This window comes from Arthrobacter gyeryongensis, assembly GCF_039543785.1.
In the GTDB taxonomy this organism is placed as follows: Bacteria; Actinomycetota; Actinomycetes; order Actinomycetales; family Micrococcaceae; genus Arthrobacter; species Arthrobacter gyeryongensis.
The window spans coordinates 1-115,343 of record NZ_BAABKK010000030.1 but is presented as its reverse complement, the minus strand read 5'-3'; the positions used below and the strand labels follow the sequence as shown (position 1 = coordinate 115,343).

Annotated in this window: 103 protein-coding genes, 1 tRNA gene and 2 pseudogenes (1 of these 106 running past the window's edge); 61 read left to right on the top strand and 45 right to left on the bottom strand. The window is 63.0% G+C overall.

From position 1 onward, the window contains the following. The 3 genes in view from ABEA18_RS19555 to tkt are tightly spaced (at most 57 nt apart) and all read right to left on the bottom strand, a layout consistent with a single transcriptional unit that may run on beyond the window. On the bottom strand, window positions 1–300 hold the start of the coding sequence (locus ABEA18_RS19555) for a glucose-6-phosphate isomerase (RefSeq protein WP_345451928.1). Its footprint begins 1,332 nt before the window's first position; 300 of the gene's 1,632 nt are visible here — the first part of the coding sequence; its start codon is at window positions 298–300; the stop codon falls past the left edge of the window. Window positions 301–305: 5 nt separating this feature from the next. Beyond that, window positions 306–1,424: a transaldolase gene (tal, locus tag ABEA18_RS19550; protein WP_345451926.1), complete on the bottom strand. Its 1,119-nt coding sequence runs from the start codon at window positions 1,422–1,424 to the stop codon at window positions 306–308. 57 nt (window positions 1,425–1,481) lie between these two features. Then, entirely contained in the window at window positions 1,482–3,599 is a 2,118-nt protein-coding gene (gene tkt, locus ABEA18_RS19545) for a transketolase (RefSeq protein WP_345452212.1), read from the bottom strand. Window positions 3,600–4,012: 413 nt separating this feature from the next. Between tkt and ABEA18_RS19540 the strand changes: the two genes are divergently transcribed. Then, on the top strand, window positions 4,013–4,975 hold the full coding sequence (locus ABEA18_RS19540) for a heme o synthase (RefSeq protein WP_345451924.1): 963 nt from the start codon (window positions 4,013–4,015) through the stop codon (window positions 4,973–4,975). A gap of 156 nt (window positions 4,976–5,131) precedes the next feature. Here the strand turns inward: ABEA18_RS19540 and ABEA18_RS19535 are convergent, their stop codons facing one another. Genes ABEA18_RS19535 through ABEA18_RS19525 form a run of 3 tightly spaced genes read right to left on the bottom strand, consistent with a single transcriptional unit; the run spans window position 5,132 to window position 7,874 of the window. Next, window positions 5,132–6,076 (bottom strand): COX15/CtaA family protein, encoded by a 945-nt coding sequence (locus ABEA18_RS19535; RefSeq protein WP_345451923.1) that lies wholly within the window; start codon window positions 6,074–6,076, stop codon window positions 5,132–5,134. A gap of 59 nt (window positions 6,077–6,135) precedes the next feature. After that, window positions 6,136–6,912, bottom strand: coding sequence for an ABC transporter permease (locus ABEA18_RS19530; protein ID WP_345451922.1), 777 nt, complete (start codon window positions 6,910–6,912; stop codon window positions 6,136–6,138). Next, a complete protein-coding gene (locus tag ABEA18_RS19525; protein ID WP_345451920.1) occupies window positions 6,909–7,874 on the bottom strand; it encodes an ABC transporter ATP-binding protein in 966 nt (321 codons plus the stop codon). The genes ABEA18_RS19530 and ABEA18_RS19525 overlap by 4 nt, the downstream gene beginning before the upstream one ends. A gap of 152 nt (window positions 7,875–8,026) precedes the next feature. Here ABEA18_RS19525 and ABEA18_RS19520 point away from each other — a divergent pair, with 152 nt between their 5' ends. The 8 genes from ABEA18_RS19520 (at window position 8,027) to ABEA18_RS19485 (ending at window position 16,016) form a co-directional block, all read left to right on the top strand. After that, a complete protein-coding gene (locus tag ABEA18_RS19520; protein ID WP_345452210.1) occupies window positions 8,027–8,794 on the top strand; it encodes a helix-turn-helix transcriptional regulator in 768 nt (255 codons plus the stop codon). Between the two features lie 11 nt (window positions 8,795–8,805). Further along, the gene (sufB, locus tag ABEA18_RS19515) at window positions 8,806–10,281 is read left to right on the top strand and encodes a Fe-S cluster assembly protein SufB (protein WP_234749436.1); all 1,476 of its coding nucleotides are present in this window, start codon (window positions 8,806–8,808) and stop codon (window positions 10,279–10,281) included. 2 nt (window positions 10,282–10,283) lie between these two features. After that, a complete protein-coding gene (gene sufD, locus ABEA18_RS19510) occupies window positions 10,284–11,612 on the top strand; it encodes a Fe-S cluster assembly protein SufD (RefSeq protein WP_345451917.1) in 1,329 nt (442 codons plus the stop codon). Between the two features lie 26 nt (window positions 11,613–11,638). Beyond that, window positions 11,639–11,995 (top strand): non-heme iron oxygenase ferredoxin subunit, encoded by a 357-nt coding sequence (locus ABEA18_RS19505; RefSeq protein ID WP_184735328.1) that lies wholly within the window; start codon window positions 11,639–11,641, stop codon window positions 11,993–11,995. Between the two features lie 38 nt (window positions 11,996–12,033). Beyond that, entirely contained in the window at window positions 12,034–12,828 is a 795-nt protein-coding gene (sufC, locus tag ABEA18_RS19500) for a Fe-S cluster assembly ATPase SufC (RefSeq protein ID WP_345451912.1), read from the top strand. 14 nt (window positions 12,829–12,842) lie between these two features. Then, complete coding sequence (locus ABEA18_RS19495; RefSeq protein WP_234749426.1) at window positions 12,843–13,175, top strand: metal-sulfur cluster assembly factor; 333 nt, start codon at window positions 12,843–12,845, stop codon at window positions 13,173–13,175. Window positions 13,176–13,396: 221 nt separating this feature from the next. Continuing rightward, a complete protein-coding gene (locus ABEA18_RS19490; protein WP_345451910.1) occupies window positions 13,397–14,806 on the top strand; it encodes a class I adenylate-forming enzyme family protein in 1,410 nt (469 codons plus the stop codon). After that, on the top strand, window positions 14,799–16,016 hold the full coding sequence (locus ABEA18_RS19485; protein ID WP_345451908.1) for a thiolase family protein: 1,218 nt from the start codon (window positions 14,799–14,801) through the stop codon (window positions 16,014–16,016). Before ABEA18_RS19490 ends, ABEA18_RS19485 begins: the two co-directional genes overlap by 8 nt. Window positions 16,017–16,022: 6 nt before the next feature. Here the strand turns inward: ABEA18_RS19485 and ABEA18_RS19480 are convergent, their stop codons facing one another. The 4 genes from ABEA18_RS19480 to ABEA18_RS19465 form a co-directional block, all read right to left on the bottom strand. Beyond that, on the bottom strand, window positions 16,023–16,646 hold the full coding sequence (locus ABEA18_RS19480; protein ID WP_345451906.1) for an energy-coupling factor transporter transmembrane component T family protein: 624 nt from the start codon (window positions 16,644–16,646) through the stop codon (window positions 16,023–16,025). Continuing rightward, complete coding sequence (locus tag ABEA18_RS19475; RefSeq protein ID WP_345451905.1) at window positions 16,643–17,374, bottom strand: energy-coupling factor ABC transporter ATP-binding protein; 732 nt, start codon at window positions 17,372–17,374, stop codon at window positions 16,643–16,645. The genes ABEA18_RS19480 and ABEA18_RS19475 overlap by 4 nt, the downstream gene beginning before the upstream one ends. Before the next feature lie 18 nt (window positions 17,375–17,392). Next, window positions 17,393–18,007 carry a biotin transporter BioY gene (locus ABEA18_RS19470; RefSeq protein WP_345451903.1) on the bottom strand — a complete coding sequence of 205 codons (615 nt, stop codon included), beginning with the start codon at window positions 18,005–18,007 and terminating at the stop codon, window positions 17,393–17,395. A 158-nt stretch (window positions 18,008–18,165) separates the two neighbouring features. Then, window positions 18,166–18,942, bottom strand: coding sequence for a YrzE family protein (locus ABEA18_RS19465; protein WP_345451901.1), 777 nt, complete (start codon window positions 18,940–18,942; stop codon window positions 18,166–18,168). A 222-nt stretch (window positions 18,943–19,164) separates the two neighbouring features. Between ABEA18_RS19465 and ABEA18_RS19460 the strand changes: the two genes are divergently transcribed. Continuing rightward, complete coding sequence (locus ABEA18_RS19460; RefSeq protein WP_236811100.1) at window positions 19,165–20,763, top strand: ABC-F family ATP-binding cassette domain-containing protein; 1,599 nt, start codon at window positions 19,165–19,167, stop codon at window positions 20,761–20,763. A 48-nt stretch (window positions 20,764–20,811) separates the two neighbouring features. On the opposite strand, the gene ABEA18_RS19455 is transcribed toward ABEA18_RS19460, so the two are convergent. The 5 genes and pseudogenes from ABEA18_RS19455 to ABEA18_RS19435 all read right to left on the bottom strand — a co-directional run bounded on the left by ABEA18_RS19455 (window position 20,812) and on the right by ABEA18_RS19435 (window position 23,439). Further along, window positions 20,812–21,255 carry an SRPBCC domain-containing protein gene (locus ABEA18_RS19455; RefSeq protein ID WP_345451898.1) on the bottom strand — a complete coding sequence of 148 codons (444 nt, stop codon included), beginning with the start codon at window positions 21,253–21,255 and terminating at the stop codon, window positions 20,812–20,814. Between the two features lie 71 nt (window positions 21,256–21,326). Next, window positions 21,327–21,810, bottom strand: a pseudogene (locus ABEA18_RS19450) (YbaK/EbsC family protein). Then, window positions 21,794–22,648, bottom strand: coding sequence for an SURF1 family cytochrome oxidase biogenesis protein (locus ABEA18_RS19445; protein WP_345451896.1), 855 nt, complete (start codon window positions 22,646–22,648; stop codon window positions 21,794–21,796). Before ABEA18_RS19445 ends, ABEA18_RS19450 begins: the two are co-directional and overlap by 17 nt. After that, window positions 22,649–22,927, bottom strand: coding sequence for a hypothetical protein (locus tag ABEA18_RS19440; protein ID WP_345451894.1), 279 nt, complete (start codon window positions 22,925–22,927; stop codon window positions 22,649–22,651). Continuing rightward, the gene (locus ABEA18_RS19435) at window positions 22,924–23,439 is read right to left on the bottom strand and encodes a DUF3099 domain-containing protein (RefSeq protein ID WP_345451892.1); all 516 of its coding nucleotides are present in this window, start codon (window positions 23,437–23,439) and stop codon (window positions 22,924–22,926) included. Before ABEA18_RS19435 ends, ABEA18_RS19440 begins: the two co-directional genes overlap by 4 nt. 153 nt (window positions 23,440–23,592) lie before the next feature. On the opposite strand from ABEA18_RS19435, the gene ABEA18_RS19430 reads away from it, so the two are divergent. Next, window positions 23,593–24,318 (top strand): beta-ketoacyl-ACP reductase, encoded by a 726-nt coding sequence (locus tag ABEA18_RS19430; protein WP_234749389.1) that lies wholly within the window; start codon window positions 23,593–23,595, stop codon window positions 24,316–24,318. Window positions 24,319–24,406: 88 nt separating this feature from the next. Further along, window positions 24,407–25,159, top strand: coding sequence for an SDR family oxidoreductase (locus ABEA18_RS19425; protein ID WP_345451890.1), 753 nt, complete (start codon window positions 24,407–24,409; stop codon window positions 25,157–25,159). A gap of 67 nt (window positions 25,160–25,226) precedes the next feature. On the opposite strand, the gene serB is transcribed toward ABEA18_RS19425, so the two are convergent. Beyond that, window positions 25,227–26,120: a phosphoserine phosphatase SerB gene (gene serB, locus ABEA18_RS19420; RefSeq protein WP_345451888.1), complete on the bottom strand. Its 894-nt coding sequence runs from the start codon at window positions 26,118–26,120 to the stop codon at window positions 25,227–25,229. Between the two features lie 125 nt (window positions 26,121–26,245). Between serB and ABEA18_RS19415 the strand changes: the two genes are divergently transcribed. From ABEA18_RS19415 to ABEA18_RS24720, 6 genes are all read left to right on the top strand, one after another. Further along, the gene (locus ABEA18_RS19415) at window positions 26,246–27,031 is read left to right on the top strand and encodes an ABC transporter ATP-binding protein (RefSeq protein ID WP_059389255.1); all 786 of its coding nucleotides are present in this window, start codon (window positions 26,246–26,248) and stop codon (window positions 27,029–27,031) included. A 19-nt stretch (window positions 27,032–27,050) separates the two neighbouring features. Then, a complete protein-coding gene (locus ABEA18_RS19410) occupies window positions 27,051–27,836 on the top strand; it encodes a sulfite exporter TauE/SafE family protein (RefSeq protein ID WP_345451884.1) in 786 nt (261 codons plus the stop codon). A gap of 6 nt (window positions 27,837–27,842) precedes the next feature. Beyond that, window positions 27,843–28,712 (top strand): TrmH family RNA methyltransferase, encoded by an 870-nt coding sequence (locus ABEA18_RS19405; protein ID WP_345451882.1) that lies wholly within the window; start codon window positions 27,843–27,845, stop codon window positions 28,710–28,712. 242 nt (window positions 28,713–28,954) lie between these two features. Continuing rightward, window positions 28,955–29,830 carry a hypothetical protein gene (locus tag ABEA18_RS19400; protein WP_345451880.1) on the top strand — a complete coding sequence of 292 codons (876 nt, stop codon included), beginning with the start codon at window positions 28,955–28,957 and terminating at the stop codon, window positions 29,828–29,830. Window positions 29,831–29,845: 15 nt separating this feature from the next. After that, window positions 29,846–30,082 (top strand): hypothetical protein, encoded by a 237-nt coding sequence (locus tag ABEA18_RS19395; RefSeq protein WP_345451878.1) that lies wholly within the window; start codon window positions 29,846–29,848, stop codon window positions 30,080–30,082. 151 nt (window positions 30,083–30,233) lie between these two features. Then, a complete protein-coding gene (locus tag ABEA18_RS24720; protein WP_425550555.1) occupies window positions 30,234–30,446 on the top strand; it encodes a hypothetical protein in 213 nt (70 codons plus the stop codon). 213 nt (window positions 30,447–30,659) lie between these two features. Here ABEA18_RS24720 and ABEA18_RS19385 read toward each other — a convergent pair whose 3' ends face one another. Next, entirely contained in the window at window positions 30,660–30,992 is a 333-nt protein-coding gene (locus ABEA18_RS19385) for a hypothetical protein (RefSeq protein WP_345451876.1), read from the bottom strand. Window positions 30,993–31,567: 575 nt separating this feature from the next. Between ABEA18_RS19385 and ABEA18_RS19380 the strand changes: the two genes are divergently transcribed. Continuing rightward, window positions 31,568–32,458: a hypothetical protein gene (locus ABEA18_RS19380; protein WP_345451874.1), complete on the top strand. Its 891-nt coding sequence runs from the start codon at window positions 31,568–31,570 to the stop codon at window positions 32,456–32,458. Between the two features lie 344 nt (window positions 32,459–32,802). Here the strand turns inward: ABEA18_RS19380 and ABEA18_RS19375 are convergent, their stop codons facing one another. The 16 genes from ABEA18_RS19375 to ABEA18_RS19300 form a co-directional block, all read right to left on the bottom strand. After that, window positions 32,803–34,563 (bottom strand): hydantoinase B/oxoprolinase family protein, encoded by a 1,761-nt coding sequence (locus tag ABEA18_RS19375; protein WP_345451872.1) that lies wholly within the window; start codon window positions 34,561–34,563, stop codon window positions 32,803–32,805. A 2-nt stretch (window positions 34,564–34,565) separates the two neighbouring features. Continuing rightward, a complete protein-coding gene (locus ABEA18_RS19370) occupies window positions 34,566–36,683 on the bottom strand; it encodes a hydantoinase/oxoprolinase family protein (protein ID WP_345451870.1) in 2,118 nt (705 codons plus the stop codon). Beyond that, window positions 36,683–37,864, bottom strand: a complete 1,182-nt coding sequence (locus ABEA18_RS19365) for a M24 family metallopeptidase (RefSeq protein ID WP_345451868.1) — start codon at window positions 37,862–37,864, stop codon at window positions 36,683–36,685. The genes ABEA18_RS19370 and ABEA18_RS19365 overlap by 1 nt, the downstream gene beginning before the upstream one ends. Window positions 37,865–37,942: 78 nt before the next feature. After that, window positions 37,943–38,959, bottom strand: coding sequence for an ABC transporter permease (locus ABEA18_RS19360; protein ID WP_345451866.1), 1,017 nt, complete (start codon window positions 38,957–38,959; stop codon window positions 37,943–37,945). 2 nt (window positions 38,960–38,961) lie between these two features. Further along, window positions 38,962–40,467: a sugar ABC transporter ATP-binding protein gene (locus tag ABEA18_RS19355; protein WP_345451864.1), complete on the bottom strand. Its 1,506-nt coding sequence runs from the start codon at window positions 40,465–40,467 to the stop codon at window positions 38,962–38,964. Window positions 40,468–40,497: 30 nt separating this feature from the next. Beyond that, on the bottom strand, window positions 40,498–41,532 hold the full coding sequence (locus ABEA18_RS19350; RefSeq protein WP_345451862.1) for a sugar ABC transporter substrate-binding protein: 1,035 nt from the start codon (window positions 41,530–41,532) through the stop codon (window positions 40,498–40,500). Between the two features lie 278 nt (window positions 41,533–41,810). After that, a complete protein-coding gene (locus ABEA18_RS19345; RefSeq protein ID WP_345451860.1) occupies window positions 41,811–42,701 on the bottom strand; it encodes a LysR substrate-binding domain-containing protein in 891 nt (296 codons plus the stop codon). A gap of 47 nt (window positions 42,702–42,748) precedes the next feature. Continuing rightward, a complete protein-coding gene (gene catA, locus ABEA18_RS19340; protein WP_345451858.1) occupies window positions 42,749–43,609 on the bottom strand; it encodes a catechol 1,2-dioxygenase in 861 nt (286 codons plus the stop codon). 2 nt (window positions 43,610–43,611) lie between these two features. Next, window positions 43,612–44,898 (bottom strand): NAD(P)/FAD-dependent oxidoreductase, encoded by a 1,287-nt coding sequence (locus ABEA18_RS19335; protein WP_345451857.1) that lies wholly within the window; start codon window positions 44,896–44,898, stop codon window positions 43,612–43,614. A 7-nt stretch (window positions 44,899–44,905) separates the two neighbouring features. Then, window positions 44,906–45,226 (bottom strand): 2Fe-2S iron-sulfur cluster-binding protein, encoded by a 321-nt coding sequence (locus ABEA18_RS19330; RefSeq protein WP_345451855.1) that lies wholly within the window; start codon window positions 45,224–45,226, stop codon window positions 44,906–44,908. Between the two features lie 88 nt (window positions 45,227–45,314). Beyond that, complete coding sequence (locus ABEA18_RS19325) at window positions 45,315–46,808, bottom strand: glutamine synthetase family protein (protein ID WP_345451853.1); 1,494 nt, start codon at window positions 46,806–46,808, stop codon at window positions 45,315–45,317. 62 nt (window positions 46,809–46,870) lie between these two features. Then, complete coding sequence (locus ABEA18_RS19320) at window positions 46,871–47,548, bottom strand: type 1 glutamine amidotransferase (protein ID WP_345451852.1); 678 nt, start codon at window positions 47,546–47,548, stop codon at window positions 46,871–46,873. A gap of 23 nt (window positions 47,549–47,571) precedes the next feature. Then, window positions 47,572–47,859: a hypothetical protein gene (locus ABEA18_RS19315; RefSeq protein ID WP_345451851.1), complete on the bottom strand. Its 288-nt coding sequence runs from the start codon at window positions 47,857–47,859 to the stop codon at window positions 47,572–47,574. Window positions 47,860–47,875: 16 nt separating this feature from the next. Next, window positions 47,876–48,472, bottom strand: coding sequence for an aromatic-ring-hydroxylating dioxygenase subunit beta (locus tag ABEA18_RS19310; protein WP_345451849.1), 597 nt, complete (start codon window positions 48,470–48,472; stop codon window positions 47,876–47,878). Beyond that, a complete protein-coding gene (locus ABEA18_RS19305; protein WP_345451847.1) occupies window positions 48,469–49,794 on the bottom strand; it encodes an aromatic ring-hydroxylating oxygenase subunit alpha in 1,326 nt (441 codons plus the stop codon). The genes ABEA18_RS19310 and ABEA18_RS19305 overlap by 4 nt, the downstream gene beginning before the upstream one ends. A 153-nt stretch (window positions 49,795–49,947) precedes the next feature. After that, window positions 49,948–50,736, bottom strand: coding sequence for an IclR family transcriptional regulator (locus ABEA18_RS19300; protein ID WP_345451845.1), 789 nt, complete (start codon window positions 50,734–50,736; stop codon window positions 49,948–49,950). 236 nt (window positions 50,737–50,972) lie between these two features. On the opposite strand from ABEA18_RS19300, the gene ABEA18_RS19295 reads away from it, so the two are divergent. The 12 genes from ABEA18_RS19295 to lplAB all read left to right on the top strand — a co-directional run bounded on the left by ABEA18_RS19295 (window position 50,973) and on the right by lplAB (window position 67,314). Next, window positions 50,973–52,157 carry a M24 family metallopeptidase gene (locus tag ABEA18_RS19295; RefSeq protein WP_345451843.1) on the top strand — a complete coding sequence of 395 codons (1,185 nt, stop codon included), beginning with the start codon at window positions 50,973–50,975 and terminating at the stop codon, window positions 52,155–52,157. Beyond that, entirely contained in the window at window positions 52,141–53,904 is a 1,764-nt protein-coding gene (locus ABEA18_RS19290) for a hydantoinase B/oxoprolinase family protein (protein WP_345451841.1), read from the top strand. Before ABEA18_RS19295 ends, ABEA18_RS19290 begins: the two co-directional genes overlap by 17 nt. 17 nt (window positions 53,905–53,921) lie before the next feature. Continuing rightward, window positions 53,922–56,021, top strand: coding sequence for a hydantoinase/oxoprolinase family protein (locus ABEA18_RS19285; RefSeq protein ID WP_345451839.1), 2,100 nt, complete (start codon window positions 53,922–53,924; stop codon window positions 56,019–56,021). Between the two features lie 293 nt (window positions 56,022–56,314). Continuing rightward, window positions 56,315–57,823: a purine-cytosine permease family protein gene (locus ABEA18_RS19280; protein WP_345451837.1), complete on the top strand. Its 1,509-nt coding sequence runs from the start codon at window positions 56,315–56,317 to the stop codon at window positions 57,821–57,823. Between the two features lie 412 nt (window positions 57,824–58,235). After that, window positions 58,236–59,342, top strand: coding sequence for a mandelate racemase/muconate lactonizing enzyme family protein (locus ABEA18_RS19275; protein WP_345451835.1), 1,107 nt, complete (start codon window positions 58,236–58,238; stop codon window positions 59,340–59,342). A 49-nt stretch (window positions 59,343–59,391) separates the two neighbouring features. Beyond that, window positions 59,392–59,670: a muconolactone Delta-isomerase gene (catC, locus tag ABEA18_RS19270; RefSeq protein ID WP_345451833.1), complete on the top strand. Its 279-nt coding sequence runs from the start codon at window positions 59,392–59,394 to the stop codon at window positions 59,668–59,670. 827 nt (window positions 59,671–60,497) lie between these two features. Further along, the gene (locus ABEA18_RS19265) at window positions 60,498–60,755 is read left to right on the top strand and encodes a hypothetical protein (RefSeq protein WP_345451831.1); all 258 of its coding nucleotides are present in this window, start codon (window positions 60,498–60,500) and stop codon (window positions 60,753–60,755) included. 197 nt (window positions 60,756–60,952) lie between these two features. Beyond that, the gene (locus ABEA18_RS19260; protein WP_345451829.1) at window positions 60,953–63,109 is read left to right on the top strand and encodes an amylo-alpha-1,6-glucosidase; all 2,157 of its coding nucleotides are present in this window, start codon (window positions 60,953–60,955) and stop codon (window positions 63,107–63,109) included. Between the two features lie 1,123 nt (window positions 63,110–64,232). Then, window positions 64,233–64,808 (top strand): carboxymuconolactone decarboxylase family protein, encoded by a 576-nt coding sequence (locus ABEA18_RS19255; protein ID WP_345451827.1) that lies wholly within the window; start codon window positions 64,233–64,235, stop codon window positions 64,806–64,808. 10 nt (window positions 64,809–64,818) lie between these two features. Continuing rightward, the gene (locus ABEA18_RS19250) at window positions 64,819–65,718 is read left to right on the top strand and encodes an RNA polymerase sigma-70 factor (RefSeq protein ID WP_345451825.1); all 900 of its coding nucleotides are present in this window, start codon (window positions 64,819–64,821) and stop codon (window positions 65,716–65,718) included. 159 nt (window positions 65,719–65,877) lie between these two features. Further along, complete coding sequence (locus ABEA18_RS19245; protein ID WP_009358283.1) at window positions 65,878–66,135, top strand: type B 50S ribosomal protein L31; 258 nt, start codon at window positions 65,878–65,880, stop codon at window positions 66,133–66,135. Between the two features lie 81 nt (window positions 66,136–66,216). Next, entirely contained in the window at window positions 66,217–67,314 is a 1,098-nt protein-coding gene (lplAB, locus tag ABEA18_RS19240) for a lipoate-protein ligase LplAB (RefSeq protein WP_425550554.1), read from the top strand. A gap of 52 nt (window positions 67,315–67,366) precedes the next feature. Here the strand turns inward: lplAB and ABEA18_RS19235 are convergent, their stop codons facing one another. The 4 genes and pseudogenes from ABEA18_RS19235 to ABEA18_RS19220 all read right to left on the bottom strand — a co-directional run bounded on the left by ABEA18_RS19235 (window position 67,367) and on the right by ABEA18_RS19220 (window position 71,819). Then, entirely contained in the window at window positions 67,367–67,804 is a 438-nt protein-coding gene (locus ABEA18_RS19235; protein ID WP_345451821.1) for a hypothetical protein, read from the bottom strand. A 178-nt stretch (window positions 67,805–67,982) separates the two neighbouring features. Continuing rightward, window positions 67,983–68,339, bottom strand: coding sequence for a hypothetical protein (locus ABEA18_RS19230; protein ID WP_345451819.1), 357 nt, complete (start codon window positions 68,337–68,339; stop codon window positions 67,983–67,985). Window positions 68,340–68,454: 115 nt separating this feature from the next. Beyond that, window positions 68,455–71,094, bottom strand: a complete 2,640-nt coding sequence (gene pepN, locus ABEA18_RS19225; protein WP_345451817.1) for an aminopeptidase N — start codon at window positions 71,092–71,094, stop codon at window positions 68,455–68,457. A gap of 4 nt (window positions 71,095–71,098) precedes the next feature. Next, a pseudogene (locus ABEA18_RS19220) lies at window positions 71,099–71,819 on the bottom strand (putative sulfate exporter family transporter). A 113-nt stretch (window positions 71,820–71,932) separates the two neighbouring features. On the opposite strand from ABEA18_RS19220, the gene ABEA18_RS19215 reads away from it, so the two are divergent. The 3 genes from ABEA18_RS19215 to ABEA18_RS19205 all read left to right on the top strand — a co-directional run bounded on the left by ABEA18_RS19215 (window position 71,933) and on the right by ABEA18_RS19205 (window position 75,336). Beyond that, a complete protein-coding gene (locus ABEA18_RS19215) occupies window positions 71,933–73,489 on the top strand; it encodes a circularly permuted type 2 ATP-grasp protein (RefSeq protein WP_345451815.1) in 1,557 nt (518 codons plus the stop codon). Window positions 73,490–73,561: 72 nt separating this feature from the next. Then, window positions 73,562–74,488 (top strand): alpha-E domain-containing protein, encoded by a 927-nt coding sequence (locus ABEA18_RS19210; protein WP_078108851.1) that lies wholly within the window; start codon window positions 73,562–73,564, stop codon window positions 74,486–74,488. After that, window positions 74,485–75,336: a transglutaminase family protein gene (locus ABEA18_RS19205; protein ID WP_345451814.1), complete on the top strand. Its 852-nt coding sequence runs from the start codon at window positions 74,485–74,487 to the stop codon at window positions 75,334–75,336. Before ABEA18_RS19210 ends, ABEA18_RS19205 begins: the two co-directional genes overlap by 4 nt. A gap of 24 nt (window positions 75,337–75,360) precedes the next feature. On the opposite strand, the gene ABEA18_RS19200 is transcribed toward ABEA18_RS19205, so the two are convergent. Together ABEA18_RS19200 and glgC are read right to left on the bottom strand one after the other, a co-directional pair. Next, the gene (locus ABEA18_RS19200; RefSeq protein WP_236811062.1) at window positions 75,361–76,812 is read right to left on the bottom strand and encodes an SDR family oxidoreductase; all 1,452 of its coding nucleotides are present in this window, start codon (window positions 76,810–76,812) and stop codon (window positions 75,361–75,363) included. Between the two features lie 108 nt (window positions 76,813–76,920). Further along, on the bottom strand, window positions 76,921–78,303 hold the full coding sequence (gene glgC / locus ABEA18_RS19195; protein ID WP_345451812.1) for a glucose-1-phosphate adenylyltransferase: 1,383 nt from the start codon (window positions 78,301–78,303) through the stop codon (window positions 76,921–76,923). Window positions 78,304–78,407: 104 nt separating this feature from the next. On the opposite strand from glgC, the gene glgA reads away from it, so the two are divergent. Then, window positions 78,408–79,607, top strand: a complete 1,200-nt coding sequence (gene glgA / locus ABEA18_RS19190) for a glycogen synthase (protein ID WP_345451810.1) — start codon at window positions 78,408–78,410, stop codon at window positions 79,605–79,607. A 236-nt stretch (window positions 79,608–79,843) separates the two neighbouring features. Here glgA and ABEA18_RS19185 read toward each other — a convergent pair whose 3' ends face one another. Both ABEA18_RS19185 and ABEA18_RS19180 read right to left on the bottom strand, forming a co-directional pair. Beyond that, window positions 79,844–81,952, bottom strand: coding sequence for an acyl-CoA dehydrogenase family protein (locus tag ABEA18_RS19185; RefSeq protein ID WP_345451808.1), 2,109 nt, complete (start codon window positions 81,950–81,952; stop codon window positions 79,844–79,846). Window positions 81,953–81,986: 34 nt separating this feature from the next. Then, window positions 81,987–82,709 carry a TetR family transcriptional regulator gene (locus ABEA18_RS19180; RefSeq protein ID WP_345452208.1) on the bottom strand — a complete coding sequence of 241 codons (723 nt, stop codon included), beginning with the start codon at window positions 82,707–82,709 and terminating at the stop codon, window positions 81,987–81,989. 68 nt (window positions 82,710–82,777) lie between these two features. Between ABEA18_RS19180 and ABEA18_RS19175 the strand changes: the two genes are divergently transcribed. From ABEA18_RS19175 to ABEA18_RS19165, 3 genes are read left to right on the top strand one after another with little or no spacing between them, the layout of a single operon-like run. After that, window positions 82,778–84,148, top strand: coding sequence for an acetyl-CoA C-acetyltransferase (locus tag ABEA18_RS19175; RefSeq protein WP_345451806.1), 1,371 nt, complete (start codon window positions 82,778–82,780; stop codon window positions 84,146–84,148). Between the two features lie 5 nt (window positions 84,149–84,153). After that, the gene (locus ABEA18_RS19170; protein ID WP_345451804.1) at window positions 84,154–85,506 is read left to right on the top strand and encodes a 3-oxoacyl-ACP reductase; all 1,353 of its coding nucleotides are present in this window, start codon (window positions 84,154–84,156) and stop codon (window positions 85,504–85,506) included. Then, complete coding sequence (locus tag ABEA18_RS19165; protein WP_345451802.1) at window positions 85,503–86,414, top strand: MaoC family dehydratase; 912 nt, start codon at window positions 85,503–85,505, stop codon at window positions 86,412–86,414. Before ABEA18_RS19170 ends, ABEA18_RS19165 begins: the two co-directional genes overlap by 4 nt. Window positions 86,415–86,662: 248 nt before the next feature. Here ABEA18_RS19165 and ABEA18_RS19160 read toward each other — a convergent pair. Further along, window positions 86,663–86,745: transfer RNA gene (locus ABEA18_RS19160), tRNA-Leu, on the bottom strand. A gap of 277 nt (window positions 86,746–87,022) precedes the next feature. Here ABEA18_RS19160 and ABEA18_RS19155 point away from each other — a divergent pair. Then, a complete protein-coding gene (locus ABEA18_RS19155) occupies window positions 87,023–88,327 on the top strand; it encodes a M20/M25/M40 family metallo-hydrolase (RefSeq protein WP_345451800.1) in 1,305 nt (434 codons plus the stop codon). A 9-nt stretch (window positions 88,328–88,336) separates the two neighbouring features. Further along, complete coding sequence (locus tag ABEA18_RS19150; RefSeq protein WP_345451798.1) at window positions 88,337–89,497, top strand: acyl-CoA dehydrogenase family protein; 1,161 nt, start codon at window positions 88,337–88,339, stop codon at window positions 89,495–89,497. 45 nt (window positions 89,498–89,542) lie between these two features. On the opposite strand, the gene ABEA18_RS19145 is transcribed toward ABEA18_RS19150, so the two are convergent. After that, complete coding sequence (locus tag ABEA18_RS19145) at window positions 89,543–89,776, bottom strand: DUF5703 family protein (protein ID WP_059389241.1); 234 nt, start codon at window positions 89,774–89,776, stop codon at window positions 89,543–89,545. 39 nt (window positions 89,777–89,815) lie between these two features. Here ABEA18_RS19145 and ABEA18_RS19140 point away from each other — a divergent pair, with 39 nt between their 5' ends. Then, complete coding sequence (locus ABEA18_RS19140) at window positions 89,816–90,088, top strand: hypothetical protein (RefSeq protein ID WP_236811050.1); 273 nt, start codon at window positions 89,816–89,818, stop codon at window positions 90,086–90,088. A 44-nt stretch (window positions 90,089–90,132) separates the two neighbouring features. Here ABEA18_RS19140 and ABEA18_RS19135 read toward each other — a convergent pair whose 3' ends face one another. Then, window positions 90,133–91,065 (bottom strand): aldo/keto reductase, encoded by a 933-nt coding sequence (locus ABEA18_RS19135; RefSeq protein ID WP_345451795.1) that lies wholly within the window; start codon window positions 91,063–91,065, stop codon window positions 90,133–90,135. 52 nt (window positions 91,066–91,117) lie between these two features. Here ABEA18_RS19135 and ABEA18_RS19130 point away from each other — a divergent pair, with 52 nt between their 5' ends. Both ABEA18_RS19130 and mshC read left to right on the top strand, forming a co-directional pair. After that, window positions 91,118–91,951, top strand: coding sequence for an undecaprenyl-diphosphate phosphatase (locus ABEA18_RS19130; RefSeq protein ID WP_345451793.1), 834 nt, complete (start codon window positions 91,118–91,120; stop codon window positions 91,949–91,951). 16 nt (window positions 91,952–91,967) lie between these two features. Next, the gene (gene mshC / locus ABEA18_RS19125) at window positions 91,968–93,266 is read left to right on the top strand and encodes a cysteine--1-D-myo-inosityl 2-amino-2-deoxy-alpha-D-glucopyranoside ligase (protein WP_345451791.1); all 1,299 of its coding nucleotides are present in this window, start codon (window positions 91,968–91,970) and stop codon (window positions 93,264–93,266) included. A gap of 73 nt (window positions 93,267–93,339) precedes the next feature. Here mshC and ABEA18_RS19120 read toward each other — a convergent pair whose 3' ends face one another. Continuing rightward, a complete protein-coding gene (locus ABEA18_RS19120; protein ID WP_345451789.1) occupies window positions 93,340–94,245 on the bottom strand; it encodes a PAC2 family protein in 906 nt (301 codons plus the stop codon). Between the two features lie 119 nt (window positions 94,246–94,364). Between ABEA18_RS19120 and ABEA18_RS19115 the strand changes: the two genes are divergently transcribed. From ABEA18_RS19115 to ABEA18_RS19030, 18 genes are all read left to right on the top strand, one after another. Next, window positions 94,365–95,108: an HAD family hydrolase gene (locus ABEA18_RS19115; RefSeq protein ID WP_345451787.1), complete on the top strand. Its 744-nt coding sequence runs from the start codon at window positions 94,365–94,367 to the stop codon at window positions 95,106–95,108. Then, complete coding sequence (locus ABEA18_RS19110; RefSeq protein WP_345451785.1) at window positions 95,109–96,278, top strand: site-2 protease family protein; 1,170 nt, start codon at window positions 95,109–95,111, stop codon at window positions 96,276–96,278. A gap of 118 nt (window positions 96,279–96,396) precedes the next feature. Continuing rightward, complete coding sequence (locus ABEA18_RS19105) at window positions 96,397–97,449, top strand: tRNA (adenine-N1)-methyltransferase (RefSeq protein WP_345451783.1); 1,053 nt, start codon at window positions 96,397–96,399, stop codon at window positions 97,447–97,449. Window positions 97,450–97,550: 101 nt separating this feature from the next. Further along, complete coding sequence (gene arc / locus ABEA18_RS19100) at window positions 97,551–99,365, top strand: proteasome ATPase (RefSeq protein WP_345451780.1); 1,815 nt, start codon at window positions 97,551–97,553, stop codon at window positions 99,363–99,365. A 50-nt stretch (window positions 99,366–99,415) separates the two neighbouring features. After that, window positions 99,416–101,032: a depupylase/deamidase Dop gene (dop, locus tag ABEA18_RS19095; protein WP_345452205.1), complete on the top strand. Its 1,617-nt coding sequence runs from the start codon at window positions 99,416–99,418 to the stop codon at window positions 101,030–101,032. A gap of 121 nt (window positions 101,033–101,153) precedes the next feature. After that, window positions 101,154–101,357, top strand: coding sequence for a ubiquitin-like protein Pup (locus ABEA18_RS19090; RefSeq protein ID WP_345451778.1), 204 nt, complete (start codon window positions 101,154–101,156; stop codon window positions 101,355–101,357). 78 nt (window positions 101,358–101,435) lie between these two features. Then, window positions 101,436–102,245 carry a proteasome subunit beta gene (gene prcB / locus ABEA18_RS19085; RefSeq protein WP_345451776.1) on the top strand — a complete coding sequence of 270 codons (810 nt, stop codon included), beginning with the start codon at window positions 101,436–101,438 and terminating at the stop codon, window positions 102,243–102,245. A gap of 1 nt (window position 102,246) precedes the next feature. Beyond that, window positions 102,247–102,954 (top strand): proteasome subunit alpha, encoded by a 708-nt coding sequence (gene prcA / locus ABEA18_RS19080; RefSeq protein WP_345451774.1) that lies wholly within the window; start codon window positions 102,247–102,249, stop codon window positions 102,952–102,954. Between the two features lies 1 nt (window position 102,955). After that, window positions 102,956–104,320, top strand: coding sequence for a Pup--protein ligase (gene pafA / locus ABEA18_RS19075; RefSeq protein ID WP_078108903.1), 1,365 nt, complete (start codon window positions 102,956–102,958; stop codon window positions 104,318–104,320). Between the two features lie 110 nt (window positions 104,321–104,430). Beyond that, window positions 104,431–105,375 (top strand): FKBP-type peptidyl-prolyl cis-trans isomerase, encoded by a 945-nt coding sequence (locus ABEA18_RS19070; protein WP_345451772.1) that lies wholly within the window; start codon window positions 104,431–104,433, stop codon window positions 105,373–105,375. 49 nt (window positions 105,376–105,424) lie between these two features. Further along, window positions 105,425–105,820 (top strand): FKBP-type peptidyl-prolyl cis-trans isomerase, encoded by a 396-nt coding sequence (locus ABEA18_RS19065; RefSeq protein ID WP_345451770.1) that lies wholly within the window; start codon window positions 105,425–105,427, stop codon window positions 105,818–105,820. Window positions 105,821–105,915: 95 nt separating this feature from the next. Continuing rightward, window positions 105,916–107,922, top strand: coding sequence for a helix-turn-helix transcriptional regulator (locus ABEA18_RS19060; protein WP_345451768.1), 2,007 nt, complete (start codon window positions 105,916–105,918; stop codon window positions 107,920–107,922). Window positions 107,923–107,942: 20 nt separating this feature from the next. Beyond that, on the top strand, window positions 107,943–108,293 hold the full coding sequence (locus tag ABEA18_RS19055; RefSeq protein WP_345451765.1) for a hypothetical protein: 351 nt from the start codon (window positions 107,943–107,945) through the stop codon (window positions 108,291–108,293). Window positions 108,294–108,325: 32 nt separating this feature from the next. Beyond that, complete coding sequence (tatA, locus tag ABEA18_RS19050; RefSeq protein WP_236810992.1) at window positions 108,326–108,592, top strand: Sec-independent protein translocase subunit TatA; 267 nt, start codon at window positions 108,326–108,328, stop codon at window positions 108,590–108,592. Window positions 108,593–108,640: 48 nt separating this feature from the next. Continuing rightward, entirely contained in the window at window positions 108,641–109,435 is a 795-nt protein-coding gene (gene tatC / locus ABEA18_RS19045; RefSeq protein ID WP_345452203.1) for a twin-arginine translocase subunit TatC, read from the top strand. Between the two features lie 24 nt (window positions 109,436–109,459). Continuing rightward, window positions 109,460–112,357: a DEAD/DEAH box helicase gene (locus tag ABEA18_RS19040; RefSeq protein WP_345451763.1), complete on the top strand. Its 2,898-nt coding sequence runs from the start codon at window positions 109,460–109,462 to the stop codon at window positions 112,355–112,357. A gap of 32 nt (window positions 112,358–112,389) precedes the next feature. Beyond that, window positions 112,390–114,066: an amidohydrolase gene (locus tag ABEA18_RS19035; RefSeq protein WP_345451761.1), complete on the top strand. Its 1,677-nt coding sequence runs from the start codon at window positions 112,390–112,392 to the stop codon at window positions 114,064–114,066. 438 nt (window positions 114,067–114,504) lie between these two features. Next, entirely contained in the window at window positions 114,505–115,248 is a 744-nt protein-coding gene (locus ABEA18_RS19030; protein WP_345451759.1) for a polyprenol monophosphomannose synthase, read from the top strand. Window positions 115,249–115,343: the final 95 nt, after the last annotated feature.

The window sequence follows — 115,343 nt, the reverse complement described above, 5'->3', positions numbered from 1 at the left end:
GCCGGCAATGACCTCGGGGGCAAGCGAAGAGCCGCCCATGCCACACAGGACAATGCGGGAGACGCCTTCGGCCCGGAGGGCGTCCCGGAGTTCCAGGATCCCTTCGACCAAGGGCTGGGAAACGGTTGCCGCTTCCACCCATCCGAGACGGATGGCGGATTCGGATTCAGCATCCGGACCCCACAAAGTGTGGTCCTTCGCGAAAATCCTGGTGGCAATCCGGTCTTCGACAAGTGCCGGGATGTGTTGCTCGATGGCCTGCTGTGCAGCGCCGCTGGCGTCGTAGCTGAGAGTGCTCATGTGGGTTAGGAAGCCTTCCGTGCAGAGGCGAGGGCGCCTTCGACGTCGGCCAGAAGTTCCTTCCAGCTGGCCACGAACTTGTCCAGGCCCTCGGATTCGAGGATTGCGACGACGTCGTTGTAGGAGATGCCGAGGCCCTCCAATGCGTTGAGGACGCTGTTTGCTTCCTCGTAGGTGCCGGAGACGGTGTCACCCGTGACGACGCCGTGGTCGAACGTGGCGTCGAGGGTCTTTTCCGGCATGGTGTTGACGACGCCGGCGGCGACCAGTTCGGTCACGTACAGGGTGTCCGGGTAGGCCGGGTCCTTGACGCCGGTGGAAGCCCACAGCGGACGCTGGGGGAGCGCGCCGGCTTCGGCCAGGACGGCCCAGCGCTCGGTGGAGAACAGCTCTTCGTAGACCTGGTACGCGAGGCGGGCGTTGGCAACGCCTGCCTTGCCCTTGAGGGCTTTCGCTTCATCGGTGCCGAGGGCATTGAGTCGCTTGTCGATCTCGGAGTCCACGCGGGACACGAAGAAGGACGCCACCGAGTGGATCTTGGAGAGGTCGTGGCCGTTTTCCTTGGCCAGCTCAAGGCCGGACTGGAAAGCGTTGATGACGGCGCGGTAGCGCTCCAGGGAGAAGATCAGGGTCACGTTGACGCTGATGCCCTCGGCCAGGGTTGCCGTGATGGCGGCTAGGCCTTCAAGGGTTGCCGGGATCTTGATGTGGACGTTGTCCTTGTTGACCTTCTTGTACAGGTGCTTGGCTTCGGCGATGGTGCCTTCGGTGTCCCACGCCAGGCGGGGATCCACCTCGATGGAGACACGGCCGTCCACGCCCTTGCTCGCTGCCGCGACCGGAGCGAAGAGGTCGCAGGCATCGGCGACGTCGGTGGTGGTGATCTCGAAGACCGTCTCTTCGACCGACGAGCCCTTGGCAGCCTCTGCGGCAATCACGGCGTCGTAGTCGCTGCCGGCGGTGATGGCGGCGTGGAAGATCGACGGGTTGGTGGTGACACCAACCACGTTCTTCTCGTCAATGAGCTTCTGCAGGGTGCCGCTGGCGAGGCGTTCCCGGGAGAGATCGTCAAGCCAGATGGACACTCCGGCGTCGGAAAGCTGCTGGGTGGGAGTCGTAGTCATTTCTTTAATCTCCTTGGAAATCTGTTCGTTGCTGTCGGATTCGTCTCGGTCGCGTTTTCAGCTACCGAGACCCGCGAGGGAGTCCTTGGCGGCGGCGGCGACTGCTTCTGCCGTGATGCCGAACTCCTTGAAGAGGCGCTTGTAGTCTGCCGAGGCGCCGAAGTGCTCGAGGCTGATGGAGCGTCCGGCGTCGCCGACGAATTCCTTCCAGCCCAGTGCCAGGCCGGCTTCGACCGAGACGCGGGCCTTGACGGCGGCCGGGAGCACGGACTCGCGGTACGCGGAGTCCTGCTTGTTGAACCACTCGACGCACGGCATGGAGACGACGCGGGCGGCGATGCCTTCGGCCTGGAGCGCTTCGCGGGCGTTCACCGCGAGCTGGACTTCGGAACCGGTGCCGATGAGGATGACGTCGGCCGGGACCGTGACGCCGTCCTTGGATGCCTCTGCCAGGACGTAGCCGCCCTTGGCGACGCCGGCGGTGGAGCCGAAGGTGTCACCCTCGGCAAGGCCTTCGCCGCGTGCGTAGGTCGGGATGTTCTGCCGGGTCAGCACGATGCCTGCCGGGTTTTCGTGGTTCTCCAGCATGGTCTTCCATGCTGCGGCAACCTCGTTGGCGTCGCCGGGGCGGACAACGTCCAGGCCCGGGATGGCGCGGAGGGTCGACAGCTGTTCCACCGGCTGGTGGGTGGGGCCGTCCTCGCCCAGGCCGATCGAGTCGTGGGTCCAGACGTACAGCGACGGGACGCCCATGAGGGCGCCGAGGCGGATCGCGGGACGCTGGTAGTCGCTGAAGATCAGGAAGGTTCCGGAGAACGCCCGGGTCCGGCCGTGCAGCGAGATGCCGTTCACGATCGACGCGGCGGCGTGCTCGCGGATACCGAAGTGCAGCACCCTGCCGTACGGGTTGCCCTTCCAGGCGCCGGTGGAGCGCGAGGCAGGGATGAACGACGGCGAACCCTCGATGGTGGTGTTGTTGGACTCGGCGAGGTCGGCGGAGCCGCCCCACAGTTCCGGAAGGACCGGGCCGATCGCGTTCAGGACCTTGCCGGACGCGGCGCGGGTAGAAACTTCCTTGCCTGCTTCGAAGACCGGCAGCGCGGCGTCGAGCTCGACCGGAAGCTTCTTGGCCTCGATGCGCTCAAGCAGTGCCGCGCCCTCGGGGTTGGCGGTCTGCCACGCCTCGAAGGATGCCTGCCATTCGCTGCGCTCAGCTGCACCGCGTTCGACGACGGCACGGGCATGTGCCAGGACGTCCTCGTCAACCTGGAAGGAACGCTCGGGGTCGAAGCCCAGGACTTCCTTCAGTGCTGCGACTTCTTCGGCACCGAGGGCGGAACCGTGGATCTTGCCGGTGTTCTGCTTCTTGGGTGCCGGGTAGCCGATGATGGTGCGCAGCGAGATGATGGACGGCTTGGACGTCTCGGCCTTCGCGGCGAGCAGGGCGCCGTAGAGCTCCTGGACGTCTTCGACGTATTCGCCGGTCTTGGTCCAGTCCACGCGCTGGGTGTGCCAGCCGTAGGCTTCGTAGCGCTTGAGGACGTCTTCGGTGAAGGCCACGTCGGTGTCGTCTTCGATGGAGATGTGGTTCTCGTCGTAGATCACCACGAGGTTGCCTAGTTCCTGGTGGCCGGCCAGGGAGGAAGCCTCAGAAGTCACGCCTTCCTGGAGGTCGCCGTCGGAGGCAATGACCCAGATGGTGTGGTCGAACGGGCTCTCGCCGGCGGGAGCATCGGCGTCGAACAGGCCGCGCATGCGGCGCTGCGAGTAGGCGAAGCCCACCGAGGAGGCCAGGCCCTGGCCCAGAGGGCCGGTGGTGATCTCGACGCCGGCGGTGTGCTTGTATTCCGGGTGGCCGGGGGTCAGCGATCCCCAAGTGCGCAGGGCCTCGAGGTCCTTCAGCTCCAGGCCGTAGCCGGAAAGGAACAACTGGATGTACAGGGTCAGCGATGTGTGTCCGGGGGACAGGATGAACCGGTCACGGCCGATCCAGTCCGGGTGCTTCGGGTCGTGGCGCATCAGCTTCTGGAACAGCAGGTAGGCGGCCGGTGCAAGGCTCATGGCCGTGCCGGGGTGACCGTTGCCGACCTTCTCGACGGCGTCAGCGGCCAAAACGCGGACGGTGTCCACGGCGCGCTGGTCCAGGCTTGTCCAAGTCAGTTCTTGCTCTTCCAAATGTGGCACGTAAACCGAGCCCCTCTCTGTGCTGACGGCTGGTGACGGCACATGGCAAGCCTCGGGCACAAGATGGCGCCCGCTGCGAAGTTCCTACCAGCCGTTCACCATTGAAACGTTGATCTATCATCCAGACATGCAAGTCTGAGAATACGCTTTCTCAGAAAACTTGCGTGAGCTGATCTGCAGACAGCTTAGCCCGGTTCGCCACCCCGAATGGTGGGAATCTCAAAAAATGGACGCATATTCCGTTTTATGAATCACGGCGGCGGCAAAGTGCCGGTGAACTTTCGGAAACAGAGGAAAGTTCCGGGTGCCGTGGCGTCGGACAGGCCACGGTATGATATCTGGAGGCCGAACCGGGGTGCCGCCACCGCGGGAAACCCGCCTTGACAACACCAGCAAAGAACAGAGTGACTGCCAACGTGAGCACAACAGATACGCCCCTCAATGCTTCCCCGGTTGTGGGGAAGCGCGGAATGTCCCGTAAGTTCAAGGCGTATCTGGCACTGACCAAACCCCGCGTGATCGAATTGCTGCTGGTCAGCACCCTGCCCACCATGATCTTCGCGCAACGGGGCTTCCCCTCCATCGGCTTGATTCTGGCCACGTTGGTGGGCGGCGCCTTCGCCGCCGGCAGCGCAGGGGTCTTCAACTGCTACATCGACCGGGACATCGACAAGTTGATGCACCGCACCGAAAAGCGGCCCCTCGTGACGGGCGAAGTCACCCCCCGCGAAGCACTCGTCTTCGCGTGGATCCTTGGAGCTGGCTCCATCGCTATCCTCTGGTTCGGGGCCAACCCGCTGTCGGCGTGGCTCGGTCTTGGTGCGATTGTTTTCTACGTTGTCATCTACACGATGATCCTCAAGCGCCGCACGGCACAGAACATCGTGTGGGGCGGTGCGGCCGGCTGCTTCCCGGTGCTGATCGCCTGGGCGGCGGTGACGAACACTGTCGAGTGGCCCGCCGTCGTGCTCTTCATGGTGATTTTCCTGTGGACTCCTCCGCACTACTGGCCGTTGTCCATGCGGTACGGCGAGGACTACCGCAACGCGAACGTCCCCATGCTGGGCGCCATCGCCGGTGCCAAGGTGGTTTCCGTCCAGGTGGTTCTGTACGCCTGGGCCATGGTGGTGTGCTCGCTGCTCTTGGTGCCGGTGGGCCGCGCGGGCTGGGTGTACACCGTCGCCGCAGTCATCGCGGGTGCTTGGTTCCTCTATGAATCCCACGCCCTCTACAACCGGGCGCAAGGCGGCGACGTCTCGAACAAGGGAGCCATGAAGGTCTTCCATGGTTCCATCAGCTACCTGACGCTTCTCTTCATTGCCCTCGCGGTGGACCCGTTCATCGGTTCCCCGATCATCGGCGGCTGACGCCCGCGTCACCGCAGGACACCCGCTCACTTATAGGGCCGTTTTCCCAAACGCCCGCTCACTTTCAGGGGTAAAACAGAAGACCCTCCCTTACGTCGCATGACGTGAGGGAGGGTCTTTCCTTTGGCTTGCGCAGCGGCCATCAGCCGCCAGCGGCTAGAGCTTCGGGCTGAACCGTGCCACGTCCGCCGCGTTCGTGGCGGCACTCATGAGCAGGGCGGCACCCAGCATGTGCGCGCCTACAAGGAGGGCGGGGATCCCGTTGTAGTACTGTGCAAAGCCAATGACGGCCTGCAGGACCGTCACGCCGAGCAGCAGCAGCGCCGCGGTGCGGAACGCGCCGCTGATTCCCTTGCGCAGGACGAAGTAGACGGCGAAGACGGCTCCCGCCGTGATGAGGTACGCCGGTACTGCGTGGATGTGCGAGAAGAGATCCCAGTCGAGATCGTTCCGCGGCGCGTTGGCGTCCCCGGCGTGGGGTCCGGCGCCAGTCACCACGACGCCGAGGCACACCGCAACTGCCGAGAAGAACGCGACGGCGGTCATGACAGGGCTCATGGCGCCCGGAATCGCGGCCAACGGCCGTTTCATGAAGCGGCCGGTCCGGCCATAGGCGCGGTTGACCAGGAGCGTGGAGAAGACGACCAGGGCCATGGAAACCAGGAAGTGCAGTCCGACAACCCAGGGGTTCAGATTGGACAGCACGGTGATGCCGCCGATGATGGCTTGTGCCGGAATGCTGGCGAGCAGGCCCACTGCCAGGAGGAAAAGGTCTCGGCGTTCCTTGCGGAGGTTCCACAAATACACCAGCATCAGGACGGCGACGGCCGCCAGGGCGAATGTCAGCATGCGGTTGCCGAATTCGATGAAGCCGTGGATGCCCATCTCCGGCGTGTTCACCAGGGAACCGCTGGTGCAGCGTGGCCATGTCGGGCAGCCGAGCCCCGAGGATGTCAGCCGGACCGCGCCACCGGTGACCACCAGGACCACCTGGCCGATCAGGGACAACATGGCCAGCCTGAGGATGGTGCTATTGACCTCCGTGGGGAGCTTGGCGGTCAACTGCTGGATGGACTTCGGAAGGCGGGAAGCCGTGCTCACAGTTTTCTCAATTCTCGGTACTTAATTCACGCTGACGGTTCAGTTCCACAACGGGACGCTCAGTTCCATTTGAACCAGCGGACGGCGGCCGCGCCAGGGACGATCGTCCACAGGAGCAGCACAAGAACGTAGGGCAGGGACACGCTGCCATGGAGGAAAGCGTCCCTGAGCGACTGCCCCAAGGCCCCCGAGGGCAGGAAGTGCACGATGTTCTGTGCCAGGTCCGGCAATCGCTCGGCAGGAACCACGATTCCGCCGAGGGCGCCCAGCAGGATCCACAGCAGGTTGGTGATGGCGAGGGTTGCCTCCGGCCGGACGGTGCCGGCAACCAGGAGCCCGAGCGCGGTGAAAGCGGCAGCACCGAGAACCAAAAGCCCCAGGCCGGGAAGCCAGCCTTCGGGGCGCGGATGCCAGCCCAGCAACGCGGCTACGGCTCCGATCACCAGGACCTGGAGAACCAGGACGGCCAAGACGGCGAGGATCTTGCCTGCGATGAGGCCGGTCCGGCCCAAGGGAGTGGTCGAGAGGAAGCGGAGCACGCCGTAGCGGCGATCGAAGCCCGTGGCGATACCCTGGCCGGTGAATGCCGTGGACATGGCACACAGGGCGAGAACGCCCGGCGTCGCGATGTCCACGCGACTGGCGCCCAAGCCATCGAGCAGCGGTGTAACGGTGAGTCCCACCAAAGCCAGCAAGGGCATGATCACCGCGAGGATCAGCTGCTCACCGTTCCGGATCATGGTCAAGGTTTCGTAGCGGCCCTGCAGCAGAATCCTGCGCATCAACGGCGCGGGCCCGGCGTGGGGTGTGCTGAGGGCGGGGGTTGCGCTGGTCATCGGATGTCCCTTCCGGAAATGTCCAGGAAAACGTCTTCCAAGCTGCGCGCCTCCAAGCGGAGGGACGCCGGCATGATGCCCTGCTCGGCCCACCAGGCTGTGAGCTTCGCCAGATGCTGCGGCGTCAATGTGCCTGCGATTGCATAGCTGCCTGCCCGGCTTTCGGTGATAGTTAGTTCGTGGCCGATGGCCGCGGCAATGTCGAGGCCGGCCGGGGCATCAAAGAACAGGGTGCGTTCGGTCACCCCGTCCATGGCCTCGTGGCCGTGGCTCAACAAGTCGGCGACGGTGCCCTCTGCGACGTTGTGACCGGCGTCGATGATGTAAACGTAGTCCGCGAGCCTCTGGGCATCATCCATGAGGTGCGTGGTGAGGATGATGCCCATGCCGGCGTCCCGCAGTTCGGCGATGAGCTCGAAGACGATTTGGCGGGACTGTGGATCGAGTCCCGCGCTGGGCTCGTCCAGGAACAGGACTTCGGGGTTGCCGATCAGGGCGGCCGCAAGCGAGAGCCGTTGCTTCTGGCCGCCGGACAAGCGCCGGACGCCGGTGCGGCTGAACGCGTCGATGCCCAGCCGCTCTACGAGTCCGTCCAAGGGAAGCGGGTTTTGGTACATGCCGGCAATGTGCCGAAGCAACGGGATGGGACGGGCCGACGGCGGGAGGCCGCCGTCCTGCAGCATCACGCCGACGCGTGAACGAAGGTTCGCACCTGCTGTGTCAGGGTCTTCGCCGAGGAGTTCGATGCGGCCGCCCGTACGCTTTTGAAGTCCTTGCGCGCACTCTAGGGTTGTTGTCTTACCCGCACCGTTGGCACCGAGCAAGGCGGTGATCTGGCCGCGTTCTGCGAACATTGACAATCCGCTGACTACCCGTAGCATCTTGCCGTCAAGGGAAGCCAGCGGGCCAACGTCCTTGATGAGTCCATCGATGGTGAGGACAGGGGATTCGGGGGATCGCACCAGAGTATTCTACGTGAAGTAGTAGGGGTGCGGCGGGCAAGGTCCCGCAGGCCAGCCTTGCCTTACTGGATGCGCGGACTAAATTACGACATGATTGTGTTGTGTATTCCATGAGGAGTTCTGTTTCCGTGCCCGCAAGGCATAGCGCGGTCATGCCTGTGCCCGGTGGTACAGCCGTTGGCGTGGCTGACGCGGAAGACCGTACCCGGGACCGTGTTCTCAACGCGGTGTTGGAGCACGGCCCAGTCAGTGCGGCTGAACTTGGCGACATGCTCGGCTTCACCCCTGCAGCTGTCCGCCGCCACCTGGATCACCTTCAGCGTGCCGGGGTCATCGAGGTAAAACGCGTCGCCAAGGCGGGTGCCGGTGCGGGCCGGCCGGCCCGTCGCTACGTCCTGAGCTCCCAAGGGCAGTCGAAGCTCGGGGACGACTACCTGAATATTGCCAGTTCCGCGTTGCGGAGGCTCCGGGACCTCGCAGGGGAAGAAGCTGTGAGGGACTATGCGGTGGAGCGCTTTGCGGAGATGGAACAGCGCTACGCACCGGAAGTCGACCTGGCGGGCTCCGACATTGCGGCGCGCGCTGTGGCGCTGTCCAAGGCCCTGAGCAGGGACGGATACGTCGCATCGGCTGCGTCGATTGAGACCAAGGCGCCTTTGCCCGCTTCCCTCTCTAGCGTCCAGCTGTGCCAGGGCCATTGCCCCATCCAACAGCTCGCCGCGGAATTTCCCGTTTTTTGCGACACTGAGACCGAACTTTTTTCCCGTTTGGTCGGCGTCGATGTCCGCAGGCTCTCCACCCTCGCGCAGGGCGGGCATGTCTGCACCACCCACATTCCTACAGGCAGGCCAGCCGCCAAGGAGGCCCTCGGGTTTCCGAAGCTGCAGGCCGCGCCCCATGTCGAATCCAACAATCAGTAAGAAAGGCCGTGATGACGGGTCAATTAGCTGAAGGAACAGCAGAGAAAGCGCTAGCTGACGGTGCTGTGATCTCGGAGATTCTGGAGAAGAATCCCGAGCTGCACGGTATTGGCACCTACGAGTACGGATGGGCTGACAAGAACGACGTCGGCGCGAACGCACGCCGTGGTCTCAACGAAGAGGTAGTCCGCGACATTTCGGCCAAGAAGAGCGAGCCGCAGTGGATGCTGGACCTCCGCCTGAAGGGCTTGAAGTACTTCGACCGCAAGCCCATGCCCACCTGGGGTGCAGACCTCTCAGGCATTGACTTCGACAACATCAAGTACTTCGTGCGCTCCACCGAGAAGCAGGCTGCCACGTGGGAAGACCTCCCCGAGGACATCCGCAACACCTACGAGAAGCTGGGTATCCCGGAAGCCGAGCGCAGCCGCCTCGTGTCCGGCGTGGCCGCGCAGTACGAGTCCGAGGTTGTGTACCACCAGATCCGCGAGGACCTGGAAGCCCAGGGCGTTATCTTCCTGGACACCGACACCGCGCTCCGCGAGCACCCGGAGATCTTCCAGGAGTACTTCGGCACCATCATTCCGGTGGGCGACAACAAGTTCGCGTCGCTGAACACGGCCGTATGGTCCGGCGGTTCCTTCGTATACGTCCCCAAGGGCGTCCACGTTGACATCCCGCTGCAGGCCTACTTCCGCATCAACACCGAGAACATGGGCCAGTTCGAGCGCACCCTGATCATCGCGGACGAGGACTCCTACGTCCACTACATCGAAGGCTGCACCGCTCCGATCTACACTTCGGACTCCCTGCACTCCGCCGTGGTGGAAATAATCGTGAAAAAGGGCGCCCGCGTCCGTTACACGACCATCCAGAACTGGTCCACCAACGTGTACAACCTGGTTACCAAGCGCGCCATCTGCGAAGAAGGCGCCACCATGGAATGGATCGATGGCAACATCGGCTCCAAGGTGACCATGAAGTACCCGGCTGTCTACCTCGTCGGCGAGCACGCCAAGGGTGAGACCCTGTCCATCGCCTTCGCGGGCGAAGGCCAGCACCAGGACACCGGCTCGAAGATGGTCCACATCGCGCCGAACACCAAGAGCTCGATCATTTCCAAGTCCGTGGCCCGCGGTGGCGGTCGTGCAGCCTACCGCGGCCTGGTCCAGGTCCGCGAAGGCGCCAAGCATTCCGCCAACACCGTGCGTTGCGATGCTTTGTTGGTAGACACCATTTCCCGTTCCGACACCTATCCCTACATCGACATCCGCGAGGATGACGTGGTGATGGGTCACGAGGCCACCGTTTCCCGAGTCAGTGAGGAGCAGCTCTTCTATCTGATGTCTCGCGGTATGCCCGAGGACGAGGCCATGGCCATGATCGTGCGCGGCTTCATTGAGCCGATTGCCCGTGAGTTGCCAATGGAATACGCCCTTGAACTCAACCGCCTGATTGAACTGCAGATGGAAGGATCCGTCGGTTAGCAATGACTGAAATCACTACTGAAAAGGCCCGCATCGGCGCGCCATCGGCCAAGCCGTTTATCGACGGATTCACCGAAGAGGGCGAGAACCTCTCACCGGTCAACACCGGCACCAACACGTCTTCCACCTCGGAAAAGACGTCGGAACAGGCACCTTCAGCCGGACCGCTCGCGGGCGCCTCGGCCAAGAGCCACTCCCACGGCGGCGGCGTTGGAATCCCGGACAGTTCGCGCGCAGGTCGGCTGACCTCGTACAAGCTGGCTGACTTCAAGCCCCTCACCGGGTTGGAAGAAGACTGGCGCTTCACCCCGCTCAAGCGGCTTCGCGGCCTTCACAACGAGGTCCTCTCCGGTTCGGCACCGTCCGTCGCCGTTACCGCCCCGGAGGGCGTCGTCGTCGAGACCGTGGGGCGGGACGACGTACGCATCGGCTCCGCGGCCATTCCGGAGGACCGCGTGTCCGCCAATGCCTGGGAGAACTTCACCGAGGCCACCGTCATCACGGTGCCCGCCGAGCTCCAGCTCGACGGCGAAGTGTCCGTCCTGCTGACCGGCACCTCCACTGAAGCTTCCGCCCAGCACATCGTGATCGTCGCTGGCCGCTTCTCGAAGTCCCGGATCGTCCTGGACCACCAGGGCAGTGCGATCGTTTCGGAGAACGTCGAAATCCTTGTCGAAGACGGCGCGGACCTGACGGTCATCTCGCTCCAGGAGTGGAACGACGACGCCGTTCACGCCTCTTCGCAGCAAGCCAAGCTGGGCCGTGACGCCAAGTTCAAGCACATCGTAGTCAGCCTCGGCGGCGACGTCGTGCGCATGACTCCGTCCACGCGCTTCACCGGGCCCGGCGCGGAAGCCGAGATGTTCGGCTTGTACTTCGCCGACGCCGGCCAGCACCTCGAGCAGCGCCTGTTTGTTGACCACGCCGTGGCCAACTGCAAGTCCAACGTCCTGTACAAGGGCGCCCTGCAAGGCCGCAACGCGCACACCGTGTGGGTTGGCGACGTCTTGATCCGCAAGGAAGCCGAAGGCACGGATACCTACGAGGCCAACCGCAACCTGGTCCTGACGGACGGTGCACGTGCCGACTCGGTGCCGAACCTGGAAATCGAAACCGGCCTGATCGAGGGTGCCGGCCACGCCAGCGCCACCGGCCGCTTCGATGACGAGCACTTGTTCTACCTCATGGCACGCGGCATCCCGGAGGACGTCGCCCGCCGTTTGGTGGTCCGTGGCTTCCTCAACGAGATCATCCAGCAGATCAAGGTACCGGCACTCGAAGAGCGCCTCACCGAAGCTGTTGAGCGCGAGCTCGCCGCGAGCGACAACTAATTCAAGCCAAGCAGGGAAAACAGACTATGAGCGAACAGCCACAAGGCGAACTGGTATGCAACGCCAACGAGATCCAGGTCAAGCAGGCGCTGCGCATCCTGATCGATGACTATCCCGTAGCCATCGTCAAGGACTCGATGGGACAGATCCACGCCATCGGCGACACCTGCTCGCATGCGGACATTTCTCTCGCCGAGGGTGAGATCGAAGGCTGCGCGATCGAATGCTGGGGCCACGGCTCCCAGTTCGATCTCCGCACCGGACAGCCCTTGCAGCTCCCTGCCTATGACCCCGTCCCGGTCTTCGCCGTCACCCTCGACGGTGACGACGTCTACGTGGACGTGACCAACGTTGTGAACGGCGCCTCAGTACAGAACTACTGAGCGCCAAGTGCCTAAAGACTTACGAAAGAAAGAAGAGCATGTCTACTCTTGAGATCAAGGACCTGCACGTCAGCATCGAGACGGAGCAGGGCACCAAAGAGATCCTGAAGGGCGTCAGCCTGACCATCAAGACCGGCGAGACCCACGCAATCATGGGCCCCAACGGTTCGGGCAAGTCCACCCTGGCGTCCACCATTGCCGGCCACCCGCGCTACAACGTCACGAGGGGCACCATCACGCTCGACGGCGAAGACGTATTGGCCATGAGCGTTGACCAGCGCGCCCGTGCAGGCGTCTTCCTGGCCATGCAGTACCCCGTAGAGGTTCCGGGTGTCACCATGACCAACTTCCTGCGCACCGCCAAAACGGCAATCGATGGCGAAGCACCTGCCCTCCGCACCTGGACCAAGGACGTCAAGGCGGCCATGCAGCTCCTCCGCATCGACGCCGACTTCGCGCAGCGCAACGTCAACGAGGGGTTCTCCGGCGGCGAGAAGAAGCGCGTGGAGATCCTCCAGCTCGAACTCTTCAAGCCGAAGTTCGCAGTGCTTGACGAGACCGACTCCGGCCTGGACGTCGACGCGCTCAAGGTCGTCTCCGAGGGCGTCAACCGCGCCCACGCCACGGGCAACATGGGTACCTTGCTCATCACCCACTACACCCGCATCCTGCGTTACATCAAGCCGGACTTCGTCCACGTGTTTGTTGATGGCCAGGTAGTCGAAGAGGGCGGCCCTGAATTGGCCGACCGCCTCGAAGAAGAAGGCTACGACCGTTACGCCACGGGCGCCGGCGCAGCCACCATTGCTGCTGCCGCAGCAGCACAGGCCTAGTTAGGACTCCCGCCATGACCGAAATCAACGCGGCTCGCACCAGCCTCGAGGACGTCGAGGAGGCGCTCAAGGATGTCATTGACCCGGAACTCGGTGTCAACGTGGTGGACCTTGGGCTGCTCTACGGTCTGAAGTACTCGGAAGACGACGGGGCTTTGCTCATCGACATGACGTTGACGACCGCGGCCTGTCCGCTGACGGATGTCCTCGAAGAGCAGGTCGGCCAGTCGCTCGACGGCATCGTCGATGACTGGCGCCTCAACTGGGTATGGATGCCGCCATGGGGTCCCGAGCGGATCACAGACGACGGCAAGGACCAGATGCGGGCCCTCGGCTTCAATATCTAGGTCCCCACCGCCTCCCTAGCCTCGCTTCGCTTCGGCCAGGGAACCCTCGGCGGCGGAGGCCCCTGATTACGAGTACGACGACGGCCGGTCACCTTCCAGCGAAGGGGGCCGGCCGTCGTCGTACGCTGAGATATTGCCGATTTGGCGCCCCGAAAGTGCGCTATCGGAGAGATAGGCGTCACAGAAAGCCGCGGACCCGTGGCAGGGGCTAAAATTCGATGATGCCTTTTCTGGAAAAACTTCAGCTCTGGGCCGATGAACGCCCCGACGACACGGCCGTCGTCGTTGGCGGGAAGCGGCTCGACTGGGCTGACCTTCGGGACGCCGCAACCTTGCGCCTCGGGGAGACGGCCGCGACGACGGTACTCGCCGAGCCCAATTCCCTGGACTTCGTGGTGGCGTACACGGCCGCCGTCGCCGGCGAACGGTGCTGCGCCGTGCTCGACCCGCTGTGGCCGAAAGCCATGATCGATGAGGTTACCCAGAGGATCGGAGAAGCAGGGCCCGCCACCGGCCTCCTGCCCGCCTTGGGCGACGAGCTGGCCGACGGCCATGGGGACACCACGTTCCTGATCGGCCTGACGTCCGGAACCACGTCCGTTCCCAAGGCCTTCACCCGTTCACGGCGTTCGTGGCAGGTTTCGTTTGATGCCTCCATCGAATTCTTCGGGCTCACACCGGAGGACAGGACTCTCGCGCCCGGGCCGCTGGCCGCGAGCTTGAACCTGTACGCCCTGTCAGAATGCCTGTACGCCGGGGCGGCCTTCCACACCATGGAGACCTTCGACGTCGGCGATGTCCACGCAGCCATCAGTTACGACGGCGTCACCCGCCTGGTCCTCGTGCCCACCATGCTGCGCCTGTTGAGCGAGCGCGGACTGGCAGGAGGCGTGGATGCATCCGGCGTGCGGAGCATCATCTGCGCTGGCTCGAAGCTGGACGCCCGCACCCTCGAAGCGGCCAGGCGTTGGGCGCCCAATGCTGCAATTTTCGAGTACTACGGCGCGTCCGAGCTCAGCTTCGTTTCCGGAACGCGCCTCGCTGCCGGGGAGCCGCTCGACGCCGGCGGCACCGGAATCGGCCAACCGTTTCCCGGCGTCGAACTCAAGATCATGGACGACGACGGCGCGGAGCGGCCCGAAGGCGCCGACGGGAACATCTGCGTCCGCTCCGGCATGGTCAGCAACGGGTATCTCTGGGGCGACGACGGCCAGGCGCTGCGTTGCTTTGACGGTTGGTACACGGTGGGGGACCAGGGCTATGTGGATTCCGGTGCCCTGCATATCCTCGGCCGTCGGTCCGACATGATCATCACTTCCGGGAGGAACGTCTATCCTCACGAAGTGGAGCTCGCCTTGGCATCGGTTCCCGGGGTTTCGGCGGCCGTCGCGGCCGGGATGCTCGACGAAGTCCGCGGCCAGAAAGTTGTCGCCGGAATCGTTCCCGCCTACGGTTCCGTGACCGCAACCCAAGTGAAGACGGGCCTTGACGGTCTGCTCGCCCGGGACAAGCGGCCCCTGCGGTATTTCACGCTGTCCGAATTGCCCGTGACGGACCGCGGGAAGGTCAGCCGCCAAATGTTGCTCGACTGGATCGAGAACAACGATCCGCGGGCGAAACCCCTTGCCTAGCCGCGAGCCGGGCACAGGGCTGGACCCTTCGCGCCAACCGGTGATCATCGCCGCCCTGCGGACTCCTATTTGCCGCGCCAACGGACGATTGCAGTCGCTTCGCGCCGAAGAACTCCTCTCTCCTGTCCTCCGCTCACTCCTGACAGCCACGGGTGTTGCCGGTTCGGACGTCAGCGACGTCGTGATCGGCAATGCGGTGGGCGGAGGCGGAAACCTGGCCCGGTATGCCGCACTACACGCGGGACTGCCCGTGGGGGTCCCCGGACTGACGGTGGACCGGCAGTGCGGTTCCGGACTCGACGCCATTGCCCTGGCGTCCCGGCTCGTGGCCGCGGGCGGCAATGGCATCTACCTGGCCGGGGGAGTGGAGAGTATCAGCACTGCCCCGCTGCGTGCCAGGCGAAATCCAGACCCCGACGGCGAGCCGGACTTCTACACCCGGGCCGCCTTTGTACCGCCCGAGTTCGGGGACCCGGACATGGGCGTGGCCGCCGAGAACGTGGCACTCGAGTGCGGCATCAGCCGCGAACAGCAGGACGAGTTCGCCCTGCGCAGTCACCAGCGCGCGGTCGCAGCCACTGCCGCGGGCGCGTTCGCCCCGGAAATTGTTCCCCTGGAAGCCGGGGGCGCCGTGCTGCAAGCGGATGACGGACCCCGGGCATCCCTGAAGGCCGGACTCATGGCCCGCTTCCCGCCCGCATTCGTACCGGGCGGAACTGTGACAGCCGGAAACTCATGCTTCGACGCTGACGCGGCCTCCGCCGTCGTGATCACCTCGCTGGAGCGGGCACGGGAACTTGGTGCCGCCGACGGATTGCTCGTCCTGGGCTGCGACACAGCAGGCGTGGACCCGGAACTGCTGGGCATCGGAGCTTCAGTGGCGGCGAAACGGTTGCTGGCCGAGCTTCATCTCAAGCCCGGAGAACTGGACCTCGTGGAATTCAACGAGGCATTCGCTTCGCAGACCCTCGCTTGCCTTGACGCGTTGGGTGTGGAACCGGCACGGGCGAACCTCGACGGCGGAGCGCTGGCCTTGGGACACGCCTACGGTGCGTCGGGGGCTGTCCTGGTGACGCGGCTGCTGGCCCAGGCCCGCAGGATGGCCGAAGAGCAGCCGGGCCGGGAGAGCCTGGCGCTGGCGATGATCAGCATCGCAGGTGGAATGGGCACGGCTGCAATGTTCCGGTACTCGCAGCTGCAGGAGGCTTGACCCGGGCTAGTCGCCGGGCTCGCCAAGGCCGCGCGCGGCCAAGGCGTCGCCGGTCTGCCGCGCATAGGCAACCGTGGTGATGAAAACCGGCAAGACCAGGGCGCGGGGATTGCGTTCAAGGCCACGCGCCCGGGCCGAGTCACGGACATCCGAGAATGCGCCGGCAATGAATGGAAGGCTGCGCAGCATGATGGCGATGGTCAGCGCGAAGCGCTCAGGGTCCGCCCCGAAACGCTGGAACGGCTTGGACAGGGCAACCACCCCGTCCAGCAGTGCCTGCACCGGAGTCGTGACCGTGAGTACCGACGCCGCGACGACGCAGACCAGCACATTGAGCACGATCCGCGCGGCAACGGGGCCGCCCAGCTGCCACCATTGGAAGGCGCCGATCGCAACGAGGATGGGCGTCACGAGCCACACGGAACGCGCGAGGCGTTTGAGTCCCGCGCCGCTCAGCAGGAAAAGTCCGCACATCACGCCAAGCGCTGCGGCCGAGACAAGCCAATCGACAATCAGGAACGATGCCAGGCCGCAGCCGGCAACCAAGAGAAATTTGAGCCACAGGGGCGTGCGGTGCACGATCGAGTCGCCCCGCACATAGTTGGGGATCAGGACCCCGTGGCCCCTCACGTCGCCTGCACCTTGCCTTGTGCGGGCTCAGCGGCGCAAAGCGCGCGGTAGTGTTCGACGGCGTCGGGTGCTCCGCCGTCGAACACTATCCGGCCGCCGTCCACCACCAAGGCGCGGTCCGCTTCGAGGGCGAGGTCGAGATCGTGGGTGGACATGATGATCTGCTGCTCGAGGCCCGCAAGCGTCCGCCTGAGCAGCTCCCGGTTGCGCAGGTCCAGCAACGTTGAAGGCTCGTCGAGGACCAGCACGGCGGGATCCACTGCGAGGACGGCCGCGAGGGCGAGCAACTGGCGTTCGCCGCCCGAAAGCTCGTAAATACTCTGATCCGCGAGCTCCAGGATCCCGAACCGTTGCAGGACAGCTTCTGCCCGGGCGGCACGCTCTTTGGAATTCTTGATGGAGCGGCGCAAGGAGAGTTCAACGTCTTCCCGCCCGGTCGGCATAACCAGTTGCGACAAGGGATCGGTGAAGACGAAGCCCACCTGGCTGCGGACCTGGCGAACGTCCCGCAAGCTGTCGGCGCCGTTGACGCTGACAGTACCTTCGCTGGGAGCCACCAAGCCGTTGAGCAAGCGCAGCAGGGTGGACTTTCCAGAGCCGTTGGCCCCGATGACCGCAATGCGTTGCTCAGTGAGTTCCAACGAGACGTCCCACAGCAAAGTCTTGGGCCCCGCGCTGCCATCGACGGCTACGCGCACTGAGACGTCGCTCAGAATGATGGTGTTCATGAACTGATTGTTCCCGCTCTATTTGACGCGGCGGACCAGGATGTCCGGGAAGGCCTTGTGGAGCGAGACGGCGATGATCGCAGCCAGGACGTTCTTGATAGTGTCCCCGGGGTAGTAGGGAAGGTCGGCCAGGAACGCCTTGGCGAAGTCGAACTTGCCATTGACCATGAAGCCAAGCACTCCGAGGCCGTGGATGAGGACGATGGTGCTGATCATGGCTGCGGCAAAAAGGAGGACGGCGCGGTACTTGACGGTCCTGCGGATCACGATCGCCGCCAACCAGCCGGTGACGGCCGCCGCCAAGGGAAAGGCGATGATGTAGCCGGCCGACGGTGTTGCCAGGATACCGAGCCCGCTCCGGCCCCCGCTGAAGATCGGCAGTCCGGCGAAACCGAGCAGGGTGTAAAGCCCGACGGCGGCAAAGGCCCGCCCGCCGCCTAGCACGAGGCCGGTGAGGACGACGGTGAGGGTCTGCAGGGTGATCGGTACGCCCAAGGCGCCGACCGGAATGCCCGGAATCATCGTTGAGGCGGCCACGAGGGCCGCGAAGACGGCGATGAGGCCGATGTCCGTGGACGTCCATCGGGCGCGGGGAGAGGTTCGTCGCGTGGGTGCGGTTTCGGTGCTGCTCATGGTGGGTCCTGTCTGTGCCTGGGGCGGAATGAATCCCCTGAATCCGACACTACAGAGCAGCCTGACCCGGAATTTTGTAGGGTGTCCACGAGCAGCACAGTAAGGCCTTGGGGCCAAGGTACAAAGAGCGGCGCTGTTGGCTGCCGGAGCCGCCTTGGCTAAGCCTCGACGTCCTCTGCCGTCGGAGTGAAGCCCGCGCGGTCAACTCTGCGGTGGTAGTGCATCCCAGCCAGTCCGCCCAGTGCCGCGGCGATGAGGGTCACTGCTGCCACTACCAGGGCGGCGATGATCCCGATGGTGCTCAGCTGTCCCTCATTCACCGGAATTCTCGGGAAACTGTTCACGGTGGCGAGGATATTGAACCGCGGTCCGGCGAACAAGCCCAGCAACGCGACCAGCACGGCGACGATAATTGCCCAAAACCAGACCATGAGCCCCTGCCTGATGCCGTTGAACCGAGCCATGCGTCCGGCAACGTAGCCGCCGCAATAGTAGGAGAGGAACAGGATCACCAGAAGCGCGATGATCCCGGCAATGCCAACGGGCTGCGATGATGCCAGGTTCGCTGCGTCACTGACGTTAGCGTTGTTCGCGAGTCCAACAGCGATCCCCGCCGCCGCCACGAGGGCGACCAGCAGCACGGCCATCCCCGTGGCGGTCAGCCAACCGAAGAAGGCCGAGCCGATCTTGATTCCGCCGAACTGCTCCTTTTCGCGGGCGATGACTGTCTCGCGGGTGGCGGCGTTTGGGTCTGAAGCGGGGGAAACCACGGGATAGCTGCTCGTGGTTCCGACGTAGCCGTCGTCAGCGTAGCCGGGGCCATTTCCAGGTACATCGTCCACCCGGTCCCGCCGTGGTTCGGCGGCGTACGGGATTTCATCCTGGCCGCCGTCAGCCCGGACGTGTTTACCATCGGATCCTGTTGCACTGCTCATCGAGAGTCTCCCTTGCAATCGTCCTACCTTCACCTAACCACGAGCCGAAAATAGTAGCAAGCGTACTTACTATTCCGGGCTCATTCGCGGGCGCCCCTGGCGCTGGCGAGCGAGCGAGCTGGTGGGCGGTAGAATCGTAAAGGCCGTTTGTTCGGCCCCTCCACTTCAGCCGCGCCGTGACTCGGTGCTGCGGGTGTTCCCCATTGAAAGGCATCCCCCGAATTGATTACCGTCCAGGAACTCGAACTGCGCGCCGGCGCCCGCCTGCTCATGGACCAGGTGAGCTTCCGCGTGGACAAGGGGGACAAAATCGGACTGGTGGGCCGGAACGGTGCAGGCAAGACGACCCTCACACGCGTCCTTGCCGGTGAGGGACTGCCCGCGGCCGGCAAAGTTGCCCGCAGTGGTGAGATTGGCTACCTGCCCCAGGATCCGCGGACCCCGGATATGGAACAGCTGGCACGCGACCGCATCCTTTCCGCCCGCGGTCTGGACGTCGTGGTGGGCAAGTTGAAGCAGGCCCAAACAGACATGTCCAGCGAAGACGCCACTGTCCAGCGCAAAGCGATGAACCGCTACGACCGCCTGGAAGCCGAGTTCCTCGCAGGAGGCGGCTATGCGGCCGAGGCCGAAGCCGCAGCTATTTCCTCCAACCTGGCCCTTCCCGAGCGGCTCCTGAACCAACCGCTCAAGACGCTCTCCGGTGGCCAGCGCCGCCGCGTGGAGCTGGCCCGGATCCTCTACTCGGACGCCGAGACCCTCCTCCTGGACGAACCCACCAACCACCTCGATGCGGACTCCATCACCTGGCTCCGCGACTTCCTGAAGAGCCACCAGGGCGGGCTGATTGTGATCAGCCACGACGTGGAACTCCTCGAAGCCACGGTCAACAAGGTTTACCACCTGGACGCCAACAGGGCGCAGATCGACTTCTACAACATGGGTTGGAAGCGCTATTTGCAACAGCGCGAAACCGACGAGCGCGCCCGCAAGCGCGAACGCGCCAATGCCGAAAAGAAGGCCCAGGTCCTTATGGACCAGGCAAACAAAATGCGTGCCAAGGCCACCAAGGCCGTCGCTGCGCAGAACATGGCGAAGCGCGCCGAACGTCTGCTTGGCGGCCTGGAAGCCGTCCGCGAGAATGACCGCGTGGCAGCCTTGCGTTTCCCGGATCCTGCTCCGTGCGGCAAGACTCCGCTCACGGCAGAGGGTTTGAGCAAGTCCTACGGCTCACTGGAAATCTTCACCGACGTGGACCTGGCAATCGACCGTGGCTCCAAGGTGGTCATCCTGGGCCTCAACGGTGCAGGCAAGACTACCCTCCTGCGGATGCTCGCCGGCGTGGACAAGCCGGACACCGGCGACATCGTCCCTGGCCACGGGCTCAAAGTGGGCTACTACGCGCAGGAACACGAAACCCTGGACCACGACCGCACCGTCCTGGAGAATATGCGTTCATCCGCTCCGGACATGAAAGACGCAGAGGTCCGCGGGATCCTCGGGTCGTTCCTGTTCTCGGGTGACGACGTCGATAAGCCGGCGGGTGTACTTTCCGGTGGTGAGAAGACGCGACTGGCCCTCGCCACGATCGTGGCCTCGAGCGCCAACGTGCTGCTCCTGGACGAACCAACCAACAACCTCGACCCCGCCAGCCGTGCCGAGATCCTTGGCGCACTGCGAAACTATTCCGGCGCCGTCGTGCTCGTCAGCCACGATGAAGGCGCCGTGCAGGCGCTGAACCCGGAACGCGTGGTCCTGCTCCCGGACGGCGTCGAGGACCACTGGAACGAAGACTACCTGGACCTCATCACCCTCGCTTAGGGCAGAGGGTCTGGGCATGTCGACGCCGTCAGGGCAATTCCCACCCCGTCAAGGCATTTCCCACGGCACAGAGGCAAGTGGGCGGCCTAGTTCAATGTAGCTTTTCAAATTGGACAGGACCGCCGACCAGCCGCGGCCGGCAATCGCCAATTGCTCGTCGTCGGCGATGTTCCTGTGATGGACCGTCAGCCTGACGATGCCCTCATGTGACTCGATGGTGAAGGTGACCACGTCGGGCTTCACCACCGCTGGAACCGCGGGATCCTCCCACGTGTTCACGAGGCGCGCCGGCGGCGTTGCTTCCAGGACGGTTCCCACGACGTCGGCGGTTCCGGAGCCGTCCGTGCGCCGGTGTTCCCAGCGCGAACCTACCTTCCAGTCCGAGACATTCGCGTGGCCCCAGTACTCAGCGCTTTGGGCTGCGTCCGTCAGTGCCGTCCAAATCTGGTCCGGGGTGCCTTCGATGTACGTGACGTAGGTGTATTCAGCCATGCTCACCAGCCTAGCCCCAGGCCGGAAGGGATCAATGACCCGCCGGATCAATAGCCCGGCGGACTACCGACTCAGCGGACCTTGAGGGGCTGGGCGGCCGTAATCCGCTGGAGTTCGCTGTAACTGATGGAGAACATCGAGTTATGGTCACCCGCGCCTGCCCAGAGCAATGGATGCTCCTGGAGCGCAATGTCGAGGATGGTTCTTATGGGCTGCGGGTGTCCAACGGGAGCTACGCCGCCTACGGCCTGACCGGTGTTCCAAGACGAAGTCCGGGCTGGCCCTGCGGATCCTGGCTGTCCCCAAGGAGGCCGCTACCAAGGCCGTGTCCACCTTCGCGGCCCCGCTCGCGAGAATCAACAGGGGAGCGCCGTCGAGTTCGAAGACCAGGCTGTTGGCGATGGCCGCGATATCGCAACCCAGCAAGGAAGCTGCCGCAGCGGCGGTGGGGACATCGTCGTCGAAGGTGCGCACGGTGTCTTGCGCACCGGCCGCGGTCAGGGCTGACTTGACATTCAGCACGGGGGCCGGGATCGTTTCAGTAGCCTTGTGCATCCAGGATGGCGTCTTCCTCTTCTTCGGCCGTTGGCCGCTTTGATTTCCGTGGCGCGGGTGCCTTGCGACGAGGCATCGCGCTGATTTCTTCTTCCTCGTCCTCGGCGTCAATCCGGGCATTGCGGGCCTGCTGCCTGGCCGCGTAGCCGAAACCGACGAACATCAGCACGCCGAAGGCGAACCACTGCAAAGAGTAGGAGAGGTGCGTGCCCTCGTCCGTTGCCGGCTTGGCGAATGGCGCGGGCATCGCCTGGACGGCGGGCGACTCAGTGGCGAGCTGCCCGTAGGCGCCGGTCATGATGGGATAACCAAGCTCCGTGGCAAAGGAAGGAAGATCGATGGATGCCAGCTGGCCGTCCACCGCGCCGCGGCCCAGATCCGGTTCAGAGGCCTTCAGGCGGGCGACGACGGTCACCTCGCCGGCCGGCGGGGCCGGAATGCTGTCGGGGTGGCCGGGAGTCTTGTTTCCGATGGGCAACCATCCGCGGTCAATAACTACCGCTTCGCCGCTCGACAATCGGAACGGGACCACTACTTCGTACCCCGGCTGGCCGTTGAGGGGGCGGTTACGGACGACGCGTTGGCCCGAAACGTCATACCTGCCGTGAAGTTCAACTTGTGCCCATTCCCGTTCGGGGTCCAGGGACTGGAACTCCGCCTTGGCGGCGGAGAAGGGAAGGGGAGTGGCCGAGTAGTTGGTGACAACGCGGTTGATCTCGGCCAGCGTTTCGGCCCTGCGGTCCATTTGCCAGCGGCCCAGCAAAACGCAGCCGGTGGCGAAGATCAGGGCCAGGACGAAATAGCCCAGCCACTTGCTGGAAAAAAGAAAGCGGTACATTCAGCGGGCCTCGCCTGGGTCAGTGGTCTTCGCGAACGGTATGGTCTCTTTCCAAAGGTCGCGGGTCTGCAGGTAGTCTTCCAACCACTCCCGGTGCTCCTCGCAGGACAGCCACACCTTGCGGCGCTCGGGAGTGTGGATGCGCGGATTGTTCCACAAGAGCTGCCACGTCGCCTCGGCGCGGCATGCCTTGCGTGAGCAGACAGCCGGAGGCGCCTCGCCCTGGCCGGCATGCTGTTCATTCTCCAGCCCAAGGCCGCCCATAGCGAAGATATTCATGAAGCCGCCTGCTCTTCCCCGTCGAGTGGATATCGGCGCTGGCTGGCGCCGGTGTTGTCATGTGGTTCCGGGCGCGAGGCGTCCTGATGTGTGGAGTCGTCGTCGATGAGTTCGCCCTCCAACACGGTGGCGGGCGCCTCGGCGGGCTCCCCTTCTGCAGGTGGTGACGCTTCCAGCTCGAAGGCCGGGACGTAGTCCAGCAAGGCCTCGCTATGGACTTCGGCCTTGTCGCTGCCATTGGCGATCACTACGGCAATCCAGGGCAGGAACACGGCCCCAGCTACCGCGATGATCTTGAACCAGCCATCCACCACGAAAATGAGTAAGAGGCACACCAAACGGATACCCATCGCCAAGGCGTACTTGATCATTCGTTCGCGCATGTCGTCCGAGTGTGCGGCAGCGGCGTCGGTAATACTGTGCACCACGGGGTCACCTGAAACGGCGTCCGGGTCCCCGGGCGCCTGCAGGGGACTGCTATCTCTTGTCACGGCTGATTCATCACGCTCCAACGGCTTCCTTCAATTCTCTCACCCCGGAACGGGCCTCCCAAACCGCGCCGGGCGCAGCTGCCCGCGGCCAGGGGCACCCGGCGGCTAAGATCGATGCAGGAAATCACCCACTTTCAAGCGGCACAGTCCTGTCGCGGAACTCTGGAGAGCAGCATGTCTGAAGCAGTATCAACCGCCCGCAGTGTCCTCATCACGGGCGGAAACCGGGGCATCGGCCTGGCGATCGCAGAGTCATTCCTCGCCAACGGCGACAAAGTCGCCGTGACGTACCGCAGCGAAACACCCCTCCCTGAGGGCATCCTTGGGGTCAAGGCCGACGTGACGGACGAGGCCTCGCTTGACGCCGCGTTCAAGGAAGTCGAGGCTGCCCACGGGCCGGTGGAGGTTTTGGTGGCCAACGCCGGCATCACCAAAGACACGCTCCTTTTGCGCATGAGCGAGGACGACTTCACTTCCGTCATCGACACCAACCTCACAGGCGCTTTCCGGGTCATCAAGCGGGCCTCGAAAGGCATGATCCGCATGCGCAAGGGCCGGGTTGTGCTGATCTCCTCCGTGTCGGGCCTCTACGGCGCCCCGGGACAAATCAACTACTCAGCCTCGAAGGCGGGCATGGTGGGCATCGCCCGTTCCCTCACACGGGAACTTGGCAGCCGTGGCATCACGGCCAACGTGGTCGCACCGGGCTTCATCAACACGGACATGACCGCCGAGCTTCCCGAAGACACCCAGAAGGCGTATTTGGCGAGCGTTCCGGCGGGCCGCTTTGCCGAGGCTTCCGAGGTCGCCAACGTGGTGCGCTGGATTGCCAGTGACGAAGCCGCATACATTTCCGGTGCTGTCATACCCGTGGACGGCGGCCTGGGCATGGGCCACTAGATCAAGGTTCCCGCTGGCATGATTGACTCGGGACTAATAGAACTTGGATGTTTTGAACAAGTTGGACGCTTTGAATAAAGGAGCACGAATGGGACTGCTGGACAACAAGACGGCAATCGTCACCGGTTCTTCACGCGGCATCGGCGCTGAAGTAGCCAAGATCCTGGCTGGCGAGGGCGCCGCCGTCGTCGTCAACTACCGCCAAAAGGCCCCCCGGGCCAACAAAGTAGTGGGCGAGATCCAGGCAGCCGGCGGCCGTGCAGTGGCCGTCGGCGCTGACCTGACGACGCAAGAAGGCGTCCAGGCGCTGGCCAGTGCGGCCATGGAGGAATTCGGTTCGCTGAACGTCTTGGTGCTCAACGCTTCCGGTGGCATGGAATCCGGCATGGAGGAGGACTACGCCCTCAAGCTGAACCGCGATGCCCAGATCAACATGCTCAACGCCGCTGTTCCGCTGATGCCGCAAGGCTCCCGCGTGGTCTTCGTCACGAGCCACCAGGCGCACTTCGTCGAGACCGTTCCCACGATGCCCGAGTACGAGCCCGTTGCCCGCAGCAAGCGCGCCGGCGAAGTCGCATTGCGCGAACTGCTCCCGAACCTGGCCGAAAAGGGCATCTCGCTCGTGGTGGTTTCCGGCGACATGATTGAGGGCACCGTCACGGCGACCCTGCTGGACCGCTCCAACCCGGGCGCCATTGAAGCCCGCCGGACCGAGGCCGGCAAGCTGTACTCGGTGGAGGAATTCGCCGCCGAAGTGGCAAAGATGGTTACGGCCGACGTCGAGAGCGGCCACACCGAGTACGTCGGCGGCGCCGACTACTTCGGCAAGAGCGCCGTTTAGATTGCAAACACGAAAAAGCGGCCGGCGCAATGTCCCGGCCGCTTTTTCGTTACGCCTGAAATCCCGCCTAAACGCCGGCGATATGCCGGACCGCGTCCAGGTAAGGCATGTTGATGGCGGCATCGGCTACCGCCCGGACGGCAGGCTTGGCGTTGAACGCGACACCAATCCCCGCCGCGCCCAGCATGTCGAGGTCATTCGCGCCGTCGCCCACTGCGATGGTGTGCTCGAGGTCGATTCCCTCGGCGGCTGCCCACTCGCGAAGGTACTTCTCCTTGGCGGCGCGGTCGATCACGTCGCCAAGGACCTTGCCCGTGAGGAAGCCATCAACGATTTCAAGTTCGTTTGCGATCCAGTAGTCGAGCCCGAGTTCCTCCGCGATGGGCCGCAGGATCTGGTTGAAGCCGCCGGACACCACCGCCACCGCATGGCCGGCGGCCTTGAAAGCAGCCACGAGTTCCGCCGCGCCCTCGCTCAAGCGCACCTCGGCACGGACGGCGTCGACGACGGCGGCCGGCAGGCCTGCGAGGACCGCCACCCGGGCGTGGAGACTTTGCGCGAAGTCCAGTTCGCCGCGCATCGCGGCCTCTGTCACGGCCGCGACTTCCTCGCGCTTGCCGGCGTGCGCGGCCAGCAGTTCGATGACTTCCTGCTGGATCAGGGTGGAGTCCACATCCATGATCAGCAGCTTCCGTGAAGCGTCACGCAGCGCGTCGGCGACGATAGCCGTGTCCATGCCCGGCGCTGCGGCGTCGGCGACCTTGCGCCGGAGGCCTGACAAGTCGGCGACGGTAGCCCCGTCAACGGCCAGGCCAATGGTGTAGACCCCGAAGCGATCGTCACCCGAGCGCGACTCCGACGTTAAGGAAGCCCCCGAGCCGGACAGCACCTTTCGCAGGTGTTCAAGCTCCGAAAGGGACAAATTCACGCCATAGCTGACCGCGGTCAAGTTCGAACTCATGGCTGCAATCTTAGCGAGCGCGGAACCGCCCCCCGAACTCGTGTTTCATTCATGGCGGCTCGCAAACAGTGTGACCGAAGTTCCGGTTATCTATCGCCCCCATTTTTGTCCTAGTGTCTACTCCTATGAGTGATGTTCTTGAATTGGCTTCCGTCAGCGTTGTCCGAGGTACCAAGACCCTGCTGGACAAGGTCGACTGGCAGGTCAATGAAGGCGAACGCTGGGTCATCCTCGGTCCCAACGGTGCCGGCAAGACCACTCTGCTCCAGATCGCCGCCGCCCGCATGCATCCCACGAGCGGGAAAGCCGGAATCCTTGACGAGACGCTCGGCCGGGTGGACGTCTTTGAGCTCCGTCCGCGCATCGGCCTTTCCTCCGCGGCCCTGGCCACCCAGATCCCGGAGCAGGAAAACGTGCTGAACGTCGTGGTCACCGCTGCCTACGGCGTGACCGGCCGCTGGCGCGAGGGATACGAGCGCGACGACGAGCGCCGGGCCTTCGGCCTCCTCAACGAGTGGGGCATGGGGCCGCTGCTCAACCGCTCCTTCTCCTCGCTCTCCGAGGGTGAGCGGAAGCGCGTGCAGATCGCCCGGGCCCTCATGACCGATCCTGAGCTGCTCCTGCTCGACGAGCCGGCCGCCGGCCTGGACCTGGGCGGACGGGAGGAGCTCGTCCACAAACTCGGTGAGCTCGCCCGCGACGAGGACGCTCCCGCCATGGTGCTCGTGACGCACCACCTTGAAGAAGTTCCTCCAGGATTCACCCACGCCATGCTGCTTCGCGACGGCGGGGTGGTTGCCGCGGGACCCATCGAAGAAGTCCTGACCGCAGAACACCTCAGCAACACCTTCGGCCTGCCCCTAGACGTGACCGAAAACTCGGGCCGCTACACGGCCACTGCCCGCCGCTAGGCCGGGGCAGCGATAAGCAGTGGAGATCCTTAGCGGCATCCTGATCTTTTTCGCGGGCTTGTGGGCCGGAACCATCAACAGCGTGGTCGGCTCGGGCACGCTGGTGACGTTCCCGGTCCTCATCGCCCTGGGCTACGCGCCTGTCACGGCGACCATCAGCAACGCCATGGGGCTTGTGGCAGGCAACGTAACCGGGGCCTGGGGCTATCGCCACGAACTCCGGGGCAGGGGCCGGCAGTTGCTCAGGCTCTTGCCGGCGTCGCTGCTTGGCGGCATCACCGGCGCCTGGCTGCTGCTGCATCTCCCGGAGAAGGTCTTCTACTACGCCGCTCCCATCCTGATCGTGGTCGCGCTGCTCATGGTGCTCTTCCAGCCCAAACTCCAACGGTGGGTCCAGGACAGGGCCGGCAACCCGGAGCACGCTATCCACGACAAGCGCCACACCGTGATCCTCGTGGTGTTGGTGTACCTCGCCGGGGTCTATGGCGGCTACTTTGTCGCTGCCCAGGGAATCCTGCTCGTCGGCATTCTGGGTGTCTTCATGACGGGCACCATGCAGAACGCCAACGCCATGAAGAACATCCTCGTGCTGGCCGTCAACGTGGTGGCAGCATGCTCCTACCTCCTGTTTGCCTTTGGCCGGATCGAATGGCCGGTGGTGGCAGTCATCGCGGTCAGTTCATTGATCGGCGGACTGGTGGGCTCCAAAGTGGGACGGCGCTTGAAGCCCCTCGCGCTGCGCATCGTGATCTTCGTGCTCGGCATCGTGGCACTCGGCTTCATGATCGCCAACTTGCTGAAATAGGAACCCGTGACTTTCCACTACCTCGAGTCCGCCGACGACCCCCGTGTTGCCGACTACACACAACTGACGGATGTCCACATGCGGAAGCTCCGCGAGCCTGCAGAGGGCATGTACATCGCCGAATCGTCCAGGGTCCTGCGACGCGCCCTCGCGGCCGGCCACCAGCCCCGCTCCTTCTTCCTGGCAGAGAAGTGGCTGAAGGACCTCGACGACGTTTTCCAACAGTTCCCCGAGGTTCCGGTCTACATCGGCAAGGCTTCCTTGCTTGAGGAAATCACCGGATTCCATTTGCACCGCGGTGCCATGGCTGCCATGCATCGCCCGGCACCGGTGCCCCTCGAAGAACTTCTCGCCGGGGCACACCGCGGGGCTGTTTGGGAGAGCATCGTTGACCACACGAAAGTCGGCGCGGCCAAAGCACCGCATCGGTCGAGGATCGCGATCTTGGAGGATTTAACCGACCATACGAACGTTGGTGCGGTTTTTCGCAGTGCCGCAGCGATCGGCGTCGACGCCGTGCTGGTGTCGCCCCAATGCGCCGATCCGTTGTATCGGCGCTCGATCAGGGTCAGTATGGGCACCGTTTTCCAGGTGCCATGGACGAGGATCGATCCGTGGCCGGCTAGCATCGAACAGCTGAAAGAGGCGGGCTACTTCGTGGCAGGCATGTCCCTGGGGGAGGGAGCCATCACTCTGGATGAGCTGGTGGCCCAGGATCATCAAAACCTGGTGCTGGTTTTCGGAACCGAAGGCGACGGGCTGAAGCCCGAGACCGATCGATTGCTTGATGCCCGAGTGACGATTCCGATGATGAACGGCGTCGACTCGCTGAACGTTGCTGCGTCGTCGGCCGTGGCCTTCTACGCGACGAGGTAGCGAATCACAGGAAGTCACCTGATTCGCTTCCAGTCAGAACGTCTCGGCTTGCAACACCCATCCCTAACCTATTGCGTCGTTATCCGGCTCATCCGATAGGTGGACCAGGCAAAACCGAATCGGCGCACAATCTAGTCCCCGAGGATGATGTTTCCGTCGACGCCGCAGAAATAAAGTGAAAGACGACCATCATTTTTGGTCTTGCTTATTACAAGTCAATCAGAGGCTAGGGGGAAGTCTTGATGAATGCATTGAAGAAGTTAGTGACGGGAGCCGCGGCAGCGGCAGTTCTTGTCGCGTCCGTTGGCCTCGCCGCACCTGCCAATGCCGCCGAACCGCAGTCTGTCAAGGACGCGGTCCAGACGGTCAAGAGGATCACCGCCAAGGCTTCCGGCCTTCTCAACGGCGACGCCGTCGTCAAGAAGCAGGGCACCATGGTGGGGACTGCGAAAGTCCACGGCGAAGCCGAACCACTCGTCGCCGCCATCGCCGCCGACGACTTGCAAAACTCCGTGGTCGCCAGCACAAAAGATACCCAGAGCATGATCATGGTCCTCGACCAGGGCAAGTCTTCCGCGGACTTCTCCATGTCGATCCCGGACGGGTACGTCGCAGAACTCACCAACGACGGCGGCGTGCAGCTCCGCAACCAGTCCGCCCGAATTGTGATCCCGTTCATCAGTGCCCCATGGGCACTCGACGCCAACGGCAAGGAGCTCCCGACGTCGTACACCGTCAACGGGTCCAAAATCACCCAGCACGTCAACACCAACGGTGCTGCCTATCCGATCGTCGCGGACCCCTCCATCCAGTGGATTCCATACCCGGTCGTCGCCATGTACGGCTGGGAGGCCGAGACCATCGGCAAGATGACGGCTTCGATTCTCGTGGCCGGCCCGGGCGCGTCCTGCACACTAATCGGCATCACCGGCTGGGTCGGGAAAGCCTTCACCGCCATCTGCTCCCTCGTCGGCCTCGGCTCAGCCAAGGACATCGTCCGTAACATCGGAAACGTCTGGCAGTCCAGCTCAGGGCTTCTCTTGTGGGGTTGCTACGGCTTCCGGATTTGGAATCCTGGAGCCGGGGCCATACCCATGCCAGCCCGCGACTGCGCATAACGCACAAGGAGAAACATGCTTGTCTTCCGGTACGTCTATAGTGCTGTATTCGTCTTCGCAGTGTTCTGGGCGATTTTCCTCGAAGACCTCCCTGTCTTCGGGCGGCTCGTCTTCCCGCTCTTTGTGCTCATTCCTCTGATGCTCAACGAAATACAGATCCAGAAGACGAGGAAGCTGAAAGCAGAACTCCGCTCACACGGGGCAGAGTCCCTGCCGAACGACGTCCACCACGACTACAGGGAAACAAGCTAGCCAGAACGCTTGCTGCCCCTTTTGACACGCCCGGCCAATGAGGAGCCCGGCCCCGGCACAATGCCCGGGCCGGGCTCATCCGCATACAGAAGCCTTCGGCAAGCCATTTCGCTGAGATTCCGCATGAGCGGCCGTGGTCATGCCCTTGGGCGTGCTCTTAACGGATTGCAACACCTGCGAACGTGAATGGTCGCAGATTGCAGGAATCTTCGCTGATGAAGGGCTTGACATCCTGGCCGGGCGCAAACCCAGGGAGCTCGCCGCCGTCGACCTCGCGATAAAGATTCCCATGTGCGCCGGCGTGGACCCGCTCAACCTCGCGGCGGCGTCTGCCTTGGCGTTTTGGGGACTGCGCCCCCGGTAGTTGCTTGGGCGTCATGGTGGGAAGCTTTTCACGAAGCGGGTCCCATTGCCCCAGGCCGGCAAGCCCGGCCACCTCCTGTAATCTGGCCCTTCGATCGATCTTCGTCGACCGCTCGCCCAATGCCTGCCGCATGGCATCGCCCTTGTTCAGTTCATCGACACCGAGAAGGAGCCTTCGCTTGATCCGCAAGGTTCCGCTGCCCGGTTCCAGCAGTCAAAGTGCGGTGGCCGCAGCATCCAGCGCGTTGCGGACCACGGCGTAGGCTCCAAACGGGCTGACGATCATGTTTACGGTGTCCTCTGTCTCGCGGACCGTCATTTGCTTCAGAGAAGCAATGCAACCTGTCGCTACCGTCAACTGACCGATGGCATAGCCGGAAACGGTGTAGTGCGGCGATCTGGCGTCATCGAGAAAAAGGCGCGCACCCTCCGCGGGGTCGATCCAGGTTTCCAGAGAGGCGCCGATCTGTGCCGTCTTTTCAAAAAGCCCCATGATCAGACGGCTGTATTGGATTTCATCTTCATCATCTACCTGGAGCTCAATCACAGCCTGAATTCTAGGCACTCTGAAGGGATCTGGCCCTGATTTTGGGCAGACTTCCCCCTACCCTCGGCTACGGCGCGTTTTTTCGCCTACTTGCCCTGCTTGTTCTTCGCCTTGGCCAGCCGAACTGCGCATGAATTGACGCGGTCCGAGACCAGGGGAAGAAGCCTCAGCACAAAGTGTCCGGCTGAGACGAACAGAGCAGGTGCGAAAAGGTGTCCTGCAATGTTTGCAAGAATTTCCAAAACGCGACCTCCCCTCGGGGTTGTGTCCAAATTGTCAGTTGGACAGTCAACCGCAACGGTTCCTGTTGCGGAGTCATGAAGTTTCTGCGTGAAGGCATGAAAAAAGCCGGTCGTGTTGACCGGCTGGGAATTGGCGCAGCTGCGCCGCGCAATTTGAGGGTACATCAGTGTTGGCATCACCGTGTTTGGGCGCGCCGTGGCTGAGATGCTGTTGGTGTGAGTTCCTCCTTCAATCCGTCCGGTCCGTATCCTTTTGATGACCTTGTCTCGTCTATCTTTCAGCACACTGCACCGCCGACACTGCCGGCCCAGGCGAACCTAAAGACGACGAGAATGGCTATCGCCAGGGCACTTTACGAGGTCAGGGCATACGACCTCGCGGATGAGTGCGTCCGGTTCGGACTCGAGCCACAGCAGGACGGCGAGGATCCTGGTGAGAGCAAAATCCGCTACGCCGAGAGCAAGCTCAAGAACCGGACATTGCATGAGCTCATTGTTCTTGGCCACCGCGTCCAAGCGGAGTACCCGACGGCCGAGCTTGAGCACGTCCTGAAGCTGGCAGGTGCCGGGGGAGTATCGGGAGAGTTGAAGAACCTGATCTTCGCCGAGAACGGACCCAAGCCCAAGATTGTCCTGCGAGATGCCGTGAACAACGACGTCGAAATCATCGAGAACGCGCAGTATTGCCTTGTGTACGAGAGGGCTCTGCCTCCCGAGGGACCGACTTGGCGCGCATCGGTCGCCTGGTGGGCAAAAACTGACACTGTGCCGCCTCATTCCGAGCGCGCAATAGCAGCAGTGCTCTACAACCGGCTGTTCGCATCGTTGGCAGGGAACGGGGCAGAGGAGTTCCTGTTCAAGCATTACTGCGCCCTCTACGGAACCCACGGCTACGAGCTACCCGCGCTGATTCCACAGGTGTATTTGCACTACGATCCCTATACGACGCGAACCGGGGCAACCCTGCCGCGACAACGGATGGACTTCCTGCTGTTGTTACCGAACAGGCGCCGCATCGTACTCGAATTAGACGGCGTGACGCACTACGCGGCGAACGGGAAACCCCGGCCGGACCTGTACGCCGCGATGGTGTCCGAAGACCGCAAGCTCAGACTTGCCGGCTATGAGGTGTACCGCTTCGGCGGCCACGAATTCGTCGATCGGCCCGCGGCAGCAAAAATGCTGTCCGACTTCTTTCGCGAGCTGTTACAGCGTCAGTCCTGACAGTCGACTCCTTGGAGCCGGCTGACGAGCCGGGACCATCACCCCACTGCTTGTAGCTGGCTTCCGTCTACTCCTTCCTGGTCACTGACTTCGATCCCCAGGTTGCGCGCTCCAAACAGGGTGGCGGGTTTTGGGTCAGGATGAACGCAGCAACGTTCACAGGTGGGTACCATTCGAGCCGCCTCGAGGGCTCCAATCAAGCTGACACAATCAATCAGGGGCCGGTGCCGGCTCGGTACATCTCTTTGGCCATTTCCATTTATCAACCGAACGAATTTGATACTTCAACGTGCTGGCCCGGACCGTGGGGCCCGGGCCAGCGGCTGGTGTCCCGGAACTCTCTGCTATGCGACGCCGCGAAGCGCGTCAGTGGATTCCTGGTCGATTATCCCGGCTTCATCGACAACAACACCGTAGTGTTCACGGGCTGAGGCAACGGACACATATCCGAAACGGACTTCTTCCGCTACCCGTTCGGCTGGGCGCACTCGGGGATTGCCGAATCCGCCACCACCGCCGGCGAGCTGACGATACAGCGTCCCGGCCGGCAGCCCTGTGATCAGGTCCTTGGACTTCGGGACGACCACGTCACCGTCCGGATAGGTGAATTCGATCAGATTAACCGACCCGGGCATCCCCTCGTTGAGCCCCGGCGCGGCCGATTCGTCTGTATCGCCGTCCCCGAAGATGCTGGCCTGGATACTGGGGGCTTTGAACTCGAAGATCGACTCAACACCCAGTCCTCCGCGCCACTCTCCTGCGCCCGCGGAGTCCTGCAGGTATTCAAACTTACGAATGAAGATGGGCATCATCAGTTCGAACATCTCGGGGTCCTGCGCACCCAGGGCACCACCGGAAGCGATGAGCCCCACATGGTCATAACCGTCGGCACCCTGGGTCCCGCCTCCGCCACCCTTACAGGCGTTGATGAGAATGTCCACGAACGGTGAATCGTTCCGATCTTCCTGCCCGTTCAGAATGGAACACAGCAGTGGGTTCCAGCCCGCGGTTACCCGGTCCGGAAGGGCCTCGGAGAAGGCCAGCATGATGGCTGAACAGATCTGGTCTGAAAGGTGGTTACCGAATCCTGACGCCGCCGGATATTGGCAGTTCAGGATGCTGCCCTCGGGTACCTTGACCTCGATGCAACGCATGATGCCGTCGTTGTGCGGAATTTCCGTATCCGCCAACATGAAGAAGGAAATCATGACAGAGGAGAGGGTCACAGCCAAAGGTGCGTTGACGTACCCGGGTGTCTGAGGATCCGTTCCGGCAAAATCGAAGACGAGCTGGTCGCCCTTGACAGTAATCTCAACCCTGATCTGCATGGTGCTGTCAGGATTGATGCCGTCGTAATTAACCTGCCACTGGGACTTGTAGACACCATCCGGCATCCTGGTGATGATCTGACGGGCCATGGCCTCGGCAGAGTCAAGCATGCTCTCGACCACGGCTTTGAAAGTCTCAACAGAGTAGCGGTCCACCAGCACCTGCAGCTCGCGTTCGCCCACCGTGCAAGCGCCGATCATTGCGCGAATGTCCTCTTCAACGACGCCAAGACGGACATTACCGAAGATCAGGTCCCACACGTCATCACGCAGCACGCCGCCGTCGTAGACCTTAACTGCAGTCAGCCGCAGCGCTTCCTGCCAGAGATCCGTGGCATTGGGGTTGTATGACCCAGGAACCGCGCCGCCGACGTCGGCCTGATGGGCTGTAATGACAACCCAGGCAATGTGCTCCCCCTCATGGAAGACCGGCTTGGTGACCTTCCAGTCGGAGGCCTGGTTGCCGCCGGTATACGGATCATTGTGCAGAATCACGTCTCCCTGCTTGACTCTGCCTTTGAATTTTTCGGCGATATGCCGCATTGCCGGCGCAGCGGCATAGCCGAGGATGGGAATGTATTCCGTCTGCTCGATAAGCCGCCCGTCCTGGTCATAAATGCCCAACGAGAAGTCGCGGCCTTCCACCAGCAGAGGGGATCTCGTGCTGCGTTCAACCACTACGCCCATACGCTCGCCAATAGCCTTGATCCGGCTGGCAATGACTGAGGTAAGAATCGGGCTGAGGGCTTTCCTCGTCTGTGCTTGTACCTGTGACATGTCTACTTTTGTCCTTCCGTGAGCAGAGACGAGGCGTCAAAGTTTTTTCGCGTCATGACGTAGCTACCCGAGCCATCGAGCTCAAGGTCAAAGAATTCCGGAACAAACACCGTCGTCGTTGGTTCCTCAACAATGGCCGGGCCTACAATCTGCTGTCCCACAGGGAGGGATTGCCCGTCATAAACCGGCACCGATTCCTTCCGGCCCAGCGACTTGAGGTAGACGTCGCGGCGCCCCTTGGGAGGAGCTTCAGACCCGGACCCGGTAGCCGTCTCAGTGAGGTCGAGCGCCGGCCTGCGGCCGACCACTGCCACCCGGAGGCTGAGCATCTCCAGATCGGCACCGGCGGCTGAAAAACCGTACAGCTGTTCATGCCGGGAGTGGAAAAGCTCCACAACCCTGCCCGGCCCCGCCGGATCCGCCGGATCCAGATCTCCGGCGTTGAAGCTGACAATCACCTCGTGGTGCTGTCCGATGTAGCGCATGTCGGCAGAAACGATGACGGCGCGATCCTCAGCGGCAACCCCTTCGAGGTCCAGAAGTGCGTCGCCCTCATGGGACATTTCCGTGATCAGCGCGTGGGCCCGGTTCAGGTCGATCTGCGAGAACCTGGTACTGAAAGCACGGACAAAATCGTGTCGTAGGTCGGCCATTAACATACCCGCTGCACACAGTACGGAGGACAGTCGCGGGATGACCACTACAGGTATCTCGAGCTCATGGGCAATCATGCCCGCGTGGACGGGTCCGGCGCCGCCGGCCACAACCATCGGGAATTCCCGGGGGTCGTAGCCCCGTTCGACGGAAATGTTTTTGGTTCCCGCCGCCATTTCCAGGTTGACCATCTCGTAGATACCGGCAGCGGCCTCTTCGACAGTGAGGCCCAGTGGACCGGCGACCTTGTTCGCAATGGCTGCTGCTGCAAGATCACTCCGAAGCTTTACCCGGCCGCCCAGGAAATAGTCGGGGTCTATATACCCGAGGACGACGCCGGCGTCCGTAACTGTTGGTTCCTCACCGCCCTTGCCATAAGCAACGGGCCCCGGATCGGCGCCGGCGCTCTGCGGACCCACGCGCAACATGCCGCCGTCGTCGATCCAGGCGATGGATCCGCCGCCCGCGCCGATCGTATTTACGTGCGTTGTCGGCAGGGAGATCACATGGCGGTTGATCTCGCCTTCACGGGTGATCTGGACTTCACCGTCCTTGACCAGCGAGGCGTCAAAGCTTGTTCCTCCCATATCAACCACTGTGCAGTCTGCCCAGCCGCGCTGTGCCACGTAGGCCAATGCGGCCACCGGACCTGCCGCAGGCCCGGACATCGTTATTGATGCTGGCAGATGGGCCACGGTCGCGGGCAAGGTGATTCCGCCGTTGGACTGCATCACCATCAGCGTCCCGTGGGCGCCACGTTCGGCCAACCGTCCAACAATTTTCTTCATGTACCGCTGAACCACAGGGCCAAGGTAGGCATTCATTGCCGTGGTGCTGATCCGTGGGTAGAGACGGATCTGCGGCAGCACCTCGGCGGAGATGGACAGGAAGACACCCGGCGCGCATTCTTCGATGATCTTCCGGGCTTCCTGCTCATGTCCTGCGTTCTGATAGGAGTGGACGAAACAGACGGCGATGGCCTCAACGCCCTCGGCGACCAGTTCCCCGACTGCTTGACGAAGTGATTCCACCTCCAGGGGTGTCACGACGTTGCCGTCCACATCTACGCGCTCGGAAACAGTCTTACGCAGATCCCGGGGCACAAGCGGTGCTGGCGCTACATACTTGTTGTCGTAAAGGTGCTTACGGCTGCGGATGCCGCGGCGCATCTCCAGGATGTCGCGGAACCCTTCTGTCGTGATGAGCCCCGTCTTGGCGCCCCGCCCTGTCAAGACCGCATTTGTGGCTACGGTAGTGCCATGCACGATGAGCTCAATCTGCGAAAAGAAATCCTGTTCCGATAGCTCTTCGAGAACCGCTAATTCCGACAGGCCGTTCAGGATCCCATTGGAGGGGTCCGCAGGAGTCGTCGAGGTCTTGTGCTGGCGCTTCACGCCCGTTGCCTGATTGACCAGCAGGAAATCCGTAAACGTTCCGCCGACGTCGACTCCGACTTGATAGGACATTAGTTTCCCTCTCCGATCTGGAATATTTGTTGAGCAATGTTGGAAGCCTGCAGGGGAGCGCCTTGCTGGATGACGAAGGTATCTGCGACGCTTGCCCCTTCAGTCAGGTGTGAATTCACGAAATTCGGGTGCAAAGCCAGGACCATGCCCTCGAGCAATATCGTGTTGTCGCTCTCGGTCAGGACAGGAGTGTCATGGTCGATACCAACGCCATGACCGTGCCAGATCCCGAAATCGACGCCTTCCGGCGCCGCAATCTTTTCAATCGCGGTTGCTACGTCAGCTGCAGTCCTGCCCACCCGCATCTGGGTTTGCGCAGCCTCGTGGGCGGCCAGTGTGGTCTCAGCCATACGGCGCTTCTCGCTACTGATCTGGCCGACGGCGAACAGGCTCGCCTTCTCCACCCAGAACCCGTTGGGCCCCGTGATTTCCACATAGACGCTGGCGAGATCGCCTTCAACGAGCGGATCAGCCGTTGGAACGTCGTTGAAGTACGGCTTGGTCCCCACCATGATCAGGACCTCACGCGCTCCCCTCCGGCGGACCTCACGCTGCATGTCCCCCCACAACTCCCAGCCGGGAACCCCCACGCCCGCGCGTTCGTGGAAGACCTGCAGGCCTGCATCGGCAATGACTGCGGACCGCAGGACTTCATCGATTTCCTCCTGGACCTTCACGGCCTTGATCCGGCCCACCAGTGCGGTTGCGTCAGTCAGTTGCGCGCTTGGCAGGGCGGCCCGCAGCATGTCGTAGTCTCCGACGGGAACGATATGGCGCAGGCCGACCACCCCGATCTTCCCGCCGTCGGCGTGGTATTCGTTGACGACGGCGGCAATCACCTGGGGAAGGCTGTCCTGCTCAGAGATCACATCACCCTGGCCCGCTGCCCTGACGTCTGCTAACTGCGTGGCCTGTTTGGCGAACCACGCATCGGAGGTGGTGGGCAGGACCATGATCGGTTCCTCGCCGGGGACGACCACTGCATACGCGAGACGAACCTGCGGGCAGTAACCTGTCACGTATTCGAGATACCCGTACTGGGTGATAAGTCCTCGTCCTGCCACGATCAGTGCGCCCAGACCTTCAGACTTCATCTCTGCCCACAGGGCCTCGATCCGGCCGTCCCGTATCTTCTTCTTTAGCGGACTAAAAGTCGAAGTCAGCAAACATGATGTAACCATTATTTCAAGCTCCTCATTAGATAAACCTCAGGATTTTCAGCAATTCTTCATATCGCGGCGACCGACTCAGGAAGGTCGTCAAACGGCACCCAGGCCACGGCGGCGTCGCTGTACGTGGTCCATGTAGACGGCCACGATGAGGATGGTTCCGGTGATGGCCCCCTGCCAGAAGTCCGGGACCCCGGAGAGTGTCAGGCCGTTCTGAAGCACACCCATCATGAGGACGGCCATGACCGTACCGCCCAGCCCGCCGGAACCGCCGGACATGATGGTCCCGCCAAGCAGTACGGCGGCAATGACCTGCAGTTCGATTCCGGTGCCCACGACGGGGGAGGCTGATGTGAGTCTGCCCATCTGAATAATGGACGCCAGTGCAGCCAGCAGGCCAGAAGTCACATAGACGGAGAGCAGGACACGTTGGACCCGGATGCCGGCCAACCGTGCCGCTTCCCTGCTGGAGCCGACCGCGTAGATCTTGCGCCCCCAGCTCGTATGAGCGAGGACAAAGTAGCCAAGGGCCACCACGATGGCGGCGATCAGCACCGGAATGGGCACGGGCCCAAGGCTTCCGTCACCAATTTGGAGGAACAGTGGCGCATCCCCGGTTTGGATGGATTTCCCCTCCGAGGCCACCAGGGCAAGACTTCGATATCCGGACAGCGTTCCCAGGGTGACCACAAAGAATGACATGCCCAGGACGCCCACCAGCATGCCGTTAAGAAGGCCCAAAACCATGCCGGCGACCAGGGTGATGGCGATGACGGCCACCGCGGGGACACCGGCGAGATACATCGTTCCCGCGAGGATTCCCGAGAGTGCCAGCGAGGATCCGATCGACAGATCAGCGCCACCAGTCAGAACGACCATTGTCATTCCCACGGCCAATATCAGGGGAACCGTTTGCAGACGCAGGATGTTCACAAAGTTTTCCACGGTCAGGAAGTCGGGCTGAAATGAGGCAAAAAAGATGGTCAGCAGCACAAGGACAATGGAGAGCGTAACTTTTGGGCTGAAGGAAACGATCTTTGCTGCCGGCTTCTGGGCTGCAGGGCTGTTCTTGGCAGAATTCGTGGTCTGCGGTGTTGAGATTGCCATGATCAGGCCACCTCCTTAGCTTGTTCTGAATGAAAGGCCAACGCAGCAATCCGCTCTTCTGTTGCTGATTCCCGATCGAGGCGTCCCACGATTCGTCCCTGCGAGAGGACGTAGATGGTGTCACACAGGCCCAGCAGTTCTGTGAGCTCGGATGAGGCCACCAAAAAGCCCATACCCTTCGCAGCGGCCTGGGCGATCTGTTCGTAGATTTCGGCCTTAGCGCCGACATCAACTCCGCGCGTTGGCTCGTCGAGGATCAGGAGTTTCGGTTCCCGAACGATAGAACGAGCCAGCAGTACTTTTTGCTGATTGCCGCCGGAAAGCGCCTCAATGCTGTCCTCAATGTCGGCGCATTTAACGCCAAATTTTGAAATGGCCTTTCGGGTGAGACTTTTTTCACGGGTCGCAGACATGACTCCGGCCTGGGAGTTCTTGGCCAGATTGGCGACGGACATGTTTTCCCGTACGGATCTGCCAGGAAAGATTCCCTGAGCTTTCCGGTTTTCCCCGACGAACCCGACCCCGGCCCTCAGCGCCTGGGCTGGGTGCGTGAATCTGACCTCACGCCCATCAATCCTGACGGCCCCGGAGGTCCGGGGGACGGCGCCGAAAATGGTCTGGGCCAGAGTGGAGCGGCCGGAGCCCATCAGCCCGGCCAAGCCAACCACTTCGCCCGCGTGCACCGTCATGGTCACGTCTTCGAGGAATTCGGCAGCGCACAAGGCCTCAGTCTGGAGGACGATTCGTTCAGTGACCGTCCGTTCTGACGTGAAGACATTATCCAGAACGCGCCCGACCAGCATCTTGACGACGTCCCCATCGGAGACATCCCGCATGGGGGCCGCGCCGCTGACGCACCCATCCCGAAGGACGACGATCCGGTCGGCGATTTCGCGCATTTCACGCATGCGGTGGGAGATGAATAGAATCCCCATGCCGTTGTCCGTGAGCCGCCGCAAGGTACCCAGCAGCCGGTCGGTCTCATCTTCGGACAGCGAGCTGGTTGCCTCGTCCAGCAGCATCAGGCGGGGGCGGCGCGAAAGGACACTGCCGATCGCCACCAACTGTTGAATATTGATGGGTAGTTGCCCCACGATGGCCTTCGGATCGACATCAACCCCGAGGACATCCAGAATCTCCTTGGCACTTTTCCGGACTTGCGTCCAGTCGACTCCCAAACCGATTCTGCGCCGCGTGGGAAGGGCGCCCAGCAGGATGTTCTCGGCAACAGTCAGGTGACGCGCGACAGCCAGCTCCTGCTCCACAAGTCCTATGCCCGCCGCAACCGCATCACTGGGACTGGTGAACTTCACTGCCTTCCCGTCAACCTGGAGTTGGCCGGAATTGGGTGGCAAATGGCCGGCAATAATCTTCATGAGGGTTGATTTCCCGGAGCCGTTTTCCCCGGCGATGGCGAGTATTTCGCCGGGAGAGATTGAAAGGCTTACGCCGTTCAACGCCGTCGTGCCCGGGTATGTCTTTACCAAGCTATTGATCTCGAGCATCATGGTTATTCCGAGTCGCTGGAACGGCGGGCACTAATTGATGGGGAGGCCAAGGTATTTTCCTTCGACGATCTGTTTGACACGTTCGGACCACGGAACGAAAGAAGCAACATTCTCCGGTGTGACAATGTTTACGTCCATCTGGTAGAAGTGCCCGATCGGTTTCTTTTCCACCACTGAGGTTTGGATCAGACGGCCCAAGGTTTGGCCCACCTCTACCGGCTTGTAGTCCCAGGTTGCATCGATGGTTCCGTTCTTCACGGCATCGAGTCCGTCCTGACTGGCGTTAAAGCCGGTCACGATGATCTTCTTGGACTTGGCCGCTGCCTTGGCCGCAGCTGCAGCGCCGATGGCACTTGGGTCGTTGTACGTATAGATCGCGGACAGAGCCGAGTACTGCGTCAGGAAGGCTTCGGCCAACGGCCGCGCTCCAGCGGCGTCGTCAGTCGGGTTGCCCTTTTGACCCGCGAAAGCCAGCCCATTGTGCGCCTTCAGCTGCTCCTTGAACTGGTCCAGAAGGTAGATGTTTGTGGTCACCGGGGCCGCGATGCCGATCGCGCCGACTTCACCGGTGCCACCCGTCTTTTCCGCGATGAATTTGGCTGCCTCCTGAGCCTGCTGCTTCCGTCCGGTCACTACCTCTGCCCGAATGGGGGCAAGGGCCTGGGCGCCGGTGTCCTCCATCAGCGCGTCGTGGGCAAACAGCGGGATGCCGGCCTTGTCCGCCCGGCCAAGCACACTCTTTAGCGTGGGAAGGTCCAAGGGAAACACCATAATGGCGTCGACCTTCTGCGTGATGAACTGGTCAATGTCACCGATCTGCTTGTCGATGCTCAACTGGCTGTCAGCCGTGATGAGTTTTCCGCCGTGCTGTTCGATCTCGGCCCGGAGGCCATCGGCAATGGCCTGGATGGTCGAATTCTGCGCCGTCGGCAGGGTCATTCCCACTGTGAAGACATGCTGTCCGGAGGTGGTGCCGGCGTTCGTGGTCCCACCGCAGGCCGACAGCCCGAGGGACAGGGCCGCGGCGAGAGCGGCTGCGGCCAGATAACTTTTTTTGCGGAACATATTGTCCGTCCTTAATAGGTTTAATCTTGATTTCGGAAACGCCTCTGGAATTTGATAGTCCTTCAAGAGGAATACATTCAGAACGACATTTTCCGCAGGGATCCGACACTGAAGTCGTCGAAGCTGCAAATACTTCGAGGTGCGGTGCTATTAATTCGATCGCGCCCGGCGAGGGTGATGAAAGTACATCAGGAGACAGGGTGTCTCAACAAGGGGTTATAGGTATCGATTAGCAGAGAATTGATAAGCGCAAGTTATCAATCAGGCAATGCAAACCGCTAAGCACCGACTGGGAATTCTTGATCCACTATTTCAAGAAAGCGCGAAATGGCCGGCAGATCGTTTCCGACCCGCCAGGCGGCCACCAGGTTCATCGGGATAATCGGACTCGACAGGGGCCGGATCACGGCGCCGTCGACCCGCACGTGGCTCACCGAGTTTGGCACCAGTGCCATCCCCAGGCCAGCCGCGACCAGACTGACCATGACTGAGGTCGCATCGACTTCCTGGTGTACAACCGCCTCAAAGCCGGCCTGTTGATACGCGCTCGAAACGATGGTGAAAGTGGCTGGGTCGGCGCTGGGGCTGTATTGGATGAACGACTCATTGGCCATGTGTGCCAAGTCGATCGAATCTTCGCCTGCCAGCGGATGGGAGGCAGGAATGAGGAGCGACAGGTAATCGGTCCGTACAACTCTCTGATGGAACTCTTCGGAAATGGGGGGACGCAGGAATCCAATATCGATGGCGTTTGACCGTAGCGCTTCGATCTGACTGGCTGTGGCCATCTCGCCGCGCAGCACCAGCGAAACACCGCTCATCTTTTCCGTGACGGCGCGCGCGATCCGTGGAAGAAGATCGTAGGTCGCCGAACCGGTGAACCCCAGGGTGAGTCTTCCCGCCTCGCCGGTGGCCACTCTTGCCACAAGATCCTTCACGGACTCCACGTTCGTCAGAATCTCCAGGGCATGCTTCCTGAGTGAAGCCCCAGCGGGCGTCAGTTCCACCTTTCTTGTGGTCCTGGTGAAGAGTTCTACCTTGAGTTCTTTTTCGAGGAGGCGCACTTGCTGGCTGAGAGCCGGCTGCGCAATATGAAGTAGATTCGCCGCGCGGTTGAAGTGCAGTTCCTCCGCCAGGACCAGAAAGTACCTGAGGTGCCGGATCTCCATCGATCGCCTCCACGCAGTTGGATTCCGAGCCGGTTGGTGTGCCTTTGTCAGATGCCCAGAGGATCCAGGGTGAAGTTGTAGGACACCTCGTTTCCTGTTCCGTCAGCCTTCGGGCTCGGAGCGATGATCAGCTCGGGCTTTACTGCCGTGGCAATGTCATCCTCCAGGTGTTCGTCGCCCTGGAAGTAGAGCTGGGCGGTGAGCAGTTCGTGTCCGGGTGAAGAGACTTTGAGGTGCAGGTGGGCCGGACGCCACGCGTGCCAGCCGGCGGCCTCAATCAGTCTGCCGCAGGAACCATCAGTCGGGATTTGGTAGGGTGCCGGCTGAATGGTGTTGATTTCGAAATGGCCGTTGTCATCGGTGATGATGGTTCCGCGCAGGTTCCACTCCGGCAGTCCGGGTGCATACTGCGAGTAGAACCCGAAGTCATCTGCATGCCAGAGTTCGATTTTGGCGCCGGGTAACGCATGGCCGCTGACATCGGTGACTTGTCCCTGGAAGAGCAGGGGGGTTCCAGGCTCGTCTTCGCGCATCGGCAGGGTGCACGCTGCCGCCAGTTTCGGGGAGCCGGGTACATAATATGGCCCCTCGATGGATCCCTTGGAACCCTCGCGGTGGTCGGTCGCAACCTCCTCAACCACGTGTTCAACCCAGACGTCCATGAACAGCGGCCACTCGCCGTCCTCGCCAACCTGGATCAGCCATCCCTTCACTGCCTGGTATTCGTCGTAGGTGACCTTGTGCCGGCGGATCAGATCATGGACCGCCGTCAGCACCTCCGTGGCCAGTTGGCTAACCCGTTCCTTGGGTGTCTCCAGGTTGGCGCCGTGGTTCTCAATAAAGCGTTCAGTGGCCTTTTCTCCGGACTCGGCGGCCGTGGCTTTGACTTCGGTGACTTCGTGTGACATTGCTAATTCCTCAAGCTTTCTGTTGTTGGTTCCCCGATGAGGGTCTTGAGCGGAAGGTCCATGTTTGTGGCTCTGGAACGGTCGATGGTCGAACCCGCGGTCAGAGCCCGTTTGGCGGCCATGAAGTCGTGGGGACTGTTCACGGCGTCTGCGGCGATGAGGCGTCCGTCGCGGTAGTACAGGACGGTGAAATGTTCGGTGTCAGGCTCGCCCCGGACAAGAAAATCGTCGTATCCGTTGGAAAGACCGGCGATCTGCAGTTTCAGGTCTCCCTGATCGGACCAGAACCAGGGAACAGCGGGTGTGGGACGCGGTTCACCTAGAAGTGACGAGGCTGCCACCTTGGCCTGGTCCACGGCGTTTTGGACTGATTCCAGGCGGATTTTCTCGGCGGGGTATAGGGGATGGGGTTGGATTGTGCAGTCGCCGGCAGCGACGATGGCCGGGTTGCTGGTGCGTGCGCCGTTGTCTACGATGATTCCGCGGTCGCAATCCAAGCCCAGCTTTTCGGCGAGTTCCGTGCGGGGTTCGACCCCGACACCGACGATGACGAGATCCGCCGGGATGATTATCCCGTTGGACAGTTCCACGCCGGAGACCTTCTTGTCGGTCCCATGCAGAGCCGTGACCCCGGATCCGAGGATGATTTGGATGCCGCGTTTCCCGTGGGCATTCTTGTAGAAGTCCGAGATGGGAGGGGCAGCGACCCGCTGAAGGAGCCGGTCAAAGGTCTCAACGACAGTGACGGCAAGACCGCGTTGACGGGCCACCGCAGCCGCCTCGAGCCCGATGAATCCGCCGCCGATGACCACGACACGGCTGGCTTTGGCCAGTCTGGTGCGCAGGTTCCGGGCATCAGGGATGCCGCGGAGGTAGCAGATACCGTCAAGGTCCTGGCCCGGCAGGTTCAGTTTGCGGGGTCTGGATCCGGTGGTGAGGGCGAGCTTGGTGAAGGATATGGCGTGGTCGCGGGAGGTTGTCGCCACGCCGCCGTGCCCTTCCTCCTCAAGGGTGATACCGGTGATGCGGGAGCCGGTCAGGACCTCGATCTCGTTTTCCGAGTAGAACTCCTCAGTGCGCAGGCCAAGATTGACCTCGTCCATGTCACCGCTCAGGAAGGCTTTGGAGAGTGGGGGGCGCTGGTACGGTGCCTGGTCCTCCGCGCCGATAATAGTCACGGGATCGGTGTAACCCTTTTGGCGGAGGGAGACTGCAAGCTGCAGTCCGGCTTCGCCGGCGCCGACGATGAGCGTGCCGGCGGTGCGGGTTCCGGGCTGGTAGTTGGTCATGAAATTCTCACTGTTCCGGAGCGATGTCGAGTTCAAGACCGTCGAGTTCGTCGGTCATGCGGATCTGGCAGGAGAGCCTGCTGTTGGGTTTACGTTCGGCAGCTGCATCGTCTAGCATTTCGTCTTCAAAATCGTCCGCCGGGCCAGTCATACCGACGAATGGTTCAGCGATGTAGACGTGGCAGGTAGCACAGGAGAGAGCCCCGCCGCACTCGGCGACGATTCCCTGTACTCCATGTTTCACGGCAGTTTCCATGACCGATGCCCCGAGCCGGGCATCGAGGGTGTGTTCGCTTCCGTCCGGGGAACGGAGAATGATCTTGGGCATGTGTTCAGACCTACTTATCTGTCCGGCGCGTGCCGGCACCTTCGGGAGTGGGGGAGGCGCCGGCACGCTCTAGCACTGTTGGAACGGATCAGAACAACTCGAAGTATTCGCGGTGCTCCCAGTCCGTCACGCCGTTGACGTACCCCTCGGCGTCGGGGTTCTCGGCTATCCAGGCGCCGTGACGGGACACCTCGCTCCGCTTGATGGCGACGAGGTAGTCGATGAACGCGTCGCCGAAGGCTTCCCGGTAGAAGGTGTCGGCCTCCAAAGCATCGATTGCCTCCGTCAGTGTCGTCGGCAGTTGCGCAACGTCCTGGCTGTAGGGGTCTTCGCTGAGCGGGCCAGGTTCGGTTTTGTTCAGGATTCCGTCCAGACCAGCGGCTGCTTGGGCGGCCATGTAGAGGTACGGGTTGGCGGCGGAATCACCCACGCGGTTCTCGACGTGCGATGAGCGGTCACCGGGGGCTGAGATCACACGCATCATTGCTGCGCGGTTGTCCTGGCCCCAGGTCAGCCGATCGGGTGCAAGTGAATACGGCCGCCGGCGGCGGTAACCGTTGATGGTGGGCGTAGTGAAGACGGAGGCGGCAATGCCGTGTTCCAAGGTGCCGCCGACATAGTTCTGGCCCAGGCCGGACAACGGCTCGTCCAGGAGCGGCACCATCAGGTTCTCGCCTGTCTCCAGGTCGACGACCGATGTGTGCAGGTGCCATCCGCTGGCATAGAACCCCTCGATGGCTGGCGTGCACATGAACGATGCGAGGTGTCCGTGGCGCTTGGAAATCTGCTTGACCGTCATCCGGAACAGCACCGCGGCGTCGGCGGCGGCCAGGGCCTCGAGGATGTCGAATGTTGTCTCCACCTGGCTCGGTGCCCACTCGTCATCAAGGGTACGCAACGGCAGACCCATGGATACGAGCGCCTTACGGATCGGCCGCAGGATGTCATCGATCTCGTCCAGATGATCGGTGAGCAAGTAGTTATACCCTCGGGCGACGGGTGCCACCTTCGGCGGATCAGCCGGTGACCCCGGTGCGCCAAGAGATCCGCTCTGGAGCATATCGTCGACGATCCTGGTCAGGTACCATTCCATTTCGATGCCGGCAATCAGCCGGTAACCGTTCTCGGCCATCTTCTGAAGTGTCTGTTTCAGGATCGAGCGAGGGGCGAAGGGGAACAGTTCACCGTTCGACATGTACAGATCACAGATGACGACGGCGGTTTCTTCCACCCATGGCAGGACCTTAAAGGTGCCGGGGTCCGGGACCATCTTGACGTTCGGGCTTCCGCCGAGACCTTCTATGGCGAATCCGCCGTCAGCGGAGAACGGGTTCATGACGATCGCGTTGGCCGTATCAAAAAAGAACGGCGCCATGGTGATGTCGATTCCGGATTCCAGCGCTGCCAAGTAGGCGTCCTTGGTCAGGGACTTACCACGGAGCAGGCCGTGCTGGTCGGGGAAGACGAGCCGGACGATCTCGATCCCCTCGGTGTCCAGGGCCTGACGGCTGCGTTCTGCGGCCTCCAGCTGCTGCTCGTTGTAGAGGCCGTATTTCTGGATGAACTTACTGCTACTGGTCATGACGCTTCCTTAGAAGTAGGCACAGCGATTGAGGCGCTGTTGCGCTGCCGGGTTGAGTGTTTCTAGAAATTCTTGGTGTTGGCGAGCCAGCCGCCGACGACCCGCTGGGCCTCGGCCCAGGCCGCATCGTGTGCCGACACTGCCTCGGCCATGAGACCGTCAACGTCGACGCCGTGCTCCCGCAGTTTCGTTTCCTCGACGGAGACTAATTGCCGGACTCCCGCCGGGGAGATTTCCGGATGGAACTGGATGGCCAGTGCCGACCCGAGGCGCCACGCCTGGGGGTACTGGCTCGAAGTGGCGAGCAGTTCTGCTTCGGCCGGCAACACGAACGTGTCTGTATGGAAGGAGAAGAACCGGCCCTGAAGCCCGACGGGTTCTCTCCCCGGCTGGTCCGGTGCTGGCAAAACATCGATGAATCCGCATTCCAGGCCCCGGGTGCCAGGGACCGCCCGGCCCCCGAGGGCTTTAGCCAGGACTTGTGAGCCCAGACAGATTCCCAGCACGGGAACGTGTTCCTGAACCGCCCGCCGCAGAAACTTCTGTTCGTCGATGAGGAACGGATGCTCCGTGTCCTCAAAGGCGCTCTGCGGACCGCCGAGGCAGATAACCGCCGCCGCGTTTTCCGGCTCCGGCAGCAGTTCGCCTGCAAACGGCCGGACCAGCACCGGTTCCATGCCCTGCTCCCGGATGAGCCGGTTTGTCCAGGACAAGTCCGCGCCGTCAAAGTGAGTGATCACCAGGACCTCCCGGCCGAACGTGCTTATGGCTGGGGCCTTGGTTCTATCCTGGACTGCCAAGGGCGCCAGTGGTCAGTTCCGGCCAAGGCCCGCATCAGGTCTGTGGCACTGGCCCTGTCCAGAGCCAGCCAGGAATCGTCTGGTATGACCCCGTACGGAGTGAAATCCCAGATTTTCAGCCGTTTGACCTCGGCTACAACGGGCTGCATGCTTGCGGCCTCGCGCTCCAGGCGCCGTACCTTCTGCTGCAACTTACCGTTTTCCCGTCGCAGCGATTCCAATTCAGCGGATAGTTGGTTGTGCTCAGTCATTTCTTCTTCGCCGACCCTAGAAAACCAGTGTGAGGTTCTCATGGATGTGTTCGGAGTCCAGCAGGTTGGCCTGCTTGAGCCGGATACGCCAGCCTGCGTCCCCGGCGGTCAGCACGTGCCCGTACCATCCGCTGTAGGTCTTGTGGACCCCGGCGCGGAACTCGTTGACGATGAAGTTGGACCGGATGAAACGCAGCCCCTTGGAGGGCTCGTCCAGAACTTCTACATTGCTGATGACCCGGCGGGTCCGGGACTGAGGTATCTGGCTAAACGCCAGCCCTGTCCGGAGCCAATAAACCCGGTCGGTGAGTCGGCGGCAGTCATCAAAGGCATGTGAGACTTCCAAACGGGGGTTCCCTCCGCCCGGAGTGATGGGCACCCAGTAAAGGCAATCCGCGCTGAAAAGTTCGAGCCAATCGTTAAAGCGGCCCTCATCGATGAGGCGTGCCTCTTGAGCCAGAAATCCTTCGCCCCGCCGGGAAATTTCGACGCCGGCCACGGGCCAGCCGGAGTTGAGAACGTCCCTGAAGTTGTCCAGATCCGCGTAAAACGATTCATCCACATGGTAGGACCAGCTCGACGTGTCGGAGTAGTCCTGGATTTTCTGGCTCATTTGGCTTCCCCGTTCATCAGGCGCAACCATTCTTCGTAGTAACCGCGCATGTGGATTTCATCGGTCACGGCGGTGACGACGACACCGTTTTCGTCCATGGTTTGCCAGCCCTCCACGTTCAGGCCGCGGTTCATGAGGATCCATTCCTCTTCAGAGACCGCAAGTCCCCGCTGGACCTCTTCGAAATTGGCCTGGTCATCAGGCTCGCCGAAGGCCGGGAAATCTTCCTGGGTGCGCATGCGCATCGTGTTGACTTCTTCGGGGACTCCGCCGATCGATGTTGCATTCCAAGTCAGCTGTGTCCGTTCCACGCCCAAAGGTTCGATCACCTGGATCTGGTTCCCGATGAGCAGAAGGTTCGGGAAGATGCTCAAATTGATCTGTGCGCCGGCGCTGACGTCCAGCAGCCGCTCGGCGTCTTCAGGGTACTTGCTGCGGATCAGCTCCTCGAACTTTTCCCGCCCGGGCTGGGGACGCTGATTTGCCCAGATACTGCCCGGCCCTTCAAAGTTTGGCCGCTGGTCGATGACGCTGTGACCGTTGCCCAGCGAGTAGACCTTCATGGGGCCGTCGTCGGGAGTCTTGCCGAAGTAGGACATGTCCTTGCTGTCGCCCATTCGCGACGCCATCTCCAGCAACGAACGATGGGAAAACGAAGGGTGGTAGCCGTCCCCCGCATTGTCAAAGGCAAGCTTCCAATTGCCGCGGTAGCCCATGCGGTGAGCGGCGCTTCGCACGATCACCTCACCATCCGGGGCGCGGTCGATCCAGTAGTCAAGCCAAGGCTTTGCTTCACCAAGGTAGTCGGGCAGCGACGGGGCCGACTCGCTCAGGGTGCCGAAGATAAACCCGCGGTATGACTGGACCCTGGTGACCTTGCCGAGCCCGAATTTGGATTTGTCGAAATCGGCGCCGTATCCCTGGGGCCAGGGCGCACCGACAAGCTCCCCGGTATTCTTGAAGGTCCAGCCATGATAGGGACACTGAAAGCTCTTGGCGACGCCGGCTTCCTCGCGGCAGACCGTTGCCGCGCGGTGTGCGCAACGGTTGAAGACCGCGTGTAATTCCCCGTGACGGTCACGGGTGACGACAATCGGCCGCAAACCCAGTTTGGTTGACACAAACGAATTGGGCTCCGGAAGCTGCGACTCGTGGGCCAAGTACACCCAGGTATGCCCGAAAACCTTGACCATCTCTTCGTTAAAGACATGCTCATCGGTGTACAGGGTCCGGTGGACCCGGTCCTGGCGGACGTAAGCGTTCCACGGGCTTTCTGGTGATACCTCAGCCGTGTGGCGTGAGATTTCAGGGGTAACCACCATCAGAGTGCCTCCTCAATGTGATCCAGATAACTGGTTGGCAGATGGGTTGCAACTGAGCGTAGGGCCCCCGTTTTAGGTCCGTCTACAGTCTTGTTTGTTATTTCCCTCAGGGAAATAAGCTGTGCGAATAGTTTCCCGTACTGCATAAGTGGGCTATTGAGTGTCGGTGAACATCTCCTGAGGCTTGCCAATCTCCGTTTCGGCAACATCGACTGCCGTGCGCAGTGCCTCCGCGTATTCCGGGATCTTTTTCCGGCTGAAGCGGATGCTTGGGATGGCCACGGAGATGGCGGCGACGGGATAGCCGGCCGGATCCTTGACGCACGCGGCGATGCCCGCAATGCCTTGGGCAGCCTCCTCGAGGTTTAGTGCATAGCCGTCCTGGCGGACGGTGACCAGATGGCGCTTGAGGGTCTGCAGAGTCGTGATCCTGGCTGACCGCCACGGTATAAGGCCTCCGGAATGGATGGACTCCAGTTCCGCGGGTCCCAGCTCCGCGAGCAGAGCCTTGCCGCCTGCCGAGGAATAGGCGGGCACCAGATCCCAGACGCCGGTTCGCACGCTGAGCGGCTGGGTGCTTTCCAGTCCGTCGATGTAGCTGACGCGTGGACCGTTCAGAACCCACACCTGGATTGTCTCGTTGAGTGTCCTGTTCAGCTCTTCGATTGCTGGCCGGAGAACGATCCGAAGCTGGCCCGGCGAAAGCGTGCCGTGGTGGTGGCCGGCGATTTCCGGGCCTGCGCGATAGCGGCGGTCCCCGTCCTGGCTTGCGAAGCCGTCGTAGCAAAGCGCCACCAGCAGGCGGTACGCGGTCGAGGGGACCACCTCCAGCAACTCGGCGGCATCCTTCACCGCTAGGGTTCTTCCTGCACGCAGCACCTTGATCAACTGCAAGGCCCTGTGGACGGAATCTAGCGGGGGAGCCTGTTCATCATTTCGCATAGGGAAATAATGACAGAACTTGTTGTCGCATGGGAAATGCACTTGTACAGTTTTCTCATCCGACACCAGTGATCGGCATCACATCTCCGGCTTCGGCCTCCCGTGTCGCGCCTACGGCCGGCACATCGGCTTAGAAAAGCTCGGTCACTCGCTTCACATCCACAAAGCGGGCTCTGTAGCAGTGTCCTCAGTACATGATCAAAAGGCATTCCTCACCGGATGCGAAAGGTGGACAAATGCCCAACTCACTCTCCGAGCGGAACCGCCGATGGGATCTGCTCAACAAATCCATGCAGGAAAACGACGTCGATGCCCTGATCTTTTCGGCCAATGACTACCGCGGCCACAAAGGGGCGCTGCGGTACGTGGCCGACTACAACCTGCCGCACCGCTCCGGCAATGCAGTCATGTTCAAGGATGAGGAGCCGATCCTGGTCCTGTCAGGGAACCTGAGTGGCGCGCGCAAAGCGACAACAGGATGGGTCAGCGACTACCGGTGCCCCGGGACCATCGCCCAGGGCCTGGTGGATGCCCTCAAACGTCGAAAGAAGTTCACCCGGGTCGGCATTGTCGGCCTGGGCCAGATCATGAAGGTCGACGAGTACCTTGCTCTGACCACCTCTTACCCGCAGGTGGAATTTATCGATTACTCCGCACAGTTTGAATTGATCCGGGCCGTCAAGAGCGCCGCGGAAATCCGGGGGACCGAAGAATCGGCTTACATACTGGACCAATGCTTCAGCCGGTTGCTGGAAATTGCCCGGCCCGGAACAACCGAACGCGAAATCGGCGCTGAGATGTACAAAGTGGGACACCAGCTTGGCGGCGAAGACCCGCTGTTCCTGACCATGTATACAGAGACCGACGGTGGCCAGACCAACGCCACGTTCGGCCCGCCGCGGGACCGCGTTCTGAACGCCCACGACATTCACACCTTTTCCTTTGAAATCGTTGGCCCAAAGGGCTACTGGACCGAACTCTCGCGGATGGTCACCTTTGCCCAGCCCACGGATGACTACGACCGCATGGCCCGCGCCGTCACCAAAGGCCTGGCTGCCGCCTCCATGGAAATGAAGCCGGGCGCTTCCCCGTCACGGATCCAGCGCTCCGTGCTGAAGGCCATTGAATCCGAAGGCGCGAGCTCCTCCTATTGGTCCGGGCACTCACTCGGCCTGGACGTTCTGGAACACCCCTGGATCGGCCTGGACGTCGTCGAAGACGGCACCCAGTCGGACGACACCATGATCCAGGCAGGCTATGTGCTGGCCGTGCACCCCATGGTGCGGGACGACGCTGCAGGGGCCAGCGGCTACATGGCCGATTCCTTTGTTATCGACGATTCCGGGAGCCGCAAGCTCTCTGAGCACCCGACAGGCTTGTATCGAATTTCGAAAGGTGAAGTAAATGTCAACGAATACTGAGAGCACCATCGACGCGATCACCGCGTCCGTTCTCCAGCGTCGGGTAGACGCGATCGCCAAGGAAATGGCGACCATGCTCATGCGCTCCTCCCGCTCACCGATCTTCAACGAAATCGGCGACCTGGTGACCGTGGTCTTCGACAAGAACGGCAACACCCTGGCCCAGGCCGAGTTCGCGGCCATCATCGCCTTCGGTGCCCACCCGGCGCTTGAATACATCATCAAGTACTACGGGGACGACATCCACGAGGGTGACGTCATCATCCACAACGACGTTTACCATGGTGGCAATCAAAACGCTGACACCGGCATCTTCATGCCCGTATTCTCCAACGGACAGCTGGTCGGGTGGACCGCGGCCAAAGGCCACATGGCCGATATCGGCGGGATGACGGCCGGCGGCTACGACCCAAACGCCCGGGACATCTGGCAGGAGGCCCTGCGCATCCCCCCGGTGAAGGTGGCAGAGAAAGGTGTCTTCCGCAAGGACGTCTGGGACTTCATCTCCGCCAACATCCGCTTCGATTTCGTCATGGAAGACGTCAAGTCCATGATCGGCTGCTGCACGATCGGCGGCCGACGTCTGGTCGAACTGATTGAACGTTACACGCTGCCGGTCTACGAAAACCACATGAACTACATCCTTGAGAGTTCCGCACGCCAGGTGCGAGCCGAGGTAAGCCGGTGGGCGGACGGGAACTACTACGGTGAAAGCTGGATGGTATCGGACGGCTTCGACACCACCAAGCGCTACAAGATTGCCTGCAACATCGAAATCAAGGGCGACGAAATCACGTTTGACTTCTCCGATAGCGATGATCAGGCACCCGGCATCACCAATATGCCCCCGGCCTCGGCCAAGGGCGCCGTGCGCATCGCGTTTCTGATGCTGATGGCCAGCGGCGACATCAACATCCCCACCAACCAAGGACTCTTCGAACCCATCAAAACGATCTTCCGGGAAGGCTCGGTGCTCAATCCGCGATTCCCTGCAGCCACGGTCTTCGGCAACCAGATGTGCGACGAAGTGGTTGAGTGCATCATGACGGCACTCGCCGGCATACTCCCGGACCGTGTGTCAGCAGGATGGAACAAGTACATGTGCACGTCCACCAACGGCGTGGACCCCCGCACGAACGAGGAATTCGGCACGCTGACCGTCTTTCAACGGACCGGCCCCGGAGGCGTCCAGGGCACCGACGGCTGGGACGCACTCGGCTTCACCGGCACCGCGGGGCAGATGCGTGCCCCTGACCCGGAGATGTTTGAACTGACGTCCCCACACTTCCTTGAATACCACGAGTATCTGCCAGACTCAGCCGGCGCCGGCGAATTCCGTGGCGGCATGGGCACACGTTCCGCGTGGGTCACTTACGGGGAGAACCAGCACGGCGTGACCCTCGGTGACAACGTCCGCAGCGAGGGTGCGGTTCCGGCGCAGGGTCTCTTCGGCGGCAAGGACTCCGGCCTAAATGACTTGACCGTCACTTTCCCGGACGGCACGTCACATCTGTGGGGGTCCAAAGAAATCATCGCTCTACCCTCGGGCACCCGCATCGAGTCACTTCTCGGAGGTGGCGCCGGATACGGCGACCCATTCAACCGGCCCGCCGAGAAAGTCCTCGCCGAAGTCCGGGACGGCATCCTCTCCACAGAGAAAGCGCGCTCGGATTACGGCGTCATTCTCACCGCCGACGGGACCGCCGTCGACACCGCACAGACCGCAGCGCTCCGCGCATCAGCTTAGTTGGAAGGTCAATTACCATGAGCATCAGAATCGGTATCGACGTCGGCGGCACCTTCACCGACTTCCTCGTCATCTACCCCGAAGGCCAACGGCGCATCCACAAGACCAGTTCGGTCCCTTCGGACCCGCCGCTGGCGGTCTACAACGGACTGCAGGAGATCGCCGCGCTGGACAAGAAGCCCATCGAGGAATTCCTGGCCGGCGTAGAGCTAATTGTGCACGGCACGACCGTGACCACGAATGCCCTGCTCACACGCAGAGGGCCGAAGACGGCGCTGCTGGTCACGGAAGGATTCCGGGACGTGCTGCCGATGCGCCACGGCACCCGCGAAGAGCCATACGATAATCGCCTTGAGCAGCCGGATCCGCTGGTGCCCCGCCACCTTCGCCTTCCGGTGGGCGGCCGGTTCGACTACAAGGGCGACGAGGTCACGCCACTGTCCGAGCAGGATGTGCGGGAAGCCGTCGGAATCATGCAGGAGCAGGACGTCGAGTCCGTTGCCATTTCCTTCATGCATTCGCACGCCGCTACGGCTCATGAGGACCGCGCGGCAGAGATCGTGGCCGAAATCATGCCGGACGCCTACATCACCAAGTCCTCCGAGCTGCTGGGTCAAGCCCGCTACTATGAGCGCACGAGCACCGCCGTGTTGAACTCCTACGCCGGACCCATCATCAGCAGTTATTTGACCAAGCTGCTGGAGCTGCTCTCCGCGGTCAAGTTCGACGGCATTCTGTTGATGATGCAGTCCAACGGCGGCGTCGCCACCCCGGACCAGCTGGCGAAACGAGCCGCTCTTTCACTGTTGTCAGGACCGGCCTCCGGACCCACAGCAGGGCTGCTCGTCACCGCCACGCACGGCTGGGATTCCTGCATCACCGTGGACATGGGCGGCACGAGCTTCGACGCCGCTGTCGTCAAGGACAACAAGCCCTTGGTCATGACCGACGGAGAGATTGATCGCTGGTCCCTGGCCCTGCCGGCAGTGGACATCCACACGATCGGCGCCGGCGGCGGATCCATCGCGACGGTGGACGAAGGCGGCCTGCTGCGGGTTGGCCCGCAGAGCGCCGGGGCCGTGCCTGGACCTGCCTGCTACCGCCGCGGAGGGGTGCATGCAACCACTACCGACGCCGACGTGGTCCTGGGATACATCGATCCGGACACTTTCATGAACGGCCAGATCGGTCTGGACCGGGAGGCCTCAATCCAGGCCATCAAGACCGATGTTGCCGATCCCTTGGGCCTCAGCGTGGAGGAAGCTGCGGCAGGTATCTATGAGGTCGTCAACGTGACCATGGCAACGGGTGTCCGGGACATCACCGTCCGCCGCGGTCTGGATCCAAGAGACTTCCCGATCGTCGTCGCAGGAGGCGCCGGGCCGGTGCACGCAGCGGCCATCGCCCGTGAACTTGAAATTCCGGTGCTGATCACGCCGCGGGATTCCTCCATCTTCTGCGCCGCCGGCATGCTGGTCTGCGACTTCAAACATGACTACGTCCAGAGCGCCAACCAGCGCCTGCACACCCTCAGCGGCGAGACCTTGGTCAGCGTATGGAAAGGGATGGCAGAGGAGGGCCGAAAGACACTGCTGGCTGAAGGGGTCCCTGAAACCGACATCTCCTTCATCCCTTCCCTTGACCTGCGCTACAAGGGCCAGTGGTATGAACTGAACATCGAGGTAAACCCCTCAAATCTGGACACCCCCGACTTCGTAGAATTCGCCAAAGTCTTCCACCGCGAACACGAGGTGCTTTTCGGGTACAACAACCTGGAGATGCCGATCGACTTGCTTCACATCCGGCTCTCCGCAATCGGCCACACGCCCAAGGACCGGGTGACCCTTTCCGGCACTATCTCCTCCGATGCCGTTCGGGAGCCAAAGCGCCGCAACATCTGGTCTCCCAAGCAGCACCGCATGGTGGAAGTCGACGTGCACCAGGGTGGGCCGATGGGCCCGGGAGAAGAGGTGGAAGGTCCGGCCATCATCGAATTGGGCACGACCACGATTGTGGTCCTCGACGAATACAACACCGTTGTCGACAAAAACGGCTCATTTGTCATGTACCTCCGGGACCAGAAGGAAACGCTCAAGGCACGACTGAATCTCATCTGACTCCTATGTCGGGGCGATCAGCCCTTCAGTCAAAGGAACCAGCCCAGCTCCGACATAGCTACCGCCTCCCGGCCCCGGCCCGAGGCCAGCTCGACGTAGAAGAACCCACGCACAGTCCGGTTGTCGGAAAAGCGATGCCGGCGCTGGACCATGCCCGACCTCTCCAATGCGCTCGTGAACCCATCGAGAATCCAGCTGCGATCTGCTGGGTTCCAGCGGGAATTCGAACGACGGACCAGTGCCGAGACCAGCAGCAATCAGCCACAGGAAATTGTATTCAAAGGAGAAACGCAATGACTTCTGAATTAACCCCGAAGACACCATCACCAAGCCTCAGGCAAAAAATGGAGGACAACGTACTGAATCCTGTCGCAGAGAACCTGCGCGTTGGCGGCTGGTCCCTTCTTTCCAACACGGCCGGAGTCGGAACGACCCTCGCCATGCTGATTATCGGTGGGACCGCCAGTTATATCGTCGGCGTGCAGTGGACAATTGCGATGGCGGCGGTATCAGCCATCTTTGGTGCCCTGGTCGGTACGTTCACGGCCCGGGTCAGTCAGAGTACCGGTATGTCATCGACCGTAACGATGCGCTTTCACGGATTGGGGGCAACCGGATCCGCCCTCGCATCGCTGATTTTTGCCTTCATGATTCTGGGATTCCTTGCCCTGGAGAACGTCCTTCTCTACTACGGCACGCTCTTCATGCTGGGCTGGTCACCAAACCTTGGCAATGCCGTCCTGATTTACGGCGTCCTGACCCTGCTCTGGATCCTACTGACGATGTTTGGCATGAAAGTCGTGCAGAAGACGTCGTTCGTACTGACGATCATCGCCGGCGCCCTCATGTTGTGGGTTGGATTCCTCGCTTTTCAACAGTCGGACCTTTCCGTGGAGAGCGTGCTTAGCGCCCAGCCCTCCGCAATCGGCCCCGTCCAAATCATGGTAGTCCTGAGCAGCATGATTGGTATGGCAGGTGCGCTGTCCCTCGTGGGCGCCGACTTCGCCCGCTACGCCAAATCGCCCAAAGACGTCCGTATCATGGCCATCGGCGGCAACATCATTGTCAACTTCGGTGTGGTTTCATTGGGCGCATTGCTCTATCAGGCCGGCGACACGGTCGTTGCCCGCTTCCTGACGGATCCGGGAAATTCCGACGTTGCCAAAGCCCAGCTGGGCGGTTCAATCTTTGAAAAGGTCCAATACCTGGCCCACTCAAACCCGGGTGCATACTTCATCATCCTCGGTGGGATCGTCGGGTTCCTGGTCATGTACGCCGCCCAGATCAAGGCCCAGGTCATCAACACCTATTCAGGATCCCTCGCGCTGTCCAACCTCTTTGATGCGGTTCTGCGGAGGAAGCCCAACCGCATTCTTATGGTTGTTCTGGCCAACGTGATTGCGCTCGTTTCGGTGTGGGCCAACATCCTCGGTGTGCTTCTGCAGTTCCTCGGCCTCCTGGGAATCCTGACCTTCTCGCTTGCCGCACTCGTAATCGCAGACTTCTACATCGTACGAAAGCGCCAGGCCGTCCACACTGCGCTCGTCGAGCGATTCAACTGGTCAGGCCTCATCGCCCTGATCGTCGGGTCGGGAACCTCTTATCTCTTGACCATCACGGGAATCTTCCCCCTGGGATTCCTCGTCACCCTCGTGCTCACTCCCTTGCTGTACGTGGTCCTTCGACGGACGATCCTCCCGGAGGGATCAGGAACCGACTTCATCGAGGGCACAGCAGCTCTGAAGGAAATCGAAGGCACAGCAGACTTCGAAGATCAGAACGAAGAAGTCACAGCCCATTGAGTCATCCCGTAACCATGCAGACTAGTCCGCAGCTGCACCCGGGATCACGCCGGTCCTCTGAAGGGCGGCCCTGGTTCTGCGATTCACGCACCAGGAGTTAGCACCATGGGACGCTGCAGTCTCTGAGCGGACCCCGCCGGATCGCCGGGGTCCGCTCAGACCTATCGTCACAGCCGGACTCCGGTGTCGCTGCCGCCTGAAATCGAGCCACTTTGGCTCGGCCATGACCGTCGTCATCTTCTGACGGTCAGACGCTGAAACCGGCGTGCCGGGCGGCGGAAGAAGTTTTGTGCGAGCCGACGGCAGGAGGGTCTTTCAGCGGCGGTGCCTACCGGCCTCGGCACGGCTTCGCGACCCTAGTCGATTCACTACCCGATTCCCAGCCCCGCATCCGCAGCAAAGGAACCACTCCGTGAAAATTGAACGTATTGAGGCCATCCCCTATTCGATCCCCTACGCGCGAGCGCTGAAGTTCGCCAGCGGTGAGGTGACCTCGGCCGCGCACGTGCTGGTCAGGATCTACACGGACACCGGCATCTGCGGCATCGCGGATACCCCGCCGCGACCCTACACCTACGGCGAAACGCAGGATTCGATCGTGTCGGTGGTGACCAAGGTTTTTGCTCCGCAGCTCATCGGGCTGGACCCGCTGGACCGCTCCAAGGTCCAGCAGCTGCTCCGCCGCACGGTCAACAACCCCACCGCCAAGGGGGCCCTAGACATTGCGCTCTGGGACGCTATTGGAATCTCACTGGGCACGCCGGTGCACAAACTACTGGGCGGCTTCACCGACAGCATGCGGGTCTCTCACATGCTGGGCTTCAAGCCCGCCGCCGAGCTCCTCGAGGAAGCGCTACGGTTCCGTGAAACTTATGGCATCAACACCTTCAAGCTCAAGACTGGCCGACGGCCGCTCTCCCTCGACGTCGAGGCCTGCAATGTGCTGCGGGAGGGCCTCGGTGAGGACACCGAGATCTACCTCGACGCCAACCGCGGATGGACGGCGAACGAGGCCATGGAGGTCCTCCGCCGGACCGAAGGTCTTGGCCTGTCCATGCTGGAGGAGCCGTGCGATGCCGGAGAGGCGATGGGCCGGCGCCGGCTTGTGCAGAGCTCCAGCATCCCAATCGTGGGCGACGAAAGCGTCCCCACCCTCGGCGACGTCTCCCGAGAATTGCTCTCGGGCGGCAGCAACGCGATCTGCATCAAGACCGCGCGCAGCGGTTTCACCGAAGCCAAACAGATCCTCGGCCTCTGCGAAGGCCTCGGCGTGGACGTCACGATGGGCAACCAGATCGACACCCAGGTCGGCAGCCTCGCGACGGTCACCTTCGGCGCGGCCTTTGAGGCCAGCTCCCGACGGGCCGGGGAGCTCTCCAACTATCTGGACATGACGGACGACCTGCTCACGGAGCCGCTCGAAATCAACGGCGGCGCCATCCTGGTCCGCGATGTCCCCGGGGTCGGGGCACGCATCGACGCCGACAAGCTGCAAAAGTACCGGCAGGACCAGGCCTGACGCGGCCGCATTCTGCCCTCAGAAAGTCCCACACCGCAAGGAGAACCACATGCTGTACCTGGTCCGGATGGATGTCAATATTCCACTTGACATGACCGAAGAACGCGCCAACACCATCAAAGCGGAGGAACGGGAGTATTCCCAAAAGCTCCAGCGCGACGGTCGCTGGGCGCATCTGTGGCGGGTCGTGGGCGAGTACTCCAACTACTCGGTGTTCGACGTCGTGGACAACGACGAGTTGCACATGCTGCTGTCCGGTCTGCCGCTCTTCCCCTACATGGACATAAAGGTCACGCCCCTAGCCAAGCACCCCTCCACCGCCGAATAGCCTTCATCTGCTGCCTATTGACGTGCTCGGCTTCCGTCTCCCGTCCGTCAGATGACCTGCATGCAAAAAGTCTTCGGCATAGGCATGCGGAAGACGCGGGGCGATCCATGCGAGTTTCCTGCGCTATTGGCCGGTGTGGACGGCTCGAGCATGTCACTTTTTGGCCTCTGCTTCACCGGCGCGGCAGCAACGCCGTGACCCGGGCGTTCTCCTGGCCGCGGTCTCGTGGGATGGCTGTGCACACGTTGGAAAGACGGGCGTCAGCCTTCCTGACTATCCGGCAGCCTGCAGGGTCGCTGGGATCTGTGCGGGCTGCGGAGGTTCATCCCTCCGATTGGGGGTGCACTCACGCCGCCCGAACGAGTGATTCCGGGGGCCGAACCGGCAAATCTAGACTTCTTTAAGGCCTTGTGATGTGCAGCACTTCAACGTCCGAGGCACCCGCCCCACCTGAGGAATCAAACCCGTGCACGAAGTTTCAATTATCGGAGCCGGACATAGCGACACGCTGCTGCTGGCCGTCGGGCTGACCAAATGTGGAGGTAGAACCGGACGACTTCGGGGTCGGTGGGCCTTGTTCCCATGTCCCTGCTGAGGTCGGCGACCCGTCCGTTGCTGCGATTTTCTCGACGTTGTCGATGGCGGGTTTGCTCTCGAGTTGGGGGATGCACGGTGCTGTGACGTTGCCGGAGGTGAGGTTTTCCGGCTGTGGGAGTGTCCCCCCATCGGCCGGCGCAGCTGGTGCCACCTGCGACCCTGAACCCGGTTGGTAGAAGCGGACGGATCGGGGTGCGAGTCCGGCCTGCCCGGGGGTGTCGATGTGGGCGATGAAGACCGGTGGCCCCTGCGTCAAGGATGCGTTGGATGGCCGAAGCCCTGAGCTCTTCCACGCGCTCGGCAGCGGTCCAGGCCTCTGGTTCCAGGGCATGAACCACAGCGCGACGATGTCCCGCCGGCGCGGCTACTCCGCGAGGGGCAGCTTGATGACGGAGACCAGCTTGTCATGGCCGCCGCACGCGCGTTCGGCGGCCGCAGGCTGCTCGGTGGTTTCTGCAGAACTGACCGCGGCCGAGGCCACCGGTTGAGTCTAGCGTGTTGCCTTCGGTGGGATGACCTTCACGGTAAGTTCCGCACCATCTGCGCCAGATGGAGCCCTGCTCGCCTGGGTCTGGCGTCCTGAAGCCAGCAGGAGTACCGTCGGTTGGAGAAACGGCAGCGATCGGCCGCAGCGCACTCGTCAAGGGCCAAGTCAAGCCGGCGTTGGTCTCTTGAAGGGGCCGAAATGGCTGGATGGAATGCTGATACGGCGGCCGGTCCGTTGGGGGCCGGGGCGGTCACCTTAGTCGAGGGATCGTCCTTCTGTATCTCCTCGCAGAATGGGGATATCCATGCCGAACTTCCACACGGTCTTTTCGTCCACGACACCCGCATCCTGTCCGGCTGGGGGCTCACCGTCAACGGCCAGCCGCTGGAGTCGCTGGCAGCTGAGACGAAGGAGCCGTACCGGGCGCTGTTCGCTGGGCGCGTTCCCCGCACGGACGGGCATGCGGACAGCTCGTTGATCGTGGAGCGGCTTCGCGAAGTGGGGCCCGGGATCCAGGAGCAGATCACCATTCGCAATTACTCCCTGGAGCCGGCCGAATGCGTGATCGCCCTGAAGGTTGAGGCGGATTTCGCGGACCTTTTCGAGGTTAAGGAGGCGCGAATCCAGCGGCGCTGGGACGAAACCCGCCAAGTCGACGGCGACGCGCTCACCATCCGGGCCGTCTGGGAAAATATCCGGAATGGAGTCGCCATCCAGGCCCCCGGAGCAGACATTACGCCGGAGGCCCTCACATACCGGGTGACCGTCCCGCCGCACAGCCACTGGAGCACTATCTTGACCGTCGTGCCCGGCATCGAGGGAGCCAGCCGCGGGGCGGCTTTCGTCCATCCTGAACGGGAGGGACTATCTCCCCGGGACCGGCGCCGGAGGGAGTGGGTTGCTAAAATTCCGGTGCTGCAGATGGGAAACCGGTCCATCGAGCGGACCCTGCGGCGCAGTTATGACGATTTGGGAGCCCTGCGCATCGAGGACCCGAACCATCCGGACCGTGTTGTGGTCGCCGCGGGCGCGCCCTGGTTCATGACTCTGTTCGGCCGGGACTCGCTGTGGGCCTCGCATATGGCGCTGCCCGTGGATCCCTCCCTGGCCCTGGGCACGCTACAGACCCTGGCGGACCGCCAGGGCACTGTGGTGGACCCGATGAGCGAGGAGGAACCGGGCAAGATCCTGCACGAGGTCCGGCTCGATGTCTCCAGCGGATTGTCCTTGGGCGGTAAGTCCACCTACTACGGTAGCGTCGACGCGACTCCGTTGTTTGTAATGATCCTCGGCGCGGTCAGTCGCTGGGGGTTCGCCAAGGACACCATCACCGCGCTGCTGCCCCATGCGGACCGTGCACTCGACTGGATCCGGGACTACGGGGACAAGGACGGTGACGGGTTCGTCGAGTACGAGCGCCTCAACGACCGGGGGCTCATCAACCAGGGCTGGAAGGACTCCTGGGACGGGATCAACTTCGCCGACGGAACCCTGGCCGAGCCGCCGATCGCGCTCTGCGAAGTCCAAGCCTATGTATACGCTGCTTACTCATCGCGTGCATGGATGGCGTACGACGCCGGTGACGCTGCCTTGGCGGAAGAGTTCACTGATCGGGCCGCGCAGCTAAAGAAACGGTTCAACGAGGAATTCTGGATGCCCGAGCGTGGGTATTACGCCGTCGCCCTCGACGGCAAAAAGCGGCAGGTCGACGCGTGCGCCTCCAACATGGGCCACTGCCTGTGGCACGGCCTTATCGACGAGGACAAGGCGCCGTACGTGGCCGAACGGCTGATTTCCCCTGAAATGTTCAGCGGCTGGGGCGTACGCACCCTGGCAAGCGACATGGGCGCCTACAACCCCGCTAGCTACCACAACGGCTCCGTCTGGCCCCACGACAACGCCATCATCGCCGCCGGCCTGCTGCGCTACGGCTTCATAGCTGAGGCACAACGGATCGCCACAGCCCTGTTGGAGGCTGCCGACCAGTCGAACGGCCGGCTGCCAGAGCTGTTCTGCGGCTTCAGCCGTGACCAGTTCGCCGCCCCGGTGCCCTACCCCACCGCCTGCTCACCCCAGGCGTGGGCAGCGACCACACCGATCCTGCCCGTGACGAGCCTGATGCGGTATGACACGCACGTGTCCCGCGGAGGGTTCTGGATGGATCCCGTGCTCCCGAAGTCCTACGGCGACCTGCACATCACCAACGCGCCCCTGGCCGGCGGCCGGATCACCATCGACATCGCCGATTCCGTCCCCACCGTGCAGGGACTACCTGAAGGCATCGTGTTCCACCGCGGGCACAGGACCTGGATGACAGAACTCGTGGAGCAGGCCAAACTGCACCCGAAGACGTAGCGGGCAGAGCCCTTTCCCCTCGGGCTAACGACCCCGGGGGCATTTTCACTCCGGCCGTCACTCTCATTGCGGATGGACCAGAAAGGGGTGCGCAGGATCGCTGCAGTTGCTGACGCAGCCAACGGTGCTGGCCGTGCAACGAACGGCGCTTTATCCGGAAATCTGGATAAACGCGGATGCTTCGGGATACAGGCTGACGTGACGGCAATTCCCCACGGTGTCTCATGAGACACCCCGATTAGCACATAAGGAGAAGGGAAAGCGGCTTCCAAGCGCTGCCTCCAGCGGGCGGATTTCCTTAAGATCGTTCAGGCCGCCAAGGCCGAGGCAGAAGAATCTGCACAGACGAGCCGGCGTCCCGCCGCTGAACTTTAGTCTGCGGTTTGTTGGGCGATGGTGCGGGCGAGACGCTAGCAACCGGCGAGTCGTGGGTGGTTCTGGTTCAAGCCGTCACGCCGGTCCTGAATCAAACTGCCACATTCAAAAGGACGCAACACATCTCGGTTACGTGAGCCAATTCCTCGACGTGATCGGCTCCGGCCTCCAGTCGAATACGCATGACCCAACTTTGCCACACCCCGGGCGGCGACCGGGACACAGAAACGACCCATCGAGGTCCTTCCCCAACGGCAGAGTCAAAGCGGACAGGAGGCGCTCTTGATGCCCCTCGATACGACGGAGACTGGGACAACCCGAACCAAGTTCCAACTAGGCAAAGTCCCTCAAGCTCGGACATGCGGTGACTCAGCAGGCAGTGGAATTCTACCTGGACAGGCCTTGAGATTCTGCTTTGTGCATACCCACCTCCTAACTCAACAATGAGCGGCGCAAAATCTAGGGGATGGGTCTCGCAGCCCTGCCGCGCCTGATTCCAAGGCAAAGCGCTTGTTCAGCGGGAACTTTGGCCACCCATCCCTGAGATAAGAGGTGGTGCCGACCCTGGCTATCCTCAGGTGGGGCATATGCATCACGGGGGAGAGCGCCTCACTCTCCGGGCCCATCCGGTCGCCGGTCGCGGCCAAGTAGGTGGTTTCCCGGGCATCGTCACGGCGTCGCTGTCACAGATCGGTCGCGGGCGGTGTCTTCATGTCGTAGGACCCAGAACCGACCCGCAGGAGGAGTCATGACCAGCAGCATCCCGGCCGCAGAGATCACCGGTTTCTACGGCGCACTCATCAAGAAGTTCAGCGCGAAGATGTTTGGCAAAGTCCCGGAGTCGCTGGGCGTTATGTGGCACAACCCGCCCGTGCTCAAGGCGTCCATGGGCATGGGGCAGAAGCTGCAGAAGTGGAACAGCTGTGACGAGTCGCTGAAGTCCTACGCGCACATGGCTGTGGCCTCACTCATCGGTTGCACGTGGTGCCTGGACTTCAACTACTTCATGGCCCACAACCATGGCCTCGACCTGGACAAGGCACAGCAGATCCCGCGCTGGCGTGATTCCGGGGTCTTCACGCCCCTGGAGCGGGACGTGCTGGAATATGCCGAAGCGATGAGCACGACCCCCGTAACGGTCACTGACGAGCTCGCTTCCCGGCTGCTGGAGCAGCTCGACGCAGCGGCCCTAGTTGAGCTGACCAGCGTGATCGGCTACGCCAACCTCACGACCCGCGGCAACGTCGCCCTCGGCATTGAGTCCGAGGGTTTCGCGGATGCCTGTGGCTTGAAGCCGCTCGCGGCACGAAGCGGCGCGCGGTAGCGTGGCGGGCATGAGCAGCTCCGGCGTCGCCGACAGCTTGGACCTTTTCGTCACCCATCGCAGCCTGCTCTTCACCGTCGCCTACGAGATGATCGGCTCCGCCGCCGATGCCGAGGACGTGGTGCAGGAGGCCTGGCTGCGGTGGTCTGACCTGGGCCCCGGTGCCCGCGCTGAGGTGCGTGACCCGCGGGCCTATTTCGTCCGTATCGTCACCCGCCAAGCGCTCAACCGCCTCCGCGCGCTGTCACGACGGCGGGAGGATTACGTCGGGGAATGGCTGCCCGAGCCCCTGCTCACCGCGCCGGATGTCGCCGAGGACGTGGAACTGGCCGAAAGCGTCTCGATCGCCATGCTCACGGTTCTCGAATCCCTCACCCCTGTGGAGCGGGCGGTCTTCGTACTACGGGAGGTTTTCGCCGTGCCCTACGAGGAGATTGCCGAGGCCGTGGGCAAGTCAGCGGCCGCCGTGCGCCAGATCGTCAGCCGTGCGCGCTCTCATGTGGCCGCGCGCCGCCCCCGCATGCGCGTGGATCGCAGCGAGCAGCAGGAAGTCGTCGAACGGTTTCTGGCGGCGGTCACCACCGGGGATGTGCAGGGCTTGATGGATGTGTTGGCGCCTGACGTCGTACTCATCGCCGACGGCGGCGGCGTCGCGCAGGCGGTTCGGGTGCCGGTGTACGGTGCGAAGAAGGTAACAAATCTGCTGCGGTCCTTCCCGGAGGCCGCGCTCAACCCGAGAATCGCTCTGCTCTGGCTCAACGGCGGCCTCGGCATCCGGATCGACGACGAAGCGGGCGGTCCGTCACTCATTAGCCTGGTGGTGGAGGACGGCAGGATCGCACGAATCTTCGCCATGCGGAACCCGGACAAGCTCGGCCACTTGGAGGAGGAGACCCGGCTGGCGCGTTAGCCAGGACGCCGTGCTCGTGTACTGGTTCAAGCAAGGCGCGGTTTCCGCTATGATTGGTTGTTGGCCCGACCGCTGAAATTTGCAAATGGCAGCAACGGACCACCTCCATTCATACCTGGCAGCTGGCAAAATCCAGCTGCGTGAACAAAAGGTCCCATTATGAAGTCTGATATCCACCCGAAGTACGAAGCTGTTGTATTCAACGACCTGGCTTCCGGCGTCAAGTTCCTGACCAAGTCCACCGTGTCTTCTTCCAAGACCATCGAGTGGGAAGACGGCAACACCTACCCGGTCATCGACGTCGAAATCTCCTCGGAGTCCCACCCGTTCTACACGGGCAAGCAGCGCATCATGGACTCTGCAGGCCGCGTCGAGCGCTTCAACGCTCGCTTCAAGGGCTTCGGCGGCAAGAAGTAATCAACTTCACCTCCAAGCTTCTGTGAAAGCCCGCACCCGCCGCATCATCGGTGGCTGCGGGCTTTTGCGTTTTCCGGCAGGATGGAAGCCATGACTTCCAGCATGCCTTTCGAGCAAGACGAACCCAGGCTCCATGGTGAATACAAGGTCCCCGGCGGCAAGCTCGTGGTGGTCGACCTCGACGTCGTGGACGGGCGGTTCGCGCACGTCTCGCTGAGCGGGGACTTCTTCCTGGAACCGGACGAGGCCCTGCTGGACATCAACCGGGCGGTCACGGGGCTTCCGGAAGGTTCGACGCCGGCAGAGATTTCCGCCGCCGTCACCGCCGCACTGCCTGCCGATACGGTCCTGTTCGGATTCTCCGCCGACGCCGTCGCCGTAGCGGTCCGCAGGGCGCTGTCCAAGGCCAGCGGGTGGGCGGACCACCAGTGGGAGGTCATCCCGCCGTCGGTCCTTCCCACGCACCTCAACGTAGCGCTGGACGAGGTCCTCACCGAGCAGGTCGGGGCCGGTCTCCGCAAGCCCACTCTGCGCTTCTGGGACTGGGAAGAGCCGTCAGTGGTGATCGGCAGCTTCCAGTCTTTCCGCAACGAGGTGGATCCCGACGGCGTCGCGCGCCACGGCATCACGGTGGTCCGCCGCATCAGCGGCGGGGGAGCCATGTTCATGGAGGCCGGAAACTGCATCACCTATTCGCTCTATGTGCCACAGAGCCTCGTGGATGGCATCAGCTTTGCCGACTCCTACGCGTTCCTGGACGCGTGGGTCATGGCTGCCCTGGAAAAACTGGGCATTACCGCGTTCTATGTTCCGCTCAATGACATCGCCACCGAGCAGGGAAAGATCGGCGGTGCAGCGCAAAAGCGCCTCGCCAACGGCGGCATGCTGCACCACGTCACCATGAGCTACGACATCGACGCCGACAAGATGGTCGAGGTCCTGCGCATCGGCAAGGAAAAGCTTTCCGACAAAGGCACCCGCAGCGCAAAGAAGCGCGTGGACCCACTCCGCCGGCAAACCGGCTTGGCGCGGACGGAAATCATCAAAGCCATGCAAGAGGTCTTCACCGAGCGCTACGGCGCCGCGGAGTCCTGCATCACCGACGCCGAACTGGGAACGGCCCGGGAGCGGGTGCAGTCAAAGTTCGGTACCGAAGAATGGCTGCACCGTGTCCCTTAACTGCCGGTGTCCCTTAACTGCCGGTGTTCCTTAACTGCGGGGTGTTCCCTAGTTACCTGGCCCGGTACGCATCCACTGCCTGTTCCATGACCGGACCGTAGAGCGGCCATGAATCGGCGGGAACCGCCACGATGAGGACGCTGCTGCCCTTGCTGCCCGCTACGAGGCAAGCTATCTCACGGTAGCGGTTGTTGCCGACATGGGTCACATAGCTGTCCTCCACGCAGGAACCCGTACCTCCGCGGAAAGCCATACCGGTTCGCTCGGCGATTTTGGTGGGTGGCGAGGAGTTCTCGTCCGCCAGGTGATCGAGCCTGAAGGTGTTCCAATTGTCCAGCGCCTCGCTGCCCTGCTGTGGCGTGGCGTTGAGATACATCCGCAGTTCGCCCGTTGACGACGAGACGGCCGCGGATACGCTGCCGGGGTCACTTTCCGCAGGCTTGGCGTCGGGTGGGACCGAAAGGACCCCCGTTCCGTCCGGAAGTTCCATGGTTTTCCACCCAGCCGGGGCAGGTGCTGCCGTGAACCACCCGAACGGCAACTCCGCAGACTGCACGGTGCTTGTCCCCGGGCTTTGAACAGACGAACTGCAAGCTGCGACGGCCAGCATCGCAACTATCCCGAGGGAGAGCCCGGCGAACCGCCTTATTTTGTCGCGACTTACCGCTCTACCGGTTTCCATCGCCGTCGTCCGGTCCGCCGTTATCGTCGCCGTCGCGGTCGCCGCCATTGGGGTGCCGCGGAGGCGGCGGGACCACCACCGGCGGCGCCGGTACCGGTGGCGGAACGACAGCGGGCGGCGCTGGGGGTGGCAGAACGACGGCGGGCGGAACGACGGCGGGTGGGGTACCAGGCGGCGCGACCGGCGTCGCCGTCGGCGCGGGTGACGGCGTGCTTGGGGCGGGCGTGGTGCTCGCTGGTGGGCTTGCAGGCACCGGAGCGGCCGGCTGTCCGCCGAAGCAGCCTCCGAGCAAAAGGGTGGTGCCCAGCGCTGCGGCGGCAAGCACGGGGCGAGGAAACTTCATGATGACCGTCCTCAAGAAAGGCCCATGCGGAGCGCAGGGCTTGCATCTAAAGACGATGCCGGCGATCCCCTTGGTTCAGGGCCAGCTCGTCAACCCCGGATCGCCGGCTCCCGCGTCAGCCCTGCTGCAGCGCTCCGGCTTCTTGATGCGAAGCACCGGCCGCTTGGGCCGTGAGGGCGCGGAACAAATGGCTGCGCTGCTCAATCACGATGCGCCGGAGCGCCCGCGGAGCTTCCATGCGGGCGCCCAGCCAATCGTCCGTGCGCCGAAGCACCGGATGATCTTCCGGAGCCATTCCGGTCTGCAGATCCTGGGCTGCGGGAAACAGGCCGCGCACAATCCGGCCCGCTATTTCGATGCTCCGGGACTGCCAGATATCCTCCAGGCAGTCGAAGTACGGTTCCGTGAAGCCATTCAGGAGCCCGGACGGGGCAAGGGAGAAACCTGCGATTGTCGCGCTCAGAATCTCGTTGGAGAGCCCGGTGTCGTTGACTGCGGCATTCCATGCGGCCGTCTTGACGGCGGCATCCGGGCGCGCAGCTGCAGCCAGCGCATGGCCTTCGCGTCCCGCCGCGGTGTGGTCGAGGGCGAGTTCGGCATCCAGTTCCGATAGCGTGGCCGCTCCGTTGGCTGCCAGTGCTTGCCACAGGCTCCACCGGAGATCCGCGTCCACTGTGAGCCCGTCCACTGTCACGCTTCCGGAGAGAATGCCGCGGAAGAACTCGACATACGCGCCGTCATGGCGCGACAACTCCGCCAGTGTCCTGGCCCACGCGAGTTGCTGGTCCGAACCCGGTGCGGAGGTCCGCAACTCCATCGCGCTGGCCGCCATCAGGCTCTCGCGGACCTCGTCCCGTTGCGGGGCCGGGACGTAGCGCTCGACGGCGGTCACCGCGTTGCCCAGAACGTTCAGGAGGACGCCGATTCCTGACTCTGCAGGGGCGAAGCGTTCGACGGCGGCGACGTACAGCGCCGCGGGGGTAACGGCGTCGCGCGCTGAATCCCACAGGGCTGTCCAGCACAACGCCCGGGCCATCGGATCGCTGAGCCGGTCCAAGGAGGAACGTACTGTTGCCTCGGACTCCGCGTCCAGGCGCACCTTGGCATAGCTGAGGTCGTCGTCGTTGACGAGAAGCAGGGCCGGGCGCGGCTTGCCCGCGAGTTCCTCCACCGCAGTGTCGGCACCTTCGAGGTCGAGCTCGATGCTCTCTGTGCGGAGCAATTGGCCGCCGTCGTCAAAGTTATAGAGACCGATCCTGAGCCTGTGCGGGCGGTCTTCCTGCTTGCCCGTGATGGGGTCCACAGAGTCCTGGCGTAGGGTGACTGCCTCCATGGCATCGCCGCTCCCGGAGATTTCGGCCGCAATAGTGGAGATCCCCGTGGTCTGCAGCCACTGGCGGGCCCACGTGCCAAGGTCCCGGCCCGATGCCGTGCCCAGGGCTTCGAGGAGGTCGGCCAGTGAGGTGTTGCCGTACTCGTGATCCTTGAAGTAGCGTCGCGAGCCGGCAATGAACGCCTCGAACCCGACGTAGGCCACCAATTGCTTGAGGACGGAAGCGCCCTTTGCATAGGTAATGCCGTCGAAGTTCTGCTTGGCGGCTTCCAGGTCGGGAATGTCCGCCACGATGGGGTGGGTCGTGGGCAATTGGTCCTGCACGTAGGCCCAGGACTTGCGCTTGTTCGCAAAATTAACCCAGGCGCTGTCCCAGTCCGTGGCCTTGTCCACGCCGAGGGTGCCCATGTAGTCGGCGAAGGATTCCTTGAGCCAGAGATCGTCCCACCAGGTCATGGTCACGAGGTCTCCGAACCACATGTGGGCCATCTCGTGCATGAGGGTGTTTGCGCGGGCTTGGTACTGGGCATCCGTGGCCCGCGAGGTGAAGACGTATTTCTCGGTGAAGGTGACCAGGCCGGGGTTTTCCATCGCACCAAGGTTGTACTCGGGCACGAACGCCTGATCGTACTTACCCCAAGGGTACGGATAGTCGAAAAGATCGTTGAAGAAGTCCAGGCCGTTCTTCGTCAGCCGGAAAAGCTCCGCGGCGTCGAAGGACTCCTGCATGGATGCGCGGCAGTAGAGCGCCAGCGGAACCTCAAGGCTGGTCCCGTCGTCGAGCGTCTTGCTCCAGTGGTCCGTAGCGCGGAAATAGGGACCGGCGAGGACGGTAGTGATGTAGGTGGACATCCGCTTGGTGGTGGCGAAGTCCCAACGGCTCGTTGCCGGATCGCTCGTCAGTTGCGTCCGGGCGAGCTCGGCGCCGTTGGAAGCCACCTGCCAGGCGGAAGGCGTCATGACGTGGAAGGTGAATTCGGCCTTCAGGTCCGGCTGTTCGAAGTTCGCGAAGACGCGGCGGGCGTCCGCCGGTTCGTATTGCGTGTAGAGGTAGCACTGCCCGTCGGCGGGATCGACGAAGCGGTGCATGCCCTCTCCGGACCGGCTGTAAAGGGCGGTCCCGGTGACCGTCACCTGGTTTTCGGCCTGGAGATTGTCGAGGTGGATCCTGTCGCCGTCCACTACCTCGGCTACGTCAAGCCCTTTTCCGTTGAGGAAGACGCTATGCACGCCGCCGTGGATGAAATCCAGGAAGGTGGAGGAACCAGGCTGTGCGGAAAAGTTGATGACGCTGCGGCTTGTGTACCCTGGCACGCCCGCATCGGCGGCTTGGCGGACGTCAAGGGAGACATCGTAGCTGTGGGTGCTGATCAGGGCTGAACGGGTGGCGGCTTCAGCGCGCGCCAAGTTGTGATTCGACACCCAGCTATCTAATCATGAGCAACACGGCGCCCAAGCCCAACAGTGCGATCAGGAACCAGGAGCCAAGCGCAACGAGCGCAGCGCGGCCACCGGTGTGCAACAGCGTGCGGACGCGGACCGCCGAACCCAGCCCGAACAGGGCCGAGGCGAGCAGGATGTCCTGGAGTGCTCCCGCGGCGTCCAGCACGCCCGGGCCCAACCAGCCCAAGGAACGCACGGCCACCATCGCGATGAACCCGAGCACGAAGAGCGGGACGATCGGCGGGAACTTGCCGCCGTCGTCGCTCGCTTCGGTGCAGTTGCGCGAGTTCCTACGCATTGACCATCGTTGCGTGAGCCCGGCTCCGGCAACGATGGGGGCCAGCAGGACCACCCTGGTCAGTTTCACGACGACGGCGAGCGCCAGCGCCACGGGACCGGCGGTCTGTGCCGTCGCGACCACCTGGCCGACGTCGTGCACGGAAGCGCCGGTCCAGGCGCCGCACGATGCCCGCCCGCATGTGGTGCTTGCCGGCGAAGTCCAGCCCCGGGCGGGCGCGTCCGGCAGCCCATGCCGCCGTCCCCGGTATATTTGCAGCTAACAAACCCAGCGCTACAGCGGCTGTCATGGCAGGGATGGGGGGAAGCAGCGCATGGACAATGAAGGCAAGTCCAGTGGCTGCCACTGCCATGACAATCCCGGCTCCCAATCGGGAGCCGGGTGCCGGGAAACGATTGGGGTGCATTCGTCAACCTTGATGCATGCAAGCGCTCAAATGCGAACCGGGTTCACACTTGGTGTCGCAACATGCAGAACGCGAAATGCGTTCGTAATCGAAAAGGTGATTGTCTGAATCCCATGTCAGAGCTATTCCGGGATTACTCCGAGGCCGCCGCCCGTTCCGGCGCCTACGACGAAATGTTCGCCCCAGGCACCATTGCCCGAAAGTCCTATGGCCAGGTGGACGGCGCACTTCGCGAGCTTTCGCTTGCCGATGTGAGCGCCCGTGCCGAGTCGATGGCGCGGACCTTCCTGGACCGGGGTGTGACCTTCGATTATGCGGGGGAGGAGAGACCCTTCCCGCTGGATATCGTGCCGAGGGTGATTCCGGCTGACGAATGGGATGTGCTTGAGCGTGGGGTCAAGCAGCGCGTCCGCGCCTTGGAGGCGTTCCTGGACGATGTCTACGGTCGGATGGCGGTGGTCGCTGACGGCGTAGTGCCGCGGGCATTGGTGACCACGAGCGCGCATTTCCACCGTGCCGTGCATGGTTTCGAGCCCGCCGGCGGCGTGCGCGTACATGTGTCCGGTATCGACGTCGTCCGCGATGCCGCGGGCACGTTCCGGGTCCTGGAGGACAACGTCCGGGTGCCTTCCGGGGTGTCCTACGTGTTGGAGAACCGGCGGGCGATGGCGAAGGGTCTGCCGGAGGCGTTCGGGCAACAGCACATCCGTCCGGTCGAGGAATACCCGCGCCGTCTGCTGTCGGCGTTGCGCAAGACCGCGCCGTCGGGGGTGGACGACCCCACAGTGGTGGTGTTGACGCCTGGAGTGTTCAACAGCGCCTACTTCGAACACACGCTGTTGGCCGGGTTGATGGGTGTTGAGCTGGTCGAGGGCAGGGACCTGATCTGCCGCGGAAACCGGGTCTACATGCGCACCACCGCCGGCGAGCAGCGGGTGGACGTCATTTACAAGCGGATCGATGACGAGTTCCTGGATCCGCTGCAGTTCCGCTCCGATTCCATGCTCGGCTGTCCGGGATTGGTGAACGCGGCCAGGGCAGGCGGGGTGACAATCGCGAACGCGGTGGGCAACGGTGTGGCCGATGACAAGCTGGTCTATTCCTACGTGCCGGACCTGATTCGTTACTACCTGCACGAAGAGCCCGTGATTGCCAACGTGGAGACTTTCCGGTTGGAAGAGAAGGAAGCCCGCGAACAGGTCCTCGACCGGCTCGAGGAACTCGTGGTCAAGCCAGTGGATGGTTCGGGAGGAAAGGGCCTGGTGATCGGTCCGGATGCTTCACGGGACGAGCTGGACGCTTTGAGGAAGCGGGTGTTGTCGGATCCGCGCGGCTGGATCGCGCAGCCTGTGTTGCAGCTATCCACCGTTCCGACGCTTTCGGGAGACCGCTTCGGCCCCCGGCACGTGGACTTGCGTCCGTTCGCGGTCAACGACGGCGACGACGTCTGGGTGCTGCCTGGCGGACTGACCCGGGTTGCGCTGAAGGAAGGCTCGCTGATCGTGAACTCTTCCCAAGGTGGCGGTTCCAAGGACACCTGGGTACTCTCGGACTCCCCGCAACTGCCGGCCGTCGAACTGCCGCGTTCCTCCATCACGGTGCGTGAACAGGTCTCGGTCTGGCCCGTCGAAAGCAACTGGCGGGACCGCCAATCGGACCAGCAGCAGTGATCCGTCACGTCATGGTGCCGGAGCAGGATACATTCATCGTCACAACGCAGGACCCGAAGGAGGCACAGCCCCATGCTGAGCCGTATTGCTGAATCCCTTTTCTGGATCGGCCGTTATGTGGAGCGTGCCGATGGAACGGCCAGAATCCTGGACGTCCATCTTGAACGCCTGAACCACCTTCCGCTCGAGGAACAACGCAGCGTGGCACGGGAACTCCTGGCCGTCATGGGAGCCCGGCCGCAGAGCGAAGAATTCGGCTTGCCGGAGCTGCTTCACGCCCTCGCGTACGACAAGACGAGTGCCACGTCCATTGCAGGTTCCTTGGGGGCTGCGCGTGAGAATGCGCGGCGGGCACGCGAGACCGTGTCCTCCTCATTGTGGGAGAGCCTCAACACGACGTACTACGGGCTGAACCAGCACCGTAAAGACGTCGTGGGTACGTACCGTTTCTGCAACTGGGTACTGGAGCGCACCGCCATGGTCAGGGGCCTCGCGGACACCACGGTGAGCCACGACGAAAGCTGGCTTTTCCTTGTCCTCGGACGCTCGCTCGAACGTGCAGACATGACCGCGCGGATGCTGTCCACCAGGGACGTCCTCTCCGCGGGAATGTCCTGGGTGAACATGTTGCGTTGCGCCGGAGCTTACGAGTCATTCCTTCGGACCCGCCGTGCGGCCTTCGGAGACCAGCACGCCGCCGAGTTCCTCCTGCTGGACCGTCTGTTCCCGCGCTCCATCGTCTTCGCCCTGCGCGACGCCGATGAGTGCCTCGCCAAGCTGGATCCCTCCGCACAGCGGGTGGGCTTCATCAATGACGCCCGTCGGATCGTCGGCCAGGCCCGTACCTTCCTCGAGTTCCATCGCACGGACGATCTCATGTCCGAGCTGCCCGAGCATATGGACCGGGTCCAGAAGGCCGTCACGCAGGCCTCCGACGCGATTTCCCGTAAGTACTTCAATCAGGCGGATGAACTGGCCTGGGTGGGAGAAGTTTCATGACCCGGCTGAGCATCGTCCACAAGACGGCCTACAAATACAACCGCCGTGTGACCCTGTCGTACAACGAGGCACGCATGACTCCGTTGACGGATCCGCAACAGGTGGTCCTCGAATCCTCGCTGAAGATCACGCCGTCGCAAGCTGCCGTGAGCACCTACCGCGATTATTGGGGCACCCGCGTTACCGCCTTCGACATGCAGATGCCGCACGAGCGCCTCGAAGTGGTGGCCACCACCACCGTTGAGGTCCACCGGGTGGAGCGTGTGGCCCTGGACGAAGAGATTGTGGGCTGGGACGTCATTGCTTCCGACGGGATCCGGGACCAGTTCAGCGACTGGTTGCCGCAGTCGCAGCTCAGCGGTCCGGGGGCGGAAGTCCTCGGCATCATCCCCGCCGTCGTGGCTGGCAAGAACCCGCACGAGACAGCCATGGCCATTTTCGACTGGATGCGCGGCGAAATGAGCTACGTCAAAGGCACTACGGGCGTTACCACCAACGCCGAGGAAGCCTGGAACCAGCGTCAGGGAGTCTGCCAGGACCTGGCGCACTTGGCCATCGGCTCGCTCCGCAGTTGCGGCATTCCGGCCAGGTACGTGTCCGGTTACATCCATCCGCGGCCCACGGCCGAGATCGGTGAAACGGTCGCAGGCCAATCCCACGCGTGGCTGGAGTGGTGGGACGGCGAATGGCGCAGCTGGGATCCGACCAACCACAAGCCTGCCGGAGATCTCCACGTCACCGTGGCGCGGGGCCGGGACTACCGGGATGTCCCTCCTTTGAAGGGCATCCTGTCCGGCGGCGGCGGTTCAGGCCTCACCGTGACGGTCGAGATCACGCGGCTCGCCTAGCAGGACTGCAGCCCTCCGCCTGGATTACCAGGGGGAGGGCTTGTAGTCCTTCAGGAAGACGCCGTACTGGTCTTCGCCGTTTTCGCCCATGACGATGGGATCGTAAACACGCGCCGCCCCGTCCACGAGGTCGAGGGGTGCGTGGAAGCCTTCCTCCATGAGCCGGACTTTGGTGTAATGCGGGCGTTCGTCCGTGATCCATCCGGTGTCGACGGCGGTCATCAGGATCCCGTCGCTGTCCAGCATTTCTTGTGCGCTGGTCCGCGTCATCATGTTCAACGCGGCCTTTGCCATGTTGGTATGCGGGTGCCCGGGGCCTTTGTAGGCGCGGGAGAACTGCCCCTCCATGGCTGAGACATTCACGATGTACTTCCTGCGGGCGGTGGAACGCTTCATCGCCCCGCGGAGCCGGCTCACCAACAAGAATGGCGCCGTGACATTGCAGAGTTGAACCTCAAGCATCTCAAGCGGATCGACTTCGTCCACCACTTGGGTCCAGCTGTTGATGGCCGCCAGATCGGGAACCAGGCCGCCGGCGTCGATCGCGGTGCCCGTCGCGATCCGCGCCAACGACGCGGAGCCCGTGGACAACGCGAGCGAGGTAATCGCATCACCGGCAAGCACCGGATGATCGGTGACGCTTTGGGTGATGGCCAACGGGTGCTTGTCGTGGGCATGGCCGAACGTGACGAGCTCCGGACCGCCATTGGCTGCCTGAAGGGCCTCAGGCAGTGGCTCATCCTCGGCATCCACCAGGGGCTTGTACGCATTCCCCGAACGCCGGACTGTCTGGGCGGCGTTGTTGATGATGATGTCGAGCGGGCCGGCTTCGTTAAGGGAGTCCGTAAGCGCCATGACCTGTGACGGATCCCGGAGGTCGATGCCCACAATCCTGAGCCGGTGCAACCAGTCCGCGCTGTCTTCCATGGCGGCGAAACGTCGTGCCGCGTCCTTGGGGAAGCGGGTGGTGATGGTGGTGTGCGCGCCGTCGCGGAGCAAGCGGAGGGCAATGTACATGCCGATCTTGGCGCGCCCACCCGTCAGGAGGGCACGGCGTCCGCTGAGGTCCGTGCGGGCATCGCGCTTACTGTGGCTGAAGGCCGCACACTCCGGGCACAACTGGTGGTAGAACGCGTCTACTTGCGTGTAGTGCTGCTTGCAGATGTAGCAGGGCCTGGACCGGATGAGGTGGCCCGCGATTTCGCCCGTGGCCGAGGTAGCCAGCTTGTTCCCGCGGGTTTCGTCGTCGATCCTGTCCGGGGCTGCGGTGGCGGTCAACGCAATGACAGCACGATCGGCTTCCGCGATCTCGTCCCGCTTGGTGACCCGGCGATGGCGCTTGACGGCCTTGAACATCTTTCCCGTGGCACGACGGATGGCGACGTAGTCCGGGTGCTCCTCGTCGTAGGCGTGGATGGTGTTCAAGACCTTGAGGCAGGCCTGGATCTCTTCAGGCGTCAAATCGGCGGGGCTCATTGGGTCAATTTTACAGGGTCGGGCACAGCAAGGCCTCCCGGGCGGCAGAGGCGGGAGGCCTGCTGTCGCCCGGGAGGCCGGGGGCTGTCCTAATTCCGGGGTTCCGGGTCAGACCTCTACCGAGGCAGCCTGGATTTTCGTGACCTGCTCGGCGGAGTCCCTGATGTCGGGGAACTTTTCGGTGGCGGCTTTGATCGCCTCCGGCACCGAGCGGCGGTGCTCGGCCGCCAGGGCGAGCTCGGAAGCGTCAGGTTCCGGTACCATCTGGCCCTTGGCGAGTACGGTGATTCCGGATTCGGTGACCTTGAAGCCGCGGGCGCGGTCGAGGTCGGCATCCAGGCCAATGGCAGCCCCTGCAGGGACTTTCACGTTCTTGTCGATGATGGCCCGCTTGATCACTGCGCCTTCACCGACGCGCACCTTGTCCATCAGCACCGAGTCCTGGATCCTGCTGGCCGGTCCAACGTAAACATCGTTGGAGAGGACGGACCCTTCCACGATTCCACCGGAGATTACCGAGCCGCTGGCCACGATGGAGTCCAAAGCGGTGCCGACCGTGTTGTTGTCGCCCCGGACAAACTTGGCCGGCGGCGAGATGCTCTGCCGCGTGTAGATGGGCCATTCCGAGTTGTACAGGTTGAACACGGGGACCGGGGAAATCAGGTCCATGTGGGCGTCATAGAACGAATCGATGGTTCCAACGTCGCGCCAGTACGTGCGGTCGCGGTCGGTGGAGCCGGGAATGTCGTTGAGCGTGAAGTCGTAGACGCCTGCCTCACCTTGGGACACGAAGTAGGGGATGATGTCACCGCCCATGTCGTGCTTGGTGTCCAGGCGCTCCGCATCGATGCGAAGTGCTTCCACCAGGGCGTCGGCGTCGAAGACGTAGTTGCCCATGGAGGCAAGGAACTGCGAAGGATCGGCGGCGAGGCCTTCCGTTTCGGCAGGCTTTTCCACGAACGCCGAAATCTTCTGCGGATCGTTCTTGTCGACCTCGATCACGCCGAACTGGTTGGCCATGTTCAGCGGCTGGCGGACGGCCGCAACTGTGGCCTTGGCGCCGCTGGCCACGTGCTGTTGGACCATCTGCTGGAAGTCCATGCGGTAAACGTGGTCCGCACCGACAACGACAACAATGTCGGGGTTGGCGTCGTGAATCAGGTTCAGGGACTGGTAGATGGCATTCGCGCTGCCAAGGAACCAGCTCTTGCCCACGCGCTGCTGGGCGGGAACCGAGGCCACATATCTTCCCAGCTGGGTGGACATCCGCCAGGTCTCGGAGATGTGGCGGTCAAGACTGTGCGATTTGTACTGGGTCAACACCACGATCTGGAGGTACCCGGAATTGACCAGATTCGAGAGAGCGAAATCGATCAATCGATACCCCCCCGCGAACGGCACGGCAGGTTTTGCCCTGTCTGCCGTCAATGGCATAAGGCGGTTTCCTTCGCCGCCAGCCAACACAATTGACAATACTTTCTTCAACGCCATGGTGTTTGCTCTCCCTGTACGTCTTTGTAGCCCCCGAAAAAAGCCCGGGTTGCCGGACCCTTTCACACTAGAACACATACTCCGGAAGGACTACGTTAGGTAGCGTGCGCGTAGACATTGTGACTAAAGAGTTTCCACCCGAAATCTATGGCGGGGCCGGTGTGCATGTTGCCGAGCTCAGCCGCGTCTTGGCGAAGCACGTGGATCTGCAGGTGCGTGCCTTCGGCGCGCCCCGTGATGCGGACTTCCACGGTGCAACGGTGACGTCGTATTCCACTCCGGATGATCTGGGGGCGGCGAATGCCGCCGTCCAGACCCTCGGGGTGGATTTGCGCATCGTGCCGGACATCGCCGGAGCGGACCTGGTCCATTCCCATACCTGGTACGCCAACATGGCCGGCCACCTGGCGTCGCTGTTGCATGGGATACCCCATGTGCTCAGCGCCCATAGCCTGGAGCCGTTGCGGCCGTGGAAAGCGGAGCAGCTGGGTGGTGGCTACGCGTTGTCCTCATGGGTTGAAAAGACCGCCTATGAGGCTGCCGCGGCTATCATCGCCGTCTCGGACGGCATGCGGAAGGACATCCTGCGCAGCTATCCGAACGTGGATCCCGCCAAGGTCCGGGTAGTCCACAACGGCATCGACGTCGACATGTGGCAGCCGGACGAAGGCGAAGACGCAATTCGTGCCCTCGGCATCGATCCCGCCAAGCCCAGTGTGGTCTTCGTTGGGCGCAACACCCGCCAGAAGGGCGTGCCCTACCTCCTGAAGGCGGCGGCCAGCCTGCCGGAAGATGTCCAGCTTGTGCTTTGCCTGGGCGCTGCGGACACCCCGGAACTCGCAGCGGAAACGGCCCGGCTCATCGAGGACCTGCAGGGCAAGCGCGAAGGTGTCCTGGTCATTGAACGCATGCTTCCGAGGCACGAGCTCATCCAGGTCCTCAGCCATGCCACGGCCTTCGCTTGCCCGTCGATCTACGAGCCCCTCGGCATCGTCAACCTCGAAGCCATGGCATGTGGCGCGGCCGTCGTGGCAAGTGCCACTGGCGGCATCCCCGAAGTGGTCCAGCACGGCGAAACGGGACTGCTAGTGGAACTCGAGCAGGTCACGGACGGTACCGGAACCCCGCTGGATCCCGAAAAGTTCGTCGCAGATTTCGCCGCTGCCCTCAACGAGGTTGTGTCCGATCCTGCGCGGGCCAAGGTCATGGGTGCCGCGGGCCGGGTCCGGGCCGAGGAGCACTTTTCCTGGGAATCGATCACCGAAACAACCCTCGAGGTCTATCGTTCAGTCCTCGCCCCCTGACCCTCCAAGCTTAGATCCCAACTAGTCCCCACCGCCCCCCTCGCCTCGCAAGCTCGGCCAGGGAACCTTGGCGGCGTGGGCCCCCGCAAAAGTGTCGTTTTGAGGACTCATAACGACAACAACTGCGAGTGAGTTGGGAAAGAACGACGACGGCGCCACACCCCCAGCAGCGGGAGTGCGGCGCCGTCGTCGTTAAAGGATTCGGCAACTGTTCACCGGCCTGTTACGGCACGATGCTAGCTGGATTTCCTCCCTTTCAAGGCGAGGAGGCTCTTCTCCTCGGCGGGGGCCTGGCCGCTTGCCCGCTGCGCCCGGAAGTGCCTGCGCGCTTCGTCCTGGCGTTCCTTTTCGGCCCCCGAAGCGATGGCCGCGCGCAAGTGCTCCGGACCGTAGCCGAAGGAATCGACCAGGTCCAGGGCGTGGGGACGGATCTTGACGAGCAGCCTGTTGATATAGGCCCCAACGGTGCGTCCGCGCTGCATGGAAAGGCGGCCGTTCATGAGGTACCAGGACAGGTGCTTTTCGATGAGCGAGAGGCCAAACAGGTCGCGGAGCCATGTCAGCACCTTCAAGGTGCCCGGATCGCCGACCTTGCCGAGGGCTTCCGTGAACGCTTCCCATTGCAGGAGCTCGGCGTGGGCCTGGGCAGCTTCAATCAAATCGTCCTGATGCTGGTTGAACAAGGCGGCGCCCTGATGCTGCGGAAGCTTGTTGGCACCCTTGAGTGCAGCGCCCACCTCCGCCACCATGGACTGCACCCGGTCCGTCAGCAGTGTGCGTTGGCCTTCTTCGTCCCGCAGGGCGAGCGCGGCTTTCTGGACTGATCCCGTGTCCGCCACGAACTGCGCTACTTGCCGCAGGCCGGTGCGGTTGATGGCGACGTCCGCGGCCTGGGCGGCCACGAAGCGGGCAAGCACGCCGAAGTCGACGTTCCGGAACTCTTTGGCGTAGTCGGCCAGGAGGCGCTTGGCGACGAGCTGGAGCAGCACGGTGTTGTCACCCTCGAAAGTGGCGTAGACGTCCAGGTCCGCGCGGAGCGAGGCGAAACGGTTCTCGATAAGGAATCCTGCGCCGCCGCAGGCCTCGCGGCACTCTTGCAGAGTGTCGAGGGCGTGCCAGGTACTCATGGGCTTGAGGGCCGCCGCGAGGGTCTCGAGGTCCTGGCGGTCGGCGTCGGTGTCGTGCCGGCCGGAAAAGACGTCGTCGAACTTCTCGAGGAGCTGCTCGTGTGCGAAGCTCGCCGCAAAGGTGGTGGCAAGCCGGGTGAACAGGCGGCGCTGGTGCCGTTGGTAGTCCAGCAGGACTTCCTCGTCGGTGGGGGATGAGGCGTTGAACTGGCGCCGTTCGGCGGCGTACCGGATGGCGGTCGTTAGGGCCACCTTGCTCGCGGCGACTGCGGCGCCGTCGAGGGAGACGCGGCCCTGGACCAAGGTGCCGAGCATCGTGAAGAATCGCCGACCCGGGCTCGCGACGGGCGAGGTGTACTCGCCTTCGGCGGAGACGTTGCCGTAGCGGTTGAGCAGGTTGGTGCGGGGGACACGGACATCGGTGAAATGCAGGCGCCCGTTGTCGATGCCGTTGAGCCCGCCCTTGATGCCGTCGTCCTCGCCGCCGATTCCGGGCAAGAACTCTTTGGTGTCCGGGTCCCTTAGCTCGACATAGAACGCGTGAACGCCGTGGTTCACGTTGCGGGTCACCAGTTGGGCGAACACGACGGCGGCGAGGCCGTCCTCGGCTGCGTTGCCGATGTAGTCCTTCCACGCGGCACGGAACGGAGTGTTGATGACGAACTCCTGGGTGGACTCGTCGTACGTGGCCGTGGTGGCAATGCTCGCAACATCGGAGCCGTGTCCGGTTTCCGTCATGGCGAAGCAACCGGGGATCTCCAGGCTCATGATCCCGGGCAGCCATTTGCTCTGGTGCTCGTCAGTGCCGAGGTGCATCACCGCTGAACCGAAGAGGCCCCACTGGACCCCGGCCTTGATCTGCAGTGATGGGTCGGCAGTGACGAGCTCCTCGAAGCCGGCGATGTTGCCGCCGTGGTCGTCTGAACCGCCGAGGCTGGCGGGGAAAGCCCGGTGCACGGCGTTGTTGTCCACGAGGTACTTGAGCTGCCCGAATACGCGCTTGCGGTGCTCGGTATGCGTCAAGCCTTCGATCTTGTGTACCTCGGGGCGGCCCGCGAGGTCACGTGCCGTGTGCCGGATGTGGGCCCACTTGCCGAGCAGCAATTCGCCAAGAGCCGCTACATCCACCGTAGGGGCGGGCGCAACAGGCTGCGTGGTTGCAGCCGTTCCCGCGGCCGCCCGGTTGCTGGAGGAGGTGCGGTCCACTACTTCAGTCATGGTGATTCCTTCTTTGGTTCCGAACAACGTGGAGTCATTGCTGATATTCAGGGGAGTTGATCTTGAGTTCCGGGGCGATTCCCACGCACAGCCAATCCGTGATTTGGGCCGCCATGGTTTCCTGGTCGGGCTTTGCTGCGGAGGCGGGACTACCGAGCCACCTCTCGCCGGCGTTGCGGACCAGTCCGATCGCCGCGGTGGGCCAGTAGTCGATCAATGCTTCCTTTTCCGCCCCCAGGTGTTCCCGCATGGGCCGGGCGATCATGTCACTGATCGACTCGAAGAAGTGGCCAAGGGCTCCCGAGGCGGCGATGGCGTCTTGCGCAGAGGGTTCGCCTTGCGAGAGTCGCGTGATGAACGCGTAGACGGCGGGGCTGGACTCCGCCATCTGCAGGTACGCGGAGACCATGGCGAACAGGCCTTCGCGTGGAGTCTGAGCGCTTTCTGCCGCTTCCTTCATTCGCCGTTGCATTTGTCCCAGCACTACTTCGCCCATTGCCTGCTGCAGGCCGGCTTTGTCCCCGAAATAGCGGTAGTACACCGATTTGGAGGTACTGGCGGCCGTCGCGATGTCCTCCATGGAGGCTTCGCTGCCCAGCGAATGGACAGCCTTGCGGGCGGCCTTGATGAGATCGCGCCGGCGCTCTTCGCGGTGGACCTGCCAGCGGGCGGCACGGCCGTCGACGGCGGGAGCCTCGCCGTCCGCGGGCGGCGGGGTCCCGGCGTCGTGTTCGGCAGGAAGTCCGGGGCTGGGGATGTTCACGATACTCAGCGTATCAGGTACGCTGGGTATCAGTAACTCGATGTGATCATAAGGAGAAACGCATGCCTGAAGCAGCACATTCCGCGAGCGCACCACACGAATCCCCGGCAACCCAGGGCACACTCCGCAAAGCCGTGGTGGTTGGCGGGAACAGGATCCCGTTTGCCCGGACCGGCGGCGCCTACACCAAATCGTCAAATCAGGACATGCTGACGGCGGCACTCGACGGGCTGATCGCACGCTTCGGCCTTCAAGAGGAGCGAATCGGTGAGGTCGCCGCAGGAGCCGTCCTGAAGCATTCCCGCGACTTCAACTTGACACGCGAAGCAGTGCTAGGCTCGGCCCTTTCCGCGGAGACGCCTGCCTACGATCTCCAGCAGGCGTGCGCCACCGGCCTTGAGACCGTCCTGGGCCTCGCCAACAAGATCAAGCTGGGCCAGATCGACTCGGCCATCGCCGGTGGGGTCGACTCAGCCTCGGATGCCCCTATTGCCGTGAGCGAGGGCCTCCGCGAAATCCTGCTGGACCTCAATCGCGCCAAGTCCCTGCCCGATCGGCTCAAGGTCCTCGCACGGCTGCGTCCGAAGGACCTCGCCCCGGATGCTCCGAACACGGGGGAACCGCGGACGGGCCTCTCTATGGGAGAACATCAGGCGCTGACCACGGCCCAATGGAAGATCAGCCGTGAAGCGCAGGACGAGATCGCGTTCAATAGCCACCACAACCTGGCCGCGGCCTACGAACGTGGCTTCTTCGATGACCTCGTGACTCCGTACCGCGGGCTGAGCCGTGATTCGAACCTCCGGCCCGATACATCCATGGAGAAGTTGGCCACCCTCAAGCCTGTCTTCGGAAAGAGCCTTGGGGCTGAAGCCACGATGACGGCCGGCAACTCCACGCCGCTCACGGACGGCGCCGCCACGGTGCTCCTCGGCACTGAGGAATGGGCGGACGCCCGGGGACTGCCCAAGCTGGCCGTCGTCGTCGACGGCGAGGCGGCCGCCGTCGATTTCGTCCACGGGAAGGACGGACTCCTCATGGCCCCTGCCTTTGCGGTGCCGCGGCTCCTGGCCCGCAACGGCCTGTCCTTCGAAGACATCGACTTCTTCGAAATCCACGAAGCCTTCGCGGGCACTGTCCTGAGCACGCTCGCCGCGTGGGAAGACGAGGAATTCGGTCGTACCCGGCTGGGATTGGATGGTGCCTTCGGCAAGATCGACCGAGCCAAGCTCAACGTCAACGGCTCGTCCCTCGCCGCCGGACATCCCTTTGCTGCCACCGGCGGACGGATCGTCGCCTCGCTGGCGAAGATGCTCCACGAGAACGGCCCGGTGGACGGCCGGCCCGCCCGTGGACTCATCTCCGTTTGCGCAGCCGGAGGGCAGGGCGTCGTCGCGATCCTTGAGGCCTACTCCGCTCCGGAAGGGCGGTAGGCGGTATGACGGACAAATACGTACAGTTCGTCAGCCACGGGATCGGCAAGGACCTGGCCAAAAGGCTCGGCCTGCCCCAACCTGCCGTGCTCCGGAGGTACAAAGCGGGAGAACCGCTGGTTCCAGGTCCGGTCCTTGTGCTCGGGAGCGGCAACGGGAAAACTGCGGGCGCCGACGAATTGGCTGCCGCCCTGGTGGGCTGGGGCCTCGACGTTCGGCGTTCGGCCTTGCCCAAGGAAAAGCTGGGGGCGATCATCCTGGTGCTTGACGCCGTCGAGCATCCGGAAGAGCTTGCCGGACCGGTTCTCACTGCGGCTCCGTCGCTCCGTGATCTGGCCGCCGGCGCAAGGGTCGTCACGATCTCCCGGACGTCCGCGTCTGCCGCCAGCCCGGCTGTTGCCGCGGTCCGTCAAGGCGTCGACGGCCTGCTGCGTTCCCTCGCCAAGGAACTCCGGGCGGGTGCCACAGCCAACGGTATTCTCCTCGGGGACGGTGCCGGCACCACGAGCCCCAGCACGCTCGGCGCGCTGCGCTTCTTCTTGTCCGGACGGTCCGCGTTCGTGGATGGTCAGTTCCTGACTGTCACTTCAGACACCGGCCGGCTTCCCGCCGACGCCGACAAGCCCTTGGCCGGCAAGGTCGCCGTCGTGACGGGAGCCGCCCGCGGCATCGGAGCGGCGATCGCACGGACCCTGCATCGGGACGGCGCCCGGCTCGTAGTGGTGGATATTCCCGCTGCGGGGGACCACCTCGCCGCCGTCGCCAACGAGGTCCATGGCACTGCCCTGCAATTGGACATCACGGCCGAGGATGCCGGGAGGCGGATCATCGACCACGCGGTGGAACGCCATGGCGGCCTCGATATCGTCATCCACAATGCCGGCATCACCCGGGACAAGCTCCTGGCCAACATGGATGAGGGCCGCTGGAATTCCGTCATCGGCGTGAACATCGCCTCGCAGTTGAGAATCAACGAGGCACTCCTGGGCTCGGACCAGCTCCACAAAACCCCGCGGATCGTGTCAGTGGCCTCCACGAGCGGTATCGCCGGCAATCGCGGGCAGACCAACTATGCTGCGTCCAAAGGGGGAGTGATCGGCATGGTCAGGGCCACGGCGCCCTTGCTGGCGGAACGCGGCGGCTCCATCAACGCGGTCGCACCCGGCTTCATCGAAACCGACATGACCGCCCGGATCCCTTTCGCCACCCGGGAAGTCGCCCGCAGGTTGAACTCGCTGCAGCAGGGCGGCCTGCCCGGGGATGTGGCAGAGGCAATTGCGTTCCTGGCATCGGATGCCGCCGCTGGAATCACCGGAGAAGTGCTCAGGGTCTGCGGACAGAACCTGGTGGGTGCATGACTACGGAACAACCGCTCATCCTGGGGGAGCTGCCGTCCCTTTCGAAGCTGTACGTGAATGCGGCGGCGACGGTGGCACGGCGGAGGGTGATGGGGTTCCAAGCAGCCACCACCCTGCCCCACGGGAGCCACGAGGTCCGCGGGGTGCGGGCCGACGTCGCGAACCTCACCGCGTACCAGCACCTGATCGGCGAGACAGCGAGTGACGCACTGCCGGCCGGCTTCATCCATGCCCTCGCGTTCCCGGTTTCCATGAGCGTGCTGAACCGGGACGACTTCCCGCTTCCCCTGCTGGGGATGATCCATTTGAAGAACCACGTGGAGCAATTGCGGGCAGTTCAGTTCAGTGAGCCGCTCGACGTCCGGTCCTGGGCCGCGGACATGCGCGGCCACAGGGCGGGAACCCAGCTGGACGTCGTCGCCGAAGTCCGGTCGAGCAACGACGGGGCCTTGCTCTGGCGGGGCGTCTCGACGTATTTGGCCAAGGGGGTCTTCCTGCCGGGAGTCGACAAGGCCGCTACGGCCGCCGCTCCGGCTGACTTCACGGCACCCGCACCAACAGCCATCTGGCAGCTCGGCGTGGATACCGGACGCCTTTACGCCGCCGTATCCGGAGACTTCAACCCGATCCACTTGAGCCTCCTCTCGGCCAAAGCGCTCGGCCTGCCGCGGTCGATCGCGCACGGCATGTACCTTGCATCGCGGGCCCTGGCCGACGTTGGCTCGGTGAAATCGGAAGGGTTCCGATGGGACGTGAATTTCGAGGCACCGGTGTTCCTCCCGGCGCGGGTGGCCCTGGAAATCGGCACCGCCCAGTCCGCGTCAGGCTCGTGGGAGCGTTCGGACTACGTGGCCTGGAACCCGCGAAGCGGCAGGAGGCACTTCAGCGGCTCCGTGACGGCGCTGTAGGGTGCCGGTTTCGGGTTCAAGGTTCAATACAGCTACGACGACGGCGGTCACCCACGTGGGAGGCCGCCGTCGCCGTGCCTGGCGGAGCCAGATTCAGAGCCAGGTCCGGAGCCAGGTTTACTGCCGTGGGCGAATTCCCGGTAATGCAATTCAATAAATGTGATGAACGCCGCATTAGTGTCTGAAAACGCAAATTCAAGTTAAACAAACAAGGCCTGGAATTATCATAATTCCAGGCCTTGCAATTGTGCGCGGAGGGGGACTTGAACCCCCACCCCCTTTCGAGGACTAGCACCTCAAGCTAGCGCGTCTGCCATTCCGCCACCCGCGCAGGTGGTGTTCGGAGCCTTCGTTCTGCGCCTCTCGGCGCTTCTCTTTCCTCCGAAGCAGCGAGAAAAACTCTAACACGGTTTCTGGGAAATAAAAAAACTGGAGCCGGGGAGGGTGCTGTCAACGGCAATTGGGCCTCGCCAATCCGCGCCAAAACGCGGGAAAGCGCGCGGCCAAACGGGCATGCGGTGGGTAGGCTGAGGGAAGCGCGCGGGGAGCGTCCGCACCATCTGCCTTCCCGCCGGAGTACGTCCATCCCAGCCAGCAAGGAGAGTTCCATGACTGATATCCGACCCGAGGACGAAGTAGTCCGGATCTGCCAGGAACTCATCCGCATAGACACCTCGAACTTCGGTGACGATTCCGGTCCCGGGGAACGCGTCGCGGCGGAATACACGGCGGCGCTTATCAATGAAGTGGGATTGGACGCCGAAATCTTCGAGTCGGCTCCGGGCCGGGCCAATGTGGTCACCCGGATGGCGGGGGAGGACCCCTCGGCCGGTGCCCTCGTGGTGCACGGCCACCTCGACGTCGTTCCGGCGCTCAAGGACCAGTGGTCCGTGGATCCCTTCAGCGGCGAACTCAAGGACGGACTCATCTGGGGACGCGGCGCTGTGGACATGAAGGACATGGACGCTATGATCCTCTCGGTCATGCGCGACTTCGCCCGCACGGGACGCAAACCCAAGCGGGACATCATCTTCGCGTTCTTCGCCGACGAGGAAGCCGGAGGCAACCACGGTGCGCGCTACGCCGTCGAGCACCGCAGGGAACTCTTCGACGGCGCTACGGAAGCGATCTCCGAAGTGGGTGGCTTCTCGGCCACCATCGGAGGCCAGCGGACCTACTTGCTCCAGACCGCGGAAAAGGGCCTTTCCTGGCTGCGCCTCGTGGCCCACGGCCGAGCCGGGCACGGTTCGCAAATCAACACGGACAACGCGATCACCCGCCTGGCCGGGGCAGTCACCAGAATCGGCGAATATCGCTGGCCGATCGAGCTGACCCCCACCACGCGGCAATTCCTCGACGGCGTGACGGAACTGACCGGCGTCGAGTTCGATCCTGACAACCCCGAGATCCTCCTGAAGGAACTCGGCACCGTCGCGCGCTTCGTGGGGGCCACCCTCCAAAACACCTCGAACCCCACGCTGCTGAGTTCCGGTTACAAGCACAATGTCATTCCCGAATCGGCGGAAGCGCTCGTGGACTGCCGCACGCTCCCGGGCCAGCAGGAACTGGTCTTCGAAACCGTCAAAAAACTTGCCGGCGACGGCGTGGAGGTCAGCTACGTCAACAAGGACGTGTCCCTGGAGGTGCCGTTTGCCGGCAATCTGGTGGACGCCATGATCGACGCGTTGCACACGGAGGACCCCGGCGCCAAGGTGTTGCCGTACACCTTGTCCGGCGGCACCGACAACAAGTCGCTCAGCAAGATCGGCATCACAGGCTACGGGTTCGCCCCGCTGATGCTCCCGGAGGAACTCGATTTCACCGGGATGTTCCACGGGGTTGACGAGCGTGTCCCGGCTGATTCGCTCAAGTTCGGATCCAGGGTGCTCAACACCCTGCTGAGCAACTACTAGGGAGAAGCCTTGACCCCTGAGGAGATCCTGACGGACGAGCTGCTCCACCGCATCCGGGGGCGCGCCGCGGGCTACGACCAGAACAACTCCTTCTTCCACGAAGATCTTGAGGAGCTCGCCGCGGCGGGCTACCTGAAGCTCTTCGTCCCGGAGTCCGACGGCGGACTGGGGCTCGGGCTCGAAGCCGCGGCGGCGCTTCAGCGCCGGTTGGCCACGGCTGCCCCGGCCACGGCGTTGGCCGTCAACATGCACCTTGTCTGGACCGGCGTCGCGCACGTCCTTGCGGCCCGCGGCGACAACTCCCTTGACTATGTCCTTGAGGAGTCAGGACGGGGCGAGGTCTTTGCCTTCGGGATTTCCGAGGCGGGAAATGACTCCATGCTCTTTGATTCAGGCACGACTGCGGAACCGCAGCTGGACGGCGGGTACAGCTTCACCGGGCGGAAGATCTTCACGAGCCTGTCCCCGGCATGGACGCGCCTCGGCATCTTCGGCAAGGACAGCGGCGCACGGGAAGGGAACGGGGAGCTGGTGTTCGGCTTCATCAACCGGGACGCCCCAGGGCACGAGACGCTGAGTGACTGGGACACCCTGGGCATGCGGGCCAGCCAATCGAACACCACGCTCCTGCAGGGTGCCATGGTGCCGCCGGAACGGATCTTCCGGAAGCTGCCGGTGGGCCCAAACCAGGATCCGTTGATCTTCGCGATCTTCGCGTGCTTCGAAACACTGCTTGCCGCGGTCTATACGGGTATCGGGGAGCGGGCATTCACCCTGGCGGTTGAGGCCGTCAAGCGCCGGACCTCGGCCAAGTACGGCGGCCGGAGCTTCTCGCAGGACCCGGACATCCGCTGGAAGATCGCCGACGCCGCCATGTCAATGGATTCCATCCAGCCGCAGTTGGCGTCAGTTGCCCGTGACGTGGATGCGCTGGTTGATCACGGGGCGCAATGGTTCCCCAAGTTCGTGGGGCTCAAGGTGCGCGCCACGGAGAATGCCCGGACCATGGTGGATGTGGCTATCCGGGTTTCCGGAGGCTCAAGCTACTTCCGGGGCTCGGAACTCGAACGGCTGTACCGCGATGTGCTGGCCGGGATCTTCCATCCGTCCAATGACGAATCAGCGCACACCACTGTAGCCAACGCGTGGCTTGGTCCGCTCGAAAGCTGAAACGCTCGGAAGCTGGAGCGGGGAACCCGAAAAACGGCCGTGCTGCTACACGGTGCGTTGTACGTTGAGTACTCTGCGGCGCAGCCAGAACCGGCGACCGCCGCCGATATACAGGATGCTCCGCTCCAGTTCCCACTTGCCATATTCGGAGTGCTCCACGAGCCGACGTCGCGCCTCGGGCAAGGAATCGTCAGGACTAACGGTCAGTACGAGATACTCGTACTGCCTTGCGTAGTCCCGCTGACGCTCCACTGAACTGCTCAGAAATTGTTCTCTCATCCCTCTCCATTTTCGTCTTTTTCGGGCTAACGTGAAGTCATGAGCATCGATCCGCGTGTCGCGCTTCAGTCATTGACAGCCGCCTTAGAAGAGCACCTGATTGCCGCTTCCGCCCGCCGGGGCGAAGGAGATCCCGCTGTGGAGGCAGCGTTTTTCGCCGTCGCAGATGCCTTTGAGGTATATGAGGACTCACTATACGAGGCCTACTCGGAAGTCACACCACTTCAGGTGTTCGACGACGATGAAGAGGATGACGACGAGGAGAACAATGAACTCCTCGATGAAGACGAGCTGGAGATCCTTGATCAGTAGGTTTGATCAGTAGGTTTGATCAGTAGGCCGCGGTTTCAGCTAGCTCAGATCGCTGAAACGTCCTCCAGCGCCCGCGAAATCTCAGCGGGAAGAGGCGAAAGCTGCGCGTCGAGCAACTCCTTGAGCTGGACCGCATTGCGTGCGCCCACTATGGCCGTGGATACGCCCGGCCGGGAGAGCAGCCAGCTCAGCGAAACGTCGACGGCGGAGCGTCCCAATCCGCGCGCGGCCATTGCCACCGCTTCGACAATCCGTGCTCCCCGCGCGTCGAGGTACTTTTCGACGTAGCCGCTAAGGCGGCCCTCCGCCGCACGCGATTCCGCGGGAATCTGGCCACGGTATTTGCCGCTGAGCACCCCGCGGCCGAGGGGTGCCCACGCCATGAGGCCGAGGCCGGCATCCTCGACGGCGGGCACCAGTTCGTCTTCGGGCTTCCTGTGCAGGAGTGAGTATTCGGATTGGTTGGCCACCACGGTGAATCCCGCGACGGCCGCAGCCTTGGCGGTCTGCCAACCGTTGTAGTTGGAGATACCGACGTACCGTGCGCGTCCCGAGCGCAACGCGAGGTCCAGTGCGGAAAGGGTTTCCTCCAGCGGAACGTTGCCGTCCCAAGCGTGCGCGAACCAGATGTCAACGTAGTCGGTTCCCAAGCGGGCGAGGCTGGCGTCGAGCGCGGACAGCATGGACCCGCGGGAGGCATCGACACTGCGCCGGCCGTCCGACGTCGAGACGCCCGCTTTCGTGGAGAGGACAATCTCCGAACGCGCCACGACGTCGCCCAGCATGGAGCCCAGGAGAGCCTCGGCTTGTCCTCCTGCGTAGGAGGCCGCGGTATCGATCATGGTGCCGCCTGCGGCGATGAACGTATGGAGCAGCTCCCGCGCATCCTGTTCGTCCGTTTCTTCCGCCCAGGACATGGTGCCGAGGGAAAGGGTGGACACCCGAAACCCACTGTTGCCGACGTAACGCTGCTGCATAGCTGATAGCTTACGGGGAGATCGCGTAGATCATGACGTAGGGTCTATTCACGTGAACTGGATAGAAGCAGCCTTCCTTGGCCTCGTGCAGGGCCTGACAGAATTCCTTCCGATTTCTTCGAGCGCACACCTGCGAATTGTCGGCTCGTTCCTGCCTAATGCGGCAGATCCCGGAGCTGCTTTCACGGCCATTACCCAGCTGGGCACCGAGACGGCCGTCATTGTCTTCTTTTGGCGCGACATCGTCAGGATTGTGTGCGCCTGGTTCGGATCGCTGCGCGGCAAGGTGGCCAGGGACGATCCCGACGCGCGGATGGGTTGGTTGGTCATCCTTGGCAGCCTGCCCATCATTGTGCTCGGCCTGCTCTTCCAGGACCAGATCGAATCCGTGCTGCGCAGCCTCTGGATCGTCGCCACGATGCTCATCGTCTTCGGCATGATCCTCGCGGTGGCCGACGCCGTTGGCAAGCAGGAGCGCGAGCTGAGCCAATTGACCTTCAAGCACGGCATTCTTTACGGTCTGGCCCAGGCCATGGCGCTCATCCCGGGCGTCTCCCGCTCCGGCGGAACCATCACAGCCGGCCTCTTGATGGGGTATACACGAGAAGCTGCCGCACGGTATTCGTTCCTGCTCGCCATACCCGCTGTCTTCGGCAGCGGCCTCTACCAGCTGTACAAGGTGGTGTCCAAGGAAGGAATCACCGGACCTTTCGGTCTTCCGGAAACGGCCCTGGCCACGGTCATTGCCTTCGTTGTGGGCTTCATCATCATTGGCTGGTTCCTCAAATTCATTTCAACCCACAGCTACCGTGTCTTTGTGTGGTACCGCATTCTCCTCGGACTCGCCCTCTATGTATTGCTCGGTTTCAATGTCATCAGCGCCTAGCACTATGGTTGAGGCTGTGAAATCGTGGATCTCCCGCCCTGTGCCTGAACTACCCGGCAGCATGCCCCCGTTGAGGCTGTTCGATACCGCCCTCAGGGCCCTCGTGGAGGTCGAGCCACGCGCGGAGCAATCCATGTACGTCTGCGGCATCACGCCCTACGACGCCACCCACATGGGCCACGCGGCCAGCTACGTCGCCTTCGACCTGCTCAACCGGGCATGGCGCGACAGCGGCCAGCGGGTTGCGTACGTCCAGAACGTCACCGACGTCGACGATCCCCTCCTGGAGCGCGCCACCGCCACCGGCGTTGACTGGCGGGAGTTGGCGGCGAGCCAGATTGAGCTCTTTCAGACCGACATGGACGCCCTCAATGTGCTCGCTCCCAGCCACTACATCGGGGCCGTCGAGGCGATCCCGATGATTGTCCCGGCCATCGAGAAGTTGATCGCGGACGAGCTCGCCTACCGCGTGCACGGCACCGGCGGCGAACCTGACGGTGACGTCTATTACGACGTCGAGGCGGCCGGCAAGGCCTCGGATAGCCCGGACGCGTGGACCCTTGGTGACATCTCAGGGCTCGGCGAAGTGGAAATGTTGGAGCTCTTCGCAGAACGCGGCGGCGATCCCGGCCGTTCCGGCAAGCGGAATCCCCTTGATCCTTTGCTTTGGCGCGTTGCCCGCGACGGCGAGCCTAGCTGGCCCGGTGCAAGCCTCGGTGACGGACGTCCCGGCTGGCATATTGAATGTACGGTCATCGCCCAGAAGTACCTTCCGGCTCCCTTCACGGTGCAGGGCGGCGGATCGGACCTCGTCTTCCCGCACCACGAAATGGGTGCCGGACACGCGTATTCGCTCAGCGGCGTTCCCTTGGCCCGCCACTATGCACACGCCGGAATGGTCGGCCTGGACGGCGAAAAGATGAGCAAGTCCAAGGGCAACCTGGTCCTTGTGTCCAAGCTCCGTGCCGCGGGCGAAGAACCTGCCGCAATCCGCCTGGCGATCCTGGCCCACCACTACCGTTCGGATTGGTCCTGGGCCGATGAAGGTTTCGCCCAGGCCAAGGAACGGCTCAACACGTGGCGTGCCGCCCGGGACATTGCTCCCGAGGGGACAGCGGCGGAACTGCTGACGCGGATGCGTGCCGAGCTGGCCAACGACCTCAATGCTCCCGGCGCGATCGCCGCCGTGGACGCCTGGGCCGCCGCAGCCCTCAGCAACGCGCACCGAGCCAATCCTGAGGGGGCCCAGCCCAGCGCGATGGACAGCGCCCTGGTGAGCGACGCGATCAACGGATTGCTCGGCGTCGAGCTCTAATATCTAAACAACGCGGGGTCACTTACGGCCCATAATGTCCCCTTGGACGGGCCGTAAGTGACCCCGCGTTGGGTTAGGGCTTTTCCTTGCCCCTGCGCTTGAGGTAGCGCTCGAATTCGCGCGCGATCGATTCGCCACTGGCCTCCGGCAGGTCAGCCGTGTCCTTGGCCTCTTCAAGCTGCCGCACGTAGGCGGCGATTTCGGGGTCTTCAATGGCCAATTCGTCCACACCGCGCTCCCACGCCTCGGATTCCTCGTTGAGGGCGTGGGTGTCCAGCGGCACCTGGAGCAGATCCTCGATCCTGTTCAGGATGGCCAGTTGCGCCTTGGGGGAGGGCGGCTGCGCGACATAGTGGGGCACGGCCGCCCACAGCGACACCGTGGGCAAGCCCGCGAGCAGGGCGAACTCCGCCAGCACGCCCACAATGCCTACCGGACCCTCGTACTGCGAAGCCTCCAGGTTCAAGCGCTGCCGCAATCCGCTGTCGTCCGAGGTGGTGCTGACGGGGATCGGGCGGCTGTGCGGGACATCGGCCAGGAGGGCGCCGATCAGCACAACGTAGTCGACCTTGAGCGTTTCGGCGTGGACCAGAAGCTCGGCCGTGTAGGCCCTCCAGCGATAGGAAGGTTCGGTGCCGAGTACGAACACGACATCGACGTTGCTGTCCGGGACGCTGGCCTTGTACAGGCGCGTGGAAGGCCATTTCACCTTGCGGGTTCCGGCTGCGGTGCGACGCACCGTCGGCCGGGTGAACTGGAAGTCGTAATAGTCGTCGGCATCAACGGATGCCACTTTCTTTCCTTGCCACAACTTGTTCAAGTAGTGCAGGGAATCGCTGGCCGCCTCGCCGGCGTCGTTCCAACCCTCGAACGCCGCGAGCATCACGGTGATGCGCTGGCCTTCGGCTACAGGCTGGAGAAGGCGCTCAGGCTCCGGTGAAGTGGCCTGTCCGTCAGGGGCTCCGTCCAAACTGTTCATTCACTCACCCTACGTCCAACACCGCCACGGATGCATGGCGTAAGGGGACCGGCGTGGCCATACTTCGCCCCGGGCGTAGAGCGGCAATTGCCGTGCCTCCTTCCACGTAGACTTTAGGCATGCTTGCTTCAGCCACCCAGCCCTTTGTAAAAGCCGAGCTCAAAGCCGCGCTATGGGACATGGATGGCACCCTGGTGGACACCGAGCCGTACTGGATTGCTGCAGAGCGCACCCTCGTGGAGTCCCACGGCGGCGCCTGGAGCCATGAACAAGCCATGCAGCTTGTAGGGCAGTCATTGATGCACTCGGCCGGCATCCTCCAAAGGGCTGGAGTGAACCTCGAAAAGCGGGAGATCGTTGACTCCTTGAGCGCCCAGGTCATCGACCGTCTCCGCATCGAGGTTCCGTGGCGGCCTGGAGCCAAGGAATTGCTTGACGAGCTGTATCAATCCGGCGTCCGCTGCGCCCTCGTGACGATGTCCGAAGGCCCGATGGCGCGGGAAGTCGTCGCCAACCTCCCCAAGCCCTACTTCGAGTTCCTCATCACGGGGGACACCGTCAGCCAAGGAAAGCCCCACCCGGAGGCTTACCTCGCCGCCGTCGAGCGGCTCCAGGACACGGATCCCGCGCTGACCGTGGATCACTGCGTCGCTCTCGAGGATTCCGTCCCCGGCGTTGCGTCCGCGATCGCCTCCGGAGTGGTCACGGTCGGAATTCCACACCAGATGCCACTGCCCGGGGACCCCCGCCGGGCAACCTGGGACACCCTCGAGGGACGCAAGGTCGCCGACCTTGAGGCGCTTGTCGCCGCCCGCGCTTCCGCCAACATGCCGGCCGCGGCTTTCCTTGGACAGGCAAACTAAGTGAGTACTCCCCGGAACGGTGGCCACAGCACCCGTAGCGGCAGGAAGGACGGGATTCCACTCGGCCGCATCGCGGGAATCCCCGTGTACCTCGCCTACTCCTGGTTCATCATCGCCGCGTTCACGGTGATCGTCTATGGACCTGCGCTGCTGATTCGAAACCACTCCTTGGGAATCGGCGCCTACTTTGTTGCCTTCGCTTATGCGGTGCTACTTGCCCTTTCCGTGCTGGTCCACGAGCTCGCCCACGCCTTGAGCGCCAAGGCCTTCAAATGGCCCACGGAGAAGATCGTTTTGAATCTCTGGGGCGGGCACACCCAGTTCGAGAGCTTCATCGCCTCCCCGGGCCGCTCTGTGCTTGTCGCCTTGGCGGGGCCCGCCGCGAACTTTGTCCTTGCGGGCGGGGCTTGGCTATTGCTGCAGGCTGGTGTCTTCACCGGGGTATGGGACACGCTGACGAACATCCTCATGTGGGCAAATCTGCTGATCGGCGTCTTCAATGTCCTGCCCGGCCTGCCGCTTGACGGGGGTCGTTTGGTGGAGTCCGCGGTTTGGAAAGTGACGGGCAGCCAGGAAAAGGGGACGGTGGCGGCTGGCTGGGCCGGACGGGTCATCGTGATCGTCCTGGTTGTTTGGTTCGTCGTGCTGCCCGTGCTGAGTGGCAATGCGCCCGATCTCAGCCTGATGCTCGTCACTTTCCTTGTCTGCAGCTTCCTCTGGATGGGCGCTTCGGGCGCGATCAAGCAGGCGACGCTCCGTCGGCGCCTCCCCTCGGTGAGTGCCGCCGCCTTGGCCGAACCCGCCGTCGGAATTCCGAACTCGGCCACGGTCGCCGACGTGCTGCGCGTGGCACCCTACGGTACGCCCGCCGTCGTAATCTGCGGACCGGATGGCCGGCCACAAGGTCTGGTCGATCCGGCTGCGACCGCAGCCGTGCCGGCCTCCGAGGTATCCACAACCTTCGTGACCGCGGTTTCCACCCCGCTCGCCGACGGGGCCTACGTGCCCTGGACGTCCAGCGGCCAGGAACTGATCCAGTATTTGGCGCAGCTCAGCGGCGCCGAATACGCGGTCGTGGATGAAGCCGGCACAGTCATGGGCCTGTTGCGGCAGCAGGCCGTAGTGACAGCCATTACAGGTAAAGTAGCCCGACGGAGCGGACGCCCGTAGGACCTTCCCGGTAGAGTTACCTGCCGGTCGTGAATTAACCCGGCCGGCAGTGCGCATCACTCAGCAGTAACTGCGGCAACAAATGACGGCCCAGCCGTACAGGAGCGAGGAAACACCCATGAGCAGCGAAACCGCCGCCAACTACACGGCCACCGGCGCCGCCAACACCGCCATCCAGCCGACTGGTGCGGCACGGCGCCGAGGGCCGTTCCGTGTGGGCGAGCGGGTTCAACTCACTGATGAACGCGGCCGCATGAACACCATCACCTTGGAGGAAGGCGGCGCCTTCCATACGCACCGCGGCTTCCTGAACCACGACGAAATCATTGGCCAGGTTGACGGTTCCGTGGTCGCCAACAACATCGGCCAGCAGTACCAGACGCTGCGCCCGTTGCTCTCGGACTTCGTGTTGTCCATGCCCCGCGGTGCAGCAGTGGTCTACCCCAAGGACGCCGGCCAGATCGTCACCATGGCCGATATCTTCCCGGGTGCACGCGTTGTGGAAGCCGGCGTTGGTTCCGGCGCCCTTTCGATCTCCCTGCTTCGTGCAGTGGGCGACAACGGTTACCTGCACTCTTTCGAGCGTCGGGAAGAATTCGCCGACATCGCCCGCGGCAACGTGGAAACCATTTTCGGCGGTCCGCACCCGGCCTGGAAGATTTCGCTCGGCGACTTCCAGGAGGAAGTTGTCCGCAGCGAAGAGCCCGGATCCGTGGACCGCGTGGTGCTGGACATGCTCGCTCCTTGGGAATGCCTCGACGCCGTAGCCACCGTTTTGGCCCCGGGCGGCGTGTGGATCAACTACGTGGCCACCGTGACCCAGCTCTCCCGTACCGCCGAAGCGATCCGCGCCGACGGCCGTTTCACGGAACCGGACGCCTGGGAGTCCATGGTGCGCGGCTGGCACCTTGAGGGCCTCGCTGTCCGTCCCGACCACCGCATGGTGGCCCACACCGGCTTCCTTTTGGTGACTCGTCGCCTCGCCGACGGCGTGACCGGAATCTCCGTCAAACGGCGACCGTCCAAGACCGAGTTCAGCGAAGAGGACCTGAATGCCTGGACTCCGGGGGCGGTAGGAGAGCGTGCGGTTTCCGACAAGAAACTGCGTCGGGCCGCGCGGGATGCGATTGCCGGCACCAACGTCAAGGACGACCCCACACCCGCTCCCTAGGGAAAGATCACAAACTGGTCCGCATTCCGGATGTCACAGGTTACCCAACGCTTTTGAGGGCTAAGGTCTATTTATAGAAAGCGGGAAGGAGCTGATGCTTCGTGGATACGTCGAACAATGACTTCGGGCGAACAACGCCGGAGGAGCCATCGAACAAGGCTGTGACTGAAGGAAAAGCGGGACACGGGGGTGGGGCAATCCAACCGGTGGAAGACTCCGCGGAACTCACTGTCGCGGAACGCCAGATAAACATCCTTCGAGACAAACTGCGCCATATCGACCGTCAGCTTGCCGCCGCCACCCAGAACAACACCAAGCTCGTGACCATGCTGGAGACGGCGAAGGCCGAAATCCTGCGACTCAAAGGCGCCCTCGAGCAGGACGGTCAACCACCGTACAGCTTCGGGACCATCCTGCAGATCAATCCAAGGCGCCAGCCGACTGCAGGCAGCACCGGCCAGGCGGCCACCGAGGAATCGGTCGACATCTTCAATGCCGGCCGCAAGATGCGCGTGGGCGTCAGCCCGCTCGTGAACATCAACCAGCTGGCCGTTGGGCAGGAAGTCCTCCTCAATGAGGCCCTCCTCGTGGTGACAGGCCTGGGCTACGAACGGGCAGGCGAACTTGTCACGCTCAAGGAAATGCTGGGCACGGACCGCGCCCTCGTCGTGGGCAGGGCCGATGAAGAGCGGGTAGTCAGGCTCTCAGGCGCATTGCAGAAGGTGCACCTGCGCGTCGGCGATGCTTTGTCGCTCGATTCCCGCACGGGCTACGCACTGGAGAAGGTGCCCCGGGCAGAGGTCGAAAACCTGGTCCTCGAGGAAGTCCCGGATATTACGTACGAAGACATCGGCGGCCTGGGCCCGCAAATCGAACAGATCCGCGACGCGGTGGAACTGCCGTTCCTGCACCCGGACCTGTACCGCGAACACGGTCTCAAAGCCCCCAAGGGCATCCTGCTTTACGGCCCTCCGGGTTGCGGCAAGACGCTGATCGCGAAGGCCGTTGCCAACTCGCTCGCCGCCCGCGCCTCCGAACGGGCCGGCAACGTAGACCTGAAGAGCTATTTCCTGAACATCAAGGGGCCTGAACTCCTTGACAAATACGTCGGCGAAACAGAGCGGCACATCCGCCTGATCTTTGCGCGTGCCAGGGAGAAGGCCTCAGATGGCAGCCCGGTGGTGGTGTTCTTCGACGAGATGGACTCGCTGTTCCGCACCCGTGGCACCGGGGTGTCCTCCGACGTCGAAACAACCATCGTCCCTCAGCTCCTGAGCGAGATCGACGGCGTCGAACGGCTCGACAACGTCATCGTGATCGGCGCCTCGAACCGTGAGGACATGATCGATCCGGCTATTCTTCGTCCCGGGCGGCTTGACGTGAAGGTCAAGATCCAGCGGCCGGACGCCGAAGCGGCCGCCGACATTTTCGCCAAGTACATCACCACCGACCTTCCGTTCCACGCGACGGATCTGGCGGAGCACGGCGGCGACGTCCAGGCCACAGTCGACGCCATCATCCAGCGCACCGTTGAAGCCATGTATTCGACCGAGAAGTCCAACGAGTATCTCGAAGTCACTTACGCCAATGGCGATACCGAGATGCTCTACTTCAAGGACTTCAACTCCGGCGCGGTGGTCCAGAACGTCGTGGACCGGGCCAAGAAGTACGCCATTAAGGATCTCCTGCTGACCCAGCAGAAGGGCCTTCGGATCGACCACTTCCTGCGCGCCGTCGTCGACGAATTCCGCGAACACGAGGACATGCCTAACACCACCAATCCGGATGACTGGGCACGCATCTCGGGCAAGAAGGGCGAACGCATCACTTACATCCGTACCATCGTCCAGGGCAAGGCCGGCCAGGAGCCCGGGAAGTCGATCGAAACGACTCCCAACACCGGCCAGTACCTGTGACGGCCCGGCCGGAAGGCCTGCCTTCGGACAAGCTTCCCGCGGGCGGGGCCATGCGGGTCATGGGTTCGGAAACTGAATACGGTATCCACGCGCCCTCCGCGCCAGGAGCGAACGCCACGATGATGTCCGCGCGGATCATCCAGGCCTACGCGAACCTGACGCGCCAGCGGGCCGCCGGGGGCGCTGAAACCCGCTGGGACTACACGGATGAAGAGCCCCTGCACGATGCCCGCGGTTGGACACTCGAGCGCAGTGCAGCAGATCCGAGCCAGCTGACTGACAGGCCTCCCGTGCTCGACGCCGAGGCCGTCGCCTTGGCGTACGGGCGGCAGGAGCTGGAAGCCGACGGCGGCGACGAGTCAGGATCGTTGCTCATGAACATGGTCCTTGGCAACGGGGCCCGGCTGTACGTGGACCATGCCCATCCGGAATATTCCAGTCCCGAGGTCACGAATCCCCGGGACATCGTCGTGTGGGACGCGGCCGGCGACCTCGTTGCCCTGGCCACGGTTCGGAAGGTGGCGGCCGACCCTGATCTGCCGGCCATCAACCTGTACAAGAACAACACCGACAACAAATCGGTGTCCTACGGTTCCCACGAGAACTACCTCATGCCGCGTTCGGTCCCTTTCGGGGATATTGTCCGCGGCTTGACGCCGTTCTTCGTCACGCGCCAGGTGATCTGCGGCGCCGGGCGGCTCGGCAAGGGCCAGGACGGTTCGACGCCAGGATTCCAGATCAGCCAGCGTGCGGATTTCTTCGAAGCCGAGGTAGGGCTGGAAACCACCATCAGGCGTCCGATTATCAATACCCGGGATGAACCGCATGCCACCGCGGACAAATACCGGCGCCTGCATGTGATCATCGGCGACGCCAACCTGAGCCAGGTCTCGAACTACTTGAAGTTCGGCACGACGGCGTTGGTCCTGAGCCTTATCGAAGCCGGCCAGGCTCCGAAGATAGAAGTACATGAGCCCGTGGCAGGCCTGCAGGCAATCAGCCACGACACTTCCCTGACTGCCATGGTCAGGCTTCTCGACGGACGGCGCGTAACAGCCCTGGATATCCAGTGGATGTACTACGAGGCAGCGGCCAAACTTGGCCAGGAAACCGGGGTCTCGGATTCCTTCAGCGGAGACGGCCACACCCGCGATGTCCTGGAACGGTGGGAGTCGACGTTGGGGCTCTTGGGGAGCAATCCCGCAGGTGCCGCGTCTTCGGTCGAATGGCTGGCCAAAATGTCCCTGCTTGATGGCTACCGGAACCGTGACGGCCTCGAATGGAATGACGCCCGCCTGGGCCTCGTCGATTTGCAGTGGTCCGATGTGCGGCCCGAAAAGGGCCTGTACTACCGCATGCTTTCCCGCGACCGCATGCAGACGATCGTCGACGACGCCACGATCAGCCGTGCTGTCGTCGAACCGCCATCGGACACCCGTGCATTTTTCCGGGGGAAGTGCGTTTCGAGCTTTGGCAAGGACGTGGTCGGCGCGAGCTGGGATTCGGTCATCTTCGACGTTCCGGGCATCGGAAAACTGCAGCGGGTGCCCACCCGGGAACCGCTCCGCGGCACGGAAGCACTCACCGGACGGCTGTTCCGGAAACACGACACAGCGGGCGCATTCCTCCGTGAATTGCTCGGCCTGGACCCGGCCCCGCCGGCCTGATCGGGCAGTTGGCTAGAGCCCGCCAAACGGGCCCTTAAAACCGCAGCGTCGCGGCCCGCCCCGTGGCAGTATGGCATTACAGGAAGTCCCCGTGACGGGGATGGACAGAATGGAGAAGGAAATGGCAGCTCAGGAGCATCAGCAACCGCAGTCGCGGGACGTCGAGGCAGAAGCCGACGCCCCCGAGGCACCGCCCGCGGCGCCAGAGGCACAGGCCTCGGTCGCCACGCAGGGCGTGGACGATCTCCTCGACGAAATCGACGGCGTGCTTGAATCGAACGCCGAAGAGTTCGTCAGGGCATTTGTGCAAAAGGGCGGCCAGTAGCCAGCCGCCAGCTAAGCCAAGGGCCCGGCCGGCGCGAGGCCGCCGGGCATCGGATGTCAGAGTCGAAGGAGCGCAGCAATGCAGGATCCATCAGCCGGCCACCTGGCCACCCAAGCAACGTCGTCGTTCATTGAGCATCTGCAACGCTCCAGGCCTGAACTCCTTCCCTTTAGTCAAGCCCTGCCCGCAGGACAGATTCCCCCGGTGCCCCACGCCACAACGATCGTCGCCCTCAGTTACCCGGGCGGCGTCCTGATGGCGGGGGATCGGCGTGCCACCATGGGCAACGTGATCGCCAGCAGGCACATTGAGAAGGTCTTTCCGGCCGACGAATACTCCGTCCTGGGAATTGCCGGTACCGCTGGCCTTGCCATCGACATCACACGGTTGTTCCAGGTGGAACTGGAACACTACGAAAAGATCGAAGGCACGCTGCTCAGCCTGGACGGCAAGGCCAACCGGCTTGGAGCCATGATCCGGGGAAACCTGCCGATGGCCATGCAAGGTCTGGCAGTGATCCCGCTCTTCGCGGGCTTCGACCAGGCAGCCGGCGTGGGGCGGCTTTTCTCCTACGATGTCACCGGCGGACGGTACGAGGAACTGGAGCACCATTCGGTCGGCTCAGGTTCCGTCTTCGCACGTGGCGCCTTGAAGAAGCTGTGGCGGCCGAACCTCACCGAAGACGAGGCTGTCGCCGTCGCGGTTGAAGCCCTCTATGACGCCGCCGACGACGACTCCGCCACCGGCGGTCCGGACCCGGTCCGGCAGCTCTGGCCGGTGATATACACCGTCAACCGCGCCGGTGCCCGGCGGGTGCCGGAACGGGAGCTGGCGGCGATCGCTGGCGCCATTGTTGAATCGCGAACAGTAGCCGGACGGGAGGCCTGAGATGACCCAGCAGTTTTACGTTTCACCCGAACAACTGATGAAGGACCGCGCGGATTTCGCGCGGAAGGGCATCGCGCGCGGCCGTTCCGTCGTCGTGATCAGTTGCGCTGACGGCATCGCGCTCGTGGCGGAAAACCCGTCGCCGTCGCTCCACAAGATCGGCGAGATTTACGACAAGATCGCGTTCGCCGCCGTGGGGAAATACAACGAGTTCGAGAGCCTTCGGCAAGCGGGTGTCCGCTACGCTGACGTCCGCGGCTATTCATACGATCGCGAGGACGTCACTGCCCGCGGTCTGGCCAGCGTCTACGCGCAGAGCCTTGGAGCCGTCTTCACGGCGGAACAAAAGCCGTTCGAAGTTGAACTTGCGGTTGCAGAGGTCGGGCACACGCAGGCCGAGGACCATCTCTATCGGCTGACCTTCGACGGCTCGATTGCCGACGAGCACGGTTTTGTGGTGATGGGCGGCTTGGCCGAGCAAGTAGCCGAGACGGTAGCCCGCGGTTGGAAGGCTGACCTTGACCTGGCCGGTGCACTGAGGCTGGCCGTCAAAGCCCTGGCTACGGACAAGGAAGTGGACGCTCTTCCCGGCACCGCCGTCGAGGCCGCAGTGCTGGACCGAAGTCCGGAAAGCGGGCGCGGATCCCGGCGGGCCTTCCGGCGGCTCAGGGCAGAAGAAATCACGCAGCTGCTGGCAGGGGAGGCCTGAAATGGACAAAAGGATATTCGGAATCGAAACGGAGTTCGGAATTTCGTATTCGAGCCCGGACTCACGGCCATTGGCTCCCGAGGAAGTCGCCAGGTACCTCTTCCGTAAAGTAGTGAGCTGGGGACGTTCCTCAAATGTCTTCCTCACCAATGGCTCACGCCTGTACTTGGATGTCGGCTCGCACCCGGAATACGCCACCGCGGAATGCGACGACCTCGCGCAGCTGATCGCCCATGACCGGGCCGGGGAGCTGATTCTCGATGACCTCGTTGATGAAGCACAGGCTCGGCTTGCGGCGGAGGGATTCAACGGAACGGTCTACCTGTTCAAGAACAACACCGATTCAGCCGGCAATTCCTACGGCAGCCACGAAAACTACCTGATTCCGCGGCGCGGCGAGTTCTCGCGCCTCGCCGAGATCCTCATTCCCTTCCTCGTCACACGGCAGCTCATTGCCGGTGCGGGCAAGGTCCTGAAGACACCCCACGGAGCCACGTTCGCGTTCTCCCAGCGTGCCGACCACATTTGGGAAGGCGTGTCCTCCGCGACGACGAGGTCCCGCCCCATCATCAACACCCGTGACGAGCCGCACGCCGATGCCGAGTTCTTCCGCCGTCTGCACGTGATCGTCGGCGATTCCAACATGTCCGAGACCACCGCCCTGTTGAAGGTGGGGACGGTGGATCTGCTCCTGCGCATGATTGAGGCCGGAGTGATCATGCGGGACATGCGCATGGAGAACCCCATCCGCAGCATCCGGGAAATCTCGCATGATCTCAGCGGCAAAGCCTTGGTGCGCCTCGCCAACGGCAGGCAACTGACCGCACTGGACATCCAGCGTGAGTACCTTGCAAAGGTCACCGCCTTTGTGGCGTCGAACGGAGCCCACAATCCACACGTACCGCTCATCCTGGATCTGTGGGAACGGACGCTGGACGCGATCGATAGCGGAGACACCAGCGGAATCGACACGGAAGTGGACTGGGCCATCAAGAAGAAGCTGATGGACGGGTACATGCGTCGCCATGGAATCGGCCTCGATTCCTCGCGGATCGCGCAATTGGACCTCACGTATCATGACATCTCGCGCAAGCGCGGACTCTTCTTCCTGCTCCAGTCCCGCGGCGCGGCGCGTCGCCTGGTTGCCGACACGGACATCAAGGATGCCGTGGATGCGCCGCCGCAGACCACCCGGGCAAAACTCCGCGGCGACTTCGTCCGGCGCGCACAGGAACTCGGCCGCGACTACACCGTGGATTGGGTCCATCTGAAGTTGAACGACCGCGCGCACCAGACGATTTTGTGCAAGGATCCCTTCCGTAGCGTCGACGAAAGAGTGGATGCCCTCCTGGACTCGATGAGCTGACTCCCAGCTTCACCAGCTACTCTGGAGGTTGGCCTTTTAACAGGCCTCTACGCGCATGGCCGAGCCTGGCCCGTCCATGCCCTCCTTTTGCCCCGACGAAAGTTCAATTTGTGCGACGTCTACTAGCAATTCTTATCCCCGGTCTCTTGCTGATTACCGCCTGCGGCGGAAGTCCGGCACCAACAGCGACCCCGGAGCCCACCAGTCAGTCCGCCGGCGAAGTCGCCAAGCTGGATTCCCTCAAGGTCTCCGACAATGGAGACAAGAAGGCACCCGGCTTGGAATTCAACAAGCCGCTGGACGTGACGCAGCCGACCATCAAAATGGTCAGCGACGGCACCGGCGACAAGGTGAAAGCCGGACAGGTGGCGCAGATCACCTACATTGCCGTCGACGGCAAGGACGGCAAGACTCTCGAAGACACCTTCCCGACAGGGTCCCAGCCCGTCGAGCTGAACGACCAGCTCAAGACCGGCAGCGCTGTGCTTTACAACGCGCTGGTCGGTGCGAAGGTGGGCGCTGACATCGCTTTCGCCGTTCCGGGGACTCCGGCGTCGGCTGAAGCGGCCGCAACGTCATCCCAGCTGGTGGTCTTTAAGGTCACTGGCGTCAAGGACGCAGTCAAGCCGCTGGCCAAGCCCGAGGGCGATACCGTTACTCCGCCCGCCGGACTCCCCTCGGTCAAGGTCGATGACAAGGGAATTCCGCAGATTTCCGTCGACGGCGCGAAGGCTCCGGAGGCCCTCGTCTCGCAGGACCTCATCAAGGGCAAGGGCGCGGTCGTCAAGGAGACAGACACCCTGACGGTCAACTACGTCGGCGTCACCTTGGCTGACGGCAAGAAGTTCGACTCCAGCTATGACAAGGGCCAGACCGCCAGCTTCGCGCTCAACGGCGTCATCAAGGGCTGGACGCAAGGACTTGCGGGCAAGACGGTCGGTTCCCGTGTCCTCCTGGTCATCCCCAAGAGCCTCGCGTATGGCGATGCCGCCGCAGGCCAGGGCCAGCCCACGGGCGACCTCGTCTTCGTCGTCGACATCCTGGGCGCCCAGTAGCCTTCCGAAAAATTCCGCAACACCGTCCCTATCACATTGAGGAGTACCTATGTCATTTGGTCAGCGCGATTACGACCGCACCAAGCCGGAGATCGACTTCCCGGAGGGCGACGTCCCCACGGAACTTGTTATCAAGGACATCGTCGTCGGTGACGGCGCAGAGGCCAAGGCCGGCGACACCGTCTCGACCCACTACGTTGGCGTTGCCTGGTCCACCGGCGAGGAATTCGACGCATCATGGGGCCGAGGCGCACCGCTGGACTTCCGCGTGGGAGTCGGCCAGGTCATCCAGGGTTGGGACCAAGGACTCCTTGGCATGAAGGTCGGCGGCCGTCGTCGCCTCGAGATCCCCTCCGAGCTTGCCTACGGCTCCCGTGGCGCCGGCGGGGCCATCAAACCCAACGAAGCCCTGATCTTCGTGGTGGACCTCGTGGCCGTCCGCTAGGTTTCGCAGCAAAGGAAGGCGCGTGTGCAGCCGGAGAAATCCGGCCGCAGACGCGCCTTCCGCCTTTACCGGAGGAATTTAGTAACGTAGCAAGCGTGTCCGCATCACGAACCGAACGACTCCTGAACCTCCTGATCGCCCTCCTGAACACGAAATACGGGCTGTCCCGGGCCGTCCTCAGGCAGAAGGTCTATCACGACGCCGGCGACAGCGACGTCGCGTTCGGACGCATGTTTGAACGGGACAAGGCAGAATTGAAGCGGTTTGGCTTCGACATCGAAACCCTCCTCGACCACGGGTTCGGCTCGGACGATCCCGCTTCGACCCGCTACCGCATCGGCAAGGAATCCAATCGCCTGCCGTATGTACACCTGACCCCGGCCGAGGGCACGGTATTGCTGCTGGCTGCGCAGCTATGGGAACGTGCGGCGCTCGGCTCAGCCGCTGCAAGCGCGCTACGGAAGCTGCAGGCTTCCGGCGACCTTGCCGACGTCGAACTCCCCGCCGGCGTCCAGCCGCGCATCAAGCCGGCCGGCCAGGCCTTTGACGACATCATCGTGGCCATGAACGGCCAGCACGCGGTGAGTTTCGGCTACCGTGCCGCGAGCACCGGCAAAGACGAACGCCGCATGGTAGAGCCTTGGGGCCTCGGGAGCCGGTTCGGCCAGTGGTATCTGGTGGGCTTCGACAGGGGCCGGAACGCGAAACGTTTTTTCCGGCTGTCCCGGATGACGAGCGACGTTCATGTTGAGACCGGGTATCACTGTGAGATACCCGCAGGGTTTGATACCCGCGCTGAACTGGACAGCCTCAGCGAACTTCCCCTCCAGGAAGCCCACCTCGACGTCGCCGAAGGCCGTTTGCTGGGTCTTCGCAAGCGCGCGACCAGTGTTACCGGGGCCAGCGGCGCCAGCGGCTTCCAGCCGGGCAGGGACCGCCTCTCTGTGCCGTTCCGGGACAGTGAGCTGCTCGCCGAAGAACTGGCCTCCTATGGTCCCCACGTGCTTGTGGCCGGACCTGCCGAACTGCGCGACGCCGTGATCCGGCGCCTTGAAGCTGCCGCCGCGTTCGGCTCGAGCCCCGCCGTCGAGATCCGCTTTTCCGGCGCCGGACCGGCGCCGCGGGCGCGCAAGCGGACCTCGGAAGACCAACTCAATCGCATGCTCCAGCTGGTCCCGTTCCTCGTCCACAACCAGGGCCTGCCCATCCAGGAGGTGGCAGACCGTTTCGGTGTCACCCGTGAGGAACTCGTCGACGACCTGAAGATCCTGATTTGCTCCGGCCGCCCCGAAGGCTATCCGGATGACTTGTTCGATATCGATTGGGAAAACGAGCACGTCTACATCCGCGAGCACCTCGAACTCAACCGGCCCATCGGCTTCAGTGTCGATGAGGCTTGCGCCCTGCTGACGGGCTTGGCGACCCTGGGCGGACTTCCCGCCCAGGCCGGAATGTCGGAGGACGAGCAAAGCGGAGCCCTGGAGTCGGTGACCCTGAAGCTCACTGGCGCGGCGGGGGAGGCCGGCCGTCTGGCGGCGGCCGTCGCCGGCCCGCCCGTCACCCCGGCCGAGGCCGGACCGTTCGACACGATCACCCGGGCGATCCAGTCGGGTCACCAATTGCGGCTTCGCTACCTGTCACAGCAACGCGACTCGGTTTCCGAGCGGGACGTCGACCCTTTCCGGCTCTATTCCTTGGACAACACCTGGTACTTCGAGGCGTACTGCCATAGCAAGGCCGGGCTGCGGAACTTCCGCCTCGACCGCATCGAGGAGGTCGCCCCCAACGGCCGTCCGGTTTCCAAGAGTGCGGGCGCCGAGGAAGGCGTCCCGGTGAAGCTGTACACGCCGAACGACGACGACGTCGTCGTTGTCCTCCAATTGACGCGGCAGGGCGTCGGGCTGGCGGATGACTATTATGCGGATCGGACGGCAGTGCTCCCGGACGGCGGCTTGCTCGCCGAGGTGCGGTTCGGAAACGCGGACTGGTTGCCGATGTTCGTTGCGCAGCATGGCGGTGCTGCCCGTATTTTGCAGCCCGCAGAGCTTGCCGACGCCTCGGCGGCCTGGGTGGCTGCCGCGCTTGCCCAATACAAGCAATGAAGGCTGGTTAGACTACTCAAATGCCTTGGTGGTCCTGGATCCTTTTATGGCTCGCGCTGATTGCGGTGTCGCTGCTTTGCTATGTCCTGATGGGCGTCCGGCTTTTCCGGAAGTTCATGGCCACGGTGCACGAATTGAGTGCCGCAGGGGAGCGGCTAGGTCACCGCCCGCACCTTCCCGAGCGCGCCGACGACGACGGCGATGCATCGGCGAAAGTGTTCGGCGCGGCCGTTTTTGCCTCACCGGAACAGATGCGTCATGATTACGTGACGGCCAAGGCCTCCCGCCAGGAAGTGCGTCGCCAAAAGCGCGTTAAGCGCAAAGCGGAACGGGGTCAACCCCAGTCTCTGCACGACATCGATTTCAGTTAGACGTAGGATGTATTCCAACGAAAGGACTTCCCGTGGGACGACTATTTGATGGCCCTTGGCCAATTGTCATTATCATCATCGTGGCCCTGCTGCTGTTCGCGGCACCCAAGCTGCCTGCCATGGCCCGCAGCCTCGGCCAGTCGATGCGCATCATCAGATCCGAAGTCAAGGAAATGAAGAACGACGGCAAGCCGGCGGCCAAGGACGACACGGACCCCGTTGAAGGCAAAGTGGTCAACCACCCCGAAGCGAACAAGAGCGGCAACGACACTGACGTTCCGCCTGCAACCCGTAGCTAAGCAGTAGTGGCAACGAAGACGGGCCGCAAAGCCAACCCCGAAGGGCGGATGGCGCTCCTAGACCACCTGAAGGAGCTTAAGAATCGGCTGATCAAGTCTGCTATCGGCGTTCTCCTAGGCGCCGTGGCAGGGTGGTTCCTCTATGAGCCCGTAGTCAACAGCCTGTCGGATCCGTTGATTAAGATCGCCGAGGAGACCAAGCGAACCGCGGTACTGAACTTCGCGAGCGTAGGGGATCCTTTCGACTTCAAGCTACGCATTGCCATCCAGATCGGCTTGGTGCTCTCGAGCCCCATCTGGATCTACCAGGTCTGGGCCTTCATTACTCCCGGCCTGACCAAGAAAGAGCGCCGCTACACGCTCGGGTACATGGCCGCGGCGGTGCCGTTGTTCCTGGTTGGCGTGTATGTCGCATGGACGGTCATCCCGAACGTGGTGCGCGCACTGCTGCAGTTCACGCCACAAAACGGCGCCAACAACATCGACGCATCCCAGTACCTGACCTTCGCCACGCATATGCTTCTTTTCCTCGGCATCGCCTTCCTGGTGCCGGTGGTGTTGGTGGGCGTCAACATGGCGGGCATCTTGAGCGGCAGGACCATCCTCAAGGCCTGGCGCATCACGGTCTTCCTCGTGTTTGTCCTGGCAGCCGTTGCCGCGCCCGGTGCGGACGCGCTGTCAATGTTCATGCTCGCCGGTCCGCTCTTGGTGCTCTTCTTCGCCGCGATCGGACTCTGCATGCTGAACGACAAACGTCGCGCACGCCAGCAGTCGAAGATTACCGCCGAGACGGAAGCCACAGCCGACGTCGCCACACCTGCCTCCGATCTGGAGAATCTGTAGTCTCGCGGCCATTAGGCTTGAAGCATGTCCTCCAATTCAGGGGCCCTTTCGCCCTCAGAAGCCTTTCAAGCCGCAGCGCAACGGAGTGCTGAGTCGAAAACCTATCTTGGCACTTTTGCCCAGTCACTGGAGTTCGAGCTTGACGACTTCCAGCGCGACGCGTGCCGTTCGCTCCAGGAAGGCAAGGGAGTGCTCGTGGCGGCGCCCACGGGGGCCGGGAAGACAATCGTCGGCGAGTTCGCCATCTACCTGGCGCTCGAACGCGGGCTCAAGGCGTTTTATACAACGCCCATCAAAGCACTAAGCAACCAGAAGTTCTCCGAGCTCTCGGCGAAGTACGGCGCCTCAAACGTGGGACTGCTGACCGGTGACACCACCATCAACGGCGAGGCTCCGATCGTGGTGATGACCACCGAGGTCCTCAGGAACATGTTGTACGCCGACTCGGACACCCTGGGGGACCTCGGCTACGTCGTGATGGACGAGGTGCACTACCTGGCAGACCGCTTCCGCGGTGCAGTCTGGGAAGAGGTGATCATCCACCTGCCCAGCGAAGTGCAAGTGGTTTCCCTCAGCGCCACGGTGTCCAACGCGGAAGAGTTTGGTGCGTGGCTGGACACAGTGCGCGGAGACACCGATGTGATTGTCTCCGAACACCGTCCCGTCCCCTTGTGGCAGCACGTTATGGTGGGGCGTGAGATCGTCGATCTCTTCGCCGGGGATACCAGCTTCGACGAGATCGCTCCCGAGGCGCCGGACGGCGAAGCACCGGCGCCGGAGGCAGTACGGGAGCCGGACCGGAACCCCCTGCAGAGGGAATTCGAGGTCAACCCGGAGCTATTGTCGATGGCCCGGGCGGAAAGCCAGATGAACTTCCGTGGCCGCTTCGGCCACGGCGGACGCAGCCGCCGCCGGCAGGACCGTCAACGTGACAACACTGCCAGCGAGCAGCGAAGCCCTGTGCGCAAGGCCAGCCGGCCCCAGATCATTGCGAGCCTGGACCGCCAAGGGCTGCTTCCCGCCATTACCTTCATTTTTTCCCGCGCCGGTTGCGACGGGGCGGTGGCGCAGTGTGCCGCGGCCGGGCTGTGGCTGACCACAGAGCGGGAACAACAGATCATCGCGTCCCGGGTGGATGAGGCGAGCCGCGAGATTCCCGCAGACGACCTCGATGTCCTGGGGTTTTGGAGCTGGCGCGACGGCCTGCTTCGCGGGCTCGCGGCGCACCATGCCGGGTTGTTGCCGACCTTCAAGGAAGTCGTCGAGAAACTCTTCGCCGATGGCTTGGTGAAGGCCGTCTTTGCCACGGAGACCCTCGCCCTGGGCGTCAACATGCCGGCCCGCTGCGTTGTCCTGGAGAAGCTCGACAAGTTCAACGGCGAAGCGCACGTCAACATCACCGCGGGGGAGTACACCCAGTTGACCGGCCGTGCGGGAAGGCGTGGAATCGACGTCGAAGGCCACGCCGTCGTCCTTTGGCAACCGGGTACTGATCCTGCCGCCGTCGCCGGCCTCGCTTCTCGGCGCACCTATCCGCTCAATTCAAGCTTCCGCCCTACGTACAACATGAGCATCAACCTGATTGCCCAGTTCGGTCGGCCGAGGGCACGGCAAATCCTCGAATCGTCGTTCGCCCAGTTCCAGGCGGACCGTTCCGTGGTGGGGCTGGCCCGGCAGGTTCGAAGCCGCGAAGAGTCGCTGGCCGGTTACGCGGAGTCCATGAAGTGCCACCTGGGCGACTTCACCGAGTACGCGAAGCTTCGGCGCGATCTCAGCGACGCCGAGCAATTTGCCTCGAGGAGCACGTCCCGGGCCCGCAAGTCCCTGACCGTGGACTCCCTCTCCCGGCTTATGCCCGGTGACATCGTCAAAGTTCCGGGCGGACGCACGCCGGGTTACGCCGTCGTGCTCAACGCCGATCCCGACTCGCGTGAACCGCGTCCCGCGGTCCTCACGGAAGACAACCAGCTCCACAGGATCGGTGCCCACGAAGTCGAAGGTCCGGTCGCGCCCGTGTCCTGGATCCGGATTCCGAAGTCCTTCAACGCGAAGCTGCCCAAATCCCGTCGTGATCTGGCATCCGCCATGCGGAATGCCGTGCGGGAGGGGCGTCCGCCGGCCCGTGGCACGAACCGGAGCGAGGACTTCGGCCGTGCCCGGTACATGCCGGACCAGGAAAAGAAGATCGCAGACCTCCGCCGGGCATTGCGCGCCCATCCTTGCCACGGCTGCAGCGAACGCGAGGACCATGCCCGCTGGGCCGAGCGTTGGTGGAAGCTTCGCCATGAGACCGACGGGCTGGTCCGGCAGATCCAGGGCCGCACCAACACGATCGCTAAGACCTTCGACCGTGTGTGCGATGTCCTCGCCGCCTACGGTTACCTCCAGACGTCCGACGCCGGCCATGTCACGATCAGCGCGGACGGCCAGCGCCTGCGCCGCATCTACGGCGAAAAGGATCTGCTGATCTCCCAATCCATCCGCCAAGGGGCCATCAAGGACCTCGATGGCGCCGAGCTGGCTGCGCTGGCGAGCACGATGGTCTACCAAGCCAAACGCGATGATCGCGGCCTGCGGCCCAAAATGCCGTCCGTTTCCCTCGAAACATCCGTGGACATCGTGGTGCGTGAGTGGTCCGCGCTCGAGGACATCGAGGACAAGAACAGGCTGCCGTTGACCGCCGAGCCTGAGCTCGGCCTCGTCTGGCCCATCTTCAAATGGGCGAAGGGCCGCCATCTTCAAGAGGTTCTCAGCGGCACCGACCTCGCCGCAGGTGACTTCGTGCGCTGGGCGAAGCAGGTCATAGACCTGCTGGACCAGATGGCCAAGATTCCAGGTCTTGAACGACGCCAAACCAAGATGTGCCGCGAAGCGATCGATTTGGTCCGCCGCGGCGTCGTCGCGTACTCCAACGTCTCCTGACACACCACAGATTCCCAGCAAGGAGCATATCCATGACCCATTCAGGCGCGCCCGCCGAAACCCGGCCCCGCAAGGTCACGATGTACCGGAACGGCTCCGTCTATACAGCAGCCGATCCCTTCGCGAGCGCAATGCTGGTTGACGGAGACACTGTTGCCTGGGTTGGTTCGGAGCAAGCAGCCACGTCGATCGCCGATTCTTCGATGGAAATCATCGATCTCCGGGGGGCGCTGCTGGCGCCCGGTTTCGTAGACTCCCACATGCATCTCACGGAGACCGGAATTGCTTCCGATTCCCTCCAACTGAGCAGGGTACGCTCGGCACGGGAACTGCTCGACGCCGTCGCCCTGGCCGCCAAGGCACTCGGAACCACCGGCGTCGTACTTGGTCACGGTTGGGACGAGTCGGTGTGGGACGAAAAGACGCTGCCCACGCCGGAGGAGCTCGACCGCGCCGCGGGCGGGCGCAAGGTGTACCTGGCGCGCGTGGATGCGCACTCTGCCCTTGCCTCATCCTCCTTGGCGTCCGCGGCGGGACTGGACGGCCTTGATGGCTACGATGGTTCCGCGCACGTCCTGAGGGCCGCCCACACCGCTGCGCGGCTGGTCGCCCGGCAGTTCCCCAACGCCGAACGCCGCCGTTACCAGGAACTGGCTCTTCGCGAGGCTGCGGCCAACGGTTATGTCGCCTTGGCCGAAATGGCGGCCCCGCACATTTGCAGTGCAGACGACCTTCGGATGTCTTCGTCGTGGAACTCCGCGTCGTGGAACGAGGGCGGCATGGGCGTCCCCGGAATTCTTCCCTATTGGGGCGAACTCGCCACATCGGCCGAGCAGGCCTCTGCCATCCTGGACGGCTTGGGGGTGCCCCTTCTTGGCCTGGCGGGGGACTTGAACATCGATGGTTCCATCGGTTCGCGAACGGCTGCCCTCAGCGCAGACTACGCCGACGCTCCGGGCCACCGCGGAAGCCTTTACATCTCGGTCGACGAAGCTGCCGGCCACATTGCGGCCTGTTCGGCGCTCGGTATCCAGGCAGGCTTCCACGTCATTGGCGACGCGGGACTGAAGACGGCACTGGATGCCTTTGACCTTGCCGCGTCGGAGGTGGGGGAGCAGCGGGTCCGTGCCGCCGCGCACCGCCTCGAGCATGTGGAAATGGCCGACGCCGGCGATCTCGCCCGGCTTGCGAAGTATTCGATTACGGTGAGCGCACAGCCGGCCTTCGATGCCGCCTGGGGCGGCGCAGGGAAAATGTACGATCAGCGTCTGGGGGCGCGAAGCGTGGCCATGAACCCTTTCGCTTCGTACTACTCCACCGGCGTGCCGGTGTGCTTTGGAAGCGATAGTCCGGTCACCCCGTTGCGCCCATGGTCCAGCGTCAGGGCATGCTTGGAACACAGCAATCCGGATCAACGCATTTCGGCACGGGCAGCTTTCCTCGGGCACACCCGTGCCGGTTGGCGGGCCGGCCAGGAGCGCAATCCGCTGATGGGTCAATTGGTTCCCGGGGCCCCTGCAAGTTTTGCGGTGTGGGAAGTTGAAGAGCTGATGGTGCAAGTCGCTGATGACCGCGTCCAGTCGTGGTCCACCGATCCACGCGCACGGACGCCGCTCCTCCCCGCGCTGGACAGTGGTAGCGATCCCGCTTGCCTGCAGACTGTGCGCGAAGGCCAGGAGATCTTCGCGAGTGAAAATTTGCGGTCATAGTTGCAGGCGGTTTTGCTGGTCCTGGAGGCCCCTGACCTGCGTGTATGGACAAAGCCCCAGCTCAGGCGGCGCTTGACAGGATTTGTGAAGTCCGTAGCATTTAGGGTCAACAGGCTTCCACAGGGAATACCTGGTTGTCTGGCCGCGGTGGGGTCCGCTGCCAAAAACAGTCATCGGACCCGTTTTCCAAGACCGTGGCACTCGTAGTGGGCAGGTCCACTGTGCCGCAGAAAACGGTTCGGCCTCGAGGTCAACACGCGGGCCGGCACTGGACCTGGGCGAGTGGACCTGCCCGCGACCAAGCACGACCCGTGTGGTGGACGCCACAGGTGGCCCTAGGTGCGGCAAGTTGTCGTTCTATAATGGAGAGTTGCGCCTGAATGCCAGCCACGCTGCTGCTCCGGCCGACTGACCGCTCCATCAAGGAAAGGCCTCTTCTTGCGTGTCCTGACGATCATCCCCACGTACAACGAGCTGGAATCGCTACCCAAGACCCTCGGACGGCTGCGCGCGGCTGTGCCCGCGTCCGACGTCCTGGTTGTCGATGACAACAGCCCTGACGGCACGGGACAGCTCGCCGACAGCATCGCAGCCGAGGATAGCCAGGTCCATGTCCTGCACCGCAAGGGCAAGGAAGGCCTTGGAGCCGCGTACATTGCCGGATTCAAATGGGGCCTGGCGGCCGGCTACGACGTCCTCGTCGAGATGGACGCCGATGGTTCGCACCAGCCCGAGCAACTTCCGTTGCTGCTGGACGCGATCAACGACGGCGCCGACCTCGCCATGGGTTCACGCTGGGTTCCGGGTGGCGGCACGGTGAACTGGCCGCTCTATCGTCAAGCGATTTCGCGCACGGGAAGCACCTATGCCCGGCTCATGCTTGGCTTGAAGATCAAAGACATCACCGGCGGCTACCGTGCGTTCCGGCGCAGCACCCTTGAGGCGCTCAAGCTGGACCAGGTGGAATCGGTTGGCTACGGCTTCCAGGTGGACCTGGCGTGGCGGGTCGCCAAGCTTGGCTTGAAGATCGTCGAACGCCCGATCACGTTCGTTGAGCGCGAGCTCGGAGCCTCCAAGATGAGCGGCAACATTGTTGTTGAGGCCATGATCAACGTCACCAAGTGGGGGCTCGCCTCGCGCTGGGCCGCTTTGACCGGAAAGAAGACCCCGGTCTCAAAGTAGGTCCAACAGAAAAGGCCGGGTCCGCGCTGAACTGCTCCCCGAAAGTTGGACTGGCTAAGTAAGATCCTAAGCCGCGAGGGCCTGGGCACGGTATT

Bases quoted from the DNA above. Each gene is read 5' to 3' on its own strand.
- tal (WP_345451926.1), bottom strand. From the start codon at position 1,424: ATGACTACGACTCCCACCCAGCAGCTTTCCGACGCCGGAGTGTCCATC.
- ABEA18_RS19530 (WP_345451922.1), bottom strand. From the start codon at position 6,912: ATGACCAGCGCAACCCCCGCCCTCAGCACACCCCACGCCGGGCCCGCG.
- ABEA18_RS19520 (WP_345452210.1), top strand. From the start codon at position 8,027: ATGCCTGTGCCCGGTGGTACAGCCGTTGGCGTGGCTGACGCGGAAGAC.
- sufB (WP_234749436.1), top strand. From the start codon at position 8,806: ATGACGGGTCAATTAGCTGAAGGAACAGCAGAGAAAGCGCTAGCTGAC.
- sufD (WP_345451917.1), top strand. From the start codon at position 10,284: ATGACTGAAATCACTACTGAAAAGGCCCGCATCGGCGCGCCATCGGCC.
- ABEA18_RS19505 (WP_184735328.1), top strand. From the start codon at position 11,639: ATGAGCGAACAGCCACAAGGCGAACTGGTATGCAACGCCAACGAGATC.
- sufC (WP_345451912.1), top strand. From the start codon at position 12,034: ATGTCTACTCTTGAGATCAAGGACCTGCACGTCAGCATCGAGACGGAG.
- ABEA18_RS19495 (WP_234749426.1), top strand. From the start codon at position 12,843: ATGACCGAAATCAACGCGGCTCGCACCAGCCTCGAGGACGTCGAGGAG.
- ABEA18_RS19490 (WP_345451910.1), top strand. From the start codon at position 13,397: ATGCCTTTTCTGGAAAAACTTCAGCTCTGGGCCGATGAACGCCCCGAC.
- ABEA18_RS19475 (WP_345451905.1), bottom strand. From the start codon at position 17,374: ATGAACACCATCATTCTGAGCGACGTCTCAGTGCGCGTAGCCGTCGAT.
- ABEA18_RS19470 (WP_345451903.1), bottom strand. From the start codon at position 18,007: ATGAGCAGCACCGAAACCGCACCCACGCGACGAACCTCTCCCCGCGCC.
- ABEA18_RS19465 (WP_345451901.1), bottom strand. From the start codon at position 18,942: ATGAGCAGTGCAACAGGATCCGATGGTAAACACGTCCGGGCTGACGGC.
- ABEA18_RS19455 (WP_345451898.1), bottom strand. From the start codon at position 21,255: ATGGCTGAATACACCTACGTCACGTACATCGAAGGCACCCCGGACCAG.
- ABEA18_RS19445 (WP_345451896.1), bottom strand. From the start codon at position 22,648: ATGTACCGCTTTCTTTTTTCCAGCAAGTGGCTGGGCTATTTCGTCCTG.
- ABEA18_RS19440 (WP_345451894.1), bottom strand. From the start codon at position 22,927: ATGAATATCTTCGCTATGGGCGGCCTTGGGCTGGAGAATGAACAGCAT.
- ABEA18_RS19430 (WP_234749389.1), top strand. From the start codon at position 23,593: ATGTCTGAAGCAGTATCAACCGCCCGCAGTGTCCTCATCACGGGCGGA.
- ABEA18_RS19425 (WP_345451890.1), top strand. From the start codon at position 24,407: ATGGGACTGCTGGACAACAAGACGGCAATCGTCACCGGTTCTTCACGC.
- serB (WP_345451888.1), bottom strand. From the start codon at position 26,120: ATGAGTTCGAACTTGACCGCGGTCAGCTATGGCGTGAATTTGTCCCTT.
- ABEA18_RS19415 (WP_059389255.1), top strand. From the start codon at position 26,246: ATGAGTGATGTTCTTGAATTGGCTTCCGTCAGCGTTGTCCGAGGTACC.
- ABEA18_RS19400 (WP_345451880.1), top strand. From the start codon at position 28,955: ATGAATGCATTGAAGAAGTTAGTGACGGGAGCCGCGGCAGCGGCAGTT.
- ABEA18_RS19395 (WP_345451878.1), top strand. From the start codon at position 29,846: ATGCTTGTCTTCCGGTACGTCTATAGTGCTGTATTCGTCTTCGCAGTG.
- ABEA18_RS19380 (WP_345451874.1), top strand. From the start codon at position 31,568: ATGGCTATCGCCAGGGCACTTTACGAGGTCAGGGCATACGACCTCGCG.
- ABEA18_RS19375 (WP_345451872.1), bottom strand. From the start codon at position 34,563: ATGTCACAGGTACAAGCACAGACGAGGAAAGCCCTCAGCCCGATTCTT.
- ABEA18_RS19370 (WP_345451870.1), bottom strand. From the start codon at position 36,683: ATGTCCTATCAAGTCGGAGTCGACGTCGGCGGAACGTTTACGGATTTC.
- ABEA18_RS19365 (WP_345451868.1), bottom strand. From the start codon at position 37,864: ATGGTTACATCATGTTTGCTGACTTCGACTTTTAGTCCGCTAAAGAAG.
- ABEA18_RS19360 (WP_345451866.1), bottom strand. From the start codon at position 38,959: ATGGCAATCTCAACACCGCAGACCACGAATTCTGCCAAGAACAGCCCT.
- ABEA18_RS19355 (WP_345451864.1), bottom strand. From the start codon at position 40,467: ATGATGCTCGAGATCAATAGCTTGGTAAAGACATACCCGGGCACGACG.
- ABEA18_RS19350 (WP_345451862.1), bottom strand. From the start codon at position 41,532: ATGTTCCGCAAAAAAAGTTATCTGGCCGCAGCCGCTCTCGCCGCGGCC.
- ABEA18_RS19345 (WP_345451860.1), bottom strand. From the start codon at position 42,701: ATGGAGATCCGGCACCTCAGGTACTTTCTGGTCCTGGCGGAGGAACTG.
- catA (WP_345451858.1), bottom strand. From the start codon at position 43,609: ATGTCACACGAAGTCACCGAAGTCAAAGCCACGGCCGCCGAGTCCGGA.
- ABEA18_RS19335 (WP_345451857.1), bottom strand. From the start codon at position 44,898: ATGACCAACTACCAGCCCGGAACCCGCACCGCCGGCACGCTCATCGTC.
- ABEA18_RS19330 (WP_345451855.1), bottom strand. From the start codon at position 45,226: ATGCCCAAGATCATTCTCCGTTCCCCGGACGGAAGCGAACACACCCTC.
- ABEA18_RS19325 (WP_345451853.1), bottom strand. From the start codon at position 46,808: ATGACCAGTAGCAGTAAGTTCATCCAGAAATACGGCCTCTACAACGAG.
- ABEA18_RS19315 (WP_345451851.1), bottom strand. From the start codon at position 47,859: ATGACTGAGCACAACCAACTATCCGCTGAATTGGAATCGCTGCGACGG.
- ABEA18_RS19310 (WP_345451849.1), bottom strand. From the start codon at position 48,472: ATGAGCCAGAAAATCCAGGACTACTCCGACACGTCGAGCTGGTCCTAC.
- ABEA18_RS19305 (WP_345451847.1), bottom strand. From the start codon at position 49,794: ATGGTGGTTACCCCTGAAATCTCACGCCACACGGCTGAGGTATCACCA.
- ABEA18_RS19300 (WP_345451845.1), bottom strand. From the start codon at position 50,736: ATGCGAAATGATGAACAGGCTCCCCCGCTAGATTCCGTCCACAGGGCC.
- ABEA18_RS19295 (WP_345451843.1), top strand. From the start codon at position 50,973: ATGCCCAACTCACTCTCCGAGCGGAACCGCCGATGGGATCTGCTCAAC.
- ABEA18_RS19290 (WP_345451841.1), top strand. From the start codon at position 52,141: ATGTCAACGAATACTGAGAGCACCATCGACGCGATCACCGCGTCCGTT.
- ABEA18_RS19285 (WP_345451839.1), top strand. From the start codon at position 53,922: ATGAGCATCAGAATCGGTATCGACGTCGGCGGCACCTTCACCGACTTC.
- ABEA18_RS19280 (WP_345451837.1), top strand. From the start codon at position 56,315: ATGACTTCTGAATTAACCCCGAAGACACCATCACCAAGCCTCAGGCAA.
- catC (WP_345451833.1), top strand. From the start codon at position 59,392: ATGCTGTACCTGGTCCGGATGGATGTCAATATTCCACTTGACATGACC.
- ABEA18_RS19265 (WP_345451831.1), top strand. From the start codon at position 60,498: ATGAAGACCGGTGGCCCCTGCGTCAAGGATGCGTTGGATGGCCGAAGC.
- ABEA18_RS19260 (WP_345451829.1), top strand. From the start codon at position 60,953: ATGGCTGGATGGAATGCTGATACGGCGGCCGGTCCGTTGGGGGCCGGG.
- ABEA18_RS19255 (WP_345451827.1), top strand. From the start codon at position 64,233: ATGACCAGCAGCATCCCGGCCGCAGAGATCACCGGTTTCTACGGCGCA.
- ABEA18_RS19250 (WP_345451825.1), top strand. From the start codon at position 64,819: ATGAGCAGCTCCGGCGTCGCCGACAGCTTGGACCTTTTCGTCACCCAT.
- ABEA18_RS19245 (WP_009358283.1), top strand. From the start codon at position 65,878: ATGAAGTCTGATATCCACCCGAAGTACGAAGCTGTTGTATTCAACGAC.
- lplAB (WP_425550554.1), top strand. From the start codon at position 66,217: ATGGAAGCCATGACTTCCAGCATGCCTTTCGAGCAAGACGAACCCAGG.
- ABEA18_RS19235 (WP_345451821.1), bottom strand. From the start codon at position 67,804: ATGGAACTTCCGGACGGAACGGGGGTCCTTTCGGTCCCACCCGACGCC.
- ABEA18_RS19230 (WP_345451819.1), bottom strand. From the start codon at position 68,339: ATGAAGTTTCCTCGCCCCGTGCTTGCCGCCGCAGCGCTGGGCACCACC.
- ABEA18_RS19215 (WP_345451815.1), top strand. From the start codon at position 71,933: ATGTCAGAGCTATTCCGGGATTACTCCGAGGCCGCCGCCCGTTCCGGC.
- ABEA18_RS19210 (WP_078108851.1), top strand. From the start codon at position 73,562: ATGCTGAGCCGTATTGCTGAATCCCTTTTCTGGATCGGCCGTTATGTG.
- ABEA18_RS19205 (WP_345451814.1), top strand. From the start codon at position 74,485: ATGACCCGGCTGAGCATCGTCCACAAGACGGCCTACAAATACAACCGC.
- ABEA18_RS19200 (WP_236811062.1), bottom strand. From the start codon at position 76,812: ATGAGCCCCGCCGATTTGACGCCTGAAGAGATCCAGGCCTGCCTCAAG.
- glgC (WP_345451812.1), bottom strand. From the start codon at position 78,303: ATGGCGTTGAAGAAAGTATTGTCAATTGTGTTGGCTGGCGGCGAAGGA.
- ABEA18_RS19185 (WP_345451808.1), bottom strand. From the start codon at position 81,952: ATGACTGAAGTAGTGGACCGCACCTCCTCCAGCAACCGGGCGGCCGCG.
- ABEA18_RS19175 (WP_345451806.1), top strand. From the start codon at position 82,778: ATGCCTGAAGCAGCACATTCCGCGAGCGCACCACACGAATCCCCGGCA.
- ABEA18_RS19170 (WP_345451804.1), top strand. From the start codon at position 84,154: ATGACGGACAAATACGTACAGTTCGTCAGCCACGGGATCGGCAAGGAC.
- ABEA18_RS19165 (WP_345451802.1), top strand. From the start codon at position 85,503: ATGACTACGGAACAACCGCTCATCCTGGGGGAGCTGCCGTCCCTTTCG.
- ABEA18_RS19155 (WP_345451800.1), top strand. From the start codon at position 87,023: ATGACTGATATCCGACCCGAGGACGAAGTAGTCCGGATCTGCCAGGAA.
- ABEA18_RS19145 (WP_059389241.1), bottom strand. From the start codon at position 89,776: ATGAGAGAACAATTTCTGAGCAGTTCAGTGGAGCGTCAGCGGGACTAC.
- ABEA18_RS19140 (WP_236811050.1), top strand. From the start codon at position 89,816: ATGAGCATCGATCCGCGTGTCGCGCTTCAGTCATTGACAGCCGCCTTA.
- ABEA18_RS19135 (WP_345451795.1), bottom strand. From the start codon at position 91,065: ATGCAGCAGCGTTACGTCGGCAACAGTGGGTTTCGGGTGTCCACCCTT.
- ABEA18_RS19120 (WP_345451789.1), bottom strand. From the start codon at position 94,245: ATGAACAGTTTGGACGGAGCCCCTGACGGACAGGCCACTTCACCGGAG.
- ABEA18_RS19115 (WP_345451787.1), top strand. From the start codon at position 94,365: ATGCTTGCTTCAGCCACCCAGCCCTTTGTAAAAGCCGAGCTCAAAGCC.
- ABEA18_RS19105 (WP_345451783.1), top strand. From the start codon at position 96,397: ATGAGCAGCGAAACCGCCGCCAACTACACGGCCACCGGCGCCGCCAAC.
- dop (WP_345452205.1), top strand. From the start codon at position 99,416: ATGCGGGTCATGGGTTCGGAAACTGAATACGGTATCCACGCGCCCTCC.
- ABEA18_RS19090 (WP_345451778.1), top strand. From the start codon at position 101,154: ATGGCAGCTCAGGAGCATCAGCAACCGCAGTCGCGGGACGTCGAGGCA.
- prcB (WP_345451776.1), top strand. From the start codon at position 101,436: ATGCAGGATCCATCAGCCGGCCACCTGGCCACCCAAGCAACGTCGTCG.
- prcA (WP_345451774.1), top strand. From the start codon at position 102,247: ATGACCCAGCAGTTTTACGTTTCACCCGAACAACTGATGAAGGACCGC.
- pafA (WP_078108903.1), top strand. From the start codon at position 102,956: ATGGACAAAAGGATATTCGGAATCGAAACGGAGTTCGGAATTTCGTAT.
- ABEA18_RS19065 (WP_345451770.1), top strand. From the start codon at position 105,425: ATGTCATTTGGTCAGCGCGATTACGACCGCACCAAGCCGGAGATCGAC.
- ABEA18_RS19055 (WP_345451765.1), top strand. From the start codon at position 107,943: ATGCCTTGGTGGTCCTGGATCCTTTTATGGCTCGCGCTGATTGCGGTG.
- tatC (WP_345452203.1), top strand. From the start codon at position 108,641: ATGGCGCTCCTAGACCACCTGAAGGAGCTTAAGAATCGGCTGATCAAG.
- ABEA18_RS19040 (WP_345451763.1), top strand. From the start codon at position 109,460: ATGTCCTCCAATTCAGGGGCCCTTTCGCCCTCAGAAGCCTTTCAAGCC.
- ABEA18_RS19035 (WP_345451761.1), top strand. From the start codon at position 112,390: ATGACCCATTCAGGCGCGCCCGCCGAAACCCGGCCCCGCAAGGTCACG.